The sequence below is a fragment of the Klebsiella sp. CN_Kp106 genome, from assembly GCF_040064575.1.
Classification (GTDB): Bacteria; Pseudomonadota; Gammaproteobacteria; order Enterobacterales; family Enterobacteriaceae; genus Klebsiella; species Klebsiella michiganensis.
The window spans coordinates 111,362-222,779 of record NZ_JBEAIG010000071.1 but is presented as its reverse complement, the minus strand read 5'-3'; the positions used below and the strand labels follow the sequence as shown (position 1 = coordinate 222,779).

The 111,418-nt window shown below is 54.9% G+C and carries 112 protein-coding genes and 5 tRNA genes (2 of these 117 cut by a window edge); 69 read left to right on the top strand and 48 right to left on the bottom strand.

Annotated elements, in window-relative coordinates; translation table 11 throughout:
- Positions 1-892, top strand: the 3' portion of a protein-coding gene (locus ABLU96_RS27855) for an LLM class flavin-dependent oxidoreductase (protein WP_025106093.1). Its footprint begins 440 nt before the window's first position; the window shows 892 of its 1,332 coding nt (coding positions 441-1,332); the start codon falls outside the window, past its left edge; the stop codon is at positions 890-892.
- Between the two features lie 21 nt (positions 893-913).
- Positions 914-2,125 carry an aminotransferase class I/II-fold pyridoxal phosphate-dependent enzyme gene (locus tag ABLU96_RS27850; RefSeq protein ID WP_025106094.1) on the top strand — a complete coding sequence of 404 codons (1,212 nt, stop codon included), beginning with the start codon at positions 914-916 and terminating at the stop codon, positions 2,123-2,125.
- 281 nt (positions 2,126-2,406) lie between these two features.
- Here ABLU96_RS27850 and ABLU96_RS27845 read toward each other — a convergent pair.
- Positions 2,407-2,482: transfer RNA gene (locus ABLU96_RS27845), tRNA-Asn, on the bottom strand.
- Between the two features lie 100 nt (positions 2,483-2,582).
- Positions 2,583-3,383 carry a DgsA anti-repressor MtfA gene (gene mtfA, locus ABLU96_RS27840; protein WP_162557678.1) on the bottom strand — a complete coding sequence of 267 codons (801 nt, stop codon included), beginning with the start codon at positions 3,381-3,383 and terminating at the stop codon, positions 2,583-2,585.
- Between the two features lie 90 nt (positions 3,384-3,473).
- Here mtfA and ABLU96_RS27835 point away from each other — a divergent pair.
- Positions 3,474-3,563 (top strand) — tRNA-Ser (locus ABLU96_RS27835).
- Positions 3,564-4,004: 441 nt separating this feature from the next.
- Here ABLU96_RS27835 and ABLU96_RS27830 read toward each other — a convergent pair.
- The 4 genes from ABLU96_RS27830 to ABLU96_RS27815 form a co-directional block, all read right to left on the bottom strand.
- Complete coding sequence (locus tag ABLU96_RS27830) at positions 4,005-5,462, bottom strand: glucosyltransferase domain-containing protein (RefSeq protein ID WP_064405666.1); 1,458 nt, start codon at positions 5,460-5,462, stop codon at positions 4,005-4,007.
- On the bottom strand, positions 5,459-6,451 hold the full coding sequence (locus ABLU96_RS27825) for a glycosyltransferase family 2 protein (protein WP_064405664.1): 993 nt from the start codon (positions 6,449-6,451) through the stop codon (positions 5,459-5,461). The genes ABLU96_RS27830 and ABLU96_RS27825 overlap by 4 nt, the downstream gene beginning before the upstream one ends.
- Positions 6,448-6,837, bottom strand: a complete 390-nt coding sequence (locus tag ABLU96_RS27820) for a GtrA family protein (protein ID WP_049082128.1) — start codon at positions 6,835-6,837, stop codon at positions 6,448-6,450. The genes ABLU96_RS27825 and ABLU96_RS27820 overlap by 4 nt, the downstream gene beginning before the upstream one ends.
- Positions 6,838-7,481: 644 nt before the next feature.
- On the bottom strand, positions 7,482-8,552 hold the full coding sequence (locus ABLU96_RS27815) for a porin (RefSeq protein WP_025106098.1): 1,071 nt from the start codon (positions 8,550-8,552) through the stop codon (positions 7,482-7,484).
- A 629-nt stretch (positions 8,553-9,181) separates the two neighbouring features.
- Between ABLU96_RS27815 and drpB the strand changes: the two genes are divergently transcribed.
- Genes drpB through ABLU96_RS27795 form a run of 4 tightly spaced genes read left to right on the top strand, consistent with a single transcriptional unit; the run spans position 9,182 to position 12,166 of the window.
- Entirely contained in the window at positions 9,182-9,463 is a 282-nt protein-coding gene (gene drpB / locus ABLU96_RS27810; protein ID WP_004852229.1) for a cell division protein DrpB, read from the top strand.
- A 42-nt stretch (positions 9,464-9,505) separates the two neighbouring features.
- Entirely contained in the window at positions 9,506-10,201 is a 696-nt protein-coding gene (locus tag ABLU96_RS27805; RefSeq protein WP_014229888.1) for a phosphohydrolase, read from the top strand.
- Between the two features lie 56 nt (positions 10,202-10,257).
- Positions 10,258-11,691 carry a DNA cytosine methyltransferase gene (locus ABLU96_RS27800; RefSeq protein ID WP_048261048.1) on the top strand — a complete coding sequence of 478 codons (1,434 nt, stop codon included), beginning with the start codon at positions 10,258-10,260 and terminating at the stop codon, positions 11,689-11,691.
- Positions 11,672-12,166 (top strand): very short patch repair endonuclease, encoded by a 495-nt coding sequence (locus ABLU96_RS27795; protein ID WP_047723441.1) that lies wholly within the window; start codon positions 11,672-11,674, stop codon positions 12,164-12,166. The genes ABLU96_RS27800 and ABLU96_RS27795 overlap by 20 nt, the downstream gene beginning before the upstream one ends.
- On the opposite strand, the gene yedA is transcribed toward ABLU96_RS27795, so the two are convergent.
- Entirely contained in the window at positions 12,141-13,052 is a 912-nt protein-coding gene (gene yedA / locus ABLU96_RS27790) for a drug/metabolite exporter YedA (protein ID WP_009652574.1), read from the bottom strand. The genes ABLU96_RS27795 and yedA overlap by 26 nt on opposite strands.
- Before the next feature lie 183 nt (positions 13,053-13,235).
- Between yedA and ABLU96_RS27785 the strand changes: the two genes are divergently transcribed.
- The 3 genes from ABLU96_RS27785 to dgcQ all read left to right on the top strand — a co-directional run bounded on the left by ABLU96_RS27785 (position 13,236) and on the right by dgcQ (position 16,177).
- The gene (locus ABLU96_RS27785) at positions 13,236-14,147 is read left to right on the top strand and encodes a DUF808 domain-containing protein (protein WP_004852222.1); all 912 of its coding nucleotides are present in this window, start codon (positions 13,236-13,238) and stop codon (positions 14,145-14,147) included.
- Between the two features lie 75 nt (positions 14,148-14,222).
- Positions 14,223-14,402 (top strand): DUF2158 domain-containing protein, encoded by a 180-nt coding sequence (locus ABLU96_RS27780; RefSeq protein WP_025106102.1) that lies wholly within the window; start codon positions 14,223-14,225, stop codon positions 14,400-14,402.
- A 107-nt stretch (positions 14,403-14,509) separates the two neighbouring features.
- On the top strand, positions 14,510-16,177 hold the full coding sequence (gene dgcQ / locus ABLU96_RS27775) for a cellulose biosynthesis regulator diguanylate cyclase DgcQ (protein WP_064405662.1): 1,668 nt from the start codon (positions 14,510-14,512) through the stop codon (positions 16,175-16,177).
- 329 nt (positions 16,178-16,506) lie between these two features.
- Here the strand turns inward: dgcQ and yodD are convergent, their stop codons facing one another.
- Positions 16,507-16,722 carry a YodD family peroxide/acid resistance protein gene (gene yodD / locus ABLU96_RS27770; RefSeq protein WP_014229881.1) on the bottom strand — a complete coding sequence of 72 codons (216 nt, stop codon included), beginning with the start codon at positions 16,720-16,722 and terminating at the stop codon, positions 16,507-16,509.
- A 132-nt stretch (positions 16,723-16,854) separates the two neighbouring features.
- Here yodD and dsrB point away from each other — a divergent pair, with 132 nt between their 5' ends.
- On the top strand, positions 16,855-17,043 hold the full coding sequence (dsrB, locus tag ABLU96_RS27765; RefSeq protein ID WP_004136599.1) for a protein DsrB: 189 nt from the start codon (positions 16,855-16,857) through the stop codon (positions 17,041-17,043).
- A gap of 41 nt (positions 17,044-17,084) precedes the next feature.
- Here the strand turns inward: dsrB and rcsA are convergent, their stop codons facing one another.
- Complete coding sequence (gene rcsA, locus ABLU96_RS27760; RefSeq protein ID WP_064405659.1) at positions 17,085-17,708, bottom strand: transcriptional regulator RcsA; 624 nt, start codon at positions 17,706-17,708, stop codon at positions 17,085-17,087.
- 456 nt (positions 17,709-18,164) lie between these two features.
- Between rcsA and yedD the strand changes: the two genes are divergently transcribed.
- Positions 18,165-18,581, top strand: a complete 417-nt coding sequence (yedD, locus tag ABLU96_RS27755; RefSeq protein WP_161505342.1) for a lipoprotein YedD — start codon at positions 18,165-18,167, stop codon at positions 18,579-18,581.
- 49 nt (positions 18,582-18,630) lie between these two features.
- On the opposite strand, the gene amyA is transcribed toward yedD, so the two are convergent.
- The gene (gene amyA / locus ABLU96_RS27750) at positions 18,631-20,118 is read right to left on the bottom strand and encodes an alpha-amylase (protein ID WP_004852210.1); all 1,488 of its coding nucleotides are present in this window, start codon (positions 20,116-20,118) and stop codon (positions 18,631-18,633) included.
- A gap of 201 nt (positions 20,119-20,319) precedes the next feature.
- Between amyA and tcyJ the strand changes: the two genes are divergently transcribed.
- The 5 genes from tcyJ (at position 20,320) to sdiA (ending at position 24,659) form a co-directional block, all read left to right on the top strand.
- A complete protein-coding gene (tcyJ, locus tag ABLU96_RS27745; RefSeq protein WP_014229877.1) occupies positions 20,320-21,120 on the top strand; it encodes a cystine ABC transporter substrate-binding protein in 801 nt (266 codons plus the stop codon).
- A 95-nt stretch (positions 21,121-21,215) separates the two neighbouring features.
- Positions 21,216-22,202 carry a D-cysteine desulfhydrase gene (gene dcyD / locus ABLU96_RS27740; RefSeq protein WP_025106106.1) on the top strand — a complete coding sequence of 329 codons (987 nt, stop codon included), beginning with the start codon at positions 21,216-21,218 and terminating at the stop codon, positions 22,200-22,202.
- 15 nt (positions 22,203-22,217) lie between these two features.
- Positions 22,218-22,886 carry a cystine ABC transporter permease gene (gene tcyL, locus ABLU96_RS27735; RefSeq protein WP_004103458.1) on the top strand — a complete coding sequence of 223 codons (669 nt, stop codon included), beginning with the start codon at positions 22,218-22,220 and terminating at the stop codon, positions 22,884-22,886.
- Positions 22,883-23,635 carry an L-cystine ABC transporter ATP-binding protein TcyN gene (gene tcyN / locus ABLU96_RS27730; protein ID WP_064405655.1) on the top strand — a complete coding sequence of 251 codons (753 nt, stop codon included), beginning with the start codon at positions 22,883-22,885 and terminating at the stop codon, positions 23,633-23,635. The genes tcyL and tcyN overlap by 4 nt, the downstream gene beginning before the upstream one ends.
- A 301-nt stretch (positions 23,636-23,936) precedes the next feature.
- Entirely contained in the window at positions 23,937-24,659 is a 723-nt protein-coding gene (sdiA, locus tag ABLU96_RS27725; protein ID WP_064377684.1) for a transcriptional regulator SdiA, read from the top strand.
- Between the two features lie 67 nt (positions 24,660-24,726).
- On the opposite strand, the gene ABLU96_RS27720 is transcribed toward sdiA, so the two are convergent.
- Complete coding sequence (locus ABLU96_RS27720; RefSeq protein ID WP_004122104.1) at positions 24,727-24,951, bottom strand: DUF2594 family protein; 225 nt, start codon at positions 24,949-24,951, stop codon at positions 24,727-24,729.
- Between the two features lie 463 nt (positions 24,952-25,414).
- Here ABLU96_RS27720 and uvrY point away from each other — a divergent pair, with 463 nt between their 5' ends.
- From uvrY to ABLU96_RS27680, 8 genes are all read left to right on the top strand, one after another.
- On the top strand, positions 25,415-26,071 hold the full coding sequence (gene uvrY, locus ABLU96_RS27715; RefSeq protein WP_004122102.1) for a UvrY/SirA/GacA family response regulator transcription factor: 657 nt from the start codon (positions 25,415-25,417) through the stop codon (positions 26,069-26,071).
- A complete protein-coding gene (gene uvrC, locus ABLU96_RS27710; protein WP_004852196.1) occupies positions 26,068-27,900 on the top strand; it encodes an excinuclease ABC subunit UvrC in 1,833 nt (610 codons plus the stop codon). Before uvrY ends, uvrC begins: the two co-directional genes overlap by 4 nt.
- Positions 27,901-27,957: 57 nt before the next feature.
- Entirely contained in the window at positions 27,958-28,506 is a 549-nt protein-coding gene (gene pgsA, locus ABLU96_RS27705) for a CDP-diacylglycerol--glycerol-3-phosphate 3-phosphatidyltransferase (protein ID WP_004122100.1), read from the top strand.
- Between the two features lie 151 nt (positions 28,507-28,657).
- Positions 28,658-28,733: transfer RNA gene (locus ABLU96_RS27700), tRNA-Gly, on the top strand.
- Positions 28,734-28,771: 38 nt separating this feature from the next.
- Positions 28,772-28,845 (top strand) — tRNA-Cys (locus ABLU96_RS27695).
- Between the two features lie 13 nt (positions 28,846-28,858).
- Positions 28,859-28,945, top strand: a tRNA-Leu gene (locus tag ABLU96_RS27690).
- Positions 28,946-29,141: 196 nt separating this feature from the next.
- Complete coding sequence (locus tag ABLU96_RS27685; protein WP_064405652.1) at positions 29,142-30,029, top strand: dihydrodipicolinate synthase family protein; 888 nt, start codon at positions 29,142-29,144, stop codon at positions 30,027-30,029.
- Positions 30,030-30,095: 66 nt separating this feature from the next.
- A complete protein-coding gene (locus ABLU96_RS27680) occupies positions 30,096-30,764 on the top strand; it encodes a YecA family protein (RefSeq protein ID WP_014229873.1) in 669 nt (222 codons plus the stop codon).
- A 28-nt stretch (positions 30,765-30,792) separates the two neighbouring features.
- Here ABLU96_RS27680 and tyrP read toward each other — a convergent pair whose 3' ends face one another.
- Positions 30,793-32,004, bottom strand: a complete 1,212-nt coding sequence (gene tyrP / locus ABLU96_RS27675; RefSeq protein ID WP_025106109.1) for a tyrosine transporter TyrP — start codon at positions 32,002-32,004, stop codon at positions 30,793-30,795.
- A gap of 194 nt (positions 32,005-32,198) precedes the next feature.
- Between tyrP and ABLU96_RS27670 the strand changes: the two genes are divergently transcribed.
- Positions 32,199-32,438: a YecH family metal-binding protein gene (locus ABLU96_RS27670; RefSeq protein ID WP_004852186.1), complete on the top strand. Its 240-nt coding sequence runs from the start codon at positions 32,199-32,201 to the stop codon at positions 32,436-32,438.
- Between the two features lie 42 nt (positions 32,439-32,480).
- Here the strand turns inward: ABLU96_RS27670 and ftnA are convergent, their stop codons facing one another.
- Positions 32,481-32,978, bottom strand: a complete 498-nt coding sequence (ftnA, locus tag ABLU96_RS27665) for a non-heme ferritin (RefSeq protein WP_004852185.1) — start codon at positions 32,976-32,978, stop codon at positions 32,481-32,483.
- A 423-nt stretch (positions 32,979-33,401) separates the two neighbouring features.
- Here ftnA and ABLU96_RS27660 point away from each other — a divergent pair, with 423 nt between their 5' ends.
- Complete coding sequence (locus ABLU96_RS27660) at positions 33,402-34,040, top strand: RpiB/LacA/LacB family sugar-phosphate isomerase (RefSeq protein WP_014229871.1); 639 nt, start codon at positions 33,402-33,404, stop codon at positions 34,038-34,040.
- A 52-nt stretch (positions 34,041-34,092) separates the two neighbouring features.
- Here the strand turns inward: ABLU96_RS27660 and ABLU96_RS27655 are convergent, their stop codons facing one another.
- Complete coding sequence (locus tag ABLU96_RS27655; RefSeq protein ID WP_064405647.1) at positions 34,093-35,514, bottom strand: MFS transporter; 1,422 nt, start codon at positions 35,512-35,514, stop codon at positions 34,093-34,095.
- Positions 35,515-35,721: 207 nt separating this feature from the next.
- On the opposite strand from ABLU96_RS27655, the gene azuC reads away from it, so the two are divergent.
- Together azuC and ABLU96_RS27645 are read left to right on the top strand one after the other, a co-directional pair.
- Positions 35,722-35,805 carry a stress response protein AzuC gene (gene azuC / locus ABLU96_RS27650; protein WP_014229869.1) on the top strand — a complete coding sequence of 28 codons (84 nt, stop codon included), beginning with the start codon at positions 35,722-35,724 and terminating at the stop codon, positions 35,803-35,805.
- 79 nt (positions 35,806-35,884) lie between these two features.
- Positions 35,885-36,136: a DUF2766 family protein gene (locus ABLU96_RS27645; RefSeq protein ID WP_004103438.1), complete on the top strand. Its 252-nt coding sequence runs from the start codon at positions 35,885-35,887 to the stop codon at positions 36,134-36,136.
- Positions 36,137-36,182: 46 nt separating this feature from the next.
- On the opposite strand, the gene ABLU96_RS27640 is transcribed toward ABLU96_RS27645, so the two are convergent.
- Positions 36,183-37,694: an MFS transporter gene (locus tag ABLU96_RS27640; protein WP_163520637.1), complete on the bottom strand. Its 1,512-nt coding sequence runs from the start codon at positions 37,692-37,694 to the stop codon at positions 36,183-36,185.
- A gap of 324 nt (positions 37,695-38,018) precedes the next feature.
- Positions 38,019-38,522 (bottom strand): non-heme ferritin-like protein, encoded by a 504-nt coding sequence (locus tag ABLU96_RS27635; RefSeq protein WP_048260981.1) that lies wholly within the window; start codon positions 38,520-38,522, stop codon positions 38,019-38,021.
- A 499-nt stretch (positions 38,523-39,021) separates the two neighbouring features.
- Between ABLU96_RS27635 and ABLU96_RS27630 the strand changes: the two genes are divergently transcribed.
- The 6 genes from ABLU96_RS27630 to otsA all read left to right on the top strand — a co-directional run bounded on the left by ABLU96_RS27630 (position 39,022) and on the right by otsA (position 45,781).
- The gene (locus ABLU96_RS27630) at positions 39,022-39,579 is read left to right on the top strand and encodes a DJ-1/PfpI family protein (RefSeq protein WP_032693589.1); all 558 of its coding nucleotides are present in this window, start codon (positions 39,022-39,024) and stop codon (positions 39,577-39,579) included.
- 288 nt (positions 39,580-39,867) lie between these two features.
- Positions 39,868-40,848, top strand: a complete 981-nt coding sequence (locus tag ABLU96_RS27625) for an arabinose ABC transporter substrate-binding protein (protein WP_004852174.1) — start codon at positions 39,868-39,870, stop codon at positions 40,846-40,848.
- Between the two features lie 62 nt (positions 40,849-40,910).
- Complete coding sequence (gene araG, locus ABLU96_RS27620) at positions 40,911-42,425, top strand: L-arabinose ABC transporter ATP-binding protein AraG (protein WP_025106113.1); 1,515 nt, start codon at positions 40,911-40,913, stop codon at positions 42,423-42,425.
- 14 nt (positions 42,426-42,439) lie between these two features.
- Positions 42,440-43,420 carry an L-arabinose ABC transporter permease AraH gene (gene araH, locus ABLU96_RS27615; RefSeq protein ID WP_025106114.1) on the top strand — a complete coding sequence of 327 codons (981 nt, stop codon included), beginning with the start codon at positions 42,440-42,442 and terminating at the stop codon, positions 43,418-43,420.
- Between the two features lie 158 nt (positions 43,421-43,578).
- On the top strand, positions 43,579-44,382 hold the full coding sequence (otsB, locus tag ABLU96_RS27610; protein ID WP_348863049.1) for a trehalose-phosphatase: 804 nt from the start codon (positions 43,579-43,581) through the stop codon (positions 44,380-44,382).
- On the top strand, positions 44,357-45,781 hold the full coding sequence (gene otsA / locus ABLU96_RS27605; protein ID WP_014229861.1) for an alpha,alpha-trehalose-phosphate synthase: 1,425 nt from the start codon (positions 44,357-44,359) through the stop codon (positions 45,779-45,781). The genes otsB and otsA overlap by 26 nt, the downstream gene beginning before the upstream one ends.
- A 26-nt stretch (positions 45,782-45,807) precedes the next feature.
- On the opposite strand, the gene uspC is transcribed toward otsA, so the two are convergent.
- Together uspC and ABLU96_RS27595 are read right to left on the bottom strand one after the other, a co-directional pair.
- Entirely contained in the window at positions 45,808-46,236 is a 429-nt protein-coding gene (gene uspC, locus ABLU96_RS27600; RefSeq protein WP_004852164.1) for a universal stress protein UspC, read from the bottom strand.
- A 128-nt stretch (positions 46,237-46,364) separates the two neighbouring features.
- Positions 46,365-46,523: a hypothetical protein gene (locus ABLU96_RS27595; protein ID WP_157835615.1), complete on the bottom strand. Its 159-nt coding sequence runs from the start codon at positions 46,521-46,523 to the stop codon at positions 46,365-46,367.
- A 75-nt stretch (positions 46,524-46,598) separates the two neighbouring features.
- On the opposite strand from ABLU96_RS27595, the gene ABLU96_RS27590 reads away from it, so the two are divergent.
- Both ABLU96_RS27590 and ABLU96_RS27585 read left to right on the top strand, forming a co-directional pair.
- Positions 46,599-48,182, top strand: coding sequence for an MFS transporter (locus ABLU96_RS27590; RefSeq protein ID WP_009652039.1), 1,584 nt, complete (start codon positions 46,599-46,601; stop codon positions 48,180-48,182).
- A 4-nt stretch (positions 48,183-48,186) separates the two neighbouring features.
- Positions 48,187-49,326 (top strand): glycoside hydrolase family 105 protein, encoded by a 1,140-nt coding sequence (locus ABLU96_RS27585; protein ID WP_014229860.1) that lies wholly within the window; start codon positions 48,187-48,189, stop codon positions 49,324-49,326.
- Positions 49,327-49,446: 120 nt separating this feature from the next.
- On the opposite strand, the gene argS is transcribed toward ABLU96_RS27585, so the two are convergent.
- The gene (gene argS / locus ABLU96_RS27580) at positions 49,447-51,180 is read right to left on the bottom strand and encodes an arginine--tRNA ligase (protein ID WP_025106115.1); all 1,734 of its coding nucleotides are present in this window, start codon (positions 51,178-51,180) and stop codon (positions 49,447-49,449) included.
- A gap of 229 nt (positions 51,181-51,409) precedes the next feature.
- On the opposite strand from argS, the gene ABLU96_RS27575 reads away from it, so the two are divergent.
- Entirely contained in the window at positions 51,410-51,979 is a 570-nt protein-coding gene (locus ABLU96_RS27575) for a VOC family protein (protein ID WP_014838837.1), read from the top strand.
- A 76-nt stretch (positions 51,980-52,055) separates the two neighbouring features.
- On the top strand, positions 52,056-52,799 hold the full coding sequence (gene cutC, locus ABLU96_RS27570) for a copper homeostasis protein CutC (protein WP_049069085.1): 744 nt from the start codon (positions 52,056-52,058) through the stop codon (positions 52,797-52,799).
- A gap of 223 nt (positions 52,800-53,022) precedes the next feature.
- Here the strand turns inward: cutC and cmoB are convergent, their stop codons facing one another.
- From cmoB to ABLU96_RS27545, 5 genes are read right to left on the bottom strand one after another with little or no spacing between them, the layout of a single operon-like run.
- Positions 53,023-54,045, bottom strand: a complete 1,023-nt coding sequence (gene cmoB, locus ABLU96_RS27565) for a tRNA 5-methoxyuridine(34)/uridine 5-oxyacetic acid(34) synthase CmoB (protein ID WP_004852151.1) — start codon at positions 54,043-54,045, stop codon at positions 53,023-53,025.
- A complete protein-coding gene (gene cmoA, locus ABLU96_RS27560) occupies positions 54,042-54,785 on the bottom strand; it encodes a carboxy-S-adenosyl-L-methionine synthase CmoA (protein ID WP_009652021.1) in 744 nt (247 codons plus the stop codon). The genes cmoB and cmoA overlap by 4 nt, the downstream gene beginning before the upstream one ends.
- A 39-nt stretch (positions 54,786-54,824) precedes the next feature.
- Entirely contained in the window at positions 54,825-55,220 is a 396-nt protein-coding gene (locus ABLU96_RS27555) for an MAPEG family protein (RefSeq protein WP_025106117.1), read from the bottom strand.
- 53 nt (positions 55,221-55,273) lie between these two features.
- On the bottom strand, positions 55,274-56,092 hold the full coding sequence (locus ABLU96_RS27550; protein ID WP_014229856.1) for a DUF72 domain-containing protein: 819 nt from the start codon (positions 56,090-56,092) through the stop codon (positions 55,274-55,276).
- Complete coding sequence (locus ABLU96_RS27545) at positions 56,089-56,655, bottom strand: hydrolase (RefSeq protein WP_046878055.1); 567 nt, start codon at positions 56,653-56,655, stop codon at positions 56,089-56,091. The genes ABLU96_RS27550 and ABLU96_RS27545 overlap by 4 nt, the downstream gene beginning before the upstream one ends.
- Positions 56,656-56,923: 268 nt before the next feature.
- Between ABLU96_RS27545 and aspS the strand changes: the two genes are divergently transcribed.
- From aspS to ruvB, 6 genes are all read left to right on the top strand, one after another.
- A complete protein-coding gene (gene aspS / locus ABLU96_RS27540; RefSeq protein ID WP_047723535.1) occupies positions 56,924-58,711 on the top strand; it encodes an aspartate--tRNA ligase in 1,788 nt (595 codons plus the stop codon).
- 1 nt (position 58,712) lies between these two features.
- Positions 58,713-59,156, top strand: a complete 444-nt coding sequence (nudB, locus tag ABLU96_RS27535; RefSeq protein ID WP_004852138.1) for a dihydroneopterin triphosphate diphosphatase — start codon at positions 58,713-58,715, stop codon at positions 59,154-59,156.
- Between the two features lie 30 nt (positions 59,157-59,186).
- Complete coding sequence (locus tag ABLU96_RS27530; protein ID WP_004122063.1) at positions 59,187-59,927, top strand: YebC/PmpR family DNA-binding transcriptional regulator; 741 nt, start codon at positions 59,187-59,189, stop codon at positions 59,925-59,927.
- Positions 59,928-59,964: 37 nt separating this feature from the next.
- Entirely contained in the window at positions 59,965-60,486 is a 522-nt protein-coding gene (ruvC, locus tag ABLU96_RS27525; protein ID WP_014229855.1) for a crossover junction endodeoxyribonuclease RuvC, read from the top strand.
- Between the two features lie 81 nt (positions 60,487-60,567).
- Positions 60,568-61,179 carry a Holliday junction branch migration protein RuvA gene (gene ruvA, locus ABLU96_RS27520; RefSeq protein ID WP_004103390.1) on the top strand — a complete coding sequence of 204 codons (612 nt, stop codon included), beginning with the start codon at positions 60,568-60,570 and terminating at the stop codon, positions 61,177-61,179.
- 8 nt (positions 61,180-61,187) lie between these two features.
- Positions 61,188-62,198, top strand: a complete 1,011-nt coding sequence (gene ruvB, locus ABLU96_RS27515) for a Holliday junction branch migration DNA helicase RuvB (RefSeq protein WP_004852130.1) — start codon at positions 61,188-61,190, stop codon at positions 62,196-62,198.
- A 208-nt stretch (positions 62,199-62,406) separates the two neighbouring features.
- On the opposite strand, the gene znuB is transcribed toward ruvB, so the two are convergent.
- The gene (gene znuB / locus ABLU96_RS27510; RefSeq protein WP_014229854.1) at positions 62,407-63,192 is read right to left on the bottom strand and encodes a zinc ABC transporter permease subunit ZnuB; all 786 of its coding nucleotides are present in this window, start codon (positions 63,190-63,192) and stop codon (positions 62,407-62,409) included.
- Positions 63,192-63,944, bottom strand: coding sequence for a zinc ABC transporter ATP-binding protein ZnuC (znuC, locus tag ABLU96_RS27505; RefSeq protein WP_014229853.1), 753 nt, complete (start codon positions 63,942-63,944; stop codon positions 63,192-63,194). Before znuC ends, znuB begins: the two co-directional genes overlap by 1 nt.
- Positions 63,945-64,022: 78 nt before the next feature.
- On the opposite strand from znuC, the gene znuA reads away from it, so the two are divergent.
- The 3 genes from znuA to lpxM all read left to right on the top strand — a co-directional run bounded on the left by znuA (position 64,023) and on the right by lpxM (position 67,409).
- Positions 64,023-64,967, top strand: coding sequence for a zinc ABC transporter substrate-binding protein ZnuA (znuA, locus tag ABLU96_RS27500; protein ID WP_004852123.1), 945 nt, complete (start codon positions 64,023-64,025; stop codon positions 64,965-64,967).
- A gap of 15 nt (positions 64,968-64,982) precedes the next feature.
- Entirely contained in the window at positions 64,983-66,305 is a 1,323-nt protein-coding gene (mepM, locus tag ABLU96_RS27495; RefSeq protein ID WP_004852121.1) for a murein DD-endopeptidase MepM, read from the top strand.
- Positions 66,306-66,422: 117 nt separating this feature from the next.
- Positions 66,423-67,409, top strand: coding sequence for a lauroyl-Kdo(2)-lipid IV(A) myristoyltransferase (gene lpxM, locus ABLU96_RS27490; protein ID WP_048260994.1), 987 nt, complete (start codon positions 66,423-66,425; stop codon positions 67,407-67,409).
- A gap of 27 nt (positions 67,410-67,436) precedes the next feature.
- Here the strand turns inward: lpxM and dcuR are convergent, their stop codons facing one another.
- From dcuR to ABLU96_RS27475, 3 genes are all read right to left on the bottom strand, one after another.
- Complete coding sequence (gene dcuR / locus ABLU96_RS27485) at positions 67,437-68,153, bottom strand: two-component system response regulator DcuR (protein ID WP_025106122.1); 717 nt, start codon at positions 68,151-68,153, stop codon at positions 67,437-67,439.
- Between the two features lie 63 nt (positions 68,154-68,216).
- Positions 68,217-69,902: an NAD-dependent malic enzyme gene (locus ABLU96_RS27480; RefSeq protein ID WP_064405645.1), complete on the bottom strand. Its 1,686-nt coding sequence runs from the start codon at positions 69,900-69,902 to the stop codon at positions 68,217-68,219.
- Positions 69,903-69,964: 62 nt separating this feature from the next.
- Positions 69,965-70,912, bottom strand: a complete 948-nt coding sequence (locus ABLU96_RS27475) for an AEC family transporter (RefSeq protein ID WP_025106124.1) — start codon at positions 70,910-70,912, stop codon at positions 69,965-69,967.
- Between the two features lie 416 nt (positions 70,913-71,328).
- On the opposite strand from ABLU96_RS27475, the gene ABLU96_RS27470 reads away from it, so the two are divergent.
- On the top strand, positions 71,329-72,663 hold the full coding sequence (locus ABLU96_RS27470; RefSeq protein ID WP_049082452.1) for a 2-hydroxycarboxylate transporter family protein: 1,335 nt from the start codon (positions 71,329-71,331) through the stop codon (positions 72,661-72,663).
- Positions 72,664-72,727: 64 nt separating this feature from the next.
- Here ABLU96_RS27470 and pyk read toward each other — a convergent pair whose 3' ends face one another.
- Positions 72,728-74,170, bottom strand: coding sequence for a pyruvate kinase (gene pyk, locus ABLU96_RS27465; protein WP_004852109.1), 1,443 nt, complete (start codon positions 74,168-74,170; stop codon positions 72,728-72,730).
- A 125-nt stretch (positions 74,171-74,295) separates the two neighbouring features.
- The gene (locus ABLU96_RS27460) at positions 74,296-75,201 is read right to left on the bottom strand and encodes a MurR/RpiR family transcriptional regulator (protein WP_161505349.1); all 906 of its coding nucleotides are present in this window, start codon (positions 75,199-75,201) and stop codon (positions 74,296-74,298) included.
- Positions 75,202-75,527: 326 nt separating this feature from the next.
- On the opposite strand from ABLU96_RS27460, the gene zwf reads away from it, so the two are divergent.
- The 3 genes from zwf to ABLU96_RS27445 all read left to right on the top strand — a co-directional run bounded on the left by zwf (position 75,528) and on the right by ABLU96_RS27445 (position 79,714).
- Positions 75,528-77,003, top strand: coding sequence for a glucose-6-phosphate dehydrogenase (zwf, locus tag ABLU96_RS27455; RefSeq protein ID WP_004122041.1), 1,476 nt, complete (start codon positions 75,528-75,530; stop codon positions 77,001-77,003).
- Positions 77,004-77,223: 220 nt separating this feature from the next.
- Positions 77,224-79,035 carry a phosphogluconate dehydratase gene (gene edd / locus ABLU96_RS27450; RefSeq protein ID WP_025106126.1) on the top strand — a complete coding sequence of 604 codons (1,812 nt, stop codon included), beginning with the start codon at positions 77,224-77,226 and terminating at the stop codon, positions 79,033-79,035.
- Positions 79,036-79,072: 37 nt separating this feature from the next.
- A complete protein-coding gene (locus tag ABLU96_RS27445) occupies positions 79,073-79,714 on the top strand; it encodes a bifunctional 4-hydroxy-2-oxoglutarate aldolase/2-dehydro-3-deoxy-phosphogluconate aldolase (protein ID WP_004103368.1) in 642 nt (213 codons plus the stop codon).
- Between the two features lie 45 nt (positions 79,715-79,759).
- On the opposite strand, the gene purT is transcribed toward ABLU96_RS27445, so the two are convergent.
- Positions 79,760-80,938, bottom strand: coding sequence for a formate-dependent phosphoribosylglycinamide formyltransferase (purT, locus tag ABLU96_RS27440; protein ID WP_064405640.1), 1,179 nt, complete (start codon positions 80,936-80,938; stop codon positions 79,760-79,762).
- 135 nt (positions 80,939-81,073) lie between these two features.
- On the opposite strand from purT, the gene ABLU96_RS27435 reads away from it, so the two are divergent.
- The 3 genes from ABLU96_RS27435 (at position 81,074) to ptrB (ending at position 84,452) form a co-directional block, all read left to right on the top strand.
- Positions 81,074-81,433 carry a YebG family protein gene (locus ABLU96_RS27435; protein ID WP_025106127.1) on the top strand — a complete coding sequence of 120 codons (360 nt, stop codon included), beginning with the start codon at positions 81,074-81,076 and terminating at the stop codon, positions 81,431-81,433.
- A 144-nt stretch (positions 81,434-81,577) separates the two neighbouring features.
- The gene (locus ABLU96_RS27430) at positions 81,578-82,258 is read left to right on the top strand and encodes a DUF533 domain-containing protein (protein WP_032750391.1); all 681 of its coding nucleotides are present in this window, start codon (positions 81,578-81,580) and stop codon (positions 82,256-82,258) included.
- Positions 82,259-82,391: 133 nt separating this feature from the next.
- A complete protein-coding gene (gene ptrB / locus ABLU96_RS27425) occupies positions 82,392-84,452 on the top strand; it encodes an oligopeptidase B (protein WP_033836507.1) in 2,061 nt (686 codons plus the stop codon).
- A 6-nt stretch (positions 84,453-84,458) separates the two neighbouring features.
- On the opposite strand, the gene exoX is transcribed toward ptrB, so the two are convergent.
- Entirely contained in the window at positions 84,459-85,118 is a 660-nt protein-coding gene (gene exoX, locus ABLU96_RS27420) for an exodeoxyribonuclease X (protein ID WP_014229839.1), read from the bottom strand.
- A 78-nt stretch (positions 85,119-85,196) separates the two neighbouring features.
- Positions 85,197-85,427: a DNA polymerase III subunit theta gene (locus ABLU96_RS27415; RefSeq protein ID WP_348863046.1), complete on the bottom strand. Its 231-nt coding sequence runs from the start codon at positions 85,425-85,427 to the stop codon at positions 85,197-85,199.
- Between the two features lie 135 nt (positions 85,428-85,562).
- Between ABLU96_RS27415 and yobA the strand changes: the two genes are divergently transcribed.
- Genes yobA through ABLU96_RS27400 form a run of 3 tightly spaced genes read left to right on the top strand, consistent with a single transcriptional unit; the run spans position 85,563 to position 87,166 of the window.
- Positions 85,563-85,937 carry a CopC domain-containing protein YobA gene (gene yobA / locus ABLU96_RS27410; protein WP_014229838.1) on the top strand — a complete coding sequence of 125 codons (375 nt, stop codon included), beginning with the start codon at positions 85,563-85,565 and terminating at the stop codon, positions 85,935-85,937.
- A 4-nt stretch (positions 85,938-85,941) separates the two neighbouring features.
- The gene (gene copD, locus ABLU96_RS27405) at positions 85,942-86,811 is read left to right on the top strand and encodes a copper homeostasis membrane protein CopD (protein ID WP_014229837.1); all 870 of its coding nucleotides are present in this window, start codon (positions 85,942-85,944) and stop codon (positions 86,809-86,811) included.
- Between the two features lie 16 nt (positions 86,812-86,827).
- Complete coding sequence (locus ABLU96_RS27400; RefSeq protein ID WP_004103344.1) at positions 86,828-87,166, top strand: YebY family protein; 339 nt, start codon at positions 86,828-86,830, stop codon at positions 87,164-87,166.
- A gap of 384 nt (positions 87,167-87,550) precedes the next feature.
- Here ABLU96_RS27400 and ABLU96_RS27395 read toward each other — a convergent pair whose 3' ends face one another.
- From ABLU96_RS27395 to ABLU96_RS27365, 7 genes are all read right to left on the bottom strand, one after another.
- The gene (locus tag ABLU96_RS27395) at positions 87,551-88,510 is read right to left on the bottom strand and encodes a spore coat protein U domain-containing protein (protein WP_042945476.1); all 960 of its coding nucleotides are present in this window, start codon (positions 88,508-88,510) and stop codon (positions 87,551-87,553) included.
- 14 nt (positions 88,511-88,524) lie between these two features.
- Positions 88,525-90,855, bottom strand: coding sequence for a fimbria/pilus outer membrane usher protein (locus ABLU96_RS27390; protein WP_064405637.1), 2,331 nt, complete (start codon positions 90,853-90,855; stop codon positions 88,525-88,527).
- A 2-nt stretch (positions 90,856-90,857) separates the two neighbouring features.
- Positions 90,858-91,622: a fimbria/pilus periplasmic chaperone gene (locus ABLU96_RS27385; RefSeq protein WP_049082702.1), complete on the bottom strand. Its 765-nt coding sequence runs from the start codon at positions 91,620-91,622 to the stop codon at positions 90,858-90,860.
- An 18-nt stretch (positions 91,623-91,640) separates the two neighbouring features.
- Positions 91,641-92,159 carry a spore coat U domain-containing protein gene (locus ABLU96_RS27380; RefSeq protein WP_004852079.1) on the bottom strand — a complete coding sequence of 173 codons (519 nt, stop codon included), beginning with the start codon at positions 92,157-92,159 and terminating at the stop codon, positions 91,641-91,643.
- A gap of 22 nt (positions 92,160-92,181) precedes the next feature.
- On the bottom strand, positions 92,182-92,733 hold the full coding sequence (locus ABLU96_RS27375; protein WP_032694913.1) for a spore coat U domain-containing protein: 552 nt from the start codon (positions 92,731-92,733) through the stop codon (positions 92,182-92,184).
- Positions 92,734-93,312: 579 nt separating this feature from the next.
- The gene (locus ABLU96_RS27370) at positions 93,313-93,456 is read right to left on the bottom strand and encodes an Ecr family regulatory small membrane protein (RefSeq protein ID WP_009651986.1); all 144 of its coding nucleotides are present in this window, start codon (positions 93,454-93,456) and stop codon (positions 93,313-93,315) included.
- A 111-nt stretch (positions 93,457-93,567) separates the two neighbouring features.
- Complete coding sequence (locus ABLU96_RS27365; protein WP_004852075.1) at positions 93,568-94,512, bottom strand: VirK/YbjX family protein; 945 nt, start codon at positions 94,510-94,512, stop codon at positions 93,568-93,570.
- Positions 94,513-94,676: 164 nt separating this feature from the next.
- Here ABLU96_RS27365 and pphA point away from each other — a divergent pair, with 164 nt between their 5' ends.
- Positions 94,677-95,330 carry a protein-serine/threonine phosphatase gene (gene pphA / locus ABLU96_RS27360; RefSeq protein ID WP_025106137.1) on the top strand — a complete coding sequence of 218 codons (654 nt, stop codon included), beginning with the start codon at positions 94,677-94,679 and terminating at the stop codon, positions 95,328-95,330.
- On the opposite strand, the gene ABLU96_RS27355 is transcribed toward pphA, so the two are convergent.
- The 5 genes from ABLU96_RS27355 to yebS all read right to left on the bottom strand — a co-directional run bounded on the left by ABLU96_RS27355 (position 95,327) and on the right by yebS (position 101,368).
- On the bottom strand, positions 95,327-95,518 hold the full coding sequence (locus ABLU96_RS27355; protein WP_004122014.1) for a YebW family protein: 192 nt from the start codon (positions 95,516-95,518) through the stop codon (positions 95,327-95,329). The genes pphA and ABLU96_RS27355 overlap by 4 nt on opposite strands.
- Before the next feature lie 97 nt (positions 95,519-95,615).
- On the bottom strand, positions 95,616-95,855 hold the full coding sequence (locus ABLU96_RS27350; protein ID WP_004852069.1) for a YebV family protein: 240 nt from the start codon (positions 95,853-95,855) through the stop codon (positions 95,616-95,618).
- Positions 95,856-95,970: 115 nt separating this feature from the next.
- Positions 95,971-97,404, bottom strand: a complete 1,434-nt coding sequence (gene rsmF / locus ABLU96_RS27345) for a 16S rRNA (cytosine(1407)-C(5))-methyltransferase RsmF (protein ID WP_074189027.1) — start codon at positions 97,402-97,404, stop codon at positions 95,971-95,973.
- Positions 97,405-97,482: 78 nt separating this feature from the next.
- Complete coding sequence (locus ABLU96_RS27340) at positions 97,483-100,116, bottom strand: PqiB family protein (RefSeq protein ID WP_025106139.1); 2,634 nt, start codon at positions 100,114-100,116, stop codon at positions 97,483-97,485.
- Positions 100,085-101,368 (bottom strand): membrane integrity lipid transport subunit YebS, encoded by a 1,284-nt coding sequence (gene yebS, locus ABLU96_RS27335; RefSeq protein ID WP_025106140.1) that lies wholly within the window; start codon positions 101,366-101,368, stop codon positions 100,085-100,087. The genes ABLU96_RS27340 and yebS overlap by 32 nt, the downstream gene beginning before the upstream one ends.
- Positions 101,369-101,500: 132 nt before the next feature.
- On the opposite strand from yebS, the gene ABLU96_RS27330 reads away from it, so the two are divergent.
- The 4 genes from ABLU96_RS27330 to htpX all read left to right on the top strand — a co-directional run bounded on the left by ABLU96_RS27330 (position 101,501) and on the right by htpX (position 105,965).
- The gene (locus tag ABLU96_RS27330; RefSeq protein ID WP_014229825.1) at positions 101,501-101,998 is read left to right on the top strand and encodes a GAF domain-containing protein; all 498 of its coding nucleotides are present in this window, start codon (positions 101,501-101,503) and stop codon (positions 101,996-101,998) included.
- A 97-nt stretch (positions 101,999-102,095) separates the two neighbouring features.
- Complete coding sequence (proQ, locus tag ABLU96_RS27325; protein WP_004852059.1) at positions 102,096-102,779, top strand: RNA chaperone ProQ; 684 nt, start codon at positions 102,096-102,098, stop codon at positions 102,777-102,779.
- Between the two features lie 19 nt (positions 102,780-102,798).
- Positions 102,799-104,847: a carboxy terminal-processing peptidase gene (gene prc / locus ABLU96_RS27320; RefSeq protein ID WP_014229824.1), complete on the top strand. Its 2,049-nt coding sequence runs from the start codon at positions 102,799-102,801 to the stop codon at positions 104,845-104,847.
- A gap of 236 nt (positions 104,848-105,083) precedes the next feature.
- Positions 105,084-105,965, top strand: a complete 882-nt coding sequence (gene htpX / locus ABLU96_RS27315) for a protease HtpX (protein ID WP_014229823.1) — start codon at positions 105,084-105,086, stop codon at positions 105,963-105,965.
- 71 nt (positions 105,966-106,036) lie between these two features.
- Here htpX and ABLU96_RS27310 read toward each other — a convergent pair whose 3' ends face one another.
- A complete protein-coding gene (locus ABLU96_RS27310; protein ID WP_048261011.1) occupies positions 106,037-107,410 on the bottom strand; it encodes an MFS transporter in 1,374 nt (457 codons plus the stop codon).
- Positions 107,411-107,587: 177 nt separating this feature from the next.
- On the opposite strand from ABLU96_RS27310, the gene kdgR reads away from it, so the two are divergent.
- On the top strand, positions 107,588-108,379 hold the full coding sequence (gene kdgR, locus ABLU96_RS27305) for a DNA-binding transcriptional regulator KdgR (protein WP_004103314.1): 792 nt from the start codon (positions 107,588-107,590) through the stop codon (positions 108,377-108,379).
- Between the two features lie 44 nt (positions 108,380-108,423).
- On the opposite strand, the gene ABLU96_RS27300 is transcribed toward kdgR, so the two are convergent.
- Complete coding sequence (locus ABLU96_RS27300) at positions 108,424-108,663, bottom strand: YobH family protein (RefSeq protein WP_004122000.1); 240 nt, start codon at positions 108,661-108,663, stop codon at positions 108,424-108,426.
- A gap of 159 nt (positions 108,664-108,822) precedes the next feature.
- Between ABLU96_RS27300 and mgrB the strand changes: the two genes are divergently transcribed.
- The 5 genes from mgrB to ftsI form a co-directional block, all read left to right on the top strand.
- A complete protein-coding gene (gene mgrB, locus ABLU96_RS27295; RefSeq protein ID WP_002911375.1) occupies positions 108,823-108,966 on the top strand; it encodes a PhoP/PhoQ regulator MgrB in 144 nt (47 codons plus the stop codon).
- 74 nt (positions 108,967-109,040) lie between these two features.
- Entirely contained in the window at positions 109,041-109,331 is a 291-nt protein-coding gene (locus ABLU96_RS27290; RefSeq protein WP_049102490.1) for a YebO family protein, read from the top strand.
- 609 nt (positions 109,332-109,940) lie between these two features.
- Entirely contained in the window at positions 109,941-110,057 is a 117-nt protein-coding gene (locus ABLU96_RS27285; protein ID WP_004134862.1) for a DUF2627 domain-containing protein, read from the top strand.
- Between the two features lie 41 nt (positions 110,058-110,098).
- Entirely contained in the window at positions 110,099-110,308 is a 210-nt protein-coding gene (gene cspE, locus ABLU96_RS27280; RefSeq protein ID WP_001062678.1) for a transcription antiterminator/RNA stability regulator CspE, read from the top strand.
- 189 nt (positions 110,309-110,497) lie between these two features.
- A protein-coding gene (gene ftsI / locus ABLU96_RS27275) for a peptidoglycan glycosyltransferase FtsI (RefSeq protein WP_014229820.1) crosses the window boundary here: on the top strand, positions 110,498-111,418 show its 5' portion. It continues 825 nt past the right edge of the window; the window shows 921 of its 1,746 coding nt (coding positions 1-921); the start codon lies at positions 110,498-110,500; its stop codon lies off the right edge, out of view.

Below are 111,418 nucleotides of genomic sequence, written 5' to 3'. Positions count from 1 at the left end.
TATGCCCGCGCATGCCGAACGTTACGCCGTGGCGCATGAGTTTCTCGAGGTGACGTTCAAACTGTGGGAAGGCTGGCAGGAAGGGGCGGTACAGCCGGACAATGCCAGCGGTCAGTATTTCGTCAATGAGAAAATCAATCCGGTGAACCATCAGGGCAAGTATTTTCAGGTACAGGGGCCGCTGAATATTACCCGTTCGCCGCAGGGGCGTCCGGTAATTATCGAAGCGGGTTCTTCCGCTGACGGCCAGAAACTGGCAGCGGCCACCGCCGAAGTCGTGTTTACCGCTGCCGCAACGCTGGAAGAAGCGCAAACATTTTACCGTGCGCAGAAACAGCAGGTGAAAGAGGCCGGACGTAATCCGGAGCATATGCTGATTTTGCCGGGTGTAATGCCCATTGTCGGCCGCACGCGGGAAGAGGCGCGCGAAACCTGGCACGAACTGAATTCGCTGGTGGATATTGATAACGGCATCCGCCAGCTGTCCACTCGCTTTAATATGGATCTGAGCGTGTTTCCGCTCGACGGGCCGGTGCCGGATGTGCCTGCCGGTGAAGGTAATCAGAGCCGTGTGAAACTGCTGACCGATCTGGCATATCGCGAAAATCTGACCTTACGTGAACTGGCCGCAATTGCTGCCGGTTCGCGTGGGCATCGCGTGCTGGTCGGTACGGCGGAAGATATCGCCGATGATTTCCAGCACTGGCTGGAAGAAGGCGGAGCAGACGGTTTCAACATCATGCCTGCAGTGATGCCGGAACAGCTTTCGCTGTTTGTTGAGCTGGTGATCCCCGAATTACGTCGCCGTGGGTTGTTCCGTGAAGAATACGAATTCAGCACGCTGCGTGAAAACCTCGGTCTGCCTGAGCCTGACTTTAACCCTCAGACTTAACTTTAGCGTTGGAAAATTACGATGACGATTTCTTTGTCAGACCGCGTTCAGCGCGTGTCACTTTCCGCCAATGCGGCGGCGAAACAGCGCACCAATGAACTGAAAAGAGCCGGGGTGGATATTTTGGATCTCACCACTGGCGAACCGGATTTTGATACACCCGATCACATCAAACAGGCAGCATACGAGGCGATTGCGCGTGGCGAAACAAAATACACGCCGACGCCGGGGATTCCGGCGTTGCGTGAGGCGGTGCAGCAGAAATTACAGCGGGAAAACCGGCTGGAATTCGCTGTTGCAGACATCATTATTGCCAACGGTGCCAAGCAGGTCATTTTCAATGCCTTTGCCGCCACGCTTAATGATGGCGATGAAGTGATTGTACCGGTGCCGTACTGGCCGACATTTCCGGACAGCGTGCGGTTTAACGGCGGCACGCCGGTGTTTATCGAATGCCATCTGGAGCAGGGTTACAAACTGACGCCGGAACAACTGGCTGCCAGCACTACATCGCGTACCCGCTGGCTGGTACTCAATCATCCGGGAAACCCGAGCGGTGCGGTATATTCTACCGCTGAATTACAGGCGCTGGCCGCCGTCCTGCGCGGGCATCCGCAGGTGCTGGTCATGCTCGATGACTTATATGAGCAGATTCTGTTTGATGGCTGTGAACATCAGAATCTGCTCAACGTGGCCGATGATTTTCAGGCGCGTAGCCTGCTGGTGGGCGGCGTATCCAAAACTTATGCGATGACCGGCTGGCGGATTGGTTTCGGTGCCGGGCCGAAGGCGCTTATTACCGCCATGACCGTGGTGCAGTCGCAAATCAGTTCCGGTGCCAGTTCGGTGAGTCAGGCGGCTGCGCTTGCAGCCTTTAACGGCGGGCTGGATTTTATTGCACCACAGGTTGCGGCATATCAACAACGGCGCGATGTGATAACCGACATTCTGGCGAATATTGACGGGCTGGAGTTGCGGGTGCCGCAGGGCGGTTTCTTTGTCTTTTGCCGCTGCGCCGGATTAATCGGACGTTACCGGCCTGACGGGGCAAAAATCGAAAACGAAGCTGACGTGCTGGATTATCTGCTGGAAAGCGGCGTGTCCGGCGTTGGCGGCAGCGCATACGGCTTGTCGCCCTATTTCCGCTTATCGATTGCCACCGATAACGCTACAGTAGCTGAAGCCGGGCGGCGTATTGCATCGGCTTGCGCGAAGCTCAGCACCGCTCAGTAAATTCAACGTAATTATTGAACCGCCTGGATTGACTAAAAGGTACAGGCCACGAGAGTCGGAAACTTAGAAAGGTTTAGCGGATGATTTTAAGCTGCGGATTTTAGTGTCGTTCAGTGGCATAGGGTGGTCACTCCATAATCAAACTGAAATGACCCCAAATCAGACTACCAATCTTGCCCGATGCGGAGGGGAAAATGAAAATGCATCAGGAAGACTTTTCACGCTAACCTGTTGAATCTAAATCGTATAAAGATTCGTGAAGATGCATGAAAACAAGAAGTTGGCTCCTCTGACTGGACTCGAACCAGTGACATACGGATTAACAGTCCGCCGTTCTACCGACTGAACTACAGAGGAATTGTATGAACGGGGCGAATACTACTGGTCTCGGATTTTTGTGTCAACCCTAAATTTAACTTGCTGATTCAAATGGCTAAATTTAGTGCAGGTCGTTGTTTTAGTGTACTGCCGGGCTATCGCCGCCATCCGGTGGGGTATTCTCACGTAATCTCTCCAGCGGATCCTGGCGATAGAACAGGCAAAAACGCTGCCAAAGCGCGGGAAAACGCGGGGCGAACAGCTCTGGCGCGCTAAAGAAGTATTCAGAGAGCACGGCGAAACATTCGCCAGGATCGGTGGCCGCGTAGGCGTCAATACTGGCGGCGCTTTCACCGACCAGATCGATCTCATCCTGAATATTGTTCATGGCAGCATGGAGATCGTGTTCCCAGCCTGCCACCTCGCGCAGGGGGATAAACGGCACGCCGCTCGCGCGATCGCCATTGCGGGTATCCAGCTTATGCGCCACTTCATGAATAATCAGATTGAAACCGGAAGCGTCAAAGGAGTCCTGAATATCCAGCCAGTTTAGAACAATGGGCCCTTGCTGCCAGCTTTGCCCTGATTGCACGATTCGCTGGCTATGCACCAGGCCGATATCATCTTCCCATTCGTCGTCGACAACGAACGGGGCAGGGTAGATAAGCACTTCGTGAAAACCATCTAACCACTCGATGCCCAGTTCGAGAACCGGCAGGCAAAACAGGAGCGCGATACGTGCGCTCTGTAGGGGAGTGAGCTCCAGCCCCTGTAATGCAACCAGACGCTTCTGTTGCAAAAAGCGGGATGCCATTTGCGCCAGCTGCTGCTGCTCATGGTCGGAGAGGTTGGCTAATACAGGGATGGCAAGCGCCTTTTCCCAGGGGATTTCCGCGTTGCCGGACTCTTCATCTACTTTCCAGGGCCATTTAAACATCATATTGCTCGCAAAGTCGTCACTTGAACTGAATTAAAGAGACAGGAACTATTAAAATGCCAAAGAACCTGGCATTATAGCAACCTCAACAGCGGAGAGATGCCGGAGCGGCTGAACGGACCGGTCTCGAAAACCGGAGTAGGGGCAACTCTACCGGGGGTTCAAATCCCCCTCTCTCCGCCACTATTCAACAAAATCAGTCAGTCGCAAAGCGCTTTTGATTTTGCCCTGCATGAATCCCTGCATTAAAATTTCTTTCTATCGCTCTGTTTTCTCGCCTCTAACGCTGTCTTTTTTACCATGTTGCCTCTTGTTGGGCATCCACTTTTATCCTCTTTAGTTCACAAGCTCACACTCTTTACAATAGCTTAGCCCGTCTTGCATCACAGATAACAAAGCAGTTAACTGCCCTTGCTACACACGGATTCTGTAAGGATATCCTCAAGAGAAGGGATGATGGATGAAAAGAAGCGAACTCAGAAAAGCACTGGAAGCATGGTTGACTGTCGAGCGCTGTGAGGTGATAGAGAGACTTATGACCCAGGCCCGAGCTGCCGGGATAAAAACTATCCCGCGCGGATCTGGCGCGGGATCATATACCGGTATGCGGGGTGGCGAAAAGTTTCAATAGTTGGAGGTTGAACTCCTCATCGCATCGCCCGTTTTTATAATGATGCAATCAGTGGCGCATTGCTCCTTTGCCGTCAGAATAACATTATCGGGAAGCCTGAAATGCATTGACTTGCTAATTAAGATTTGCTCCGCCATCCCCTTGATAGCCCAGGGAGCCGCAAGGGAAATATTGCCAAACTCGTCATAACGTTGTGTTTTAGTAAAGGCGTTATAGGCAGGATCTTGGATGTCAAAAAGAACATCCCCTGTAAATGTTTTCCCCACCTTGTAGGAAAGCGCGCTGGCTAATGCGTTTAACTCCGATTTTTGTGGGATAATGAAACCATTAAAGATATTGTATGATGCAGCGATCATCGCGAATACCGTCAATATGGGTAGCGCTTTTTTTGCTATGTTGAGTTTGCTTGTCAAGGCATCTAACCCAATAATAATAAGAGCGCATGTGAAGAATTCCAGTGCTATCAGTGACCTATATGCAGCCCAGTTTTCCTTGACTAATAAGTTTGGAGAGTAGGAGCCAATCCCCATGATAATAAACATAAGAACCTTAATCGGGCCTGATTTGCCTTTTATTATTGAAAGTAAACCTATTGCGCAAATTATTAATGAGAGCGTTGTGAAAAAGGTGCCTGGAGTTATATTAAAGTTGTTGATAGCGTTAATCAACGGTTCTTTTATAAACCATCGTAATTTCTCAAGTGGATTATTAGTTAACTCGGCACGTGCAATTGAACTGCCATATAACCATACAGGTACAAATTTTGAAAATAGCAGGCTGCCAAGCATGCCGATAAATAAAACTGCGCCACTGATTAAAACAATGTTGATGGAAAAGGGTTTGTCTTTTTTCAGACAGTTATCAAGCATGACGAAAAATAAAAATGCCATCGCCGTTGGTTGATATATGGCAAATGCAAACCATAAAATAATGACGGATGCTGCAAATCTTATAATTGTCGTTTTCTTATTGATCGGTTTTAATGTCGCATAACTTATTCCGGCAAGGAGTATGGAGAGTACAAAAGGGAAACATGTCGCCCAGGAATTATAAACCTGTACTGCGGGCGTCAGGCATATTAATAAAGGGAATACGATCGTTGTTATTTTACGCTCGAATATGTTTCTTTTTTCTATAAATGAAAAAAGGAAAAAGCAAAGCATAAATACCGATATTACGGTAAAAAATCTAAGATAGGCAAGGTCATCGATATTGTGAACTAGCGTAAAGGCAAGTCGTCTGGCAACGGCATACAAGGGTCTGCCGGATTGCATATCCCATTGAAACGGAGAGCCTTTCCCTGAAAAAACATCGGAAAGTGTCGACCAGTCATCTGAAAATGCGTAACTAAATATAATCGTTGGGCTATAAACTAAGAAAATTGCCGCGAGGTAAAACATTGCAATAATTTTTTTAGAGTAAGACGTCATCCGTTCGTCCTCAGTGTTCATTGCTCGCCTCTCATTTCGTGTTTTGCTACCTCTTCGATAAAATATTTGGGCCGATTTTTGGATTCCATATATATTTTCCCAACGTATTCGCCAATTATCCCCAAAGAAAGCATCTGGACACCGCCAAGGAAGAAAATCGCAATCATTACCGATGTCCAACCCGCAACGGTATTTCCCAGGAGCTTCTCAATGAAGGCATAGATTGCAGCTAGTGAAGATAGAAGGCATGTGGCAACCCCAGCGGCAGCGATCATACGTAATGGGGTAATTGTCAGAGACGTTATTCCTTCTAACGCCAGTGCTACCATCTTTTTTAAGGGGTATTTTGATTCGCCTGCAACCCTTTCATCTCTGCTATAATAAACGCTGCTGGACTTATAACCCAACAGCGGAATTAGCCCCCTTAAATATAAATTTTGTTCTTTAAAATCCTTTAATGCTGTCAACGCTGTACGGCTAAGAAGCCGGAAGTCCGCATGGTTAGGAACCTGATTGACACCCAGCCCTGACATCAGAGAATAAAATTTATTGGCTGTTGCCCTTTTGAATACTGAGTCACTACTCCTGTTGTCGCGTACGCCATAAACAATCTCAAACCCTTCATTATATTTGTCGATCATTTTCTCAATGCAACCTATATCATCCTGTAAGTCTGCATCAATACTTACGGTAACGTCCGTATCCGCGTTTGCCAACCCCGCCAGCAGGGCGATCTGATGGCCCCGGTTCCTTGATAATTTCAGACCGCGGACGAATGACTTTTCCTGTGATGTGGATTTAATTTGTTCCCAGGTGTTGTCTTTACTGCCATCATCGACAAAGAGGATATAACTATTTCGAGCGATTTTTTCTTTTGCAAGGAGGTTTTGTAATACCGTGGTAAGCCCCTCCAGGCAGTATGGAAAGGCCTCTTTTTCATTATAACAAGGAACAACGATTGCTAACGAAGGTATTTTGCTCCTCGTGTGGTTTATATTAATTTCTTTCATTTCATTGACCAGTATTTGTTTAGAATAAAACCAGCTGTTGTGTAAATCACCATGCCTACAACTTGCGCTGTATAAATAGCATTAGGTATGACGATGAAAAAAACTTTCATTGCTATTAAATTTAAAATGTAACAAAAAGCGCATGTGGACAGGAATTTGATAAATCTCAGGGGACTCAATGTCGTTGAGAAAGTGAACTTCGCATTCATAACAAAACTGAAAATAATACCAACGACATAACCTGTTGCATTTGAAAGGTAGACTCCCACGCCGACATGCATCAGGCCAAATATAACAACTGCCGTAATGGCTGTATTTGCCAGGCCAACGATAATGTACCTGACCGCTTCTCTGGATATATTTTTTTTCAAGGTGTAATTAATCATTTATTGATTTACATCAATTTTGTAAAGGGGCGGTTAAGAGACTGAATGCACGGTCGATATAAGCAATGAGCCCCTGGAATATAAGTATTTGACGCCAACTCGTGGTCGGTGTCAACCTGGGTTTTTATTACCGTGGACATATTCCTCGTCGGGTATTGTTTTACGTTTCTCTGGCCGAGCTTGTATGGATATGATAATGCCGAATGGCGGCGATATAAAAGCCGGAAAGCAATCGGAGGCGTGAGCTCTGGTGCGGTCATATCAGGCAGAGCTGCGGTATTAACTTGTCTACTGTTACGGTATTTATGCGCGGACGTTGCTGCGCTCAAGAAGAAAAAACAGTTTAAATCTCCCGGATAGGGCTGAGGGCGGGGAGTGAAAATATTGTGAGTTTTTTGTTTTTTATTGTTAATTATATCATTTGCATGATGACGTAATTTTCTTCCAACGTCTCCCGTCAAAAAGGATATCACGCCTCGAAGGGGCTATAATTATCATCTTCATGATTTACTGCGGAGCAATCGTTAATAGATCGCAACGCCTCATCTTTCTGCCGTGTAGCGATATTCGCGATGCAGGACGAGGAGTCGTTGGTAAAAACGGAAAAACCCGCACGAGGCGGGCTTTAGATTAACCAGGCAGTCTTAGAACTGGTAGGTGATACCCACGGCGAACTGATCGTCGGTGGCTGCGCCACTAACCGCCGCGTCTTCATCATCGATCAGATTGAATTTGTATGCGGTGTAAACGTTGAAGTTTTTGTTGAAATAGTACCAGGCACCCAATTCAACGTAGTTCATGATATCCGCATTAGTGTCTTCTTTGGCGCCCAGGTCTTTACCTTTCGCGTAGACATAGCCCAGGGATGGACGCAGGCCAAAATCAAACTGATACTGAACAACGGCTTCGATGTTCTGGGTGTGATTGGCAAAGCTGCCAAAAGTCGTTTTCTCCAGCGGAGTCATGTTACGGGATTCACCGTACATGACTGATGCATACAGACTATTTGCATCGTATTTAGCCGCCAGGTTCCAGACTTCAGCTTTTTCGCCTCTGCGGTCCGCAGCTTGTTCATCAGTACGGTCAGAGTTGCTGTAGGCGCCAACGAAACCGAAGCCGTCAAAGTTGTAGTTAACGGAGAAACCAAAACCGTCGCCGTTTGATTTTTTCGCGGTGGTATCGTTGTTTTTACCCTGATACTGCAGAGCAAAGTTCAGGCCATCCACCATGCCGAAGAAGTCGGTGTTACGGTAGGTTGCTACGCCGTTGGTACGGCCGGTCATGAAGTTATCGGTGTAAACCAGACCGTCACCACCCCACTCAACGAGCATATCAGTGTAACCCGCCGCGTCATAAACCACGCCGTAGTTACGACCATAATCGAATGAACCGTAGTCGCTGAATTTCAGACCGGCGAATGCTAAACGAGTAGCGCTGCCCTGTTGACCTTCCGGTTTGTCCGCTTTGATGTTGTATTCAAACTGGCCATAGCCGGTCAGTTCATTGCTAATCTGGGTCTCGCCTTTGACGCCGAAACGCGCATAGGAGGTATCGTCAGAGTTGTTGTTGCCGCCATCATGGGTCATGATGTGTTCGCCAACCATTTTGCCGTAGAAATCCAGTTTGTTGCCGTTCTTATTATAGATTTCTGCTGCATTAGCCGCGCCAGCAACTAATAAAGCTGGAACCAGAATTGCCAGTACTTTTCTTTTCATTATATATTCCCTTTTGATTATAATTAATATGAATTGTGTCATTCCTTCCGGGGTGACTATTAAATACTAACGACGAAGTTCATTTTTCTTTAAATTAAAAATGTAACTAAATTATATCTAATATTACAAAATGTTTCTGTTCTATTCATTATATTTAAATTGTATTGGTGTTTGAAAATTTATTTATTGTGTTTATGTCTTTTAATAACATTGGTTTATGATTGGTTTTGTATGATTTTTGTTGTCCATAAGCTTCATGTGCTCTATGAATTGCGGGGTTGTATTTATATGTTATATGTTTATTTCTCAATCTCTTATTGCCGCCGCTTTTCTGTAAAGATAAAGCGAAGGGCGAGCAAGCAAATATGATATTTGAGGCAGGGAAGGTGGGGGGGGGATATGGTCTCAGAAATTCAGTTATATTCATTAATTTGTATTATTTAAAAACGAAATGAATTCATTGACTATATGTAGCAGGCGATAGGGTCGTGCTCCCGACCAGTGCGCAAAATCGAACCCGTGAGAGAGGGATCTGCTGTTTTGCAGGCGTTTTCGCTATATAATGTGACCAATATCACATTTTTTACCGGTGGGTGATAGGGGTTGTGAAGTAGATGGAGAACAAATGAATGGAAGATAAAGCGAAAAGAAGTCCTGGCGGGAAACTGGCGCTGTGGGCATTTTACGCCTTTTGCGGCTATTTCCTGTGGGCGATGGCGCGTTACTGGTGGGTTGTCGGGAAGATTGAAAGCGTGCCCGGAGCGACGATTGACGGCGAGCTCGGCTCAACGGCAGGAAAATGGATTGGCGCGCTGCTGGGTTTTCTTGTGTTGGGTATTGTCGGGACCCTCCTCGGGGCGATCGCCTGGTACACGCGTCCTAATCCGCAGATGTATGAACATCACGATTAAAATTGCTATGCTCGTTGCTGGCCTTATATCAAAGGAACGCGCATGGACCTTTATCACTGGCAGCAACGATTTGAAGCCTGGCTAAGCCAACATCACGGGCAAGAGGATGCTGCTCACGATATTTCACACTTCCGCCGGGTATGGGCTACCGCGCAGCAGTTGGCCGAAGAGACCGCTGCCGACCGCCTGGTGATCCTCACTGCCTGCTACTTTCATGACATTGTCAGCCTGGCGAAAAACCATCCTGAGCGAAGCCGTTCTTCCGCGATGGCGGCGGAAAAAACGCTGGCTATCCTTCAGTCCGCTTTTCCTGATTTCCCCCCGGAACGCTACGCGGCGGTTTTACACGCGATTGAAGCCCACAGTTTTAGCGCGGCAATTGCACCGCAAAGTGAAGAAGCGAAAATCGTCCAGGATGCCGATCGCCTTGAGGCGCTGGGGGCGATAGGGCTGGCGCGCGTATTTGCGGTGTCCGGCGCGCTGAACAATAGCTTGTTTGATGCCCGCGATCCCTTTGCTGACCGGCGGGAATTGGATGACAAAACGTATGCGCTGGATCACTTCCAGTGCAAGCTGCTGCGTTTACCGAAAACGATGCAGACAGAAAAGGGCAGGGCAATGGCGGTGCACAATGCGCGTTTTCTGGTGCAGTTTATGGCCAAGCTGAGCGCAGAGCTTCGCGGAGAGCCGATGGCGCTTGATGCTGAGGTTTTGCAGCGCTTTGATCCACTAGCATAAAACTGGCCGCGCTATTTATGGTAACCTCTGCAAAAATAGTCGGGCTGGTTGAGGTTATGGCGCAAAATTTATCCAAGGAAAATCCCCCGTCTTTGAAGGTTGAACATACCGGAGAAGACGCGCAGGCGCTATTGCGTCAGCTAATGGCGATATACGATGTCAAAACGCTGGTCGCGCAGTTAATTGCCGTCGGCGAGCAGCACTGGAGCCCGGCTATCCTCAAGCGCGTTGCGACGGTAGCGCGCGCGGCAGGTCGTATCACCCGCCAGGAGCAGGCCCACCTGCGCACGCTCCTGCCGGAGCCGCCGGTGCATCATCCGCATTATGGGTTCCGCTTCGTCGATCTGTTTGCCGGTATCGGCGGTATTCGCCACGGTTTTGAAGCGATTGGCGGGCAATGCGTGTTTACCAGCGAATGGAATAAACATGCGGTGCGCACCTATAAAGCCAACTGGTACTGCGATCCTGAGCAGCATCGTTTCAATGAAGATATCCGCGATGTGACTTTGAGCCATCTCCCTGAGGTGAGCGAGGAAGAAGCCGCGCAGCATATACGCCAGACTATCCCGCAGCATGACGTTTTACTGGCCGGCTTCCCCTGCCAGCCGTTTTCTCTCGCCGGCGTGTCGAAGAAGAATGCCCTTGGTCGCGCTCACGGCTTTGCCTGCGAAACGCAGGGGACGCTGTTTTTTGACGTGGTCAGGATTATCGCCGCCCGTCAGCCGCCGATTTTTGTTCTGGAGAACGTCAAAAACCTGAAGAGTCACGATCGGGGGCGGACGTTTCGTATCATTATGCAGACGCTGGATGAGCTGGGGTACGAGGTTGCCGACGCGGCGCATACCGGGGCGGATGACCCTAAAGTCATCGACGGGCGCTATTTTTTACCCCAGCACAGGGAGCGTATTGTGCTGGTGGGTTTCCGGCGCGATCTCCAGCTGCATGAGGGATTTACCCTGCGCGATATCGCCGCTCTCTATCCCACTCGCCGGCCGACCTTTGGCGAGCTGCTGGAGCCCGCGGTTGACGACAAATTTATTCTCACCAGGGTGCTGTGGAAGTATCTCTATCGCTACGCGCGTAAGCACCAGGAGCGGGGGAACGGTTTTGGCTACGGGCTCGTCGACCCAACGAATCCGCACAGCGTGGCGCGAACGCTCTCTGCGCGCTATTACAAAGATGGCGCGGAAATCCTCATTGACCGGGGCTGGGATCGGCCTCTGGGCGAAAAGCATTTTGATGACCCTGAAAACCAGCTTCGTCGTCCGCGCAGGCTGACGCCCCGCGAGTGCGCGAGGCTTATGGGTTTTGAGACGCCGCAGGGATATCGCTTCCGTATTCCGGTCTCGGATACCCAGGCCTATCGCCAGTTTGGCAATTCCGTCGTCGTGCCGGTATTTGCGGCGGTGGCGAAGCTGCTGGCGCCGCGTATTGAACAAGCGGTTGCCAGGCGTGAGCAAGAGATTAACCATGGCCGACGTTCACGATAAAGCCACCCGCAGTAAAAACATGCGCGCGATAGGCACCCGCGATACGGCAATAGAGAAACGGCTGGCTGGGCTACTGGCGGGCGCCGGATTCTCTTTTACCGTACAGGATGCCGCGCTGCCCGGCCGCCCGGATTTTGTCGTGGCGGACTATCAGTGCGTTATCTTTACCCACGGCTGCTTCTGGCATCATCATGATTGCTATCTGTTCAAGGTTCCCGCCACAAGAACCGCGTTCTGGCTGGATAAAATAGCCAAAAACGTGGCGCGCGATCGCCGGGATATCGGGCGACTGGCGGAGCAGGGATGGCGGGTGCTGGTGGTCTGGGAGTGCGCGCTGCGCGGGCGAAAGAAGCTCAATGACGACGCGCTGGGAGAACGGCTGGAAGAGTGGATCTGCGGCGGCGGTCAGTGCGCGCAGATCGATACTCAGGGCATAGGTGTGCTGGACGTTACTTCTCCGCCTTACAGGATGTAATTTCACGACGCGCCGGGAGCAGGTATTTGCCGAGCGTCACCAGAATGACCGCGAAGATGATAATCCCGAGCGCCAGCCACTCTACGGCAGATAAGCTTTCTCCGGCAAAGCCGGTTCCCAGCAGTACGGCGACCACCGGGTTTACGTAGGCATAGCTGGTCGCTACCGCCGGTGTTACGTTACGAATCAAATACATATATGCGTTAATGGCGATAAGCGAACCGAAGATAGCCAGATAGGCGACGGCAAAAATACCGGACCACGACGGCATCTGGGTTAATTTTTCTCCGGTTAGCGTGGAAGCAATCATCAGCACGACGCCTGCCGCCAGCATCTCAATGGCGCCCGCCATCATCCCCGTTGGTAGCTCGATTCGCGAGCCGTAGACGGAACCAAAAGCCCAGCTCATTGAACCGATAAGTATCAGCAGCGCGCCCCAGGGATTACCGTTCAGGTTGCCGCCGCTGTTGAGCAGTACGATCCCCGCGAGGCCAATAGCGATACCCAACCACTCAAGCTTACGGGTCGCAATACCAAAAAAGCGGCTAAAACACAGGGTGAACAGCGGCACCGTCGCGACCATGACCGCCGCAATGCCTGAAGGCACGTGCTGATGTTCGGCGAGCGTCACAAAGCCATTACCTACCGCCAGTAGCAGCACACCAATCAGCGCCGCGTTAAGCAGCGGCTTTCGCGCAGGCAGCTTATGACCGGTTGCCAGTAGCCAGGCAGTCAGCACTGCGCCCGCGGAAAGAAAACGCACGCCAGCCATCATCAGCGGAGGCCAGCTGGCGACGCCGACGGCGATAGCGAAATAGGTGGAACCCCAGATGATATACAGCGCAAACAGCGCCCCGATGAGCGGTAACAGCTGACGGGTAGACATACTTCCTCACGACGGTGCAGAGATAGAAAGGGGACGTATAGTAAACGTGAAAACTATCGTGCTGGCGAGTGCTTTAATTCGCCTGCTATGGTTAAATTTTTGTTGACTATGGACACCGGTGGGCGAAAAAGCGCTTTTGCTTCATACTTCAGGAGGAACAATCATAAATGAAGGAATGCAATTTTGGCGGGAAGTAGTCTATTAACCTTATTGGATGATATTGCCACGTTACTCGATGATATTTCGGTCATGGGGAAACTGGCAGCAAAAAAAACGGCAGGCGTATTGGGAGACGATCTCTCGCTTAATGCTCAACAGGTCACCGGCGTGCGGGCTAACCGCGAACTGCCGGTCGTTTGGGGCGTAGCCAAAGGCTCATTGATCAATAAAGTCATCCTGGTGCCGCTGGCGTTGTTGATCAGCGCTTTTATTCCGTGGGCGATTACGCCGCTGCTGATGCTGGGGGGCGCGTTTCTGTGCTTTGAAGGCGTCGAGAAGGTGCTGCACAGCCTGCAGGCGCGCAAACACAAGGAGGATCCGCAGGTTCGCCAGCGGCGGCTTGAGGCCCTGGCGAACCAGGACCCTATGGCTTTTGAACGGGATAAAGTGAAAGGGGCGATACGCACCGATTTTATTTTGTCGGCTGAAATTGTCGCCATCACGCTTGGGATTGTGGCGGAAGCGCCGTTATTGAATCAGATCCTGATTTTATCCGGCATCGCGCTTCTGGTGACGGTGGGGGTCTACGGTCTGGTGGGGATCATCGTCAAGCTGGATGATATGGGCTACTGGCTGGTGGAGAAAACCAGCTCGCTGGCGCAGTGGACAGGCAAGGCGTTGTTGGCGATCGCGCCCCGTCTGATGAAAGTGTTGTCCATCGTTGGCACTCTGGCGATGTTCCTGGTGGGCGGCGGTATTGTGGTCCACGGTATTGCGCCGCTGCACCACGCTATTGAAAATCTGGCCCATGGACAGAACGGGGTCATTGCCTCGCTGCTGCCAACGGGCGCCAACCTGGTGCTGGGATTCATCATTGGCGCCATCGTGCTGGCTGGAGTGAAAGCGATTGCCGCTCTGCGTCGTCCGGCAAAGTAAATGTGCTCCTGGTCATGCAAAGTGGTTCAGCTTCGTCTATGTTAAATCTGTTTCTTCCTGATACCGGAGGCAAAAATGGTCTTGTTGGTCAGTGATGAAGTCAGGCGTAAAAGCGGTGGCCCCCGAATGGTCGTTACCGGGTTCGCCAACGGCATGGTTGAATGTCGCTGGTATGACGGTTACGGCGTTAAGCGCGAGGCGTTTCGTGAAGATGAACTTATTCGCGGAGGGGGAGGGAAGCTGAACCGCTCCTGACCCGTTATCAGCGCCCGGCATTCGTCGGGCGCTTTCATATTAATGGTTGTTTTACGAACAGGGAGCGTGGATGACGTTTGCTTCTTTAACCGTGCTGCGAGAAAACGATGGATAAGCTGATGTGGGTGAAAAAATTGCGCCAGATTTTAAGCCCCGGATATGTGGTTAACCTCTGTTTTTTTATCGTCTTCTGCTTTTCCACGTTGTTGATATGGCGTGAGATCAAGGTTCTGGAAGAAGCCTACGTCGCAAATCAGCGCAATAATCTTGAAAACGTTTCCCATGAGTTCGACAGCCTGCTGCAGTTTAACATCGACAGAATGATTTTTTTTCGTAACGGGATGCAATCGGCGCTGGGAACGCCGCTGGATTTTGTCGTATTGCGCAAGGCGGAAGAGGATTATTTAAAAAAGCGGCATGATCCCCTCTGGTCCGTTGAGATTCATAACCGGCGGACGCTGCCGGTCTATGGCGTTGCCGATGCATTTGTCGACGGCGACGCGCTTCTCTCTCGCGATAATTCCTTTTCCGGCAATGAGCTCATGGCCACTCTTGAGCTGGGCTATATGCTGCGTCTGGCTAATAACAACCGTGGTTTTGCGAAACGTATGCTGTACGTGTCGCGCAATGGCTTTTTTACCACCACCGAGCCGCTGAAGAATGCGACACAGGCGCTGGCGCTGTATTCGCGGGCGACAAGCGCCCCCTGGTTTACCCGGCAAACGCAGAGGAATAATCCTGCGCGCGGCATCGTGTGGCAAACCTTTCCCGATGAGGCATCGCAGCGCGAAATGCAGGTGGTGACGGCGTCTATTCCGCTTGATTTCCAGCGCTATTGGCTCGGCGTGCTGGCGATGGATTTCTCGGTACAAGAGATGAAAACGTTTCTGGTCAATGCGATTAAAACGGGCGAAGAGGGCGAGTACCAGCTTTACGATAATCAGCTCAATTTGATTGCCTCTTCCGCGCCGGGCAACGTACTGACGCTGCTGTCGCCGCGGGAACAGGAGATGCTGAGCCGCGCGTCTTCTCATGAGAATCAGGGGGGGATTCGCCTGGTCACGCGTTATATCAGCTGGGAAAACTTACGCAATTTTGATGGGGTACTGATCCGTATCCATACGATCCGGGAAGGCGTCCGCGGTGACTTTGGCAGCATCACTATTGCTTTAATGCTGATGTGGCTCATGTTCACGCTGATGTTGATGATCTCCTGGCTGGTGATCCGCCGAATGGTGCGCAATATGAGCGTGCTGCAGACCTCCCTGGAGTGGCAGGCCTGGCACGATGCGTTAACCCGTCTATTAAACCGCGGCGCGCTGTTTGAACGCGCCACTGCAGAAACTCGCTTGAGCGAGCGTCTAAAGCGGCCCGTTACGGTGATTCAGCTCGATCTGGATTATTTCAAAAGCGTTAACGACCGATACGGCCATCACGCGGGCGATCGCGTGCTGTCGCTGGTGGCCAGTACTATCGCCAGCCATATTCGGCAAGGCGATCTTGCGGGGAGAGTTGGCGGGGAGGAGTTTTGTATTGTGCTGCCGAATACTGCGTTAAAAGAAGCGAAGGCGATTGCTGAACGGATCCGTATCCGGATCAATAGCCGCGAAATTTTGCTGGGTAACAGCACGTCTTTGCGTATTACCGCTTCGTTTGGGGTGAGCTGTAGCGAGGATTCGGGTGAGTATAACTTTGAAAATTTGCAGTCTGTTGCCGATCATCGCCTGTATCTGGCCAAGCAAAACGGACGCGATCGGGTCTGCGCCGAAGGGTAAAATTAATTCCTCATGTAAATAAATTGAATTGAAATCATCCACTACGGTTATTTTGGTGAGATTATTCTTAAAAAACGTTTGGCGGCGATCGGACGTTCGTGGAAGAACAAATGTCCGCAGTCCTTGCCTGGCGAGCGTTGCCGGCGTGAGGGGGAAGGTAAGCCACATTTTTCAATAATTTGCTTCATGAATGTTTGTTGTCATGCAAAATAATTGAGGGTAATGTTTGTAGCGCATCGGATATCCTGGTGTAACGAATTTTCAAGTGCTTCTTGCATTAGCAAGCTTCATCCCGACTCCTGCGAGTCGGGATTTTTTTCGCTCAGAATTCAGCGGTTGGCTTCGGTGATGCTGAAATCATGGATATCGAGCTCAAAGGCCTCAGCCAGCTCGCGCCAGGTGTGGTAACCCCGGCCATCAATACTGACGTGGTGGGGATCGTCTTGCGTACGCTGAACTTCACTTTCGCTGATTTCATTAATCGCCGCCAGCAGGGCGTCAACGTCTACGCTTCCTGCGCCTTGATTTTCTTTGGCGGTTTTCATTGCGGGTACCTCGCTTAACTCAGACAGGGCTATTTAAGTATAGTCGGTCTACAAAAACAGCAGTTACCGGGCAGGACACTGCGCGATCGGCAGTTTTGTTCTACACTGGCTCAAAAATAGAGGAGATGAGTTATGCAGGTAAACGATCGTGTCACGGTGAAGACCGATGGTGGCCCACGTCGATCGGGTGTTGTACTGGCGATAGAGTCGTTTAGCGAAGGCGTAATGTATCTGGTTTCGCTGGAAGATTACCCGCTCGGGATCTGGTTTTTTAATGAGAACGGTCATCCCGACGGTATTTTCGTTGAGCGGGACGAGTGATTTGCCTCAAGTGAACTGGCGGCAGCGGCCGCCAGCGTCTTTCAACGCAGGTTGACGTGAATTCCAGAGGTGATGTTTTCAGCCAGTCGTACGATATGATAAATCACCTGTTTGTTGTGGGTATGAATTTTCTTTTTAACATTGCCCTTATGCGATGAGACGGTTTTGGCCTTAATGTTCATCTGCGCTGATATGTGCGAGGTTCCGTGCCCGGCCATCCACATCTGCAGCATATTTGATTCGGTCTGGCTTAAGGATAGCGTGGGGATATTAATCCGGGTGGGACGATAGTTCTCATATTTCAGGCGGATGGCAAGGATGTCGTCCAGGTCTTTTTCGGTCAGGGATTTAGAGCAGATAAGTAAGTTTTTGCGCACCAGCAGGTAGTGATCGAAATGTATATTCGCCAGCGACATAAAGATAACAAATAGCGTCGCAGGATACTGGCTAATGATTTGCCGGATAAGCTGGTTGCTCTCTTCATGATGAATAAAGCAGTCTTCATTGATAAATACCACCGTCGGGCGGCTGGTCTCGCAGAGAGCCTTCAGGCTCGGCGCACTGTGTACTTCAGTGATATCGCGCTTCCTTACCCCTCTGCCCGTCAGGTACCCGGTTAATCCCAGCCGGGTGAAGCTGCACAAATCCATGATAATCGTTGACATGACCCATCCTCAATCAACACGTAACGATAATTTATTCCTCGCTGACAAGCGCGATGAAGTCCATTTTGTTAGCAATAAAAAATGACTGCTGCCGTGGAACCATTAGGCAGCCTGAACTATTCCGTAATAAGCCCCATAATTTGCCAGGAATATTCTCAAAGTAAAGGCTACAAATCGCTATGTGGAGGAAATAAAAACAATAAATACCCGTCATATATAAGTTTGCCATTTTAGCGGCTTTTTAAAATAGGATTATCCTTATATTGAATGGTTAAAATAACACCTGCTGATTTATGGGTTTTATTCGATGGGTTAGAATAACTTAACATTCGAAGGCTATTTTTTACCATATTGGGTGTGCCCGACGTTCGCCCTGCTGCGCTGTTGCCGAATCGCGAAGGGTGGCGAGCTTAACGCTTTAATGCCACAATGTTTTTTTATCGGTGTGTGGGATGGATGATGAAAAAGATAGTGTTTGCTGGCGCTCTGCTGGCCCTGGCCGGGTGTGTTCAGGTTGATAGCTACAGCGAGGTTGTTAAAGCGCCAGCGCCGGCTGGGCTGGAAGGATACTGGCAATCGGCCGGCCCGCAGAGTGAAATGATGAGCCCGGATGCGATTGCGAGCCTGATCGTCACCAAAGAGGGCAATACCCTTGACTGTCGCCAGTGGCAGCGGGTTATCGTCCTGCCGGGTAAATTAATGAAGCGTGATGATGCGGTTTATAACGTCACCTCCGCGTTGGATGTTTATCCGATTGAGCGCGAAGGCGATACCCTGAGCTACGACCGGATGACGCTCAAGCGGGTGGATCGTCTCACCCCGGAGTGTGAACAGGCATGGAAAAAGGCCTCGGCTGATAAAAGCGGGCAATAAGCTTTTTGCGGGCTGAAACCCTTCTCAGCCCGCTGCGTTTCTCTGTATTTTATAGCACCTCTTCGATAACCCAGACGCTGACGCTGCCGCCGTTACAGGTAAAAACCCCGTTTCCTTCATCGTCGGTTTCAATCACTTCCTCGCGGTTGCCGAGAAAATCACGCCAGCGTTTATTACGGTAGTTTTCCCCCAGAGGAAGCGTTTTTTCTCCGTCGTCACCGTTGGAAAGCACCACCACGCAGCCCGGATCCTCTTCGGTGCCGCTGCGGCTGAAAGCGATACAGTTCGGATGATCGAACCACAGCGTTTGTACGCCGTGAGCAAAACGCTGACGGGCATCGATCAGTTCGTGTAATTGCTCGATAACCGGCATCTCAATGGCGTAGGTTTCGCCGTCGCCGCCGGTATCTTCGTAGCTGGCGCCGAACAGGTCGGCATAAAAGACGGACGGAACGCCGTTTTCACGTAACAAAATGAGCGCATAAGCCAGCGGTTTGAACCAGGCCTCAACCGGAGCCTCCAGCGCCTGCAGCGGCTGGGTATCATGGTTGGTCACCAGGGTTACGGCGTGGAACGGGTCGGCTTCCACCAGGGTGCCGCTAAAAATCTGGCTCATGTCATAGTCGCGACCCTGCCGCGAGGCTTCATGGAATTTCATCTGCAGCGGCGCGTCAAAGAGCATCGTCTTACCGTCAACCATGTCGATATACTGCTGGAGCTTATCGACTTCATGCGACCAGTATTCCGCCACGATAAACAGCGGCTTTGTCGCCACCTCCTGGACGTGGTCAATCCACTCTTTATAAAACCAGGCGGGGATATGTTTAACCGCATCGAGGCGGAAGCCATCGCAGCCGGTCTGTTCCATCACCCAGCGGGCCCAGTACTTAATCTCCTCAGTTACCGCCCGATTGCGAAAATCGATATTTTCACCCATCAGGTAGTCGAAGTTACCCATTTCATCATCAACCTGATCGTTCCATCCCTCTCCGGTATAGTCGTTGACGATTTTAAACACGCCATCTTCATCAGGATTCTCAATATGGTCGATGCCGCTGAAGCACTTATAATCCCAGATAAATTCAGAGTATTTGCCGGCGCGTACCGGGAAGGTGTAGCGCGTCCAGGCTTCACATTCCACAATCTCCTCGGCGATTTGCGTGCGGTCGTTTTGATCAACCCGCTGAATACGTACCGGCTCTTTTTCATCCGCGCCCATTTTATGGTTGACCACGACGTCAAGGAGTACGGCGATATCATGCTGGCGCAGGGCGGATATGGCGGCCAGCAGCTGGGCTTTATCGCCATATTTTGTGGCGACAGACCCCTTCTGGTCGAATTCGCCGAGGTCAAACAGATCGTAGCAATCATAACCGACAGAGTAGCCGCCGGAGGCGCCTTTGTAGGCAGGAGGCAACCAAATCATGTTAATGCCGATTTCGTTGAGGTTTGGCGCCAGGGCTTCGACTTCACGCCATAACTCGCCGCCGGTGGGGTAGTACCAGTGAAAGCACTGCAGTAACGTGGGGTTTTTCATCTTCCATGCTCCATACGTCATCAAGCTGACCATTGCAGTATGAGAGATATCCAGCAAAATGGAGATGTTTTCGATACGTTTTCACTATGCCCTAAAAGGTATCATATATAATAATTTGGAATAAGATGTAGCGTATCGATGTTGGTGACTAAGGTTAAACGCCTTACACTACAGCAAAATATCACTCTTTTAGGGGTATCTATGAAATTAGCACTTCTGGGTCGTCAGGCGCTGATGGGCGCAATGGCCGTCGTATTAATGACCGGCGTCAGCGTAAAAACCTTTGCTGCTGAAAATCTGCTTAATCAGGTTAAAGAGCGCGGCACGCTACGCGTGGGTCTGGAAGGGACATATCCGCCATTCAGCTATCAGGGAGATGACGGTAAGCTGACCGGCTTCGAGGTGGATTTTGCTAATGAACTGGCGAAACATCTGGGCGTGAAGGCTGACCTTAAACCCACGAAATGGGACGGCATGCTGGCTTCGCTGGACTCTAAACGTATCGATGTGGTGATAAACCAGGTCACTATTTCCGATCAGCGTAAGCAAAAATATGACTTCTCGACGCCGTACACCGTTTCCGGGATCCAGGCGCTGGTGAAAAAAGGTAACGAAGGCGTGATTAAAACCGCAGCCGACCTGAAAGGTAAGAAAGTTGGCGTCGGCCTGGGGACCAACTACGAAGAGTGGCTGCGCCAGAACGTACAGGGCGTCGACATTCGGACTTATGATGATGACCCGACGAAATACCAGGATCTGCGCGTAGGGCGAATTGACGCCATCCTGGTTGACCGTCTGGCAGCGCTGGATCTGGTGAAGAAAACCGGTAACACCCTTGCCGTCACCGGTGAAGCCTTCTCTCGCCAGGAGTCCGGCGTCGCGCTGCGCAAAGGTAATGAAGACCTGCTGAAAGCGGTTGATGGCGCCATTGCGGATATGCAAAAAGACGGCAGCCTGAAGGCGCTGTCGGAAAAATGGTTTGGCGCTGACGTCACGAAGTAACGGCCAGCGGTGAAAAAAGGCGCTCCTGATAGCGCCTTTTTTTATTTCGCGCGTCACAGCGTGCATAATCAAGGATAATTCAGTCAGGAGGTCTTATGTCACTGCAAAATTTAACCCTATTCCCGCGTCTGGAACTGATTGGCGCGCCGACGCCGCTGGAATATCTGCCGCGCTTGTCCGATTACCTTGGACGCGAAATTTTTATCAAGCGCGATGATGTAACCCCGCTTGCGATGGGGGGCAACAAGCTACGTAAGCTTGAATTTCTGGCTGCCGATGCACTGCGAGAAGGGGCGGATACCCTGATTACCGCAGGAGCTATCCAGTCCAACCATGTGCGCCAGACGGCGGCGGTGGCGGCTAAGCTCGGCCTGCACTGCGTGGCGCTACTGGAGAATCCAATGGGTACCCGGGCTGAGAACTACCTGACCAACGGTAACCGCCTGCTGCTTGACCTGTTTAATACTCAGGTCGAAATGTGCGACGCGCTGACCGATCCTAATGCTCAGCTGGAAGCGCTGGCGACCCGCATTGAAGCTCAGGGCTATCGTCCGTACGTGATTCCGGTTGGCGGTTCGAACGCGCTGGGCGCGCTGGGCTATGTGGAGAGCGCGCTGGAAATTGCCCAGCAGTGCGAAGGGGCGGTCGAGCTCTCCTCCGTGGTCGTCGCCTCCGGCAGCGCCGGTACGCATGCCGGCCTCGCCGTGGGACTGGAGCAGCTGATGCCCAATGCCGAGCTTATCGGCGTGACCGTATCGCGCAGCGTGGCTGACCAACTGCCAAAAGTGGCTGCGCTGCAGCAGGCGGTGGCAAATAGCCTGGAACTGGAGGCAAAGGCCGGTATTCAGCTGTGGGATGAGTACTTTGCGCCGGGTTACGGAATACCGAACGACGAAGGGATGGCGGCGGTGAAGCTGCTGGCGCAGCTGGAAGGTATCCTGCTGGATCCGGTGTATACCGGGAAGGCGATGGCCGGATTGATTGATGGTATCAGCCAGAAGCGCTTTAAGGATGAAGGCCCAATACTGTTTGTTCACACCGGCGGCGCGCCTGCGCTGTTCGCCTATCATCCTCATATCTAATGCAGAACACATAGAATGCAAGAGAGTATCCAACTGGTTATTGATTCCGCGCCTTTTCTGCTGAAGGGCGCGGTATTTACGCTACAGCTCAGCATCGGCGGCATGTTTTTTGGCCTCGTGCTGGGGTTTATTCTGGCGCTGATGCGCATGTCGCCCGTCTGGCCGATTAAATGGCTGGCGCGGATGTACATCTCCATCTTTCGCGGAACGCCGCTGATTGCGCAGCTGTTTATGATCTACTACGGCTTGCCGCAGTTCGGCATCGAGCTGGATCCTATTCCCGCGGCGATGATCGGCCTGTCTTTAAACACGGCGGCCTACGCGGCGGAAACGCTGCGCGCAGCGATTGCCTCCATTGATAAAGGGCAGTGGGAGGCCGCGGCGAGTATCGGTATGACGCGCTGGCAGGCAATGCGCCGCGCGATTCTTCCTCAGGCCGCGCGCGTGGCGTTACCGCCGCTTTCCAACAGTTTTATCAGCCTGGTGAAAGATACCTCGCTGGCGGCAACTATCCAGGTGCCAGAACTGTTCCGTCAGGCTCAGCTGATCACCTCCCGGACGCTGGAGGTATTCACCATGTACCTGGCCGCTTCGCTTATCTACTGGGTAATGGCAACGGTGCTTTCCACGCTGCAAAACTATTTTGAAAATCAGCTGAACCGCCAGGAGCGAGATCCAAAATGAGTGCGATTGAAGTCAAAAACCTGGTGAAAAAATTCCATGGCCAGACGGTGCTTCATGGTATCGATCTTGAGGTTCAACAAGGGGAAGTGGTGGCGATTATCGGTCCCAGCGGTTCGGGGAAAACGACGCTGCTGCGCAGTATTAATCTCCTGGAGCAGCCGGAAAGCGGCACGATTCGCGTAGGCGATGTGACGATCGATGCCGGGCGCAGCATCAACCAGCAAAAAGCGGCCATTCGCCGCCTGCGTCAGCACGTGGGCTTTGTGTTTCAGAATTTTAATCTTTTCCCCCATCGTACGGTGATGGAAAACATTATCGAAGGGCCGGTCATCGTTAAAGGGGAGGATAAAAATGAATCCATCGCCCGGGCGCGTGAACTGCTGACGAAAGTTGGGCTTACCGGTAAAGAAAATAGCTACCCGCGTCGTTTGTCCGGCGGGCAGCAGCAGCGCGTGGCGATTGCTCGCGCGCTGGCGATGCGTCCGGATGTCATTCTGTTTGATGAGCCAACGTCGGCATTAGATCCTGAGCTGGTAGGGGAGGTACTCAATACCATTCGCCAGCTGGCGCAGGAGAGGCGCACGATGGTTATCGTGACCCATGAGATGAGCTTTGCCCGCGACGTGGCGGACCGCGCTATTTTTATGGATCAGGGGCGTATCGTTGAACAGGGTGAAGCAAAAGCGCTGTTTGCCAATCCTCAGCACGCGCGTACCCGCCAGTTCCTCGAAAAATTCCTGATGCAGTAATCGCCCCGCGCCGGCCGCATTCGCTCAGGCTTGTGCTGACGGATGCGGCCGGGCAGCGCTGAATAACCGGTTTATCAGCAAAAAAAGCATGTCCGGATGGTGGTCATAAGCAACGACGATACATCTGTCAAGGTTTTGTGCCACATCAATTGGCATAATTTTTTTAACGTATCCGGTACTTTCGCCGGACGTAGTCTAATAAATGCGGTGGCTGCCATTTTTTATACATATAAGCAGGATTTATGTGTTAGTTTTATGTATTTATAATAATGATTATCACTCAGGAGTTATTTGGTTAGTTATGAGGGACAATGATTTTTTCAGCTGGCGGCGGGAAATGCTGCAACAATTTCAGTCCGTTTCTGCAGGCGAGGGGGTTTATCATCTTCTGCAGCAGGAAGCAAAAGGGCTGGAATATGACTACTTCGCACTCTGCGTACGGCATCCCGTGCCTTTTACTCGGCCCAGGGTGACGCTGCAATCGACCTATCCTCAGGCCTGGATGGCGCATTATCAAGCCGAGAATTATCTGGCGATCGACCCGGTGCTGCGCAAGGAGAATTTCCTTCGTGGGCATCTGCCATGGAACGACAAGCTATTCCATGATACACCGGAATTATGGGACGGCGCGCGCGACCATGGATTACGTAAGGGCGTCACGCAGTGCCTGACGCTGCCGAACCATGCTCAGGGATTCTTATCCGTTTCAGGAACCAACCATAGCCAGGGACCCTTTGCGGAAGATGAACTGGAGATGCGCTTAAGAACGCTAACCGAATTGAGCCTGCTGACGCTTTTGCGCCTGGAGGACGAGATGGTTATGCCGCCGGAAATGAAATTTAGTCGACGTGAACTGGAGATTTTGAAATGGACGGCGGAAGGGAAAACCTCGGCTGAGGTGGCAATGATTCTGTCTATCTCAGAAAATACCGTCAATTTCCATCAGAAAAATATGCAGCGAAAATTCAACGCGCCAAACAAAACCCAAATTGCCTGCTATGCCGTAGCGACGGGCCTAATTTGATCTCATGTGTTGTTCTGCGTGCCAGACGTAAGACCGGCTGTTAGTAATACCTTCAGCCGGTAATTGATTACTGACGATATGCCTGCTTAATTTGCTTAACGGTGCTGGAGAATACGGCAGCCTGAGCCTCATCTTCCATCTGCGCGATTTGTTTTTCCATTTTAATAATCACGCGGCCTGCATCAGCCTGACCCATGGCCTGCAGCATCAGCGTTATCATTGCTTTCAGACACGAAACTTCCTGTGCCAGTTCTTGGTTATTTTCCGCAGTGGAAAAATCTGGAGTGCTCATCTATATCCTCGATTGCTTTCTGCGCAATTGCGCATGACTAAAAGTGAAGGCGGCGCAGTATACCACAAGCAAAGGAAAAAAAAGGAGTGCTTGATTTCTGTTCTTTCATCCGAGTGGTGAATGATTTAATTGACTGAATAATACGTATTCATGAGATCTAAGCGTGTTAATTTTTTCGTACGCCCCGTGTTCGTGTTAATAATTGTTACATATTCAGGCACATATTTATCGCCTACGCAATGTGTTGTGTTTTTACGTAATCTGTATGATGAATGTTAAAAAATAACTGTTGTACAACTCTATGTTATGTATGGCTTTCCAGCGGGTGTGCAGACAAATTTCCATAATTGCGCAAGAAATCTTTCCCAGCACATTTTTTGGCTTTCAAAATTAGGTTAAAACCCGGTAATATGTGGGAGATAAGCTATCAGTAGCGTTATCCCTAATTCTGGAGAATATTCCTTTGATCAACGTCCTTCTTGTTGATGACCACGAACTGGTGCGCGCAGGGATACGACGCATTCTGGAAGATATAAAAGGGATTAAAGTTGCCGGCGAGGCCTGCTGCGGTGAGGATGCCGTGAAATGGTGCCGCGCGAATCCCGTTGATGTAGTCCTGATGGATATGAACATGCCGGGTATCGGCGGCCTTGAGGCTACGCGAAAAATTGCCCGTTCCGTTGCTGATGCCAAAGTGATAATGCTGACCGTGCATACGGAAAATCCGCTGCCGGCGAAAGTCATGCAGGCCGGGGCTGCTGGCTACCTCAGTAAAGGCGCCGCGCCGCAGGAGGTTGTGAATGCGATTCGCTGCGTGGCATCGGGTCAGCGTTATATCGCCTCTGATATCGCCCAGCAGATGGCGCTAAGCCAGATTGAACCGGAGAAGGCGGAGTCGCCGTTTGCCAGTTTGTCTGAGCGAGAATTGCAGATTATGCTAATGATTACTAAAGGTCAGAAGGTCAACGAGATCTCAGAGCAGTTGAATCTGAGTCCCAAGACCGTGAACAGCTACCGCTATCGTATGTTCAGTAAACTGAACATACACGGCGATGTGGAGCTGACGCACCTGGCAATTCGCCATGGCCTGTGCAATGCGGAGTCGTTAGCAAGTCAGTGAGTGATGTTTTTGATGCAAAAGCTTTCCTGAAAACAGTAACCAGCCAGCCGGGCGTCTATCGTATGTATGACGCTGGCGGTACTGTTATCTATGTAGGCAAAGCGAAAGACCTGAAAAAGCGGCTGAGCAGCTATTTTCGCAGCAACCTGGCTTCGCGTAAAACCGAAGCGCTGGTGGCGCTTATCGCCCAGATTGACGTTACCGTGACCCACACCGAAACGGAAGCGCTGCTGCTTGAGCATAACTACATCAAACTATACCAGCCGCGTTACAACGTGCTGCTGCGCGATGATAAATCCTATCCCTTTATTTTCCTTAGCGGCGATACGCATCCTCGCCTGGCGACGCATCGTGGGGCGAAGCATGCGAAAGGCGAATATTTTGGCCCGTTCCCCAACGGCTACGCGGTTCGCGAGACGTTAGCGCTGCTGCAAAAAATCTTCCCTATCCGCCAGTGTGAGAACAGCGTCTATCGCAACCGTTCGCGGCCTTGCCTGCAGTATCAAATTGGCCGCTGTCTGGGGCCGTGCGTTGCCGGACTGGTGAGCGAGGAAGAGTATGCCCAGCAGGTCGACTACGTGCGCCTGTTCCTGGCGGGCAAAGACGATCAGGTACTGACTCAGCTGATTGCCCGCATGGAAAAGGCCAGCCAGGCGCTGGAATTTGAAGAGGCAGCGCGGATCCGCGACCAGATTCAGGCCGTACGTCGGGTAACGGAGAAACAGTTCGTCTCCAATACCGGTGACGATCTGGATGTTATCGGCGTCTCGTTTGATGCCGGCATGGCGTGCGTCCACGTACTGTTTATCCGCCAGGGTAAAGTCCTTGGTAGCCGCAGCTATTTCCCCAAAGTGCCGAATGGCACCGAACTCGGTGAAGTGGTGGAAACCTTTGTCGGACAGTTCTATTTGCAGGGCAGCCAGATGCGGACGCTGCCGGGCGAGATCCTGCTGGATTTTAACCTGGGCGACAAAACCCTGCTGGCGGATTCGCTCTCAGAGCTGGCCGGGCGCCGGGTTAACGTACAGACCAAACCCCGCGGCGATCGCGCCCGTTACCTGAAGCTGGCGCGCACGAACGCCGCGACGGCGCTGACCACCAAGCTTTCCCAGCATTCAACGATTACGCAACGTTTGCGGGCGCTGGCGACATTACTCAAGCTTCCGGCCGTCAATCGGATGGAATGCTTTGACATCAGCCATACGATGGGCGAACAGACGGTGGCGTCGTGCGTGGTTTTTGATAGCAACGGACCGCTGCGCGCAGAGTATCGCCGTTACAATATTACCGGCATCACGCCGGGAGATGATTACGCGGCGATGAATCAGGTCCTGCGCCGTCGCTACGGTAAGGCAATAGAAGAGAGTAAAATTCCCGATGTTATCCTGATCGACGGCGGTAAAGGCCAGCTTGGGCAGGCGAAGACGGTTTTTGCCGAGCTGGACGTGCCGTGGGATAAAAGTCACCCTCTGTTATTGGGCGTGGCAAAAGGCAGCGATCGTAAAGCGGGCCTGGAGACGTTATTCTTTGAACCGGAAGGCGAGGGCTTTAGTCTGCCGCCGGACTCCCCCGCGCTGCATGTGATTCAGCATATTCGCGACGAGTCGCACGATCACGCCATTACCGGCCACCGTAAGAAACGGGCAAAAGTAAAAAGCACCAGCACGCTGGAAACCATTGAGGGGGTCGGACCCAAACGCCGACAGATGCTGCTGAAATATATGGGCGGTCTGCAGGGGTTGCAGAAAGCCAGCGTCGAAGAAATTGCGCAAGTACCGGGTATATCTCACGGTCTGGCAGAAAAGATCTTCTACTCGTTGAAACATTAGGGGCTCTGTAGCAACATAGGGCTAATTTTTACTTACAACAGATAGTTACCCGTTACTATGCAATTTAATATCCCTACGTTGCTTACTCTGTTTCGCGTCATTCTTATCCCGTTCTTTGTACTGGCGTTTTATCTGCCGTTTACCTGGGCCCCTTTTGCCTGTGCGCTAATTTTCTTTGTCGCAGCGGTGACCGACTGGTTTGATGGTTATCTGGCGCGTCGCTGGAATCAGAGCACGCGTTTCGGCGCTTTCCTCGATCCGGTCGCGGATAAAGTCATGGTGGCTATTGCGATGGTACTGGTTGCCGAGCATTACCATACCTGGTGGGTGACGTTACCGGCCGCCACCATGATCGCGCGTGAAATTATTATCTCCGCGCTGCGCGAGTGGATGGCCGAACTGGGCAAGCGCAGCAGCGTGGCGGTGTCATGGATAGGCAAAGTCAAAACCACGGCGCAAATGGCCGCGCTGGTGTGGATGCTGTGGCGCCCAAATATCTGGGTTGAATGGGCGGGGATTGGTCTGTTCCTCGTGGCGGCGGTGCTGACGCTGTGGTCCATGCTGCAGTATTTGAACGCGGCGCGCGGCGATTTGCTTGATCAGTGATCGTTTCGGCGCAATTTTCAGCAAACAACACAAGGTTTTAAAAAATATCGTTGACTCATTGCGCCAGGTAAGTAGAATGCAACGCATCGAACGGCAGCACTGTCTGACAGACGATAACAAAATCAAGTAATTAGCAAATTAGCTTGATGATGCGGGAATAGCTCAGTTGGTAGAGCACGACCTTGCCAAGGTCGGGGTCGCGAGTTCGAGTCTCGTTTCCCGCTCCAGTTTACAACATCGGCATCAGCGGGTGTTCAAGCATTAAGGCGCGTTAGCAAAGCGGTTATGTAGCGGATTGCAAATCCGTCTAGTCCGGTTCGACTCCGGAACGCGCCTCCAATTTCTATCCCGAGCCCGGATGGTGGAATCGGTAGACACAAGGGATTTAAAATCCCTCGGCGTTCGCGCTGTGCGGGTTCAAGTCCCGCTCCGGGTACCATTGGGATAAAGCAGAATAATCAAAGCAATAAGCAGTGTCGTGAAACCACCTACGGGTGGTTTTTTTGTTTTTGTATTTCCATAACCTCGCTTTTGAACCTCAGCCCCACCTCATTCATTTTTGTCATAGGACAAAACCCGCATCTGTTGTTATTCTGCGTCGGCAATCTATCATTATCTCAATAAGTGGGGATGAAATGTTTACTGGCCTCTGCGCTTTTCCTCTGACTCCGTTACATCAGCATGGCGTTGATGAAACCGCTTTTGCCCGGATTGTCACTCGCCTCGCCGAATCTGCCGTCGATGCTCTCGGCGTGCTCGGTTCCACGGGAAGCTATGCCTGGCTCAGCCGCGAGCAGAGAATGCAGGTTATCCGACAGGCCAAATCGCATGCCGGAGCGGTGCCGCTTATGGCAGGGATCGGGGCGCTGGGGACCGATCGGGTCCTTCGTCTGGCAGAGGATGCGCAGCGGGCTGGGGCCAGCGCGCTGCTCCTGCCGGCAATCGCCTATCAGCCCCTGACGGAAGAGGAGATTTTGGCTTTTTACCAGACCGTCACCCGCGAAGTCTCCGTGCCCGTCTGCGTTTACGATAACCCCGTGACCACGCATGTGACGACCTCGGATGCGCTTAAAGGCGCGATCGCTGCGCTGCCGGGTATCGCCTCAATTAAAATACCGGGCCCCGCTAAAAATGACGTCGCACGGCGCGTTCAGAGCCTGCGGTGGCAGCTACCGGCTGAGGTGACGATCGGGATTAGCGGAGACGCCTGCGCGGCCGATGGCCTGAACGCCGGCTGCGAAGTCTGGTATTCGGTGTGCGGCGGCCTGTTCCCGCACGTCGCCAAAGAGCTGACGGCGGCCGCGACGCGGGGGGAGGCTCAGCGGGCGGAGGCAATAAGCGCCAGGCTGGAGCCGCTGTGGACGCTCTACAGGAAGTATGGTGGAAGCCTGCGGGTCACTGCCGCAGCGGCGACGATCCTCGGTCTGTGCGGTGAGGATTGTTTGCCGCGTCCCCTGTTACCGCTTTCGCCGGATGCCTTTCGTGAGATTGCTGAGACGCTGCGCAGCCTGAACCTTGAGTAGCCGGGTGGTTTTCTCTCGCTATTTCCGCTACTGTAAGCGCCATTTTTTACGACGATGAGCCTGTTTATGAAAACTGGACCCCTGAACGAAAGCGAAGTTGAATGGCTGGACGATATCCTGTCGAAATACGCGGTAGAAGGCACCATCATGGACGTTGCCGAGCTTGATGGGCTGCTGACGGCCATTCTCTCCGGGCCGACGGAGATTGAACCCGCGCAGTGGCTGCTTGCTATCTGGGGCGGAGCGGATAACGTGCCGCGCTGGGCCAACGATCGCGAGCGGGATCGTTTTGTGAACCTGACGCTGCAGCAAATGAGCGATATCGCCGAGCGCTTGAGCGATTATCCCGAACAGTTCGAACCGATGTTCGGCAGCCGCGAAGAGGAAGGGCAGGAGCTCACGATTGTTGAAGAGTGGTGCTTCGGCTATATGCGCGGAGTGGGGCTGAGCGACTGGTCCGCGTTGCCGGCTGAGCTGCAGGCGGAGCTGGACGTGATTGCCCTGCACGGTACCGAGGAGCGATTTGAGGCGCTTGATGAATTATCCGCGGAAGAGTTTGTCGCCAGCGTTGAGCGAATTCGTCCTGCCGCCCTGGCGCTTTATAACTACTGGACTGAGCACGCGCAACCGGCGGAAGTTCAGCAGCCCATCCGGAATGAGGCGAAGGTGGGGCGCAACGATCCTTGCCCGTGCGGCAGCGGTAAGAAATATAAGCAGTGCTGTTTAGCCAAATAAAAGAGGGGGCCAATATGGCCCCTTCTTTTTACCCTACCGCGGGCAGCAAGCCTGCGACAATCGCAAACTGGATCGCGACGATGCCGATCCCGCAGAGCAGGACGAGCCACAGCGCCGCTGAGCCTCCTGCGACCCGCCATGCTGCATCAGGATGCTGTTTGCGGCTCTTCATGACCAGCAGCGCAGGCAGCATGAGCGCCAGCACGGCCAGCGCGACGCCCGCATAGCCTAACGCCATCACGAAGCCACGCGGATAAAATAGCGCGAACGCCAGCGGGGGCAAAAAGGTAATCAGGCCGCTCTGTATCCGTCCACCGGCGCTGTTCTGGCGTTGAAACAGATCGGCCAGATAGTCGAATAACCCAAGCGCCACGCCGAGAAATGACGTCGCCAGCGCCAGATCGGCAAACAGATGCACCGCCAGCTCAACGTGCGGTGAGGCGACCACTTCGCGGATAGCTTCCAGCAGCCCGTTAAGCCCGGCATTTTTTGCCAGCAGCGCGGTAAAGACGGGAGAGTCAATGCTGCCGAGCGTCGCCAGCTGCCAGAAAATATAGGCGACCAGGGGAATAAAGCTCCCGATGACAAATACCCGACGCAGCTTGCGAATATCCCCGCCCAGATAGCTCACAATACTGGGTATGCTGCCGTGAAAACCAAACGAAGTAAAAATCACCGGAATCGCTGACAGAGCCAGTCCCTGCTGTAGCGGCAGCGTCAGTAAATTTACCTGGTGAATATGCGGCAGCAGCAGAGCCAGCATAATGGCGAGAAAGATAATTTTTGCGCTGAACAGAAAGCGGTTAAAAAGATCGACCAGCGAGGTTCCGATACACACTACCGTCCCGCCGATCCCGGTAAAAATCAGGACGCCTGCCGCAGGAGGCAGTCGCCAGTCCAGCCACTGGTTGAGGCTGGAGGCCAGCAGCTCGCCGGCGCCGCTAATATAGGCGGCGGTGAGAGCGTACAGCAGAAACAGCATGCAAAAACCGGTAGCCCACTGCCCGTAGCGGCCGAGATAGCGCGCGGCCAGCGACCCCAGTCCCATATCAGCCGGCACGTGCTGATACACTTCCAGCAGCAATAAGGCGGTATAACACATCAGCGCCCACAGCGTTATCAGCAAACCAAACGTTACGCCGAAACCCACGCCCGCCGAGGCCAGCGGCATCGCTAACATCCCTGCGCCGATTGTGGTGCCGGCAACGATTAAAATACTACCCAGAGTGCGGTTCTTCACGCTTTTCTCTATCCATCACGGAATACACAATTAATTATGCCGCGCAGAGTATGTGAAATCAGTGAGTTCGTCAAATGAGGGTTACAGGGAGTGTAATGATAAATTTACGATGTCAGGGGGTTGCGCGAAAGCTGCGCTGGCGCAAGAATCCGCCGCTCTGGCTGGTTTATTCTTCGGCCTTTACGGGAGGGGTTATGCCATCGATTCATGGTCACGAAGTGCTGCAAATGATGATTTCATCAGGCGAGTCTTACACTGTTGCTACGCTGGAAGCGGCGATTATCGACCGTTTTGGGAAAGAGGTTCGATTCCATACCTGCTCGGCGGAAAATCTAAGCGCGGCGGAGCTGGTGGCGTTTTTGCAGAAAAAAGGCAAATTTATTGCCGCTGAGGAAGGATTTAATACGCACGAAAGTAAAATTTGCCGCCATTAATACTCATACGGCAGCGAACGCCGGGCGTCGCTGCCGTAATTATTAATTTTGTGTGTCGAGCGTTGCCAGCTCTTTATCAATAAAGTACAGGCCTTCACCGCTTTTACCGGCAAGGGTCAATTTATCAATAACGGATTTAAACAGTTTCTCTTCTTCGTGCTGCTCAGCAACGTACCACTGCAGGAAATTAAATGTCGGATAATCCTGGCTGGTCATTGCCGCATGGGCCAGTTCGTTGATTTTCTGCGTAATCAGCTGTTCATGTTCGTAGGTGACGCGAAATAGCTCATCCAGGGACGCATATTCGGCGAAAGGTGAGGCGATAGCCGTGATGCAGGGCAGGCTGCCGGTATCGGTCAGATAGTCGAACAGGCGCTGCATATGGGTCATTTCTTCCTGCGCGTGGCGACGCAGAAACGCGGCGGCGCCTTCAAAACTGTGGTAGCTGCACCAGGCGCTCATTTGCTGATAAAGCAGAGAGGAATAAAGTTCGAGATTCATCTGCGCATTCAGCTTGTCGATCATTTCAGTTTTTAGCATCAGGCTGCTCCGGGAAAATAGAATTAAGGATTATTGTGCGCTCACTATAATTTGTTATTAATTTATTTGCAAAAAGTAAATTAATAAAATCATTTATTAATAATGCAAATGGGAATAACACGCATTGGCGATTTAAAAATAATGAGAATGGTTTTAATTTAATATTCCATGCGAAAAATCGTTGCGCCTAATTTAGCGGTGAAAATAGACCCGCCCGGCGGCCGCGGCGGGATTAGCCTGACGCGGGTAAGGGTGGGGGGATGCCATACCAGCCGGGGGCGGAAGTCAAAAGTGTGAGGCGAGATGCAATTTATAAAACAACTTTTCATAAAATTTGAAAGTATGTTCGTAAGGTAGTATTGTTCATAGCAACGCTAACGAACTATCGCGGGAGTGCCCGCAGAGCATTCAGGAGAGTAAAGCATGAAAATCGCACTGATGATGGAAAACAGCCAGGCGAACAAAAACGCCATCATCCTCAATGAGTTAAACGCCGTTGCTGAAGAAAAAGGCTTCCCGGTTTACAACGTCGGTATGAGCGATGAAAACGATCATCATCTGACCTATATTCATCTGGGGATCATGGCCAGTATCCTGCTGAATTCGAAAGCGGTGGACTTTGTGGTGACCGGCTGCGGTACCGGGCAGGGCGCGCTGATGTCGCTGAATATTCACCCTGGCGTGGTATGCGGCTACTGTATCGACCCTGCTGATGCCTTCCTGTTTGCGCAGATCAACAACGGTAACGCGCTTTCTCTGCCGTTTGCAAAGGGTTTTGGCTGGGGCGCAGAGCTGAACGTACGCTTTATCTTTGAAAAAGCTTTTACCGGCCGCAACGGCGAAGGTTATCCGCCGGAGCGTAAAGAGCCTCAGGTGCGTAACGCCGGGATCCTGAACGCGGTTAAAGCGGCGGTGGTTAAGGAAAACTATCTGGATACGCTGCGCGCGATCGATCCGGAGCTGGTGAAAACCGCCGTTTCTGGCCCTCGTTTCCAGCAGTGCTTCTTTGAGAACTGCCAGGATAAAGAGATCGAAGCGTTTGTGCGCCAGATCGTCGGTTAATATCCCGTCATGATGAGATGCTAAAGGCCAGCGCTGCTGGCCTTTTCTTTGGCTACTTCTTTTTGTTCGATACGCTGCTACCCGCCTCTTTGGCCAGATGCAGGCTATCAATCATGCCGACCAGGCAAATCAGCGCGATAAAAATAAACGACAGGCGGAAGCTGATGCCCGGCAGGTGAGAAAGCGTAAACCATTCGCTGAACGTTTCCCCAAGACGAATACCTATCGCGCCGAGCGTGATGCCCAGCCCCACGGCCAGCTGTGACGCGGTGCTGAACAGGGTATTGGCGTAGCTCATTTGCGCGGAAGGCACATCGGCAAAGGCGAGCGTGCTGATGCCGGTAAACTGGATAGAACGGAAGACCCCGCCGAGATAGAGAATCACAAAGATCAGCCAAACCGGCGTTTGCGGCGTTAAAAAAACGCAGGCCAGCAGCGACAAAACGTTTAATGCGCCGTTAATCAGCAGCAGGCGGCGAAAGCCCAGCCAGCGGATCAGCGGCGTTGTGAGGGGCTTGATGGTTAAGTTGCCGACGAACACGGCCAGCACCAGCAGCCCCGAGTGGAAGGGGTCCATACCAAATCCGACCTGGAAAAGCAGCGGCAGCAGAAACGGCACGGCGCTAATGGAGGCGCGGAACAGGGAACCGCCGTACATGGTGACCCGGAAGGTGGGGATCTTGAGCGCATCAAGGCGCACCATCGGCCACCTGGTGCGGCGGAAGTGCCGCAGCGCGAAGAGCATGCAGCCCAGGCCCAACGCCAGCAGCGCCAGCGTCTGCCAGCCCAGAGGCTGGCGATCGCCGAGCAGCTCCATGGCGGCGACCAGGCTAACCATCGCCACCGAGGTGGCAACAAAGCCGGAAAGGTCGAAGGGGCGCTGCTCATCTTCGCGAATATTCGGAATGATACGCAGCGACAGGGCGATAGCGATAAACCCGAGCGGCACGTTAATAAAGAAGATCCAGTGCCAGCTGGCGTAGCGGGTGATAAATCCGCCCAGCGGTGGGCCAATAATGGGCGCGACCAGCGCCGGCCAGGTCAGGGTGGCAATCGCCTTAATCAACTGGTGCTTCGGTGTGGTACGTAGTACCGCCAGCCGGCCAACGGGCACCATCAGCGCGCCGCCTATCCCCTGAAGAATACGCATCGCGACGAACACATCGACGTTGGTCGACAGCCCGCAAAATATCGACGCCAGGGTAAAAATCGCCAGCGCGAGAGTAAAGATTTTCCGCGCGCCAAAACGATCGGCGATCCAGCCGCTGGCCGGTATCAGAACCGCAAGGGTAATAAGATAAGCGCTAATCCCGATATTGAGGTCGACCGCCGTCACGCCAAAATCTTTCGCCATGTCGGGCAGGGCGGTGGCTATCACCGTGCCGTCGAGAAACTCCATAAAAAAGGCGCCAGCCACCAGCAGCGCAGGTGCTGAAAAAGAACGGTCGTCCCTGGAAGAGGTGTGTGTACTCATTATTGTGTCGCTGCCATAGCAAAGAGAGCGCAGATTGGTCCGGAGCGTTCGGCTCTTCACTATCCGGTTCTGCCCATTTTGTTTAAAAATTAAATTATTTTGGTAAAAAATAGGTGATTTAGCGCACGTTTATATTGATTTTTGTGATGTAAGTCATATTATAACCATCAGGGCATTAACACCTGCATAACAAAAATGGAGTCAACCATGAAACTGCGCAAAATCCTGAAGAGCATGTTCGAAAACTACTGCAAAACCTTCAAAGACGTACCGCCTGGCGCTATGTTCTGATAAAAAAACCTGCTGCGGCAGGTTTTTTTATATCCCGGGATTTAGGGTACTATTACGCTCCTGAAAAAAGGAGTGAAAAATGTCTCAACATCTTACCGAGCACGACGAGCTGGTCTCTGACGTGGTTGCCTGCCAGTTAGTTATTAAACAGATCCTCGACGTCATTGATATCATCGCCCCCGTCGAGGTGCGCGAAAAAATGACCACCCAGCTGAAAGCCATCGATTTTGCCAGCCACCCGGCATCGGCTGACCCGGTGACCCTGCGGGCGGTACAAAAGGCCATCGCGCTGATTGAACTGAAATTCACCCCGCAGGAAGAAGCGCACTAGCGGCGTCAGCCCCGCCATCATTATGATAGCGGGGCGTTATCACCTGTTAGTGGGAGACGGCGGTTTGAACGGCGCCTTCCTGCGTATCTTTAAACAGCCTGCTGTTGCCCCAGCACTCTTCGTAACGGTGGCCGACTAAATCTTCAACGACAAGGCGAACGTCCGGTGTGATATCGGCGATCTTACCGCCTGCTTTAATACGCGCGACTTCCTGCAGCACTACCAGATGCGCCTTGCGATCGAGTTTCATCTGCTTACTGAACACAATGGCTGCCAGCGCCAGCAGAATCACGCCCGCACAAAACACCACCGCAATCGCGGTGACCGCGCTCTCTGGCTGCGTATGCGCTTTCGACTGAAAGCCGTAGAAGCTGAGGATCGCCCCCATGGAAAAGACGATAATCGAGCGCAAAATTTTACCGGAGAAAGTCATGGCTCCCGCATAGATCCCTTCGCGGCGACGGCCGGTATAGATTTCATCGACATCCGCCAAAAAGGTGTAAACGGTCCAGGGAATATAGTACACGCCGCCGGTGCCCAGGCCGAAGAGTACGGTAATGCCAAACATCAGGACGGTGGCCAGATGCGCCGGCAGATGGAAGAACCACAGCGAGGTGTAGAGCAGAACGGCAAAGATAACCACGCCCAGCGCCAGAATATACGGCTTACTGAAACCTTTCTTCACGCACAGGCCGATAAACAGGGCCGTTGATACCAGCTGCAGGATGGAGTTCAGACTGTTAAGCCCGGCCACCATCGCCGGATCGTGCTGCAGCACGAATATAACAAAGTAGGTGAAGATCGAGGCAAAAAGCCACTCGGCGCCGAAGCCGCAGAGATACATGCCCAGGTGTTTACGGAATACGCGCAGGTAAAACGTTGAGCGCATATCTTTCGCCAGCATGAGCAGAGTATTGAACAGTCCCTTTTTCTCTCCCTTGCTTATCTCCTCTTCGCGGGGACGCTCCCAGCTGCAGTACCACAGGCAGGAGATGGCCACGACAAGAATGACGCCGTAGGTCAGCCCGGTGAGAAAAAACGGGGTGGCGGATTCTTTACCATAAAGCAGGATGAACTGCCCGGGGATAAATGCCGCGAGAAAGTTGGCCAGTTTGCCGAAAATCGCTTTATAACCGGTAAGCTTTGAACGCAGTGAGAAATCGTCGGTCATTTCGGTCGCCAATGTTTCATAGGGGACCATAATCGAGGTATAAATGATTTCAAAGACGACGTAGGTGCACAGGTAGTACCAAAAGCCGAGGCCTTCTACCCACAGCAGCGGGTAGAACATCATCAGCGGAATGCCAATCAACAAAAAGAAACGGCGACGACCAAAGCGTTTACCCAGCCGCGTTTTGCCAAAGTTATCGGTGAGATAGCCCATCAGCGGGTTACTAATTGCGTCGATAATGCTGGCGACGGAAAAAATAAAGGAGGCTTCGATCAGCGTCAGCCCACAGAAGGTTGTATAAAAATAGAGCAGCCATGCGCCGCTGATCGCCAGTGCGCCGCTTCCCAGTAAATTCCCGCCGCCGTAGGCTAACTGATGGCGTAACAAAATCGGTCTTCCCTGCAGCCCCTGTGGGGCTGAAGCCGTATATCTTGCCATTAAAGTAAACTCCGTGTTTTAAATTTTTGAAACAGTGTTTTTATATTCTCAACCCGTAGTTTTAAACGTGATCCAGATCACCAATACCCTGCTAATTCCTCCGGCGGAGCAGGAATGAGATCTGGTTAAAAGTTTTTAATGCTTTTCTGGAATAAAAACGGCGCCGAAGCGCCGAAAAAGAAGGGGGACAGGGAACCTGTGATTAAAGAGAGCGCTGGCCCGAACAGGCGAGTTCTGGTGATTTATCGCCGGCGAGCATCCGCCGGCATGGCGTTATACGCGCTGTTGACTGACCAGATCCAGCAGGTGGCTATCGGTTTGTTGTACGCTGGTTCCGGCATTTTTCGCATGACGGATTTCTTCAAGAATGGTCTCCAGCAGCATGCCATCCTGATCCTGCTCTTCAGCAAGCAGCGTCAGAAAACGCAGGGTTGATTCATCGCTTTGCGCCTTCGCCTCTTCCGCCAGGCTGGAAAGTATCGTGCTGCGCTGCTGATAATCTTCGACGGTTTTGCTAAAGAGATCTTCCAGGGACGAACATTCAGTGCCGTAGGTTCCTTCCGCTTTCACAACGGGCCAGGCGCCTGATTTTTTCATAAAATCAAAGACCCGCATCATCTGCGTGATACTGGCTTGCGCTCGGTTACGGAGAAAAGTGGCGGTACCGTTCAACCGTTGCTGAGTACACCATTCGCTCAAATGCAGATACAAATTTGAGGTATAGAACTCAAGATTCATCTGGTTATTCAGCTTTTGAACCATTCCTGGTACGGCCATACAAATATCCTTATTCACTTTGGAGGGGGCGGCGTCATATCTTGACGCATCTACATCAGGGTCGCCTTAGAAATTACGGTGCACAGAGAGAGTCCTGAGTAATAGTATTCAGGATTTCTGTACAGCCGTTTGAATTAAATTTCTTATCTCAACAAATATAGAATAGCGCCATATTTGAATTAAGAAAACTCTCAATGAGCGATATTTACATTTCGTTACAACATCCCTATTTATCTTGAAAAGAGGGGGTTTTGTAAGAATAAAGTCTGATTTTTAACGATCGCAAATAAGCTTATTTTGCTGATTTTAAATGTTTTTATTTCCGCGCCTCATTAATTGATAGTAGTTCTAATGATTTTGTTGAAATTGTGTTTTAAAAATAATGATTAATAATTCTATTTTGTGGTAGCCTGCGAGTGAGAAAATGATGAGGTTAATTTAAAAAGATGCTGATTTTGTAAACACATTATTGCTAACAGGCTATCTGAAGGAGTCGGAAATGAAAAAAGTTGCGGTGCTGCTGGCACCGGGTTTTGAGGAAGGTGAAGCGATTGTGGTGATTGATATTCTTCGCCGCTTACACCTCGATGTCGAACTGCTCTCCTGCGCCGATTCGCGCGCGGTGGTGAGCTATCACGATATCCCCATGGTGGCGGACAGCACGCTAACAGAGCGCGCCGGGATACTGTACGACGCGGTGGTTCTGCCCGGCGGCCCGCAGGGAAGCGTCAATCTTGCCGCCAGCCGGGACGTTGTGGCGTTTATTTCGGCCCACGATACCGCGGGAAAGCTGATCTGTCCGATCTGTTCGGCGGCGGCGAGAGTGCTCGGCGGCAACGGGCTGCTCAAGGGGCGACGCTACGTCTGTTCGGGAGAGTTATGGCAGCACGTCACGGACGGAGAGTACGTGGACCAGGCGGTAGTGGAGGACGGTAATTTGATTAGCGGTAAAGGCCTGGGACACGTTTTTGACTTTTCATTTACCGTAGCCGCCCGTTTATTGGGGGATGAGGCGCCCGTTCGCAATCATGCGGAGCACATTTATTGTCGCTGGTAATCTCTACAGGGATAACTCTGCTGATGATATAGAGAATATTGCTACGGCCTGCGCTAATTGTCTGACAATTAGCGCTTTTTTTATGTCATTTTTCGCTGTTTATATGCACGCAATTACTGTAATTCCGCGATGTGATTGGGCTCTCGTATGGAGAAATAATTTCCGGTTAATACTATTTAAACAACGGCACTCAGCGTTGAGATTTTTCTAATGCCTTGTTTTTCGTCCGATTAAAAATTTAAGACTTATTATTCCCTACATAAAAGCGAATTAAAGCTGGAGTTTACCATGCACAAATTTACTAAAGCGCTGGCGGCAATCGGTCTTGCCGCGGTTATGTCACAATCAGCTATGGCTGAGACGCTTAAGCTGGGTTTTCTGGTGAAACAGCCTGAAGAGCCATGGTTTCAAACCGAGTGGAAATTTGCCGATAAGGCCGGTAAAGATTTAGGTTTCGATGTCATTAAAATTGCTGTGCCCGACGGCGAGAAAACCCTGAACGCGATAGATAGCCTGGCGGCTAGCGGAGCCAAAGGCTTCGTCATTTGCACCCCGGATCCGAAGCTCGGGGCGGCCATTGTCGCCAAAGCGCGCGGCTATGATATGAAAGTGATTACCGTTGATGACCAGTTCGTCAACGCCAAAGGCAAACCGATGGACAGCGTACCGCTGGTGATGATGGCGGCCAGCGAAATCGGCGCGCGCCAGGGGCAGGAGCTCTATAAAGAGATGCAGAAACGCGGTTGGGACGTGAAGGATACCGCGGTTATGGCCATTACTTCCGACGAGCTGGATACCGCCCGCCGCCGCACTACCGGCTCAATGGACGCTCTGAAAGCCGCCGGTTTCCCGGAGCAACAAATCTATCGCGTGCCAACCAAATCTAACGACATCCCCGGCGCGTTTGACGCCGGTAACTCCATGCTGGTTCAACATCCTAATGTTAAGCACTGGCTGATCGTCGGCATGAACGACAACACCGTGCTGGGCGGCGTGCGCGCCACCGAAGGCCAGGGCTTTAAAGCGCCTGACGTTATCGGGATCGGTATCAACGGCGTCGATGCGGTGAACGAACTTTCTAAAGCGCAGGCCACCGGTTTCTATGGCTCTTTACTGCCAAGCCCGGATATTCACGGCTATAAAACCAGCGAAATGCTTTACAACTGGGTGACAAAAGACGTTGAACCGCCGAAATTCACCGCGGTAACCGACGTGGTGCTGATTACCCGCGACAACTTTAAAGAAGAGCTGGCGAAAAAAGGGCTGTAAGGCCAGTTGACCGGGCCTCTTGCCTTGGCGCGAGAGGCTCTGTACAGAAAAGCGGAGTCGTTATGCAACAGTCTACCCCTTATCTCTCATTCCACGGCATCACCATGACATTCCCGGGCGTTAAAGCGCTGTCCGATATTAGCTTTGGCTGCTATGCCGGACAGGTGCACGCCCTGATGGGAGAAAACGGCGCCGGGAAATCCACGCTGCTGAAAATTCTCAGCGGCAACTACATACCGACCGCCGGCAACCTGCAAATCCGCGGCCAGCAGATGACGTTTACCCACACCACCGAGGCGCTGAACGCCGGGGTGGCCATTATCTATCAGGAGCTGCATCTGATCCCGGAAATGACCGTGGCGGAAAATATCTACCTCGGGCAGCTGCCGCATAAAGGCGGGATTGTGAACCGGTCGCTGCTGAATTATGAAGCCGGCCTACAGCTGAAGCATCTGGGGCTGGATATCGATCCGGAAACGCCGCTCAAGTATCTCTCTATCGGCCAGTGGCAGATGGTGGAGATCGCCAAGGCGCTGGCGCGTAACGCAAAAATTATCGCCTTTGATGAGCCGACCAGCTCCCTGTCTGCGCGGGAAATCGAAAACCTGTTTCGGGTTATCCGCGAGCTGCGCCAGGAAGGACGGGTCATTATTTACGTTTCCCACCGCATGGAAGAGATCTTCGCGTTAAGCGACGCGATTACGGTATTCAAAGATGGTCGCTACGTGCGCACCTTCGACAATATGCAAGAGGTTAACCACGACGCGCTGGTACAGGCGATGGTGGGGCGCGAGCTGGGCGATATCTACGGCTGGCAGCCGCGCGAATATGGCAAAGAGCGTTTGCGTCTTGAACAGGTGAAGGCGCCAGGCGTGCGGCAGCCCGTCAGCCTTTCGGTGCGCAGCGGAGAAATCGTCGGCCTGTTTGGGCTGGTTGGCGCCGGGCGCAGCGAGCTCATGAAAGGCTTATTCGGCGGCAGCAGAATAACCGGCGGCCAGGTTTATATCGACGGGGAGGCCATTGATATTCGCAAGCCGGCTCAGGCGATTCAGGCCGGGATGATGCTCTGCCCGGAAGACCGCAAAGCGGAGGGGATTATTCCGGTCCACTCGGTGCGCGACAACATCAATATCAGCGCTCGCCGCAAGCATATTCTCGCCGGCTGCGTTATCAACAACGCCTGGGAAGCGCAGAACGCCGACCAGCATATCAAATCGCTGAATATCAAAACGCCCGGCGCCGAGCAGCTGATTATGAACCTCTCCGGCGGCAATCAGCAGAAGGCGATCCTCGGCCGCTGGCTGTCGGAAGAGATGAAAGTCATCCTGCTTGACGAGCCAACGCGCGGTATTGACGTGGGCGCTAAACATGAAATCTACAACGTTATCTACGCATTAGCGGCATCGGGCGTCGCGGTGGTCTTTGCCTCCAGCGATTTACCGGAAGTTCTCGGCGTCGCCGATCGCATTGTTGTGATGCGCGAGGGTGAGATCGCCGGAGAGCTGCTGCATGAACATGCGAATGAACAGCAGGCATTGAGCCTTGCCATGCCAAAAGTGAGCCAGGCGGTCGCCTGAGTAAGGAGTCTATGATGTCATCAGTTACCACTTCAGGTACTACCCGGTCGGCTTTTAGCTTCTCCCGCATTTGGGATCAGTTCGGCATGCTGGTTGTTTTCGCGGTGCTGTTTATTGGCTGCGTGATTTTTGTGCCTAATTTTGCCTCGTTTATTAATATGAAAGGCCTGGGGCTGGCTATTTCTATGTCCGGAATGGTGGCCTGCGGAATGCTGTTTTGCCTGGCATCGGGGGATTTCGATCTGTCGGTCGCCTCGGTTATCGCCTGTGCCGGTGTGACCACGGCGGTGGTGATTAACCTGACGGAGAGCATGTGGGTGGGGATCGGCGCCGGTCTGCTGCTCGGCGCGCTGAGCGGCCTGGTCAATGGTTTTGTGATTGCCCGCCTGAAGATTAACGCCCTGATCACCACCCTGGCCACCATGCAGATCGTCCGCGGTCTGGCCTATATCATCTCTGACGGTAAAGCAGTTGGAATTGAAGACGAGCGTTTCTTTACCCTCGGCTACGCCAACTGGTTTGGCCTGCCAGCGCCTATCTGGCTGACCGTTGCCTGCCTGATTGTCTTCGGCCTGTTGTTGAATAAAACCACCTTTGGCCGCAATACGCTCGCGATTGGCGGTAACGAAGAAGCGGCGCGTCTGGCGGGCGTGCCGGTAGTGCGGACCAAGATCATCATTTTCGTCCTTTCCGGCCTGGTTTCCGCGGCGGCAGGCATTATCCTGGCTTCACGAATGACCAGCGGACAGCCGATGACCTCGATTGGCTATGAGCTGATTGTCATCTCGGCCTGCGTGCTGGGGGGCGTATCGCTGAAAGGCGGGATCGGTAAGATCTCCTACGTGGTGGCCGGGATCCTGATCCTGGGAACGGTAGAGAATGCGATGAACCTGCTCAATATCTCGCCATTCTCGCAGTATGTCGTACGCGGCGTGATTTTACTGGCGGCGGTGATCTTCGACCGCTACAAACAGAAAGCGAAACGAGCCGTTTGATTCGTCCAACTTTTCAGTTTAATCCTAATCCGTTGCCAGCGCTCGTTGCGCTGGCAATGACTATCAAAAATGGCGAGGCTGGTCACACTGTCTATACTTACATGGCTACAATTATTTAACACCCAGCATGTTGCTGGCCATGATAAGGAGGAAACAGGGTGGCTGACCAGATTTATGTACCGCCTGCGTTAACCGGAAACTGCGCTTTTTTCTTTGACCTCGACGGTACCCTTGCCGGTATCAAACCCCATCCCGATCAGGTGGTCATTCCTGCCGATGTTTTGCAGTCGCTGCGCCAGCTCGTGCAGCAGCACAACGGCGCGGTGGCATTGATTTCAGGGCGCTCAATGGTTGAGCTGGATGAGCTTACCCGTCCTTACCGGCTGCCGCTTGCCGGTATCCACGGGGCTGAACGCCGTGATATCAATGGTAAAACGCATATTGTCTCTTTACCGGATTCTCTCCAGAAGGCGCTCTCTGCGGAACTGACCGCGGCGCTGGATGACTTGCCGGGATGCGAACTGGAAAGTAAGGGGATGGCCTTTGCTCTGCACTACCGACAGGCGCCGGAGCATCAGCACGCGGTGCTCGCGCTGGCGCAGGCCGTCGTGCAGCGCCATCCCATTCTGGCGTTACAGCCGGGTAAGTGCGTGGTGGAGATCAAACCGCGCGGAGTGAATAAAGGTGAAGCGATAGCCGCTTTTATGCAGGAAGCTCCATTCAGCGGGCGCAGGCCGGTGTTTGTCGGTGATGACTTAACCGATGAAGCGGGTTTTAGCGTCGTCAATCAACTGAGTGGCGTATCGGTCAAAGTGGGCGGCGGTGAGACCCAGGCGCACTGGCGCCTGCCGGATGTCGCCGCTGTTCATCTTTGGATTAGTAACATCGCGAATCATGGGCAACAACCAGATGCGCTAACCGACAGGAGAGATGGCTATGAGTCGCTTAGTCGTAGTATCTAATCGTATTGCCCCGCCGGATGACAAAAAGGCCAGCGCCGGTGGCCTTGCCGTGGGGATTATGGGGGCATTAAAAGCAGCCGGAGGACTGTGGTTCGGCTGGAGTGGGGAAATCGGTGACGACCAGCAGCCGTTAAAAAAAGTGAAGCAGGGGAATATCACCTGGGCTTCCTTTAACCTTAGCGAGCAGGATCACGACGAATATTACAACCGCTTTTCCAATGCCGTTTTATGGCCCGCCTTCCACTATCGTCTCGATCTGGTCGATTTTCAGCGTGAAGCCTGGGAAGGCTATCAGCGCGTCAACGCAACGCTGGCGGATAAACTGCTGCCGCTGATCGAACCTGACGATATCGTCTGGATCCACGATTACCACCTGCTGCCGCTGGCCAGCGAACTGCGCCAGCGCGGGGTCAATAATCGCATCGGCTTCTTTTTACATATTCCGTTCCCGACGCCGGAAGTCTTTAACGCGCTCCCGCCGCACGCGGAGCTGCTTGAACAGCTGTGCGATTACGATTTACTGGGTTTCCAGACCGAGAGCGATCGCCTGGCGTTTCTCGATTGCGTATCGATGCAGACTCGCCTGACGACGCGCGACGGCAAAAAGCATGTGGCCTGGGGGAAACCTTTCCACACCGAAGTCTATCCGATCGGTATCGATCCGGAAGAGATTGCGCGGAGCGCAAAAGGGCCGCTGCCGCCGAAGCTGGCGCAGCTGAAGAGCGAACTGAAAAGCGTGCAGAATATCTTTTCCGTTGAGCGGCTGGACTATTCCAAGGGGCTGCCGGAGCGTTTTCTGGCCTACGAGGCGCTGCTGGAGAACTATCCGCAGCATCATGGCAAGATTCGCTATACCCAGATTGCGCCGACGTCGCGCGGCGATGTTCAGGCCTACCAGGATATTCGTCATCAGCTTGAAACCGCGGCCGGCCGCATTAATGGCCGATATGGCCAGCTGGGCTGGACGCCGCTTTATTACCTGAATCAGCACTTTGAACGCAAGCTGCTGATGAAAATCTTCCGCTACTCGGACGTCGGTCTGGTTACGCCGCTGCGCGATGGGATGAATCTGGTGGCGAAAGAGTATGTGGCCGCGCAGGACCCGCAAAATCCGGGCGTGCTGGTGCTGTCGCAGTTTGCCGGCGCGGCGAACGAGCTGCCGACGGCCTTAATCGTCAATCCTTACGATCGCGACGAGGTCGCGGCTGCGCTGGACCAGGCGTTAACCATGCCGCTGGCCGAGCGTATTGCCCGCCATTCGGCCATGCTGGCGGTGATTAAAGATAACGATATTCATCGCTGGCAGGAGCGGTTTATTGCCGATCTAAAGGAGATTGAGCCAGGAAGTGAGGAGAGCCACTTAGCGCGCAAGGTCGCGACCTTCCCCAAGCTCGCCTGAGATGATCGCGGTTAGCGCTTTCGGCGCTAACCTTTTTCCAGACACACCAGCAGCACGTCAACGCCGCTGCTGCCCACGATATCTTTCGCCGAACAGGTAGCGCGAGAGAACAGGCTCTGGTTGTGGTTGCCGCAAATCACCAGGTCAACGCGATGCCGCTGGCAAAAATCCTTCACATGGTGGGCAATCCCGCCGCTGGCGATAGTCATTTTCTCTATCGGGTAGTCGGCGTGGCGGGCGAGCTCGGCCAGAAAGCCGCGCGTCTCCTCCTGCATCACTTCGCGTAAATTTTCCATCATTGGCGCCGCAAACTGGTTATACAGCTCCGGGTCCGTTGCCAGGGTAATCAGGCTGACCTTCGCATTGACCGGACGGGCGATGGAGACGGCTTTCTGAATGAGGACCCGGCTTTCCGGGGTTGGCGCCACGGCGACCAGCAGATGTGAGTAGGGCATCAAGCCTCCTTGAGATACGCGAAACAACCCTTTTCTATTGTCTTTACTCCCATTCCTTAGCTTTCGCAAGGTTTATCCGCAGCGAAATAACGCGCCCAGATTTCACTCCGCCGTGCGCCATTTGGTGGTCACTTCGCAACTTTTGGTCCGATCTTTTGTATTAAAAGAAACGCTGTTTTATAAATCAGTGAGGCGCGTTCATCGACTCTTTGTGTTTTTGCCATTGAACGCTTTTGGCTGGCAAAAATGAAAAGGTAACGCCGTTCCCATGTTCTTAATGTAGCCATGTATCAACCCCTTTTGGCTGAATGGGCCAAAACGCGGTTCGGAGTTCTCTAAAAAAAGACACAGGATTTACGGCGATGAAAACACGTAAAATCGGTTTGGTTAACTACCTTGCCTATGGATCGGGCGATTTCCTTGGTGCGGGAACGACCGCACTCACAGCAGCATGGCTGCTCTACTTCTACACCACCTTTTGCGGTCTTTCCCCTATCGAGGCGACGCTTATTTTTGCCACCGCCAGGGTTCTGGATGCGGTAATCAGTCCGCTGATGGGCTTTCTGACGGATAACTTTGGCTCAACCTGGCTGGGGAAACGTTTTGGCAGGCGTAAGTTCTTCATCCTGCTCGGCATCCCCTGCGTGTTTAGCTACTCCATCATGTGGGTAGGGGATATGGGGTTCTGGTACTACCTGCTGACCTATCTTCTTTTTGATATTGTCTACACCATGATTCTGGTGCCGTATGAAACGCTGGTACCGGAAATGACCGATGATTTTAAACAGAAAACCAAATTCTCCGGCGCGCGTATTTCTATGGCGCAGATGTCGGCGATTCTGGCTTCCTTCCTGCCGGGCGTTCTGCTGACTATCTTTGGTAAGGACAACGCCGTTTCTTTCTTCTATGCCAGCCTGGTGTTCTCGGTGCTGTGCGCCATGATGCTGACCTTCGTCTGGTTCTTTACCTGGGAACGCCCGCGTGAAGAGTGGACGGAGGCCGCGCTGCGCGCCGAAGAGGAGAAACAGAACCTGAGCCTGTCGCAGAGTCTTAACCGCCTGTTCATTGAGTTAAGTTCGACCCTGCGCATTAAAATTTTCCGTCAGCATCTGGGGATGTATCTGGGCGGCTATATCGCCCAGGATGTCTTCAATGCGGTCTTTACCTACTATGTGGTGTTTGTCCTGATGCAGGAAGCCTCAATGGCTTCTAACCTGCTCGGAACCATGGCGATCTTCCAGTTTATTGCGGTTATCGCCATGATCCCGCTGTGTATTCGCTTCGGGCCGGCGCCATCGTATCGCATGGTGGTGGTGCTGTTCGGCCTGAGTTCGCTCTCTTACGCGGTGCTGTACTACGCTGGCCTCAGCGATGTCTATTCGCTGCTGCTGCTGATATCCGCAGTGGCGGGCCTGGGCCGCGGCGGCATCAACTACGTTCCGTGGAACACCTACACCTATATTGCCGACGTGGACGAAGTGATCACCGGCCAGCGCCGCGAAGGCATCTTTGCCGGGATCATGACCCTGACGCGTAAAGCTTCCCAGGCCGGAGCGGTGATGCTGGTGGGGATCATCATGCAGATGTCGGGCTTTGTCTCCGGACAGAAAACGCAGCCCTATGAAGTGAGCCATACCATTCTGCTGATCCTCAGCGTGGGCACCTTACTGGTGCTGGCCTGCGGTTTCCTCGTTTCCCTGCGCTTTAAGCTCAATCTGCAAACCCACAGCGTCCTGCGCGCGGAAACGCTGAAAATGCGTGAATCCGGTCGCGCTCAGCCAGAACTGGCCAGCGCCGGGGATCGTGAGGTGGTGGAGATGCTGGCCGGGATGCCGTACGACGCCCTGTGGGGAAACAACAATATTGGTTATCTGAATCGGAATAAACCCGCCGCGCCAGCGCTGAAGCCGCGTTCAGCCATGAATTCGACATATAACAGAGGTTAAGGATATGAAAGTTTGGCCTGTCAAACATAGCCCACTACTGCGCCAGCCGGAGCGTTTTATCGCCCGCAATGAACTGCAGGCGCTGATTCAGAAGGTGACGCACAATCTGGTCAACATTAAGGACGAAAGCGGGCAATTTTTACTGCGGCTGGACGACGGACGCGTTATCGACACCAAAGGGTGGAACGGCTGGGAGTGGACTCACGGCGTCGGCCTGTACGGTATTTATCAGTATTACCAGCAGACCGGCGATACGGCGATGCGCGACATTATTGATGGCTGGTTTGCCGACCGCTTTGCCGAAGGCGCGACCACCAAAAACGTCAACACCATGGCGCCGTTTCTCACCCTGGCTTACCGCTACGAAGAGACGGGCAACCCCGCGTATCTGCCCTGGCTCGATAGCTGGGCGGAGTGGGCGATGAACGAAATGCCGCGCACTGAGTCTGGCGGCATGCAGCACATCACCCTGGCGGAAGAGAATCATCAGCAGATGTGGGACGACACGCTGATGATGACGGTTCTGCCGCTGGCGAAAATCGGCAAGTTGCTTAATCGTCCGCAATACGTAGAGGAGGCGGTATATCAGTTTCTGCTGCACGTGCAGAATCTGATGGACCGTGAGACCGGCCTGTGGTTTCACGGCTGGAGCTACGAGGGGCGGCATAATTTCGCCCACGCTCGCTGGGCCCGCGGCAATAGCTGGCTGACTATCGTTATTCCGGATTTCCTGGAGCTGGTGGATTTACCCGAGAACAGCGCGGTACGGCGTTATCTGGTGCAGGTGCTGAATGCGCAGATTGCGGCGCTGGCCCGCTGTCAGGACGATAGCGGCCTGTGGCATACGCTGCTTGACGATCCTGACTCCTATCTGGAAGCGTCGGCGACCGCCGGTTTTGCTTATGGGATCCTCAAAGCGGTGCGCAAGCGCTACGTGAGCCAGGCGTATGCGGAGGTTGCGGAAAAAGCGATTCGCGGCATCGTGCAGAATATCTCAGCGCAAGGGGAGCTGCTGCAAACGTCGTTCGGTACCGGCATGGGTTCGAATCTGGATTTTTATCGCGACATTCCGCTGACGTCGATGCCGTATGGCCAGGCGATGGCGATCCTGTGCCTGACGGAGTATCTGCGGAAGTATTTCTGAGAAGGGCGGAATTTCCCCGGTGGCGCTTACGCTTACCGGGGATACAATGATGCTGCAGGTCTGATGAGCGTGGCGCCATCAGGCGTTATAAACCAAACCCGGCTTTCGCCGGGTTTGGTTTTACATCCGTTCTACGGTTTCGATACCCAGGGTATCCAGACCCAGCTTCAGCGTTTTCGCCGTCAGCAGCGCCAGCTTCAGGCGGCTGTTGCGCGTCTCTTCGCTTTCGGCGCTCAGGATCGGGCAGTGCTCGTAGAAGCCGGAGAACAGACCCGCCAGATCGTACAGGTAAGAACACATCACGTGCGGCGTGCCTTCACGCGCGACGACCGTCAGGGTTTCTTCAAACTGCAGCAGACGGGCTGCCAGCTGGGCTTCGCGCTCTTCGGTGATGACCACCGGCGCCGCCGCCAGCGCGCTTTCATCGATATCCGCTTTGCGGAACACGGAGAGCACGCGGGTATAGGCATACTGCATATAAGGCGCGGTATTGCCCTCAAAGGCCAGCATGTTGTCCCAGTCAAAGATGTAGTCGGTGGTGCGGTTTTTAGACAAGTCGGCATATTTCACCGCGCCGATCCCGACCGCGTTCGCCAGTTTTTCCAGCTCATCGGCGGGCATCTCCGGGTTTTTCTCCGCCACCAGACGGCGTGCGCGCTCCAGCGCTTCGTCCAGCAGGTCGGCGAGCTTCACGGTACCGCCGGCGCGGGTTTTAAACGGTTTGCCATCTTTGCCGAGCATCATGCCGAACATGTGGTGCTCCAGCGGGACGGAATCCGGCACGTAGCCGGCTTTACGCACGATGGTCCACGCCTGCATCAGGTGCTGGTGCTGGCGAGAGTCGATGTAGTAAAGCACGCGGTCAGCATGCAAATTTTCGTAGCGGTATTTTGCGCAGGCGATATCGGTGGTGGTGTAGAGATAGCCGCCATCCTTCTTCTGGATGATAACGCCCATCGGTTCGCCTTCCTTGTTTTTGTACTCATCAAGGAACACCACGGTCGCGCCTTCGCTTTCTACCGCCAGACCTTTGGCTTTCAGATCGGCAACGATACCCGGCAGCATCGGGTTATAGAGGCTTTCACCCATCACGTCGTCGCGGGTCAGGGTAACGTTGAGGCGGTTATAGGTTAACTGGTTTTGCGACATGGTGATGTCGACCAGCTTGCGCCACATTTCGCGGAAGTACTCGTCGCCGCCCTGCAGCTTAACGACATAGCTGCGCGCGCGCTCGGCGAAGGCTTCATCTTCATCGTAGTGTTTTTTCGCTTCGCGATAGAAACCTTCGAGGTCGGCCAGCGCCATTTCACCGGCGTTTTCCTGCTGCTGTTTTTCCAGGTACGCGATGAGCATGCCGAACTGGGTGCCCCAGTCGCCCACGTGGTTAGCGCGGATCACTTTATGGCCGAGAAACTCCAGCGTACGCACCGCGGCGTCGCCAATAATGGTGGAGCGCAGATGGCCTACGTGCATCTCTTTCGCCACGTTCGGCGCGGAGTAATCGACGACCACCGTCTGCGCCTGCGGCTGAGCCACGCCCAGACGTTCCGATTTCAGCGCGCTGCTGACGTTTTCCGCGAGGAAGGCCGGATCGAGGAAAATATTAATAAAGCCAGGGCCGGCGATCTCTACCTTATTGGCAATCCCGCTCAGATCGAGATGAGACAGTACCTGCTCTGCAAGTTGTCGCGGCGCCATGCCCAGTTTTTTGGCAACGGCCATCACGCCGTTGGCCTGATAGTCGCCGAACTGGACTTTTGCTGACTGGCGGACCTGAGGTTCGCAATCGGCAGACGCGCCTGCCGCGATCAGGGCCTGACTGACTTTTTCTGAGAGAAGAGCCTGAATATTCACCGAAACACCTTACGTTAACACGCCGTCACCCTGATGGGGCGGCGCGGGAATGTGGACAAATTAGGGCAGGAGTATACTGCATTTGCACCCACGCGTCAGCACCGCGCGGAGGTTGCTGAGCCTCGCGCTCAACGAATAACCGTTCGCGGGACGCTGCCGGCGATTGCCGGTTGGTCGGTCGCGGAAAACGCGATAGATTAGCGCTTTTTAGCGAGTACCGAGGCTTACGATGGCGAACTGGCAGCAGATAGATGAACTGAACGATATTTCCGCGGACCTGCCGCGCTTTACCGAGGCGCTGAACGCGCTTGCTCACCGGCTCGGTCTCGATATTACGCCCCATGACGCCGACCATATTTCCCTGCGCTGTCACCAGAACGCTACGGCGGAGCGCTGGCGTCGCGGCTTTGAACAATGCGCTACTCTGCTGTCGGAAAATGTCATTAACGGTCGACCCATCTGCCTGTTCAGGCTGGATGAGCCGGTGGTCGTGGCGCACTGGCGTTTTAGCATCGTTGAACTGCCGTGGCCGGGCGAAAAGCGCTATCCGCATGAAGGCTGGGAGCATATTGAAATCGTTCTGCCGGGCGATCCTGAAACGCTCAATACCCGCGCGCTGGCGCTGCTTTCCGATGAAGGGCTGGGCCAGCCGGGCATTTTTGTGAAGACCAGTGCGCCGAAAGGAGAGCGTGAGCGTTTACCGAATCCGACCCTGGCGGTAACGGATGGCAAAGTGACGATCAAATTTCACCCGTGGTCGATTGAGCAAATTGTCGCCAGCGAACACGCTGAACGATAACAGTGTGAATCGACGCGGCGTCTGCCGGAAGAAATCGTGACATTCTGTAGTGCCTGCCCTATCGACGGAGAGAAGAATGACCTTACTGGAAGTCTGTTGTTACAGCATGGAGTGCGCGCTGGAGGCCCAGCGCCGGGGCGCCGATCGCATCGAGCTATGCGCCGCGCCGCAGGAGGGAGGGCTGACGCCTTCGCTGGGGGTACTGAAATCGGTGCGTGAAGCGGTGACCATTCCCGTTCATCCAATTATTCGCCCGCGCGGCGGTGATTTTTGCTATACCGCCGGCGAATTTGCCGCGATGCTTGATGATGTGGCCGCGGTGAAGGATCTCGGTTTTCCCGGCATGGTGATCGGCGTTCTGGACGCCGACGGTCGGGTGGATAGGGCGCGAATGAAAAAAATAATGGCGGCGGCGGGAACCCTGGCCGTCACCTTTCATCGGGCCTTTGATATGTGCGCCGACCCGCGCCAGGCCAGCGCTGAGCTGGCTGAACTCGGCGTTCAGCGTATCCTGACTTCGGGCCAGCAGTCTTCAGCCGAAAAAGGAATTTCATTAATCAGGGAACTTATTTCCCAAAGCGATACTCCTATTATTATGGCCGGTGCAGGCGTCCGCGCCGCCAACCTGCCGCTATTTTTGCAGGCAGGGGTAAAAGAGGTGCATACCTCGGCAGGCCAGTGGTTACCGTCCCCGATGCGCTTTCGCAATCCAGGACTGTCGATGTCTACGGATGCCGAAGCAGATGAATACTTACGCTACGCCGTCAATGGCGAAGCGGTAGCGGAAATGAAGAAGATTATTTCCGCACAGAGAGATTAAAACCCTAAATAATTCGAGTTGCGAGAAGGCGGCGACGCAGGGGATCCACAGGAACTTACTCAAGTAAGTGACTGGGGTGAGCGAGGAAAGCCAACGCACATGCAACTTGAAGTATGACGGGGATAAACCGTTTTTTGCTGCACATCATGTCGCCCAATATGATGATTGCCCGTACCAGGCCCCTGCCCATTAAACAGGGGCCTTTTTTTATCCTGAAAACGCGTTAACCAGGCTGCTTGTCGGCCCGCTTTTTCGCCGCCAGGGACTGTTCTGTTTCCGGTTTGGTGGCAATAAGCACCGCGCGCAGCGGGGCAGGGTAGCCTTCGCGGGTTTTGCTGCTGTCCTGCGGATCGAGGAAGTCGGCCAGCGACTCGGTGGTCATCCACTCGGTGCGGCGCTGCTCTTCGGTGGACGTCACGCACGCGTCGACGATGCGTACATCGATAAACCCGCATTTCTCCAGCCACTGCTTTAGCGCGGCGGCAGAAGGGATAAAGTAGACGTTGCGCATCTGCGCATAGCGATCGCCCGGCACCAGCACGGTATTTTCATCGCCCTCGACGACCAGCGTCTCCAGCACCAGTTCGCCGCCGGGAACCAGCTGATCTTTGAGCTGCCACAGGTGATCGAGCGGGGAGCGGCGGTGGTACAGCACGCCCATCGAAAAGACGGTATCAAAGGCGTTCAGCGCCGGAAGCTGCTCAATGCCCAGCGGCAGCAGATGCGCGCGCTGATCGTTGCCCAACAGTTTTCGCACCGCTTCAAACTGGCAAAGGAACAGCTGGGTGGGATCGATGCCTACCGCCAGACGAGCCCCGGCGCCAATCATCCGCCACATGTGGTATCCGCTGCCGCAGCCGACATCAAGGATGGTACGTCCGGTGAGGTCGGAAAGGTGCGGCAGTACGCGTTCCCACTTCCAGTCGGAACGCCATTCGGTGTCGATATTCACGCCGTAAAGCGACCAGGGCCCTTTACGCCACGGCATCAGATTCTTCAGCAGGTTTTCAATCCGCAGACGCTGACCGTCGCCCAGCGGCGTTTCGCTCTCCGCGGTGACGCTGTGCAGCAGATCCAGTCGGTAGGGCGAAAACTCGGGCAGAAACTCGACGGCCCGCTCCCATTCCCGGTATTTCCCGTGCAGCGCGTCACGCTGCCAGGCCGCCACCTGGGCGGGCAGCGTCTCCAGCCAGTGCGACAGCGGGCTTTTGGCAATCAACTGATAAAAGTTGCTGAAATCAATCATGCCTGGTCCCCGGATTTTACGGCGATTAACGATCCGAAGTTAAAGCACTGGAACCACAGTTCGGCATGTTCGAAACCGGCCTTGCGCAGGCGCGCTTTGTGGGTTTCCACGGAATCGGTGAGCATCACGTTTTCCAGCATGCTGCGCTTTTGGCTGATTTCCAGCTCGCTATAGCCGTTGGCGCGTTTGAAATCATGATGCATGTTGAACAGCAGTTCGCCGACGTTGTCATCTTCGAAGCTGAATTTTTCCGACAGCACCAGCGCGCCGCCCGGATTGAGTCCCTGATAGACCTTATCAAGAATGGCCTGGCGTTCGCCCGGTTCGAGAAACTGGATGGTGAAGTTCAGCACCACCATCGAGGCGTTTTCTATCGTGACGTGGCGAATATCGCCTTCAATCACTTCGACCGGCGTCGGCGCCTTATAGGCGTCAATATGGCGACGGCAGCGTTCGACCATGGCCGGCGAATTATCAACGGCGATGATTTTGCAGCCGGCATGCGCAATATTGCGGCGCACGGACAGCGTGGCTGCGCCAAGCGAGCAGCCGAGATCGTAAACCTGGGTATCCGGCTGAACGAAACGTTCCGCCAGCATGCCGATCATGGAAATGATATTGGAATAGCCGGGAACAGAGCGCTGGATCATATCCGGGAAGACTTCAGCAACCCGTTCATCAAAGGTCCAGTCGCCGAGGCTGGCAATCGGCGCGGAAAAAAGCGTATCGCGGTGAGACATAACGTTAAACCCGAAAAATCGAAAACGGCGTATTGTGCGCTAACGGACGGAGAAAACCAACTCCCAGGGCATATACCAGAAGTTCGCCAGCACCATCAGCAACAACGAACACCACGTCGCGCTCATGCCGGAACGACGCCAGCGGTAAAGACGATGATGAAAGCCATAGGAGTGCATCAGGCGCCCGGCGATCAGTAAAATACCGCAGACGTGGACCATCCAGGTCTGCGCGCCGTTCATTTCCATAAACAGCAGCAGAATCAGGCCAATGGGAATATATTCCACCGCGTTCCCGTGCACGCGTATAGCAACCTGCAGTTCGCTAAAACCGCCGTCGCCGTAGCCAACGCGATATTGCGTCCTCAGTCGTACAACGTCCCAGGAAAACTTAATAAGCAATAACGCACCTAAAACCGCATACAGCGCGCTGACCATACTCAAAACTCCCTTTTATCGCTTCCGGTGGCTCAATTGAGGATAGCAGGATATCAGAAAAGAGAGGTTTGCTGCGGAATTGAAGGTGCCGCCCCTATTTCCGGTAGGGCGGCGCGCAGATCGCTCCACAGGGTGTCGACCAGTTCCGGCGCCTGGGCGATATCCGGGGTATGGAGGAACAGGTACGGCGTGGTTGTCTGCGCCCATTTTGGCAGCGTGCGTAACCACACGCTAAACAGCTCACGATTTTGCGCCATGTCATCGCTGCCGATAAAACGCACCATCGGATGGTGGGCCGTCACCAGCGCATGGACGGGAACTTTTGGCTTCTTTCTTTGCGCGTCGAGCATCGCCGGGCTGCGGGCGACGGCGCTATGAACCGGACGGCTATCCAGGATCACGCGGTTGACGTTTCGCTGATGCAGCCCGCGATTGAGCTGCTGTTCCGCTTCCTCTTTGGCGAAAAACTCCGGATGCCTTACCTCAACGCCGTAGCTGAATTCGCGCGGCAGGCTGTCAAGGAACTGCCAGAGCGCGGGAAGATCCCGAGGGCCGAACGTGGCCGGCAGCTGCAGCCAGTATTGGCCAATGCGCGATGACAGCGGCGCCAGGCGGGTGAAAAACTCGTGGCTTAAGTCGTCGCAGTTGCGCAGCGATGCCTGGTGCGAAATGGTGGCCGGAAACTTGAAGCAAAAGCGAAAATCATCGTGGGTTTGTTCATACCAGCGGCTGACAATCTCAGCTTTTGGTAAAGCGTACAGGGTCGTGTTGCCCTCCACGCAGTTAAAATGGCGGGCATACTCTTCAAGGCTGGTGATACCCAGGCGCACCCACTTCGGGTGCGCCCATTGGGGAAGCCCAATATAGATCATAACGCGGCAAGTACCTCCTCGGTACTGCGCACGCGGGCAATACGCGGGAAGATGTGCGTCATGCTGCCCTGATGCTGTTCAGCCGTTGCTGCGCTGCAGGCGTCTTCAACGAGAATCAGATTGAAGCCCAGCTCCCAGGCGTTGCGCGCCGTCGATTCGACGCCGATATTGGTTGAGATACCGCACAGGATAATCGTATCGATACCGCGACGGCGAAGCTGCAGCTCCAGGTCGGTGCCGTAAAAGGCTCCCCACTGGCGTTTGGTGACTTCGATGTCGCTCTCCTGTTTTCCCAGCGCCAGCGGATAGGTCCACCAGTTTTCCGGTAGCGTATGGGCGCCTGCCTGGGCATCGACCGGCTGCTTCAGCGCTTCGGCGAAATCCGCCGACCAGCCAACGCGAACCATGACCACCGGGGAACCCTGCTGGCGGCACTTTTTGGCCAGACTCGCGGCGCGCTCAACCACGTCGTCAGCCCGATGCGGGCCGCCGGCAAACGGTAAAATGCCTTCCTGCAGGTCTATAACCACCAGCGCGGTTTTTTTTGCATTGAGTTCTAACATGATATCCCCGTATCTTCTTCTGTTGTCAGGTCGCTACAATACCGTTGCCGATCTCGCCCGAGGGTAACAAATTTTGTTAATTTTTGTGAGTACAAGCAATAAGCGCGCAGCAAAGCAACGCTGCGCGCTGCGCCGGGCTTATCGTGCGCCATAATTTCCAGTATAATAGCCGCCTTTTTTCATTCAGTTGTGACATCAGCTAAAGCTGCGACCTCGTCGCCTGCAAGACAGGCAACAATCCGCCTGCGGCTAAGTTAAGGGATATCTCATGCGTACAGAATATTGCGGGCAGCTTCGTCTGTCCCACGTAGGGCAGCAAGTGACTCTGTGTGGTTGGGTCAACCGTCGTCGTGATCTCGGTAGCCTTATCTTTATCGATATGCGTGACCGCGAAGGCATCGTACAGGTGTTTTTCGATCCGGATCGTGCCGACGCATTAAAGCTGGCCTCTGAACTGCGTAATGAGTTCTGCATCCAGGTCACCGGTACCGTGCGCGCGCGTGACGAAAAAAACATCAATAGCGATATGGCCACCGGCGCCATCGAAGTGCTGGCATCGGATCTGACGATTATCAACCGCGCTGAAGCGCTGCCGCTGGACTCCAACCACGTCAATACCGAAGAAGCGCGTCTGAAATATCGCTACCTGGACCTGCGTCGTCCGGAAATGGCGCAGCGCCTGAAGACCCGTGCGAAAATCACCAGCCTGGTGCGCCGCTTTATGGATGACCACGGTTTCCTCGACATCGAAACGCCGATGCTGACCAAAGCCACGCCGGAAGGCGCGCGCGACTACCTGGTCCCATCCCGCGTGCATAAAGGGAAATTCTACGCGCTGCCGCAGTCTCCACAGCTGTTCAAGCAGCTGCTGATGATGTCCGGTTTTGACCGCTACTATCAGATCGTTAAATGCTTCCGCGACGAAGACCTGCGTGCCGACCGTCAGCCGGAATTTACCCAGATCGATGTGGAAACCTCCTTCATGACCGCCGGGCAGGTGCGCGAAGTCATGGAAGCGCTGGTGCGTAACCTGTGGCAGGAAGTGAAGGGCGTGGATCTGGGCGATTTCCCGATTATGACCTTCGCCGAAGCCGAGCGCCGCTACGGTTCTGACAAACCAGACCTGCGTAACCCGATGGAGCTGGTGGACGTCGCCGATCTGGTGAAAGCGGTGGAATTCGCCGTCTTCGCCGGCCCGGCTAACGACGCCAAAGGGCGCGTTGCCGCGCTGCGCGTACCGGGCGGCGCTGCGCTGACCCGTAAGCAAATCGACGAATACGGTAAGTTTGTCCAGATCTACGGCGCGAAAGGGCTGGCCTATATTAAAGTAACCGAGCGGGCGAAAGGCCTTGAAGGCATCAACAGCCCGGTGGCTAAATTCCTTAACGCCGACATCGTTGAAGCGATCCTTGAGCGCACCGGCGCGCAGGATGGCGATATGATCTTCTTCGGCGCGGATAACAAAAAAGTGGTCGCCGACGCGCTGGGCGCGCTGCGTCTGAAGCTGGGCAAAGACCTGAACCTGACCGACGAAGACAAATGGGCGCCGCTGTGGGTTATCGACTTCCCGATGTTTGAAGACGACGGCGAAGGCGGCCTGACCGCGATGCACCATCCGTTCACCTCGCCGAAAGACATGTCCGCCGCCGAGCTGAAAACCGCGCCGGAAGACGCGGTGGCCAACGCCTACGATATGGTCATCAACGGCTATGAAGTGGGCGGCGGTTCCGTGCGTATTCACAGCGGTGAGATGCAGCAGACCGTGTTCGGCATCCTGGGCATTAACGAGCAGGAGCAGCGCGAGAAGTTTGGCTTCCTGCTGGACGCGCTGAAATACGGTACCCCGCCGCACGCGGGCCTGGCTTTTGGCCTCGACCGTTTGACCATGCTGCTGACCGGTACCGATAATATCCGTGACGTTATCGCCTTCCCGAAAACGACCGCAGCCGCTTGCCTGATGACTGAAGCGCCAAGCTTCGCTAACCCGGCATCGTTGAGCGAACTCGGTATTCAGGTGGTGGCGAAAGAGGCAAAAGAGTCTCTGGAGAATAAGTAAGATGTCATTCAAGCTCCCCGTTTCCGTACTGGTGGTGATTTACGCCGAAGATACGAAGCGGGTGCTGATGTTGCAGCGGCGCGACGATCCCGCGTTCTGGCAGTCGGTTACCGGCAGCCTGGAAGAGGGAGAAACCGCGCCGCAGGCTGCCGCGCGTGAAGTTATGGAAGAGGTCGCCATCGATGTTGCCTGCGAGCAGCTGGCTTTGGTTGATTGTCAGCGTACGGTAGAATTCGAGATATTTTCTCATTTACGTCATCGCTATGCGCCGGGCGTTGAGCGCAATACGGAGTTTTGGTTCCGTCTTGCGCTCCCCCATGAACGCCAGATTGTCTTTACGGAACATCTGGACTATCGCTGGGTTGACGCGGCGGAAGCCGCCACGTTGACCAAGTCCTGGAGCAACCGGCAGGCGATTGAAGAATTTGTAATTAACGCCGCCTGAAAGGGCGCGCTTTTTTTTGGAGAGTTTTTTATGGCAGGTCATAGTAAATGGGCCAACACCAAGCACCGCAAAGCGGCACAGGATGCCAAGCGCGGTAAGATCTTTACGAAAATTATTCGCGAGCTGGTCACCGCCGCGCGTCTGGGCGGCGGCGATGCGGGCTCTAACCCGCGTCTGCGCGCGGCAATCGACAAAGCGCTGAGCAACAACATGACCCGCGACACCCTGAACCGCGCTATCGCGCGCGGCGTCGGCGGCGATGATGATGCGAACATGGAAACCATCATCTATGAAGGTTACGGTCCTGGCGGCACGGCGGTAATGGTTGAATGTCTGTCCGACAACCGCAACCGTACCGTGGCGGAAGTACGTCATGCCTTCACCAAAACCGGCGGTAACCTGGGGACCGACGGTTCCGTTTCCTACCTGTTCAGCAAAAAAGGCGTTATCTCCTTCGAGAAAGGCGACGAAGATGCGATTATGGAAGCGGCGCTGGAAGCGGGCGCGGAAGACGTTGTGACCTATGACGACGGCGCGATTGACGTTTATACCGCCTGGGAAGAGATGGGCGCGGTACGCGATGCGCTGGAAGCCGCCGGCCTGAAAGCGGACGCCGCTGAAGTCTCGATGATCCCGTCAACCAAAGCGGATATGGACGCTGAAACTGCGCCGAAACTGCTGCGTCTGATCGATATGCTGGAAGATTGCGACGATGTGCAGGAAGTTTATCACAACGGCGAGATCTCTGATGAGGTCGCCGCAACGCTCTAATGTTGCCGACCGTTAAACCACTAACCGGAGGCGCGTGATGGCCATTATTCTCGGCATTGACCCGGGGTCGCGCGTCACTGGTTATGGCGTCATCCGCCAGGTTGGACGCCAGCTGAGCTACCTCGGCAGCGGCTGTATTCGCACGAAAGTGGATGATTTACCGTCTCGCCTGAAGCTTATCTATGCGGGCGTGACGGAAATTATCACCCAGTTCCAGCCGGACTACTTCGCCATCGAACAAGTGTTTATGGCAAAGAACGCCGACTCGGCGCTGAAGCTCGGCCAGGCGCGCGGCGTGGCGATTGTCGCGGCGACGAATCAGGACCTACCGGTCTTTGAGTACGCCGCCAGGCAGGTAAAGCAGACCGTTGTCGGCATCGGCAGCGCGGAAAAGAGCCAGGTGCAGCACATGGTGCGCACGTTGCTTAAGCTGCCGGCTAACCCGCAGGCGGATGCGGCAGATGCTTTAGCCATCGCCATCACCCATTGCCACGTCAGCCAGAACGCGGCTCAGATCGGCGAAAGCCGCCTGAACCTGGCGCGCGGACGCTTACGATAACCTGAAATCAGGCTGGATATCTATCCAGCCTTTTTTTATGATACCGCATTAGACTTTCGGCCCTTAATCCAGGAGCTCCATGTGATAGGCAGACTCAGAGGCATCATTCTCGAAAAACAACCCCCGCTGGTTTTACTTGAAACGGGAGGCGTAGGCTATGAGGTTCATCTGCCGATGACCTGCTTCTATGAGCTGCCGGACGTGGGTAAAGAGGCGATCATTTTCACCCACTTTATCGTCCGTGAAGATGCACAGCTGCTGTATGGCTTTAACAACAAGCAGGAGCGCACGCTGTTTAAAGAGCTGATTAAAACCAACGGCGTCGGTCCGAAGCTGGCGCTGGCGATCCTTTCCGGTATGTCGGCGCAGCAGTTTGTCAATGCCGTTGAGCGCGAGGAGCTGGCGGCGCTGGTGAAGCTGCCGGGTATCGGCAAGAAAACCGCGGAACGTCTGATTGTCGAGATGAAAGACCGCTTCAAAGGACTGCACGGCGATCTGTTCACGCCGGCAGCGGATCTGGTCCTGACGTCGCCGGCCGGCCCGTCTGACGATGATGCTGAACAGGAAGCGGTTGCCGCGCTGGTGGCGCTGGGCTATAAACCTCAGGAGGCCAGCCGGATGGTCAGCAAAATCGTACGCCCGGATGCCAACAGTGAAACGCTAATTCGCGAAGCGCTCCGCGCCGCGTTGTGAGGTAAGGGATGATTGAAGCAGACAGGCTGGTATCGGCGGACAGCAGCGGTTTTGAAGAGGCGGCCGATCGCGCAATTCGTCCTAAATTGCTGCAAGAGTACGTGGGCCAGCCGCACGTCCGTTCGCAAATGGAGATCTTTATCCAGGCGGCGAAGCTGCGCGGCGACGCGCTCGATCACCTGCTGATTTTTGGCCCGCCGGGGCTGGGGAAAACCACCCTGGCAAACATCGTCGCTAACGAGATGGGCGTTAATCTGCGCACCACCTCCGGCCCGGTGCTGGAGAAGGCGGGCGATCTGGCGGCGATGCTGACCAATCTTGAGCCCCACGACGTTCTGTTTATCGACGAGATCCACCGCCTGTCGCCGGTGGTCGAAGAAGTCCTGTATCCGGCAATGGAAGATTATCAGCTGGATATCATGATTGGCGAAGGGCCCGCGGCGCGTTCGATAAAAATCGATCTGCCGCCGTTTACCCTGATTGGCGCGACGACTCGCGCCGGCTCGCTGACATCACCGCTGCGCGACCGTTTTGGCATCGTTCAGCGCCTGGAGTTCTACCAGATCCCGGACCTGCAGCATATTGTCAGCCGCAGCGCCCGCTATATGGGACTGGAGATGAGCGAAGAGGGGGCTCTGGAGGTCGCGCGCCGCGCGCGCGGTACGCCGCGAATCGCCAACCGCCTGCTGCGCAGGGTGCGTGACTTTGCCGAGGTTCGCTACGACGGGCGTATCTCTGAGGAGATTGCCGCTCAGGCGCTGGATATGCTCAACGTGGATGCGGAAGGCTTTGATTATATGGACCGTAAGCTGCTGCTGGCGGTCATCGATAAATTCTTTGGCGGGCCGGTCGGCCTGGATAACCTGGCGGCGGCCATCGGTGAAGAGCGGGAAACCATTGAAGACGTGCTGGAGCCGTATCTGATCCAGCAGGGCTTTTTACAGCGTACGCCGCGCGGGCGAATGGCGACGGTACGGGCCTGGACCCACTTCGGCATTACGCCGCCGGAAATGCCGTAATCGTTGTCCGGCTATAAAACGGCAGACCGCAGAGACCAGTAGCCCGGCTAAGCGGAGCGCAAGCCGGGGAAATAGCTGAAGCGGTATTGCGGTTTGATGTCCCGGCTTGCGGCGTGAACGCCTTAGCCGGGCTACAACGTCTGCAGACGGCCATGAGTCCATAGCCGTCTGCAGAGTTTTGATGACGGCTGACGCGGGCGCATAAGCGTCAGGCGGCCGGTTTCTTGCTCATGCTGAAAATAAACAGCAGCGCGGCGCACAGCACCACGGAAGGCCCCGCCGGCGTGTCGTAGAACGCCGAGAAGGTCAATCCTCCGGTAACCGCAATCATTCCCACGCCAACCGCCACTCCCGCCATTTGCTCCGGCGTACGGGCAAAGCGGCGGGCCGTTGCGGCGGGAATAATCAACAGCGACGTGATAATCAGCGCCCCGACGAACTTCATCGCCACGCCGATGGTCAGCGCGGTCACCAGCATCAATAGCAGCTTGACCCGCTGAAGCTTAACGCCATCAACAAACGCCAGGTCCGGGCTAATGGTCATCGACAGCAGGTTGCGCCATTGCCAGAGCAGGATCGCCAGCACGATAACCACGCCAATCGCAATGGAGATCAAATCTTCCGGCGTCACCGCCAGCAGATCGCCGAACAGATAGGCCATCAGATCGACGCGCACGTTTGACATCAGGCTGACCACCACCAGGCCCAGCGACAGCGCGCTGTGCGCCATGATGCCGAGTAGCGTGTCTACCGCCAGGTGGGGGCGTTTCTCCAGCCACACCAGGCCGCCCGCCAGCAGCAGCGTCACCGCGATGACCGCATAGAATGGATTGACGTTGAGCAGTAAACCAAAAGCCACGCCGAGCAGAGAGGCGTGGGCCAGGGTATCGCCGAAGTAGGACATCCGGCGCCAGACGACGAACGATCCCAGCGGACCCGCCGCACAGGCGAGCATCATTCCGGCCAGCCAGCCGGGGAGCAGTAATTCAATCATTAACGGTCATTTCCCCGACGCAGTACAATCCGCCCCTGCAGGTCGTGGCGGTGGTTATGATGATGGCGATAGATCCCTAGCTGTTCCGCGCCGCGCTGGCCGAACATCGAGATAAATTCCGGGTGCATAGAGACCACTTCCGGCGCGCCGGAGCAGCAAATATGCTGATTCAGGCACAGCACTTCGTCGGTTTTGGCCATTACCAGATGCAGGTCATGAGAAACCATCAGTACGGCGCAATCAAGCTCCTGGCGCAGCTGGTTAATCAGATCGTAAAGCGCCACCTGGCCGTTGACGTCAACGCCCTGCGTCGGCTCGTCGAGCACCAGCAGCTGCGGCTGATTGAGCAGCGCCCGCGCCAGCAGTACCCGCTGGGTTTCTCCGCCGGAAAGCTTCTGCATAGGGGCGTCGATCAGATGCCCGGCCTGCACGCGCTTAAGCGCTGGCAGAATGTCGCGTTTGTGCGTTCCCGGACGTAAAAGCATAAAGCGGCTGACGGTCAGCGGCAGGGTAGCATCAAGGTGCAACTTTTGCGGCACATAGCCGATCCGCAGATGCCCGTCGCGTTTGATAATCCCTTCCGAGGGTGCTACCAGCCCCAGAACCACTCTCACGAGGGTCGATTTACCGGCGCCGTTCGGCCCCAGTAAGGTTAAAATTTTGCCCGGCTTTAGCGTTAGCGAAATGTCAGACAGCACGCGCCTTTGGCCATAAACGACCGCGACGTTTTCCAGAGTTACAAGATTTGTCATATCAAATTAGAGGTTGCACAAGCCAGTGAATGTTATAATATCACATCTTTCTCATTCTATACGATGATTAGACGCATTATGTTACATAAAAATACGCTTCTTTGCGCTGGACTTAGCGCCGCTTTTTTGTTCGCCCATGCGCCGTTGGCCAGCGCCGCGGTTGTCACTTCCCTTAAGCCACTGGGCTTTATCGCTTCCGCTATCGCCGATGGGGTGACACAGACGCAGGTACTGCTGCCGGACGGGGCCTCGGAGCATGACTATTCGCTGCGGCCATCGGATGCAAAACGCTTACAGAACGCAGACTTAGTGGTCTGGATTGGTCCAGAGATGGAGGCGTTTATGGATAAGTCAACGCAAAGCATTGCGCCGAACAAAAAGGTGACGATTGCCGAGCTTGACGGCGTGAAACCGTTACTCATGAAAGGCACCGACGACGACGACGACCATCATGGTCACGACCATGGCGCCGGGGAAAATAGTGACGACGATCACCATCACGGCATCTATAACATGCATCTGTGGCTTTCCCCAGAGATAGCGCGCCTTTCGGCGGTTGCAATCCACGATAAATTATTGGAACTTATGCCGCAGAGTCGAGCCAAACTTGACGCCAACCTGAAGGATTTTGAGGCAAAATTAGCCGCAACCGACAAGCAGGTTGGGACCGAGCTGGCACCGCTGAAAGGGAAGGGATATTTCGTTTTTCATGACGCCTACGGCTACTTTGAAAAACATTACGGTTTGACCCCACTGGGTCATTTTACTGTCAACCCTGAAATCCAGCCTGGTGCGCAGCGTTTACACGAAATCAGAACACAGCTGGTTGAGCAAAAAGCAACTTGCGTTTTTGCTGAGCCACAGTTCAGGCCAGCGGTCATCGAAGCTGTTGCCAGGGGAACGTCCGTGCGCATGGGAACCCTGGATCCACTTGGAATCGGAATTAAGCTGGGTAAAGAGAGTTACCCGCAATTCCTGAGCCAGATGGCGAATCAGTATTCAAGCTGCCTGAAAGGAGAATAACGAGGAAGTGAATACGTGCAACAGATAGCCCGCGCTGTCACTCAGGCATTTAACAATCTGCCACGACCTCACCGCGTTATGCTGGGGTCGCTTAGCGTTCTTACATTAGCGGTCGCCGTCTGGCGGCCTTACATATACCACCATCCTGAATCCACCCCCATCACCAGAACCATCGAGCTGGAACAAAGCGAAATTCGTTCGCTGCTGCCAGAAGCTTCGGAACCCATCGATCAGGCGCCTCAGGAAGAAGAGGCTATCCCTCAGGACGAGCTGGATGACAAGGCGGATAGCGATTCCGGTGGCCACGAATATGTGGTCTCGACCGGCGATACGCTTAGCAGCATTCTTAATCAGTACGGCATTGATATGGGCGATATCGCCCGGCTCTCCTCGGTGGATAAAGAGCTGCGTAATCTGAAAATTGGTCAACAGCTCTCCTGGACCCTGACGGCGGACGGTGACCTGCAAAGCCTGACCTGGGAGATGTCGCGCCGCGAAACCCGCACCTACGATCGGGTTGCAAACGGTTTCAAAATGAGCAGCGAGCTGCAAAAAGGCGACTGGGTCAATAGCGTACTGAAAGGTACCGTAGGCGGCAGCTTCGTCGCCAGCGCTCGCGATGCCGGCCTGACCAGTACCGAAATCAGCGCGGTGATCAAAGCCATGCAGTGGCAGATGGACTTCCGTAAGCTGAAAAAAGGCGATGAATTCTCCGTGCTGATGTCGCGTGAAATGCTCGACGGTAAGCGCGAGCAAAGCCAGCTGCTTGGCGTGCGCCTGCGCTCGGAGGGTAAAGACTATTACGCGATCCGCGCTGAGGATGGCAAATTCTACGACCGCAACGGTACCGGCCTGGCGAAGGGGTTCCTGCGCTTCCCGACCGCACGTCAGTTCCGCGTCTCTTCGAACTTTAACCCGCGTCGTCTGAACCCGGTGACCGGCCGCGTCGCGCCGCATCGTGGCGTCGATTTTGCGATGCCGCAGGGTACGCCGGTGCTGTCGGTAGGGGATGGCGAAGTGGTGGTGGCTAAACGTAGCGGTGCGGCAGGTTATTACGTCGCCGTCCGTCATGGTCGCACCTATACCACCCGCTATATGCACCTGCGTAAGCTGCTGGTCAAACCCGGGCAGAAGGTGAAACGCGGCGATCGTATTGCGCTGTCGGGCAACACAGGGCGTTCTACCGGTCCGCATCTGCATTATGAAGTGTGGATCAACCAGCAGGCGGTCAACCCGCTAACGGCGAAACTGCCGCGTACGGAAGGGCTCAGCGGTTCCGACCGTACCGATTATCTGGCGCAGGCAAAACAGGTGATTCCGCAGCTGCGGTTTGACTAACCTTCCGTCAGTTAAAGCCGGTGCACGCTGTGCGCCGGCTTTTTCTTTTGTACGTTACTCAACGTATCGCTAAACTAACCCATTATCTTTATTGAGCGGTAATTCTGCGGATTGGGCATGGAAACGAAAAAAAATAATATTGAATTTATTCCAAAATTTGAAAAATCCTTTTTACTACCGCGCTACTGGGGCGCGTGGTTAGGGGTTTTTGCCTTCGCCGGTATCGCTCTGACGCCGGCCTCTTTCCGCGATCCGATTCTCGGCAAAATGGGGCGCTTTGTGGGGCGCCTGGCAAAGAGTTCGCGCCGTCGGGCACAGATTAACCTGCTGTACTGTTTCCCGGAAAAGAGTGAGCAGGAACGAGAAGCCATTATTGATGCAATGTATGCCTCCGCGCCGCAGGCGATGGTCATGATGGCGGAGTTAGGCCTGCGCGACCCGCAGCGCATTCTTTCTCGCGTCGACTGGCAGGGCAAAGAGATCATCGAGGAGATGCAGAGAAACAACGAGAAAGTGATCTTTCTGGTTCCCCATGCCTGGGGCGTGGATATTCCGGCGATGCTGATGGCTTCCGGCGGGCAAAAAATGGCGGCGATGTTCCATAATCAGGGCAATCCGGTATTTGATTACGTCTGGAATACCGTGCGCCGTCGTTTCGGTGGACGTATGCACGCGCGCAACGACGGGATCAAACCGTTTATTCAGTCGGTGCGTCAGGGGTACTGGGGCTACTATCTGCCGGATCAGGATCACGGCGCCGAGCACAGCGAGTTTGTTGATTTCTTTGCCACCTATAAAGCGACGCTCCCGGCGATCGGCCGTTTAATGAAAGTCTGCCGCGCCCGCGTCGTACCGCTGTTCCCGGTCTATGATGGTAAAACGCATCGTCTGACGGTGCTGGTGCGCCCGCCGATGGACGATCTGCTGGAGGCGGACGATAACACTATCGCCCGGCGGATGAACGAAGAGGTGGAAGTGTTCGTGAAGCCGCATACCGAGCAGTACACCTGGATCCTCAAGCTGCTGAAAACGCGCAAGCCGGGTGAAATCGAGCCCTACAAGCGTAAAGAGCTGTACCCCAAGAAGAAGCCGCATCAGGGGTGAAAATCGCAGCCAATGGCCTCACCGGGTTCATTGGCCGTATTGTTTGAGTAGCGCCAAATGATCGGCAACGAGCCGGTAACGATATTCCGGACGACCGGTGATGCCGTAATGGTTGGTGGTGTAGAGGATATTTATCTGCTCCAGCCAAATCAGATATTTGCGGCATGAGACCCGGGATATCTGCAGCGCCGCGGCCAGTTCATTGGTCGAAAAGTCACGTTCCTGCCAGGCGTCAATCCACTGGCACACCAGACGAAGCGTCTGCGGCGTAAGCCCTTTCGGCAAGCGGCGTGCGCTTTCCTGCTGCTGAACCCCGCTGCGCAGCAGGCTGTCCACATCGGCCTGGGCGTAGCTGGATTTCGCATTCTTCAGATCGCGCTTTTTACGCCATGACAACAGCGCCTCCTCAAAGCGCGGAAACTGAAACGGTTTAATCAGGTAATCGACCACGCCATAATGCAGCGCCGTCTGAACCGTGCACCTATCGGCAGCGGAGGTAATCATAATGACATCAATATTTCGCGCATCGGCGCGTAGCGCGGGCAGCAGATCCAGCCCGTTCTCTTGCTGCATGTAGACATCCAGCAGCACCAGATCGACCTGCGCCAAATGGCTAAGCATCTCCCTGGCTTCGCGGACCGTGGGGGCCACGCCGCAGCAGTGGAAGTCCGCCACCCGGCTGAGAAACAGCCGGTTCAGCTCGGCCACCATGGAATCATCATCGACAATCAGCACATTAATCATGCGGGGTTTCCCGGTGCGGCGGGAAGCCGGCGCGCTTCCCGTAATATGTGTCTGGGATGGCGATCAAAATGGCGATCGTTTATATGCGGTGTAGCGCGCTCGCCAGAACATTTTATCGATATTCGCGGCCAGCTGAGCCTCGTCAATCTGCGGCGCGACGCCATCCTGCTGAGCCGCGCGTGCGACCTCTGCGGCAATTGCCCGGGAAATCATCTCAATCTCGTCGACCGGCGGCAGTAATCCGCCGGCGTCGCGGGTGGCCAAAGGCGAGTGGGCGGCTAGGGTTTTACTGCAGGCGATAAGCATCCCTTCGGTCACGCGCGCCGCTTTGCTGGCCAGAATCCCCAGCCCCAGACCGGGGAAAACATAGGCATTGTTGCACTGGGCGATATCGTAGGTCTTACCGTCATAGAATACGGGCGCGAACGGGCTGCCGGTGGCAATTAGCGCATTCCCCCGGGTCCATTCCAGCAGATCCTTCGGCTGGGCTTCGGCGCGGGAGGTCGGGTTGGACAGCGGCATAATAATCGGACGCGGGCAGTGCCGGTGCATCTCTTTGATAATCTCTTCGCTGAACAGTCCCGGCTGGCCGGATACGCCAATCAGCACGGTGGGATGGACGTTGCGTACAACATCCATCAGCGACAGGTGGGCCGCATCGGTATCCCAGCGGGTAAGATTTTTCCGCGGCGTGACGTGGCCCTGCTGGAAATCCAGCAAATCCGGCATCTCATCGGTCAACAGGCCAGGGCGGTCTACCATAAAGATGCGATTGCTCGCTTCCTGCTCTGAGAGCCCGTCATCAACCATCAGCGCAATGATTTTTTCCGCTATCCCACATCCGGCCGATCCGCTGCCGAGAAACACCACTCGCTGATCGCGGATCCGCGTACCGGCGGCAGCGGCGGCAGCGATCAGCGTGCCTGAGGTCACGGCTGCCGTGCCCTGAATATCATCGTTGAAACAGCACAGCTGGTGACGATAGCGGTTAAGAAGCCGGGTGGCGTTTTTTTGCGCAAAATCTTCGAACTGTAGTAGCACATTGGGCCAGCGCTGCGTGATGGCATGGACAAACATGTCCATAAATTCCATGTACTGCTCGTCGCTTATACGCGGATGACGCCAGCCCATATACAGCGGGTCCTCAAGATGCTGGGCGTTGTTGGTGCCCACGTCCAGCATAATGGGGAGCGTTGATGCCGGGTGTATACCCCCGCAGGCTGTATATAACGAGAGTTTACCAATCGGGATCCCCATGCCGCCAATCCCCTGGTCGCCGAGGCCAAGAATGCGCTCGCCGTCGGTCACCACAATAACGTTGATATCATTGCGGGAAAAGCCCTGCAGCATCTCATCAATGTTGTGACGGTTAGGCCATGAAATAAACAGACCGCGTCCCCGGCGATAAATTTCAGAGAAGTGTTCACATGCTTCACCTACCGTTGGGGTATAGATGATCGGCAGCGTTTCTTTCATATGGCTGCGCAGCAGATTATAGAATAGGGTCTCGTTAGTATCCTGAATATTTCGCAGGTAGATATGGCGCGAAATATCCCGTTTAAACTGGCAAAACTGCCCCCACGCGCGCGCGGTTTGCTCTTCAATCGTTTCGACATTATGCGGCAGCAGACCCTGAAGATTAAACGCGGTACGTTCACCTTCAGTAAATGCGAGACCTTTATTTAATAACGGATTTTCCAGCAGCACGGCGCCGTTATAGGGCGTATATAAGGTTTCTGTGGCTAACATTTGATGACTCCTGAATATCATAATAAATAATTGCCGGAATTCTTCGGGCTTTATTTCAGTGATTAAGAGATTAAATAAATCATGAATCCTTCAGTGACGACGCCCACTGCGGTACCGAGCAAAATAGAGGATGAGGCGGGCTCGATATAGGTATCGCTGCGCAGGGCAAACATCCCTGCCGCAATGGCGGAAGGCGTCGCGCCGATGATAATGACCTGCTGCATCAGGCTATGGCTGAGCCCGAAGGCGAGACCGGCTACGGCCATCATGGCCGGCTGGAGCAGATTCTTGATGCTGATATTGGTACAGGTTTGAATATTGACCGTAGGACGTTCGCCGTAAAATAGCAGCCCAAGGGCGAACAGGGAGAGGCCGCCCGCCACTTTTCCCACCATCTCAATGGGCATGCTCAGCATGTGCGGCAGCTGTACTCCGGCAAGGCTGAGCAGTACCCCGGAAATCGGTATCCAGACAATCGGGTTTCGGACGGCTTTAAACAGGTTTTGCAGGATAAGCCGCAGCGGATTAGGCTGTTCCGCGTCAGCGCGGCCGCGCTTGTCACCCATGCGAATCAGGATGATGGTCAGGGGGATCATCAATACGCTGGTCACCAGGTTACCGATAAGCACGCCGAGAAAACCCTCCGGACCAATCAGCACCGCAAGCACGGGAGCGCCAAAGTAGGCCATGTCGGGGAACGCGCACACCAGGGACTGAATCGCGCTGGTTTTAATATCATGACGAAAAACATAGCGTGAGATCAGGAGCGTGAGGATATATGACCCCATCAGACCGATGACTAACACCGCCATAAAGGTGAAGTTTTTCATCTTATCGGGATGAGTATTCAGTGCGCCGATAAAAAGATGGAAGGGAAGCGCGAAACGAATGACCACCGTGGCCAGTACGGACGCATCCTCGCGGCGGGTATAGCCCAGCTTACCGCTTAGCCATCCGAGCAGCATGATAAACACCAGGGGAAAAAGGGATTCTAAGAGCAGTGAAGGCATAAGATGTCCTGAAAATATATTATCGGCTACGTTGTGTTTTTTTAATCTAGCGATCCCATAATATTTAAAAGGTGATAGTCATCACAGTCGCTGGGGTTTAAATAATTTCGTCTTAAATACTTTACTTACAAATAGAGAAAAAAGGACAGAGTCATCACTTTATCTCTCTGCTATTCAGTTATACCGATGCCGGTAACTTTAGTTTCAGGGTAATAAATTAAATTACTTAAAATAAATATTATGCTTTAGTCACAAAGCACGACAGTAAAACCTGGATTTTATTTTTAATGTTAACGTCCTGTGCTAACGTTTTTTTTGTTTCATTGGTATTTTGCCTGGCACTTTTTTATTTATTTGATTGCGCGCTTTTAATATTGCGTCGATACCCTACGTGACATCATTATTCAGGTAAAAATATGGAAAATAACTCACTCAACCACCCGATAGATAAAACGCTGCCGAGCGGGCAGGCGCCACGACTTTTATCCAATATTGAGGTCGGCGCCGTGCCGTTGGTGCTCTTTATCGGGATAGCGGCAATTGTTGCCATCTCCGCGACCGCAGGCCTGCTGCCGAAGAACATGATTGGCGGTCTGGCGGTAATCATGACCCTGGGGTTCGCGCTGGCTAAAATTGGCCGAATGGTGCCAATCCTCAAGGAGGTTGGCGGCCCGGCCATTTTGTGCCTGATGACGCCGTCGGTGCTGGTCTATTTCGGCATGTTCGAAGCGCATACCCTCGATACTGTGCACTTGCTGATGAAAGAGGCCAACCTCCTCTATTTCGTCATCGCCTGCCTGGTCGTCGGCAGCATTCTGGGCATGAACAGAACCATCCTGATTCAGGGAATGGTACGTATGTTTGTCCCGCTGGTGGTGGGGACCGGGGCGGCGATCTTAACCGGCCTGCTGGTGGGCAGCCTGTTTGGCAACAGTTTCTACCACACCTTTTTCTTTATTATCGTGCCGATCATCGGCGGCGGTATCGGTGAAGGGATCCTGCCCCTGTCGCTGGCCTATTCAGCTATTCTCGGGCAAACGCCCGACGTTTACGTGGCGCAGCTGGCGCCGGCTGCCGTGGTGGGCAACATTTTCGCCATCATCTGCGCCGGTTTTCTGGCGCGCATGGGGACGCGACGTCCTTCGCTCTCCGGCAGCGGAATGCTGATCCGCAGCCATGAAGATAACAGCGTCTTTGCGCAAAATCAGCGCGCGCAGCCCACGGATTTCCAGCTGATGGGGGCCGGATTATTAATGATTTGCGCGTTTTTTATCGTCGGCGGTCTGCTGGAAAAGGTGGTGCATATTCCGGGGCCGGTGCTGATGATTCTGGCCGCGGTATTTTGCAAATACGCGAAGGTTATCCCGGCGGCGATGGAACTGGGGGCGCACAGCTGCTACAAGTTCGTCTCCGCCGCGCTGGTTTGGCCGCTGATGATAGGCCTGGGAATGCTGTATGTTCCTCTGGAAAGCGTGGTCGCGGTCTTCTCGGTTGGCTACGTGGTGGTTTGTGGCTCAATCGTCATTGCGATGGCGCTAAGCGGCTTTCTTATCGCTTCTCGTTTGAATATGTACCCGGTCGAAGCGGCCATCGTCACCAGCTGCCACAGCGGGCTTGGGGGGACGGGAGACGTTGCCATTCTCTCGGCATCAAACCGAATGGGATTAATGCCTTTTGCCCAGATAGCCACCCGTATCGGCGGCGCGTCGACGGTGATTACCGCCACGCTATTGTTGAGCTGGCTTGCGTAGTTTAGCGGGCGAGGGGGCAAAAAAATACCTGCCAGCTGCGGCGCTGGCAGGTAGGTGGAGAGGCTTACTCGACGGTCAGAATGCGGGTGGTGTTGGTGCTACCGATGGTGCTCATCACGTCACCCTGAGTGACGATAACCAGGTCGCCGGTCACCAGATAGCCTTTATCACGCAGCAGCGTTACCGCGTCGTGCGCAGCGGCTACGCCTTCATTGACGCTATCGAAATGCACCGGGGTCACGCCGCGATACAGCGCGGTCAGGTTCAGCGTGCGCTCGTGGCGAGACAGCGCGAAAATCGGCAGGCCGGAGCTGATGCGGGAAGTCATCAGCGCGGTCCGACCGGATTCCGTCATGGTAATGATAGCGGTGACGCCCTTGAGGTGGTTTGCCGCGTACATGGCGGACATCGCAATGGCTTCTTCCACGTTATCGAACTGAATGTCCAGGCGGTGCTTGGAGACGTTGAGGCTGGGGATTTTTTCCGCGCCGAGGCAGACGCGCGCCATCGCGGCAACGGTCTCAGACGGATACTGGCCCGCGGCGGTTTCTGCCGACAGCATCACGGCGTCGGTGCCGTCCAGCACGGCGTTCGCCACGTCCATGACTTCGGCGCGGGTTGGCATCGGGTTGGTGATCATCGACTCCATCATCTGCGTCGCGGTAATGACCGAGCGGTTCAGCTGACGGGCGCGGCGGATCAGCGCCTTCTGGATGCCGACCAGCTCCGGATCGCCGATTTCCACGCCGAGGTCGCCGCGTGCCACCATGACAACGTCGGAGGCGAGGATCACGTCATCCATCGCGTCCTGATCGCATACCGCTTCCGCGCGCTCGACTTTGGCGACGATTTTGGCATCGCAGCCGGCATCGCGCGCCAGGCGACGAGCGTAGTTCAGGTCTTCGCCGCAGCGCGGGAAGGAGACGGCCAGGTAATCGACGCCAATTTTGGCGGCGGTGATGATGTCCGCTTTGTCTTTCTCCGTCAGCGCTTCTGCCGAGAGGCCGCCGCCCAGCTTGTTAATACCCTTATTGTTGGACAACGGTCCGCCGACGGTGACTTCGGTGAACACCTTCATGCCCTGAACTTCCAGGACCTTCAGCTGTACGCGGCCGTCGTCCAGCAGCAGAATGTCGCCCGGAACCACGTCAGCCGGGAGCCCTTTATAGTCGATGCCCACTTTCTCTTTGTCGCCTTCGCCTTTACCCAGGTTTGCGTCGAGGAGGAATTTATCGCCGATATTGAGGAAAATTTTGCCTTCTTTGAAGGTGGAAACGCGGATTTTCGGCCCCTGTAGGTCACCGAGAATCGCGACATGACGGCCCAGTTTCGCCGCAATCTCACGGACTTTATCCGCGCGGATCTGATGATCCTCCGCGGTGCCGTGAGAGAAGTTCATACGTACCACGTTAGCGCCTGCGGCAATAACCTTCTCAAGGTTGTTATCGCGGTCGGTAGCCGGGCCTAAGGTAGTCACGATTTTGGTTCTGCGAAGCCTTCTGGACATGTAATACTCCGTTGACTGAAACAACTTTGGTGTTGCGTGAACATGGATTCGGTAGCGCCGACGAGCAAAGTCGCTATACCGGAACGTTACCGACGGTGTAATAGGATAGTGCTTTGTTTCTACTTTTATTGGTCATTGCTGTGTACGCTGAGCTCTTTATCAAAGCGCGATTCCTTGAGCGCTTCCTTGACCCTCTTCAAGTTATCTCTGAATTTTGCTCCCCGCCGCAGGGTGAAGCCGGTCGCCAGGACATCAATCACCGTCAGCTGCGCTAAGCGGGAGACCATCGGCATATAGATATCGGTATCTTCCGGTACGTCCAGGGTAATCGCCAGCGTTGATTCCCGGGAAAGCGGCGTGCCGGGGGAGGTAATCGCGATCACCATCGCATCGTTTTCGCGGGCCAGCTGAGCCAGCTCCACCAGGCTTTTAGTCCTGCCGGTATGCGAGATGATCACCACCACATCATCGTCATTACAGTTCATACAGCTCATGCGTTGCAGGACGATGTCGTCGGAATAGATCACCGGCACGTTAAAACGGAAAAACTTGTTCATCGCGTCGTGGGCGACGGCGGCCGAAGAGCCCAGGCCAAAAAAGGCGATTTTCTTCGCCTGCGTGAGCAGGTCAACCGCGCGATTGATCGCCGACATGTCGAGAGAATGATGGACCTGATCTAAACTGGCCATGGCTGACTCAAATATCTTTCCCGTATAGGACTCAACGCTGTCGTCTTCATCGACGTTGCGGTTAACATAGAGCGTACCGTGCGCCAGGCTTTGTGCAAGATGCAGTTTGAAATCCGGGAAACCGCGCGTTTCCAGGCTGCGGCAGAAACGGTTAACCGTGGGCTCGCTGACGCCGGCTTCCAGCGCCAGGGCGGCAATACTTGAATGAATGGCCTGCGCGGGGGTAGCAAGGATGACTTCCGCCACTTTGCGTTCAGATTTGCTAAGGTGTTCCAGCCGGGACTGGATTTTTTCCAGCATATTCATGGGTAATCGGGCGCTCATCAATGGAAGCGATTTCATTAATGGGTGAAATCATCAGGCGTTTTAGCAAGAATATACCCCCTCCGTAGTCGGAAACGGTGAGGAATGACCTGAAAATATGTTGTTTTTTTTCATTACATGATCAGAGTCGTATTTTACTAACTGATAATCGGTCGAAACAACGAACAATATTAGCCGCATGCCCAAAATCTCAGCCTCTATTTTCCACCCAGTGCGATTTAGCAGCGGGAACGGCCGCTGAGGGTTTCGGGAAATTCGTAAACACAGTACGATGCAGTGAAAGAAAATTACAAATACAACTATAGTCTGGCATAAGCACCGGGCTATCAACTAAGGAGAATGACATGGCGGTAACGCAAACGGCCCAGGCATGCGATCTGGTCATTTTCGGCGCGAAGGGTGACCTGGCGCGACGTAAATTGCTGCCTTCCCTGTATCAGCTTGAAAAAGCGGGCCAGATCCACCCTGACACCCGCATCATCGGCGTCGGTCGCGCCGACTGGGACAAAGACGCTTACACCAAGGTAGTCCGCGAAGCGATGGAAACCTTCATGAAGGAGAAAATCGATGAAGGTTTGTGGGAGACCCTGAGCGGGCGTCTGGATTTTTGTAACCTTGACGTCAACGATACCAAAGCGTTTACCCGCCTGGGCAAAATGCTCGATCAAAAAGAGCGGGTGACCATTAACTATTTCGCCATGCCGCCGAGCACCTTTGGCGCGATTTGCAAAGGTCTGGGTGAAGCGAAGCTGAACGCCAAGCCGGCCCGCGTGGTGATGGAGAAACCGCTGGGTACCTCCCTGGAAACCTCCCGCGAGATCAACGATCGGGTGGGTGAGTTCTTTGAAGAGTGCCAGGTCTACCGTATCGACCACTATCTGGGTAAAGAGACTGTGCTGAACCTGCTGGCGCTGCGCTTTGCCAACTCGCTGTTCGTCAATAACTGGGACAGCCGCACCATCGATCACGTCGAGATCACCGTGGCGGAAGAGGTGGGCATTGAGGGCCGCTGGGGCTACTTCGATCAGGCCGGGCAGATGCGCGACATGATCCAGAACCACCTGCTGCAAATTCTGTGCATGATTGCCATGTCCCCGCCGTCAGATTTGACTGCCGATAGCATCCGCGATGAAAAAGTGAAGGTGCTGAAATCGCTGCGCCGCATTGACCGCACCAACGTGCGTGAAAAAACGGTGCGCGGCCAGTACACCGCCGGTTTTGCCCAGGGCAAAAAAGTGCCGGGCTACCTCGAGGAAGAGGGGGCCAACAAGTCCAGCCATACAGAAACCTTCGTGGCGATCCGCGTGGATATCGACAACTGGCGCTGGGCGGGCGTACCGTTCTACCTGCGTACCGGTAAACGTCTGCCGACCAAGTGTTCCGAAGTCGTGGTTTACTTCAAGACGCCGGAACTGAACCTGTTCAAAGAGACCTGGCAAGAGCTGCCGCAGAATAAGCTGACCATTCGTCTGCAGCCGGATGAAGGGGTGGATATCCAGGTGCTGAACAAAGTTCCCGGACTTGACCACAAGCATAACCTGCAGATCACCAAGCTGGATCTGAGCTACTCGGAAACCTTTAATCAAACCCACCTGGCGGATGCCTACGAGCGCCTGCTGCTGGAAACGATGCGCGGTATCCAGGCGCTGTTCGTCCGTCGTGATGAAGTGGAAGAGGCGTGGAAGTGGGTCGATTCCATCACTGAAGCCTGGGCTGCCGATCGTGATTCGCCGAAACCGTATCAGGCGGGTACCTGGGGGCCGGTTGCCTCCGTGGCGATGATCACCCGCGACGGTCGTTCGTGGAACGAGTTTGAGTAATCGCCAGCTCCTCCGTCAGGGTTATTTTACCGGTAACATGATCTGACGCAGCAAGTCGCGTAATTTTTAATCTTTTAAGCCCCGGAGGATTCACCCCCGGGGCTTTTTTTATTACACTGCCTGCAGATATTTTGCCCCTGAGCCCCAGTACTGGTGCCCTAAGCCCCTAAAAGTACCGCTAAAGCGCTGCGGCCGGACAGATGAAATTTGAGGAGCCTTTATGAATTCTGAAATGTTACGGGTAACAAATCGCATCATCGAACGCTCGCGCGATACCCGCGAAGCCTACCTCGCCCGGATTAACCAGGCCAAAACCGACACCGTTCATCGCGCCCAGCTGGCATGCGGTAACCTGGCCCACGGCTTTGCCGCCTGCCAGGCGGATGACAAAGCCTCGCTGAAAAGCATGCTGCGCAATAACATCGCCATTATTACCTCCTACAACGATATGCTGTCCGCCCACCAGCCCTATGAGCGCTATCCGGACATTATCCGCAAAGCGCTGCACTCCGCGAACGCGGTAGGCCAGGTCGCCGGCGGCGTTCCGGCGATGTGCGATGGCGTGACGCAGGGGCAGGATGGGATGGAGCTGTCGCTGCTCAGCCGCGAAGTGATTGCCATGTCCGCCGCGATTGGCCTGTCGCACAACATGTTTGACGGCGCGCTCTACCTCGGCGTCTGCGATAAAATTGTCCCCGGCCTGGCGATGGCTGCGCTGTCGTTCGGCCACCTGCCGTCCATCTTTATCCCTTCCGGGCCGATGGCCAGCGGCCTGGCGAATAAAGAAAAAGTGCGCATTCGTCAGCTCTATGCGGAAGGCAAAGTGGATCGTATGGCGCTGCTGGAGTCCGAAGCCGCGTCTTACCATGCGCCTGGCACCTGTACCTTCTACGGTACCGCCAATACCAACCAGATGGTGGTTGAGTTTATGGGGATGCAGCTGCCCGGATCGTCATTCGTGCATCCGGATGCGCCGCTGCGCGAAGCGCTGACCGCCGCCGCCGCCCGCCAGGTGACCCGCCTGACCGGCAACGGTAACGAGTGGATGCCGCTGGGCAAAATGTTTGATGAAAAAGTGGTGGTCAATGGGATTGTCGCGCTGCTGGCAACCGGCGGCTCCACCAACCACACCATGCACCTGGTGGCTATGGCGCGGGCGGCAGGGATCATCATTAACTGGGATGATTTCTCCGATCTCTCTGACGTGGTGCCGCTGCTGGCGCGCCTCTACCCGAACGGCCCGGCGGATATTAACCACTTCCAGGCGGCTGGCGGCGTGCCGGTGCTGGTGCGCGAGCTGCTGAAAGGCGGCCTGCTGCATGAAGATGTTCACACCGTGGCCGGCTTCGGCCTCTCTCGCTACACCATGGAGCCCTGGCTTAATAACGGCGAACTTGACTGGCGCGAAGGGGCGACCGCGCCGCTGGACGAACAGGTTATCGCCACGTTTGACAAACCGTTCTCTCGCCACGGCGGCACCAAAGTGTTGAGTGGTAACCTCGGACGCGCGGTCATGAAAACCTCCGCCGTGCCGGTTGAAAACCAGATTATTGAAGCTCCTGCGGTGGTTTTCGAGAGCCAGCATGACGTACTGCCCGCCTTTGAAGCGGGGCTGCTCGACAAAGATTGCGTGGTTGTCGTCCGTCATCAGGGGCCAAAAGCGAACGGCATGCCAGAATTACATAAACTTATGCCGCCACTTGGTGTATTATTGGACCGCCGTTTCAAAATTGCGCTGGTAACCGATGGTCGTCTCTCCGGCGCATCAGGCAAAGTGCCATCGGCAATCCACGTGACGCCCGAAGCGTACGATGGGGGCCTGCTGGCCAAGGTACGCGATGGCGATATCATCCGCGTCAACGGCCAGACGGGCGAGCTAACGCTGCTGGTCGATGACGCAGAGCTGGCCGCGCGTCAGGCGCATATTCCTGACCTGAGCGGTTCGCGCGTGGGAACCGGCCGGGAAATGTTCGGTGCGCTGCGTGAGAAACTCTCCGGAGCAGAACAGGGCGCAACCTGCATCAATTTTTAAGACGATTCGATTTATAGATCTGGCGAGAGAAAATCTGATGAAAAACTGGAAAACAACTGCAGAAGCAATCCTCACCTCCGGTCCGGTAGTACCGGTAATCGTGGTGAAAAAGCTGGAACACGCTGTGCCAATGGCGAAAGCGCTGGTTGCAGGCGGCGTACGCGTACTGGAAGTGACCCTGCGTACCGAGTGCGCGATGGACGCTATCCGCGCGATCGCCAAAGAAGTCCCGGAAGCGATTGTCGGTGCCGGTACCGTCACTAACGTTGAGCAGCTGAAAGAAGTGACCGAAGCGGGCGCGCAGTTTGCTATCAGCCCTGGCCTGACCGAATCCCTGCTGAAAGCGGCGACCGGCGAAGGCACTATTCCGCTGATCCCGGGGATCAGCACCGTATCCGAGCTGATGCTGGGTATGCAGTATGGCCTGAAAGAGTTCAAATTCTTCCCGGCGGAAGCAAACGGCGGCGTGAAAGCGCTGCAGGCGATTGGCGGCCCGTTCGCGCACATTCGCTTCTGCCCGACTGGCGGCATCTCTCCGGCGAACTATCGCGACTATCTGGCGCTGAACAGCGTACTGTGCATCGGCGGCTCCTGGCTGGTGCCGGCGGATGCGCTGGAAGCCGGTGATTACGACCGTATCACCAAACTGGCTCGTGAGGCGGTAGAAGGCGCGAAGTAATCTTCGCGCACTCACCAGAGGCCCGGTCTGCGACCGGGCTTTTTTTTACCCTGCGACCACGACCGCTGACGCCGCCGCTTTGGCGCGCGCAACAGCTTCCTCAACGTTATCGGCTATCGCCAGCGTCACGCCCAGACGACGCGAACCGTCAATTTCCGGCTTGCCGAACAGACGCAGCTGCAGTCCCGCGCCGACCGCGGCCTGAATATTGCTGAAAGTGACGTTCTGGCTGGTTAGCTGCGGCAGGATCACCGCCGAGGCCGCCGGGCCGTACTGGCGAATCGCGCCAATCGGCAGGCCGAGGAAGGCGCGAACGTGCAGGGCGAACTCGGATAAGTCCTGTGAAATCAGCGTGACCATACCGGTGTCGTGCGGGCGCGGCGAGACTTCGCTAAAAATCACCTCATCACCGCAGACGAACAGTTCGACGCCGAACAGGCCGTAGCCGCCCAGCGCCAGCACCACTTGACGGGCGATTTCCTGCGCGCGTTCCAGCGCCAGCGCGCTCATCTGCTGCGGCTGCCAGGATTCACGATAGTCGCCATCTTCCTGGCGATGACCGACCGGCGCGCAGAAGTGTACGCCATCCGCGGCGCTGACGGTGAGAAGGGTAATCTCGAAATCAAAATTCACCACGCCTTCAACGATAACGCGTCCGGCTCCGGCGCGGCCGCCCTGCTGCGCATACTGCCAGGCGTCAGCCAGCTGTTCGCTGGAATGAATAAAGCTCTGGCCTTTACCCGATGAGCTCATTACCGGCTTGACGATGCACGGCAGGCCTATCCCGGCGACGGCTTCGCGGAAGGCGGGTTCGCTGTCGGCAAAACGGTAGGCGGAGGTCGGCAGCTTCAGCTCTTCAGCTGCCAGGCGGCGGATCCCTTCGCGATTCATGGTGAGCTTTGCCGCGCGCGCGGTGGGGACGACTTTCTGCCCGGCCTGCTCCAGCGCGACCAGTGTATCGGTGGCGATGGCCTCGATTTCCGGCACGATAAAGTCAGGTTTTTCCTGCTCAATCAGCGCCTGCAACGTTTCGCCGTGCAGCATATTGATGACGTGCGAACGGTGTGCGACCTGCATGGCCGGAGCGTCAGGGTAACGATCGACGGCGATGGTCTCAATTCCCAGGCGCTGGCATTCAATGGCCACTTCTTTACCCAGTTCGCCGGAACCTAACAACATTACCTTTGTTGCCGCAGGGCGCAGTGCCGTACCTAATACAGTCATAACTCTCTTCCGCAGTAAAAAAACATGCGCCGCATTATAAACGAAAACGTTTGCGCATGTCTTTATGCGCGTCATTTGAGTTCGGGGAAGAAATTTGATATACTGTATAAAAATACAGTACTGAGAGGCTGCATCATGGCGGTTGAAATTAAATATGTAGTGATTCGCGAAGGTGAGGAAAAAATGTCTTTTGCCAGCAAAAAAGAGGCCGATGCTTATGACAAAATGCTCGATCTGGCGGAAGTACTGAACGACTGGCTGGTTGAATGCCCGCTAACGCTCGATGAAGAGCAGCGCGATAGCATGGCGATGTGGCTGGCCGAACGTAAAGACACCCTCAACCATATTTTGCGCTCCGGTAAGCTGCCGGAAGCCGAGGGCGCCGCCGAGGCGCCAGCCGATCGCGCAGAAGCAGAAGAGGGCGACAAGACCGACGACGTCGTCGAATCTGAAGCTCCGGCGCCGGCGAAGCCGCGCAAAGCGAAAGCGGCCTGAGCTACGCTGCCGCCACCAGCGGTTCTGGCGGCAGGCTCCCGCGCTTCCCGGCGCGACATTTGCTCATCTTTAGCTGCCGATAACGTTTCCTGACGTCGCGTCGTTTAGGCTGGTGGTATCGCTTATCGCGCAACGAGGAAATGTATGGCTAACTGGCTTAATCAACTGCAGTCTCTGCTGGGTCAGCAGGGACGGTCTTCTTCATCTGACGATCAATCAAGCGGCAAAAATTTACTCCTGCCGGGCGCGCTCGGCGGGCTGGCCGGGCTGCTGGTCGCCAGCAAATCATCGCGCAAGCTGTTAGCCAAATACGGCACCGGCGCGCTGCTGGTCGGCGGCGGCGCGGTTGCGGGCAGCGTTTTATGGAATAAATATCAGCAGAAGATGCGCGCCAGCGCGCAGCAGGCATCGGCTGATGTCGCGCCCGCACAGGCGCCATCTCCCGCACCGGCCGAACTCGACGCCCGCAGCGAACGGCTGATTATGGCGCTGGTCTTCGCCGCCAAAAGCGATGGACATATTGACGAACGCGAGCGGGCAAATATCGAAGAGCAGCTGCGTGCGGCAAACGTCGACGTCCAGGGCCGGGTGTTAATTGACCGGGCGCTGGCGCAGCCCCTCGACCCGCAGAGCCTGGCGCAGGGCATCAGCAGCGAGCAAGAGGCGCTTGAAGTTTACTATATCAGCTGCGCGGTCATTGATATTGACCACTTTATGGAACGCAGCTATCTGAACGCCCTCGGCGAAGCGCTGAAGCTCCCGCAGGAAGTGCGTGAGGATATCGAACGGGATATTCAGGCGCAAAAACAGGCCGTAACGCTCTAAATCCGCACGTTTCGCTTGCATCGCTGGCGACTTTTGCCACCCTTATATATTGTGTAGTCACGTCACCCTTCAGGCTGCTTTGAAGCAGCCTGAAATTTTTAGTACTCAATACAAGCCGCAGAAGAATAAGCAGATGCCACCAAAAGCGAAACGGATCCCCCATGCCATGACATTACATGGCGACACGCGAATCGATAATTACTACTGGCTGCGCGATGACGATCGCTCGCAGGCGGAAGTGCTGGATTATCTGCGCCAGGAAAATGAGTACGGCAAAAAAGTGATGTCTTCGCAAAGTAGCCTGCAGGACAGGGTACTCAAGGAGATTATCGACCGTATTCCGCAGCGCGAAGTGTCAGCCCCCTACAGCAAAAATGGCTATCGTTACCGTCAGGTCTACGAACCGGGCTGCGAGTACGCGATTTATCAACGCCAGCCGGTAGTCAAAGAGGAGTGGGATGAATGGGACGTCCTGCTTGACGGCAACCAGCGTGCGGCCGGCAGCGAATTCTATACCCTCGGCGGATTAGGCGTTTCGCCCGACAACAGCCTGATGGCGGTGGCGGAAGACTATCTCTCCCGACGCCAGTATAGCCTGCGCTTCTTTCCCTTAAACGACGACCGGCAATTTGCGGAAGTGCTGGAGAACGTCTCGCCTGATTTTGCCTGGAGTAACGATTCGCAGACCCTGTGGTACGTGCGTAAACATCCCACCACGCTGCTGCCGTATCAGGTCTGGCGCCACCGTCTGGGGACGCCGGCCAGTGCGGATGTTCTGGTGTATGAAGAGCAGGACGATACTTTTTACGTCAGCGTACACAAGACGACTTCCCAGCAGTTTGTGGTGATCTATCTGGCCAGCGCGACCACCAGCGAAGTGCTGCTGCTCAATGCGGAAATGACCGACGCCGAGCCGGTCTGTTTTCTACCGCGGCGTAAAGATCATGAATATAGCCTCGATCACTATCAGCACGCTTTCTATCTGCGCTCTAACCGTGAGGGTAAGAACTTCGGCCTTTATCGTACTACCCTGCGCGATGAGCAGCAGTGGGAGACCCTGATCGCGCCGCGTCACGAAGTCATGCTGGAAGGATTTACCCTGTTTACCGACTGGCTGGTTGTGGAAGAGCGCCAGCGCGGGCTGACCAGCCTGCGTCAGATCAATCGTAAGACAAGAGAGTCCCAGGGCATTGCCTTTGACGATCCGGCCTATGTGACCTGGCTTGCCTATAATCCGGAGCCGGAAACCGCCCGCCTGCGCTACGGCTACTCCTCCATGACGACGCCGGATACGCTGTTTGAGCTGGATATGAATACCGGCGAGCGGCGGGTGCTGAAACAGCAGGAAGTCAAAGGGTTCGATGCAAGCCACTACCGCAGCGAGCATCTGTGGATCAACGCCCGCGACGGCGTCGAAGTCCCGGTCTCGCTGGTCTACCGTCATGAACATTTCCGCAAGGGCGCCAGCCCTCTGCTGGTGTACGGCTACGGCTCCTACGGCGCAAGCATGGATGCGGATTTCAGCGCCAGCCGCCTGAGCCTGCTCGACCGCGGCTTTGTGTTCGCTATCGCCCATATTCGCGGCGGCGGCGAGCTGGGACAGCAGTGGTACGAAGACGGTAAGTTTTTGTGCAAGAAAAATACCTTCAACGATTATCTCGACGTCTGCGATGCGCTGCTGGCGCAGGGCTACGGCGATCCGCGTTTTTGCTACGGCATGGGCGGCAGCGCCGGCGGTATGCTGATGGGCGTCGCGGTGAACCAGCGGCCGGAGCTCTTCCACGGCGTGGTGGCCCAGGTTCCCTTTGTCGATGTCCTCACCACCATGCTCGATGAGTCGATTCCGCTGACCACCGGCGAGTTTGAAGAGTGGGGGAATCCGCAGGATGAAGCCTATTACCGCTATATGAAAAGCTACAGCCCGTACGACGGCGTGCAGGCTCAGGCGTATCCGCATTTGCTGGTCACCACGGGCCTGCATGATTCGCAGGTACAATACTGGGAGCCGGCAAAATGGGTGGCAAAACTGCGCGAGCTGAAAACCGACGATAACCTGCTGCTGCTGTGTACCGATATGGATTCCGGCCACGGCGGTAAATCCGGCCGCTTCAAAAGCTATGAAGGCGTGGCGCTGGAGTATGCGTTTCTGATTGGCCTGGCGCAGGGGACGCTGCCGGGCCAGGCGGAGGTATAGCGCCGATTACTCCCCGAGATAGTGCTTCAGCGTCAGGCGCAGCTCGGGGCTCATGCGATCCAGGTTATTAAACAGCCAGCGTAAATAGCCAGGATCGTTTTCCGCCACTTCCGAGACCGGCTTGCCGCGGTATTTGCCGAAGGTAAAGGTGGAGAGCAGCGCCGGGCGGCCGGTAATGGTCGCCATCTCCTCAGGCGTCCAGCCGGAGGTGTTGATGATATCGAGCAGCAGGGCCGCGGTGATATAGCAATCGTACAGCGCCCGGTGATGATGCAGTCCCGGTGGCGTCGCAACGCTGAGCTTGCGCGATTTATACAGCCCCATATTGCTGTACTTGATGCCTGGCCACAGGCGGCGCGCCAGCTTCATCGTGCAGATCCACTCGCCCTGCATTTCCGGCAACACCCGGCGGTCAAAGCTGGCGTTATGGGCGACATACCACGGACTGCCCATATACAGCGGCACAATCTCCTCGATCCACGGCTTATCGGCGACCATCTCTTCGGTGATATGGTGAATCGCCATCGCCTGCGGGCTGATAGGCCGGTCGGGGCGAACCAGGTGGCTCATGGGATTGGTGATGTGTCCGTCGACAATATCTACCGAGGCGATTTCAACAATGCCTCCCTGCAATCCGCAGGTTTCTGTATCGATTACGCGCAGCATGGCTCGCTCCAGGCCAAAGAAACCAGCGTAATAGAATGCGCGGGTCTTGCCAACGTGGATGTCCGCAGGGGACGGGAATTATTTCTGTTTCGGTTCATAGGGCAGGCGAGAGAGCGAAACGGAGGCCAGTCGATGGGCAATTAGACGTTCACGAAACCAGCCGCGCAGATGCTCGGGCTGTTCTCTTTCGACTAAATCAGCCACCACCGGCATATTGTAGCGTTCTTTAAACGCGACGCCCGCCGCGGCGAGATCGACATTCACTTTGTCCATCTCCTCCTGGGATAGATTAGCCAGGTTCTTTTCCATCGGTTTCTCCTCTGATAACGCCGCAAAAAGTACTAAGCACGCGGCAAAAAGGCAAGTCTCAGACGCTTAGCTCGACTGCGCCATTATACAGGGTTATTCTCTGTGCTACATACATAACAAAAAGGAATGACAACTATGCCAATCATCGCCGGGCGCGCGCTGCGTCTGTCTCTGTTTCTCGCCGGTTGCCTGACCGCAGCAGGCGCATCGGCCCACGCCCATCTACAACAACAGCTTCCGGCGGCCAATACCGTGGTGAACGCTTCACCGCAGGCGCTGACCCTGAACTTCTCCGAAGGCATCGAAACGCAGTTTAGCGGCGTAACCCTCACCGGCCCGCAGCAGAAGACTATCACCCTCGGTAAACCCGTCCGCAGCGACAGCAATAAGGCTCAGCTGACGGTACCGGTTGAGCAGGCGTTGACGCCGGGCGAATATACCGTTAACTGGCACGTGGTCTCCGTAGATGGCCACAAGACGAAAGGGCAATACACCTTTACCGTGAAGTAAGCCGATGCTGAGTGGAGTCTATGTCAGCTTACGCTTTATCCATTTCATTTCGCTGATCGTCGCTTTCGGCTGCGTCCTCTACGGCGCATGGTGGGCGCCGGTGGCCTTACGTCGTTTGATGATGCAGCGCTTCTATCCGCTGATGCGCTATTTATTATCAGCAAGCGCGCTGTCGGCGCTGCTGATGCTGATGGCGCAGGGCGGCTTGATGGGCAACGGCTGGCCGGACGTCTGGCAGCCGGCTATCTGGCAGGCGGTGGCCGGGACGCAGTTTGGCGGCGTGTGGGTATGGCAAATTTTACTCGCCTTTGTGGCGCTGGCGGTGGTCTGGCTGAAGCCCCGGCGACCGGGACGTTTGCTGCTGGTGCTGTTTTGCGCTCAGCTGCTGCTGCTGGCCGGCGTCGGACATGCCGCAATGAACGATGGCTGGCTGGGGATAGTGCAGCGAACCAACCATGCGCTTCATCTGTTTTGCGTGGCCAGCTGGTTTGGCGGTCTGCTGCCGTTTATCTACTGTCTTCGCCTGGCGCACGGTCGCTGGCGGCAGGCGGCCATCTGCACCATGATGCGTTTTTCGCGCTACGGGCATCTGGCGGTTGCCGGCGCCATCGCCAGCGGCGTGGTAAATGCGCTGCTGATCCAGGGCGGACTTATCAGCGCCTCGCCCTGGGGGCGTATGCTGTTGTTCAAATGTGCGCTGGTGGCGGCAATGGTGGCAATTGCGCTGGTGAACCGGTATGTTCTGGTGCCACGCATGTCGGCAGGCGGAACGCGAGCGGAGCAGCTCATCGTGCGCACCACGCAGATAGAAATTGCGCTGGGGGCGCTGGCGCTGTTTGCCGTCAGCCTGTTTGCCACCTGGGAACCTTTCTGAATAAACTGGTTAAATCATGAAAAAAATCGTTCTGACAATGTTGTTACTGGCAAGTTCTGGCGCTGCGCTGGCGGCACCGCAGGTGATTACCGTAAGCCGCTTTGAGGTGGGTAAGGAGAGCTGGGCGTTTAACCGTGAAGAGGTGATGCTGACCTGCCGTCCGGGCAACGCGCTGTTCGCCATCAATCCCAGTACCCTGGTGCAGTACCCGCTAAACGACATCGCCGAACAGCAGATGAAAGACGGTAAAACCAACGCGCAGCCGATTTCTGTGATCCAGATTGACGATCCGCAGCAGCCGGGACAAAAAATGAGCCTGGCGCCCTTTATTGAGCGCGCGCAGAAGCTCTGCTGATCGCCGCCTGCATCCCGCTGTATTTACATGAAAAAAACCGCCATCCCCCGATACCGGGCGTGGCGGTTTTTTGTTGGCATCAGCAATTTTGATACGAATTATTCGTCCACTTTTGTCGCGGACTGGAAAACCTGACACGGTAAACTATTCTTATAAGGCAAGGCGACTTAGCCTGCATTAATGCCAACTTTTAGCGCACGGCTCTCTCCCAAGAGCCATTTCCCTGGACCGAATACAGGAATCGTGTTCGGTCTCTTTTTATCTGTTTTTCACAAACCGCAGATTCCATTGCAAAACCCCAGTCGCTTTTTTCGGGGCTTTTTTCTTATACCACAACAATAATTTCCTAAACATTTCTTTTACAAAAAATCGTCTGCTAACGTTTTAGTAGCTCACGGTCACCAGTACGGTATCGCTGTAGGTTCCCGCAGGCTGGTTGCTCTGGGTCGGGTTAATCTTGAGGGTGTAGTTCGCGGACTGCGCGGCGCCGGAGCCGGTTACGCTGAGATTGTTGCTTTCCGTCCAGGCGCTGCCGTTGGGCTGGTAAAACTGATACTGCAGCCAGGCGGTTGGTTGGTTCGCAATGGGCTGGCTCATCTGCCGCCAGTCGCCGACGCTGGCGTTAGTGCTGGTGAGGTTGACGGTGTAGGCCGCGTTTTTAGTGCAGCGGATGGCAAGCTGGCCGCTGTAGTGGCTAAAACCGGACGGAAGGGCGGCAGAGGCAAATTCGACGTCCGGCGCGCTGTCGATATAGCAAACATTGGTCACCTTCACCGACACGTTGACCGTAGAGGTCAGGGTTCCGTTATTCGGAATACATATCTTAATGCCCAGCAGATCGAGCCCGACGTAGCAGAATCGGTAGACCCAGGTGATGGTTAACACATCGGTATAGGTACCGGCGGGGACGTTGGCTCCCGGCGTGGTTCTGAAGTAGAGCGGCATGGTGCCATCGCTTGAGTTAAATAAACCCAGCAGTTCGAGCAGCGTTGTTCTGGACCAGCTAATCACGCCGCCGTCCTGATAGGCCGGCGAGCACGAGGCGTCAGAACAGACGCTATAAGGGATGGCGTCGCCCGCGCCATTGAGCAGCCGCGGAACGCCGTTGCTCTTGTTGGCCGACGCCAGCGTGGCGCTTAACGTATTGGTTGAGTTCAGCGCCACCAGTTCCGGGGTGCAGTAAAACCCCGCGCCGGCCATCACACCCTGAGGCGCGCTGTTGAGCGCAAAGGAATCGACCGGGCCGATCGCTGGCGCACTGGTTTTGATACTGCAGGCGGCCAGCGCGGTGCTGGCTTGCCCGAGCGCTAAGAGCATCGCGAATACGAGGATAATACTTTTCAACGTTATCTCCGCTGTTAAGAGGGGCAACTGACCGGACCTATCCGTTGCGGAACCGGCGTTGAGGACGGAAGTTCGAACTGGACGCTGCATCGAAGCTCTCCGGCGTTTATTTTGACTTCGTTGTGGCGTCCAAGATGCGAGAACCAGACCACGCCGTCATAGCCCACCAGGCCGCGCTGCTTGCTGTTAACCTCCTCGACCGGCGTACCGACCGGCAGCGGTTGCCCCCTGGCATCGACGAAGACGAGGGTTGCCGAGCGCACGCGGTTCACCGGGAAATCGACCAGCGCGCCGCTGCCTTCGCGCACGGCGATGCGTTTCTCCACCGTGACGGCTTCGGTGTCCGTTGGCAGCGGTAGCGTATCGAGGGTGACTTTCCCCGGATACCACGCCGTCGCCCACGGGATCAGCAGATGACCATTTTTATCGGTCACGCCGACTTTGCGATTTTCATAATTCACCGCAATATTCGGGTAGTTGCCGGTGGAGACGACGATAAAGGCGTCGTTAATTTGCCGGGCGAAAAACAGACTGTTATCCATCAGCACCACCGAGCCCGCGGCCTCAAACCAGCTGTGACGATCGTCGCGCGACCCGTAGTAGCCTCCGCTCAGCGTTGACACGCGGTTGATCCAGGTCAGATCAGCCTGACTATAGTTATCGCCGCCGATCGAATGGGCGAGGTTCCAGCCCAGCCCGCCTTCTGCCGGAGCAGAGCGGCTGACGCTGATATTTTCTCCCCATTGTCCGGCGCTGGCGCGCTGGCCGCTTAGCTGGACAGAGGTTTGCGAATCGAAAGGGATGATGACCTGCAGCATGCTGGCGTAGCTACCTTCCTGCAGATCGCGGTTGACGCTCAGGCTGAGGCTGCTGCTGAGCCACAGGCCGCGGCTCCAGGAGAGGTTCAGCAGCCGGGTGCGCGAATTATCCTCGGCTTTGATATCAAAGTAGCCAATGCTAAAAGAACCGAGGGTTCGTCCCCACGGACTCAGGCTCAGCGTGGCCTGGTCTGACTGACGGCTGAGCGTGGCGGTAGACCCATAGGTGCTAAGGTTGTCGTAGCCGGCGCTGCGGCGGATATGTTGATAGCTCACTCCCCAGCTACTGCCATAGTAAGAGTAACCCGAGGTGAACTGGTTTCCGTCTCCCTCGCCACGGCTGGCGCTGCCCGACAGGCTGAGGGTGCCCAGATTCCCCACGCCGATATCGCTGCCAATGCCGGCATTGGTTAACCCTTCGCGGTCTTCGGTATGCGTCGAAAGCGTGAGCCAGTTGTTGAATCCGTAGCGATAAATAGCGCTTACCGCGCCGGCGCCATAATCGGCACTCCTGATACCGTAGTTGTTGCGCAGGGCGCCGAGGGTGAAATCAAAATCGCTCAGTCCTTCCCGCAGCAGGGTATTGGAGACATAAAAAGGGATGCTGGTGGAGACCTGGCGACCCAGAGCGTCGGTGGTCACCACGGTGGCTTCGCCGGCGCCGCTGATCCAGGGAACGTTGGTCAGCGTATAGGGGCCGCCATTGATTTGCGCAGAGCTGCTCTTATAGCCGTTAATAAACAGATCGACGCTTGAAGGAACCGCCGCGCTGCCGGATAAGTTAAGCAGCGGATATGTCACCAGATCCGGGCGAACGCTAAAGTTGCGGCTCAGGCGTAGCCCCCCCATGCGCACGGAACTGCTCCACGTCAGGGCGTTACTGACCACGTCCCCGGCCTGGTAGCTAATCATTTGGTCGCTATCGCTGTACTTCCACAGGGTGTCGTAGCGCATATAGCCCTGCTGCTCGTAGCCCGTCGAAGACCAGTTTTGCCGAATCACGGCGTTATTGGAAAGGACGCCCGGCGGGCCGAAAAGGCGCGTTTCGGTGAAGGTGCTGGTGGTTTGCGAACCGCCGGATGAAAAGAGGCTGTAAGCGTCGTAGTTAAATAAAATTCCCGGGCTGCTTATCGCGGTCTGGCCAGGTTGTTCCGTGGTCCCCCCGATGTGCTGCTCGGGGAGCCATTTGTCCGGAACCTGGAGCTTGAGGATCTGACCCGGCTGGTCATATTCCACTTTTACCGAGGGGAGCGTCGTCACATCAACCAGCGCGTCGCCGGTCTGCAGGGGAATATGCGCTTGCTGCAACACGCTGGCCGCGATCCAGTAGTGGCCAGCGCTGACCTTTACCGGAACGGCGCCGGCAAGAATATTGCCGTTGACCGATACGCTGAGGTACAGCTCGTACTCCTGCTTTTCGCCGTAGGATGCCGCAGGCGCAGGCAGGGAATCATAGGTCGCGGCGCAGGCCGTTACCGACGCCATCGCCAGCAGTCCCCCGGATGCCGTCCTTTTCAGATCTCTCATTTTTAACGATTCGCCGGAATTTCCACCGCCTGACCGTTATCCGTTAATTTCGCGAACAGATGCATTCCTGACGGCACGGAAGCGTTTCCGGCGCTCGGGAAACAGCTCTTTTTCTGCGCCAGAACGTAGCCGAGAAGACCATTAGCCTGGGGAATGCGCCCCTTGCCGCTCGCGTTCGCCCAGTAAACCGCGCTGAGGCGCGCGTGCTGATTGCCTCTGTTTTCGATGCACAGCGTCTGGCGGTTATTTTGCTGCGAGAGCGACCAGCGCAGCGTGGCCCTTACCGGTTCGACTGAACCCGCGTTCTTTAGCGGCGTGACGCCCTGCCCATAGGTAAACAGCGGCAGGACATAGCGCATGCGCATTTTCAGCCCGGCGGCGTTCTGTTCCGTCTGCGCCGCGGGTTGCGCGGCAGGGATCTCATCGATAACAATGCGATAGGATTGCTCTTTGCCGTTTGCGCTGGGGGCGACGCGCATGAGCCGCACCAGCTGGCGCTGCCCCGGCGCTACCGTGGTAAAAGGCGGGCTGGCGACAACATCCCGCTGATCGGCGTAGACGTCCGCTGACGCTTTTTGATCCCAGGCAAACACGCGCAGCTGCAAATTAACCGGCATGCTGCCGCGATTCTCCAGCCACAGTTCAGACCCTGTTTCGTGGCTTTCGATCGTTTGAAATATCGGCCATACCAGAACGGAGCTGGCGGCCAGCACGGATGAGGGAAGCAATAAAGCGAATATAAACGGCGCAAATCTACAGCGAATCATAGTTAACCTGTGAATTATCTAATAGGTCAGCGTGACGGTGACCGTGTCGGTATAGGAGCCCACCGCCGGGAAGCCATTCGTGGCAAAAAGGCGGCCATAAACCGTGTAGGTTTGCGTGGTGCTCGGAAAGGATGCGACGCTCAGGGCCAGCGTACTGCTGCCCCAAACGTTAGCGCGGTTGGCGTCCTGATAAAGCTGGTACGCCAGCGTGCTGCTGTTGCCGTTCGACATGTAGCGCTGAGTGGCTGAGCCGCCGTTGACGCCATAGTCGAGGGCGATTGAAATAGCGGTGCCGGGCGTGCAGGTCACGATGATGGAACCTGCGCCGGCGGTACTGGCGACATCCACGTTGCTGTAAAGCGATGACAGGGTGCCAAAATTCAGCGTGCCGAAGTCCGTCGTTTGGGAGCCGTCCCCGGCGCCCAGCGCGCAGCCTGCGGTTATCTGCGCGGAGACTTTGAACGTCTTTTGGGCAACGGCGGCATGGGCGCCCGAGGTAAAAAGCAGAAGTAATGTAAGCCACTCTGGTCGAAGCATGACGCCCATTTTCCTTATGCGGTTACCAGGCTAAGGTCGCGGTGACAATGTCGTCATACACATCGGCTGTCGGCGCGTTGACGCTCTGGTCTTCGGGGCGAATGCGGGCAAAAACAGGAATCGCCTGTGGATTCCCTGTGCCAACAATAGGTATCGTGCCGCCAGGCAGGATTTCGTTATTGCGGGCGGCATCCGAATAGAGCCGATAGGCAATCTGCTGGGTGCCACCGGCGTTTTTCATATAGCGCAGCGCAGCATCGCCAGACTGGCCGCCGTCAAGCGTCAGGGTCGAGGCAAGATCCTCGGTGCAGGTCACGGTTAGGGCGTTTCCGCCGCCGCTGCCGGTGATCTCCGCATCAATGGAGTTGGCTAAATCGCCATAGGAGCCGAAATTAATGTTGCCCCAGCGGTTGTTTTCGCCATTGCGGACATTCGATACGCTGCATCCGCTGCCGAGCGTCACCTGGACGCCAATCTGGCCGCTTAAGGTTCCCGCTGCAGAAGCCGGTTGAAGAATGACTATGGCGCTCAGTAAGCCGCCCAGGAGACTGCGCGAGATCGTTGTGACGTTCATAGAGAACCTCTTAGTGGAAAGCCGCTGAAGAAAAACAACAATATAGCGATAGACGTTGGTCACCGATTAAGTGCCGCGGTTTTGTTGGTTAACGTATAACTACTCCTGCAAGATATGTGTAATTTTGTATTTATGGCTGGTTATGTGTTTTTTATTGGGTTGTTATTCTGTATTTATGCCTTTTATATGGATGAAAATTCTTTTTGTTAATTAATTGTTGGTGTTATGTTTTTTAATTGTGTTTTGAAGGGGCGTGGAAATAGGGCGATTTTTTCTTAAATCACAATCTGGCGCAAAGTTTGCAACAAAAAATCTGGACAAAAAGGCGGGTATAGACACTGGAGGCGCCGTTGAGCAAGGGCGAGGAGAAAACACCTGCACAAAATCAGGCCCATAGTGCAGGTGAACTTTACGGGCCAACATCGGAAGTGACCCAGTATACACATTTGTATGACAAATGAAATAATAGATAAGAGACGGTTTTTCACTTTTTTGGCGGTTATTCTTCTGACCGCGCTATGGATTATTGTCAGGGAGGCGAAGGGGGCGAACGGCGGCGTGAAAATAATGGGCAACGATTTATTCTGGCGCCACAAAAGAGGGGTACAGCCATGTTTCCAGAAAGCTCACCAGAAACCATATTTGTCCGCTAAAAATAAACCACAGAGCAGCGGTCAAAATAATCAACAGGATAGCCAGCAGGAGTAATTCTGTTTTGCTCATAACTTCACTAGCCGTCCGCAAGGAGTACAACGAAGTTATGATAGTAACTAAAGCGCCGTTGAAGATGCAAACGCCGCTGTGCTAAACGGCGTTGGCGAAGCGGCGGGAGAGCTAATCCATGAGTATCGCCATCTGAGCGGCCATATCATCCAGCAGCTGGAAGCGGCGACGATATTCGGCGCGTTTCTTACTGGCGATGCTCTCAAGCGTCTTTCTTTCCAGCTGCAGCGGCAGACGCCAGCGCCAGGCGCCGTCGGCGACCCCATCGATAGAGTGCCAGAACTCATTATAGCTGGCGTGAAAATGGCGCCCTTTACTCAGCCGATAGCGCAGCGCGCGGAAGACGTGGCCGCTGTCGCTGACCCCGTAAATGTGATGAATGTTGCAACGCGCCGCCATTAACCAGATAAATTCCATCAGCAGGCGTTTCGGGAACAGGCCGTAACAGGCGCGGGTCGCCCGTTTAATCACTTCGTGCGGAACGGTGCTGCGCGGCCCCTGCAGGCCGCCGATAGTCAACTGCCATTGCTCCTGCTGGCGGGTGACGCTAAAGGTCGCGCTGGCAAGCACAATCTCATCGCTATCGCGCAGCCACAGCGTCGTTTCGCCCTCGCGTTCGGCTTTGCCCGCCGAGGAAGCGGAGAGCGTAAACCGGCTGTCGTCTTTGCCTGTCAGCTCAAGCAGCGGCACATCTTTCGCGGCGGTCATGGCCCCGGCGAGGCGCGAGGCGCCCAGGGAATCAACGAACTGATAGTGGCTGATAATGGCCTGAGCGCGCTGGCTGGCGTTTAACCCGCGGGTTAAATACTGGCGATGGACTTTACCCGGCAGCGTCACCTGAGCGGCGAGCAGCTGATTGAAATCCGCACGCGCCGACAGGCTCTCCAGCATGCTGCGCGTTGGCGCATAAAATAATGCCGTGCGCAGTAAAAACTTAAGCCGGTAATGACGTTGTTGCCAGATGGGGGCGGGGGTGATCCGGCCCATCACCAGATCGGCAATGAGATTTGGGCGTCGCTCAACTACGCTGGCTGAATGCAGGCTGTTATCCGTCACGATGAATACCTCGGTGTTATTTAGCCTCTATTCTATGGATATATCGTGGGGAGCTTAATGCCCGGCCGGACTATATTTGGCTTTCGTTTAAAATCGATTGAGGTGCCAATTTACGGGCGGTGAAGCCGCAGGGTTTTCCTATAATTATGCGAGGAGGACGAAATATGTATCAGCGTATTTACGGTTGCGACTGGCGTAATATCTGGCTGGTGGGCGACCTGCACGGCTGTTTCGCACGCCTGATGGCGGCCCTTCGTGAGCGCAAGTTTGACCCTTACCAGGATCTGCTTCTTTCGGTGGGCGATCTGATCGATCGTGGGCCACAAAGCGCGGAGTGTCTGGATTTACTGCGCTATCGCTGGGTTTACGCGGTGCGTGGAAACCATGAACAGATGGCGCTGGAGGCGCTTGCCGACGGCGATATGAGGCTCTGGGAGATGAACGGAGGCGACTGGTATACGCAGCGTGCGGCGAGCCAAAAGCAACGCCTTACGGCGCTTATTGCCCGCTGCCGCCGACTGCCGCTGATTATTGAACTCCACAGCGGTGAGCAGGTGCACGTGATTGCCCACGCTGATTACCCCGCCGCGGTTTATCGCTGGCAGCGCGTTGTTGATGAGCACCAGGTGCTGTGGCGTCGGCAGCGTCTCACTGACCATCTCGCCGGGCGTCACGGGGCGATTGCCGGCGCTGACCATTTCTGGTTCGGCCATACGCCGCTGAAACGACGCTACGACAGCGATAACCAGCACTATATCGATACGGGGGCCGTGTTTGGTGGAGAGCTAACCCTGGTGGCGCTACAGCTGGCAGGCTAAAAATCGCTGTATTCTCGGGCGGGAAGCCAGAAACTATCGATAAAATCTTCTACCGGAAAGCAGCCGCCGTGGCGTATCCGCTGATCGTCCATGGCCGTTGTGCACTGCCGCTCGTTATCGTAAACATCGACAACGATATCTTCACAGCCGCCGTCCAGGTAACAAATAAACAGCACTAAGGCAAACATCCGAGCCTCATATCCTGAAAAACATAGCGTTAAGTGTAGGAGATGACGGAGAAGCGGGGAAATAAATAACCCGTCTCAGGCGACGGGTTCAATTGAGTCAGGCGAGGCGCATGACCCAGGCATCGGACTGGCGATCGTAGTGCTTACGGTAGAGGACGGAATGTTCACCATCAAGTATGGCGGGTACGCTGGTGTCCGCGTCCCATGCATCAAGCTGCATGCATAAATCCGGATCGGATTTGCAGGGGATGCTTAACGTTCGCTCTCCCTGCTGTTCGCCGTGCAGTTCGGCGTCGTCTATCTCAAACGCGCCGATACGTACGTTAGTTTTGGCCATAAATTCACCCCGGTTGTCTGCTGAGTTGTGGTACGACCAGTTAAGGCCGCCATTTTTCAGCGTAGACAAACGGGCGTAAAGCGCCAGTGAAAAAATGCTGTTTTTCGACGCGCCATCACGCTTTTTTGCTAAAAAGCTTACCGTCACGCACCAGTTCGCGGGGATAGCTATTTTTTAAACGCGACCCGACTTTTTTCGCCAGCCCGATCGGCGCGCCCTGATAGGTGACAATCGCATCATCCTTCTGCGGGAGCGTTTCAGGATAGATATCGCGACCGCGATACCACTCTTCTGCTTCGGCCTCCGTCAGCGCCAGGGGAGCGGCCGGCGCGGCAAGCGCAATCACCGCTTCGTGCTGCCAGCGGTAGCCTTTGTTATGGGTTTCGGCGATCCGGATGCCGATGCGGGAAAAGCGCACTTTGCCAAATAACGCTTCGAGCGCCTGTGGGAATAACCAGATTTCTTTATCGCGCTGCCAGAGCGTATGGTCGGCGGTCCACTGCAAACCGACGGCGGCGGCGGCGGCAATTACGGCGGCGGATTCGCGGGTTTTAAGCGGCGTGAAGGGGAATTTCCCCACTTTATAACCCGGCGCCGGGAGCGGGTCGATGGCCGCGGTTTTACGTAAACGGGCGACGAAGAACCCTTCGCAGTCAAAAATTTGCGGGAAGACGTGCAGGAAGCCCTCCTCGGTGAGGGCTTCGCTGGCCTGCGGGAACAGTGAGCCGAGCGGCACGACTTCTACCGCCTGCGGATAGCGCGCCAGCAGCCCGTTGACCACCTCTTCGTTTTCTTGCCGGTTCAGGGTACAGGTGGAGTAAACCAGCGTCCCGCCGGGGCGAAGGGCGTGAAACGCGCTGTCAATCAGCTCGCGCTGGGTCACCGCAATTTCCGCGTTGCTTTCCGGCGACCAGTTTTTCAGCGCATCGGGATCTTTACGTACTACCCCTTCGCCGGAGCAGGGGGCGTCGAGCAGGATCGCGTCAAAGCATTCCGGCAGCGCGGCGCCGAATACCCGACCATCGAAATGGGTCAGCGCCACGTTGCTGATTCCACAGCGGCTGATGTTGGCGTGCAGGACTTTAACCCGGCTGGCGGAATATTCATTGGCCAGAATGCCGCCTTCATTACCCATGCGGGCGGCGATTTGCGTGGTTTTAGAACCCGGCGCGGCGGCGACGTCCATCACCCGCTTCGGCATCTGGCCGTCGGCAAACAGCGCGGCGACCGGCAGCATGGAGCTGGCTTCCTGAATGTAAAACAGCCCGCTAAGGTGCTCGGCCGTGCTGCCCAGCGGCAGGTCGTCTTCATCTTCACGCTCGATCCAGAAACCCTCTTCGCACCACGGAACCGGCGTGAGCTGCCAGCGGTAGGGGGCGACCAGCTGCAAAAAATCAGCCACCGTGATTTTCAGCGTATTGACGCGAATGCTTCGCCGCAGCGGGCGCTGGCAGGCGGCGATAAAGTCGTCGAAAGAGAGATGCGTCGGCATTGCCGCACGCATTTGAGCGAGGAATTCTTCAGGAAGATAGACAGCGTTTTGAGCCACGGGGAGCGCACCACAACGAAAAAAGGGGGCGTAGTTTACCATAAAGGCTCCGGCGGCGGACACCGGAGCCTGTTATGCTTAGCGCGGCAGGGCGGTGCCCCATTCGCGCCACTCTTTCGGTTCGCTCTCCAGCAGCAGGAAGTGTTTGCCATCCTGCGCTTTCGGCGCCAGCGGCGTACCCGGAGGCGTCGCAAACGCGATGCCGCCGCGAATGAACTGATTAAAGGTACCGGTTTTCACCACCCCGCCAATCAGGCCAAAGTCGAGGCTATAGCCGGAAGCCAGCCAGAACACCGAGTTGTTGCGCACCAGATACTGATAACGCTTGCTGATACGCAGCTGTACCATCACGCGATCCGACATCGAACCGAGCATCAGACCGGTCACCGTGCCGACTTCGAGCCCGCGGAACAGCACCGGCGTGCCGATACCCAGCGAACCCGCTTCCGGTACTTCGACGATAATGCTCAGGCCGTCGATATAACGTGAATCGCTGATCGTGGTTTCCTGTATTTCGAAATCACGGCGCGGCGCACCGCGTCCCGGCTCGACGTTGATATAGGCCTGGAAAAGGGTATCCAGATGTTCGACGCCCGCCGCGGATATCTGCGGCGTAATCACCGAGAAACGCGTCCCGGCGCGGGCAAAGGTATTGACGTATTCCGGGTAGAGAACCGCTTTCGCCTGCACTTCGTTTTTCGCGGTAATTAAATTCAGCGACTGGATCTGGCCAATATCAATCCCCAGGTAGCGAATTGGCATCCCTTCGGCGATTTTACCGGCATCGAAGGCGTGCAGGGTTATCTGCCCACCCACCGCGCGGGCGGCGGTTTCTGACGCATACAGCACGCGTTTGTTATCGATCCGCGCGCTGGCGCTGGCGCCGCTGAGGTTATCAAAGCTAATCGCGCCCTTCAGCGCGCGGGAGAGCGGGGATGCCTGCACCGTCAGGCCGCTGCCGTTAAGCTGCACTTTCGCGCCGCCCTCGGCCCAGAACACGCTGTTGCTGGTCAGCAGATGGCGATACTCCGGCTTGATATGGATATTGATTTCAAAGGCGTTCTTGCGCGGCTGCACGGTGATGATTTCCCCGACCGCAAATTTACGGTACAGCACCACGGAGCCTGCCTGCACGTCCGGCAGCGTCTCGGCTGAGAGCGTAAGCGTGGTGGTCGGCAGATCGCTCATGCTGTTTTCCAGCGCCTTTTCCTGGTTTGCGTACAGCGGATAGCGGCTTTGCATCGCCCCTTTGTCGCCCGGGATAACGCGGATCCCGCCGCTGACCCATTCGCTGGCGCTGGCCCCGAGGAACTCCACGCCATCGATGCCGACTTTAACGTCGATGCGGCTGTTGACCACGAATTTGCTATCGCCGCGTACCAGAGAACGGTACTCCGGCATCACCGCCACCTGGAACGTGACGCCATCGGCGTTCAGCTTGCGCTCCAGAACCTGGCCAATCTGCACGCCGTGCAGAATCAGCGGCTGCCCGGCGTCGATGCCGTAGCTTTCCGGCGCGGTGAGCGTGACGGTCGCGACATCCGGCTCTTCCAGAATGGATTTATCGGCAGGCAGCACCGCAAACTGGTTGCGGGGTTCACCCTCGCCGGGGACCAGCTCGAAGGTGGTGCCGGTCAGCAGGGCGCTGACGCTGGGGTTATCCAGCGAGATTTTTGGCTTCTTCATCTGAATAAGCGTCTTCTCGCGCAGCAGGCTGACGACGCTCGGGTCGACGGTCATTTCGCCGGTCACTTTCCCGTCGCCATTGAGATTCAGCTTACTGAGCTGGCCGACCTCCAGGCCCTGGTACATCAGCGGCGTAGAGCCCGCTTTTAAGCCTGCGCCATCCGGGAGATCCAGTTTAACCACCACGCCGCGCTGGCTGTGCGCCAGGTCTTCGTATAAGTGATAGTCCGTGTTTTGCTGAGCCTGTGGAGAATCATCCGGGGAATCAAAGGCGATAGCGCCGTTCACCAGCGCCGAGAGGCTGTCCAGCTGGACTTTCGCTCCGCTCAGGCTGACGTCCGCCTTCACGCCGGATACGTTCCAGAAACGGCTCTCTTTTTTCACCAGGTTAGTGAAACGCCGCTCGATCAGCACATCAATGGTGACGCCCTGATTGTTCGGATTAATGGCGTAGTCATATACCCGGCCGACCGGAATCTTACGGAAGTAGACCAGCGAGCCGCTGGTTAACGAACCCAAATCCGCTGACTTGAGATGAATCATCAGCTCGCCGTTATTGATGTGGTACTTCGGCTGGGTATCGAGGGCGACAAAGTGATCCTCGGGCTCGCCCTGGCCGGGCATCATGCCGATATAGTTACCGCCCACCAGCGCATCCAGGCCGGACACGCCAGCAAGCGAGGCTTTCGGCGTCACCAGCCAGAACTGCGTCTCCTTGCGCAGCGCATCTTTCATATCGCCCTTGACGCTGGCGGAAACCTCAATTTTGCTCAGATCTTTACTCAGCGAGATGTTCTCCACCGTACCGACTTCTACCCCCTGATAGCGGATAGGTGTGCGGCCAGGAACGATACCGTTAGCGGACTGGAAGTCGATAACGATCGTCGTACCGCGATCCTGGTAGCTGGTCCATATCAGCCAGCCGGCAATCAGCAGCGCGATGACCGGCAGCAGCCAAAATGGCGAGATACGGCGTTTAGTTTTAATTTTGGCTTCAGTCGGCGAAGCGGGCGTTTCCTGACTCATGTGCGTCCCAAAGTAAGCGGCTGTCCAGCCATTCAACAGCAAGGATAGTTAATATTACCGCGGCGCCAAAATAGACCGCGGCGGGCCCCATCGTAAACGCGAGGAGCTGATCGCGGTTGATCAGCGACATGGTTAATGCGATGACAAAAAGATCCAACATAGACCAGCGGCCGATCCAGGTAATCAGCCGCAGTAGCAGGATGCGGGTACGTAATCCCTGTTCACACTTGAATTGTATGCTGACCAGCAGCGTAAACAATACAATTACTTTGGTGAATGGGACCAGAATACTGGCGATGAACACGACGCCGGCGATAGCGACGTTGCTGCTGGCCAGCGACATAATGCCGGAAAGGATGGTGTCATCCTGACGCGCGCCGTTGACGTAGATAATCGAGATCGGCAGCAGGTTGGCAGGCAGCAGGAAAACCATTGACGCAATCAGCGCAGCCCAGCTCTTTTGCAGGCTCTGGCGGCGTCTGTGGCGCAGGGGAGTGTGGCAGCGACGGCAGCGGCCGCGCGAATCGCGATGGCCGGTATAATGGCAGCCGAGGCAAACCTGCAGGTTTTCATCCGGCCGCAGCGCCGGGCGCTGGGGGTAAAAACGCTCCCAGAGCTCCTCAACGTTCATATGGATAAGCGTCAGGATACTGAGCAGGGTGAGGGAGATATAGGCGATAAGCCCGATGCCCGGCTGCAGGAAGGCGTAATCCTGCACCTTAATGGAGGCGACGCCGATGCCGACCAGGTAAATATCCAGCATCACCCACTCTTTGAGCCGCTCCAGCATCAGCAGTATCGGGCGCAGATTCATGCCCAGCACGTTGCCCAGCCACAGATAGGCGATTGAGACCACCAGCAGCACCGGCGCCACGACCGCGCAAAATAGCACCATCGCCGCCGTGAGCGGATCGCCCTGGCCGGTCATTTGCCAGATGCCCTGAAGGACGTTAGCGTCGATACGCACGCCCAGCAGATGCAAACGCAGCAGCGGTTCGCTCCAGGCAAAAGGCATCAGCAGCAGCATCGCGATTGCCATGCTGCCCAGCCGGGTAAGCGACCAGTCGCGGCCATCGCGCACTTTGGCGTTGCAGCGGGGACACCAGGCGCTTTGATTCTTTTTTAGGACCGGTAAACGAAACAGCAGGTCGCACTGCGGACAGCGCTGATAGTGAGCGTGCTCAACGGGGGCGCTGACCGAGTAGACGACCATTTTTTTTGCTGGCGTAATCCTGGGTGTTTTTAGTGGCATTTATAGCTTACAGAAATGAGTGTATCTCTCTATCTTAACTCAGGAATGAATTCATCTTGAGCATGAATGCATTTAAAGCTTATTTTATTAGGCTGTAAGTGTAAGGTAGTAAGACAACTAAGCGACCAAATAATGAACAAATCAGAATTCTACGCGGATTTGAACCGCGATTTTCAGGCGTTAATGGCAGGCGAAACCAGTTTTCTGGCGATGATTTCAAATACCAGCGCGCTGCTGTTCGAGCGGCTGACCGACGTGAACTGGGCCGGTTTCTATCTTCTGGAAGGTGACACGCTGGTGCTTGGCCCGTTCCAGGGCAAGCTGGCCTGCGTGCGGATTCCGGTCGGACGCGGCGTATGCGGGACTGCCGTCGCGCAGAATCGCGTGCAGCGGGTAGAGGATGTTCACGCGTTTGATGGGCACATCGCCTGTGACGCCGCCAGTAATTCGGAAATTGTCTTCCCGTTACGGGTGAACAATCAAACTATCGGCGTCCTGGATATCGATAGCACGGCGCATTCCCGCTTCACCGCTGAAGATGAGCAGGGACTGGCAGAACTGGTCGCGCATCTGGAAAAACTCATTTCTGCGACTGATTATCAAAAAATATTCACCCGCGTCGCAGGATAATCAACGGATAACGTAGCATTTACCGATGACGTCATTATAATGACGCCTGTTCATGCCTGCGGCTTGTTGGCTACGTCCGTTGTAATCAGGAAATTTCATGGAAAATCAACCTAAGTTGAATAGCAGTAAAGAAGTCATTGCGTTTCTGGCCGAACGTTTCCCTCAGTGTTTTAGCGCTGAAGGCGAAGCTCGCCCCCTGAAAGTCGGTATTTTTCAGGATCTCGTTGAGCGCGTTGGCGGAGAGATGAATCTCAGCAAAACCCAACTTCGCGCTGCTTTGCGTCTTTATACTTCGAGCTGGCGCTACCTGTACGGCGTTAAGCCTGGCGCAGTCCGCGTTGACCTTGATGGCAACCCGTGCGGCGAACTGGAAGAGCAGCACGTCGCTCATGCCCGTCAGCAGCTTGAAGAAGCAAAAGCCCGCGTCCAGGCGCAGCGCGAAGCGCAGCAGGCCAAAAAACGCGAAGCCGCTGCCGCAGCAGGCCAGCCGGAAGAGGGGGCACGTCGCGAGCGTAAACCGCGTCCTCAGCCTCAGGCGCGTCGTAAAGACGGCGCTGAGCAGCGTAAACCTCGCCCGGCAGCAGCAGCCAAAGCGCCGCGCGAAGAGCGTCATACCCCTGTATCAGATGTGTCTGTATTGACCGTTGGCCAGGCACTGAAGGTGAAAGCAGGCAATAATGCAATGGACGCCACCGTCCTGGAAATCACCAAAGATGGCGTTCGTGTACAGCTGACTTCTGGTATGTCAATGATTGTACGCGCAGAACACCTGGTGTTCTGAAACGGAGGCCGGGCCAGGCATGAACAAATTCTTTAAGCTCACCGCGTTGGCGGGCCTGCTGGTAATCGCAGGCCAGTCGTTCGCCGTGGACGATATCACCCGGATCGATCAAATCCCCGTGCTGAAAGAAGAGCCGCAGCACGCGACGGTGAGCGAGCGCGTCACATCGCGCTTTACCCGCTCTCACTACCGGCAGTTCGATCTTGATAATGCCTTTTCGGCAAAAATTTTCGATCGCTACCTGAACCTGCTCGACTACAGCCATAACGTGCTGTTAGCCAGCGACGTGGCCCAGTTTGCCGCGAAAAAGAATCAAATCGGCGATGAGCTGCGCAGCGGGAAGCTGGACGTTTTTTACGACCTGTATAACCTGGCGCAGAAGCGTCGATTTGAGCGTTATCAATATGCATTGAAAGTGCTGGAACGTCCGATGGACTTTACCGGCAATGACAACTTCAACCTTGACCGCAGCAAGTCTCCCTGGCCGAAAGATGAGGCCGAGCTGAATGCGCTGTGGGACGCCAAGGTGAAGTTTGATCAGCTCAGCCTCAAGCTGGCTGGCAAAGATGATAAAGAGATTCGCGAGACCCTAACCCGTCGCTACAAGTTTGCCATTCGCCGTCTGGCGCAAACCAATAGTGAAGACGTTTTCTCGCTGGCGATGACCGCCTTTGCGCGTGAAATCGACCCGCATACGAACTATCTCTCTCCGCGCAATACCGAACAGTTCAACACCGAAATGAGCCTGTCTCTCGAAGGTATCGGCGCGGTACTGCAGATGGATGACGACTACACGGTGATCAACTCACTGGTGGCCGGTGGTCCTGCGGCGAAGAGTAAATCCATCAGCGTGGGCGACCGTATCGTTGGCGTTGGCCAGCCGGGTAAAGGCATGGTTGATGTCATCGGCTGGCGTCTTGATGATGTCGTGGCGCTGATCAAAGGTCCCAAGGGCAGCAAGGTTCGTCTGGAAATTCTCCCGGCGGGTAAAGGCGCGAAAACGCGGATTGTGACCCTTACGCGCGAACGCATTCGTCTTGAAGACCGCGCGGTTAAGATGTCAGTCAAAACCGTCGGCAAAGAGAAGGTTGGCGTGCTGGATATTCCGGGTTTCTATGTTGGCCTGACGGACGACGTCAAGGTTCAGCTGCAGAAACTGGAGAAACAGAACGTTAGCAGCATCGTTATCGATCTGCGCAGCAACGGCGGCGGGGCGCTGACCGAAGCGGTTTCGCTTTCTGGCCTGTTTATTCCATCCGGCCCGGTTGTCCAGGTTCGCGATAATAACGGTAAGGTGCGTGAAGACAGCGATACCGACGGCGTGGTGTACTACAAAGGCCCGCTGGTGGTGCTGGTCGACCGTTTCAGCGCCTCGGCTTCTGAAATTTTCGCCGCCGCGATGCAGGATTATGGCCGCGCGCTGATCGTCGGTGAGCCGACCTTTGGCAAGGGGACCGTCCAGCAGTATCGTTCGCTGAACCGCATTTACGATCAGATGCTGCGCCCTGACTGGCCGGCGCTGGGGTCCGTACAGTACACCATCCAGAAATTCTACCGTATTAACGGCGGGAGTACTCAGCGCAAGGGTGTGACGCCGGACATCATGATGCCGACCGGAACCGAAGAGCGTGAAACCGGCGAGCAGTATGAAGATAACGCGCTGCCGTGGGATAGCGTCAATGCGGCAACCTTCGTGAAGTATGGTGACCTGACGCCGTTCGGACCCGAGCTGCTGAAGCGCCACGATGCGCGTATCGCCAAGGATCCTGAGTTCCAGTACATCATGAAGGACATTGCTCGCTATAACGCGATGAAAGACAAACGCAACATCGTCTCCCTGAATTACGCGCAGCGTGAAAAGGAGAATGAAGAAGATGATGCGATTCGTCTGGCCCGCGTTAACGATCGCCTGAAACGCGAAGGCAAGCCGCTACTGAAAAAACTGGAAGATCTGCCGAAGGATTACCAGGAGCCTGACCCGTATCTTGATGAAACGGTTCATATTGCGCTCGACCTGGCCCATGAGGAAAAGGATCGGCCAGCGGTCGAGCCGCCGGCCAGTAAATAATCCCCCAACGGGCACACTAAGTTGTGCCCGTTTTCTTTCTCGCCTTTCCCAACGTTCATTGCCTGATTTCAACAAAATGTCAACGCTTTTGCCCAGCGTCAGCAATATGCTACAAAATGTAAAGTTGTGTCTTTCTCGTGACTTAGCGGGGCCTGATGGTTGAAAATTGGCGTTCTACCCATACCATGTGGGTAATCGCATAGTGCGTTTTGTTAAATCGAGGTTAAAAGAAAATTATGATGCGAATCGCGCTTTTCCTGCTGACCAACCTGGCAGTGATGGTGGTGTTCGGGCTGGTGCTGAGCCTGACGGGAATTCAGTCAAGCAGCATGACCGGGCTGCTGATCATGGCCCTGTTGTTTGGTTTCGGCGGCTCAATCGTTTCGCTGCTGATGTCGAAATGGATGGCGCTGAAATCGGTGGGTGGGGAAGTCATTGAGCAGCCGCGTAACGAAACCGAGCGCTGGCTGATGAATACCGTCGCGCAGCAGGCGCGTCAGGCGGGCATCGCTATGCCGCAGGTCGCTATCTACCATGCGCCGGATATTAACGCCTTCGCGACCGGCGCGCGCCGCGATGCGTCGCTGGTGGCGGTCAGTACCGGGCTGCTGCAGAACATGAGCCGTGATGAAGCGGAAGCGGTTATCGCCCATGAGATTAGCCACATCGCCAACGGTGATATGGTCACCATGACGCTGATCCAGGGGGTAGTGAACACCTTCGTTATCTTTATCTCGCGCGTTATCGCGCAGATTGCGGCGGGCTTCCTCGGCGGCAACCGCGATGAAGGTGAAAGCAGCAACGGCAACCCGCTGATCTACTTTGCGGTCGCCACGGTGCTGGAGCTGGTATTTGGTATTCTGGCCAGCATCATCACCATGTGGTTCTCCCGCTACCGCGAGTTCCATGCGGACGCCGGTTCAGCGAAGCTGGTAGGGCGTGAGAAAATGATCGCCGCGCTGCAGCGGCTGAAAACCAGCTATGAGCCGCAGGAGGCCAGCAGCATGATGGCGTTCTGCATTAACGGCAAAGCGAAATCCATGAGCGAGCTGTTTATGACTCACCCGCCGCTGGATAAACGTATTGAAGCCCTGCGCAGCGGCGAATACCTGAAATAACCGTCGCGCCTGGCCCTGAAAACAAAAATCCGCAACCTTCGGGCTGCGGATTTTTTTATGCCGGTTTTGCGTTACAGCCTGACGCGCGGCTGCGTGACGCGTAGCCCGCTGACGGCGGCCGCGACGACGGCAAACGTTCCGGCCAGCAGAAGCGCGGTGTGGGTTCCGCTATTGCCCAGCAGGTTAAACAGCAGCGCCACCAGCGCGGCGCCAGTGCTCTGTCCAAGCAGGCGCGCGGTCCCCAGCATGCCGCTTGCGCCGCCGCTGCGATGAGCCGGCGCTGACGAGACGATGGTGTGATTGTTGGGGGACTGGAACAGGCCAAAGCCCGCGCCGCAGAGCGCCATTCGCCAGATAATATCCAGGTCCGACGGCGCGGAGGGCAGTAAAGCCAGGCCGAACAGGCCGCAGGCCATGATGATTAGACCCATCGCGCCCAGCAGCCCGGCGTGAACTTTCTCAATCAAATATCCCGCCAGCGGCGCCATGACCATAGTGGCCAGCGGCCACGGCGTCAGGAGCAGACCGGTTTCCACTTCGCTACGCCCCATCATTGACTGCAGGAAGAACGGCAGCGAAACCATCGCCAGCATCTGGGCGCAAAAAGAGCATATCGACGTACAAATTGACAGAGAGAATAGCGGAATGCGCAGCAGGTCAACCGGCAGCAGGGGGACCGGCATTTTGAGCTGGCGGCGGACAAAAAAGAACCCGACGACCAGCATGGCCATAACCTCCGCCGCAACCAGCGCGCCTGACTGGCCCTGAGCGAACCCGCCGAGGGCGGTAATCAGTAAGCCAAAAGTGAGGGCATTCATGATGGCGCTCGGCAGGTCGAAGCGGGTAACCTTGCTGCGGCCGGTGTTAGCTGGCAGATAGCGCATCGCGAGAAGCAGTGAAATAATCCCCAGCGGAACGTTAATCAGAAACAGCCATTGCCATGAAGCCATTGAGAGAATCGCGGCGGCGATGGTCGGCCCCGCCGCGGAGGAGACGGCCACCACGAAAGAGTTGATCCCCATCCCGCGGCCGAGAAAGCGCTGAGGATAAATCAGGCGAATCAGCGCGGTGTTAACGCTCATCAGCGCCGCGCCGCCGAGCCCCTGCGCCACGCGCGCCAGGGTCAGCATTTCCAGGCTTCTGGAGAGCGCGCAGGCCAGTGACGTGAAGGTAAAAAGCACCAGGCCGATTTTATAAATACGCCGGTAGCCGACCATATCGCCGAGGAAAGAGAGCGGCAGCAGCGCGATAACGATAGCAATTTGGTAGGCATTAACTATCCAGATTGAAGAGGCCGGGGATGCGTTTAAATCGCTGGCGATGGTCGGCAGGGCGACGTTGGCGATAGCGCCGTCCAGCACCGCCATCGCCAGGCCTAATACAATGGTCAGAATGGCGCCGTAACGCTGCGGTAAAGGCAGCCCATCGGAGATGTTTTTATCCATGTGAAGTCTGTATCTTATCGGGAACTATTAACTGGTTAATAATTTTAGCATTGATTATTCAGCGGCATGTCGCAGATTTGTAACGAATCGGCAGAAGAACGATTGCGGGTAACGGGATGCGAATTTATAATAAAAACCGGTTCTAATTTTTATAAAACAGTTGCGATGAGGTGATAAATGGCAGTTGCAGATTTGGATAAACAGCCAGATTCTGTCTCTTCGGTATTGAAGGTTTTTGGCATTCTGCAGGCGCTTGGCGAAGAGCGTGAAATTGGCATTACCGAACTGTCCCAGCGCGTCATGATGTCAAAAAGCACCGTTTATCGCTTTTTGCAGACCATGAAATCGCTGGGATACGTAGCTCAGGAAGGTGAGTCCGAGAAATATTCTCTGACCCTGAAACTCTTCGAACTTGGCGCGCGGGCTTTGCAGAACGTTGATTTGGTGCGCAGCGCTGATATTCAGATGCGCGAGCTTTCACGCCTGACGAAAGAGACCGTCCACCTGGGCGCCCTGGATGAAGACAGTATTGTTTACATCCACAAAATCGACTCAATGTACAATTTGCGCATGTATTCGCGCATCGGGCGTCGTAACCCGCTGTACAGCACCGCGATCGGTAAAGTGCTGCTGGCCTGGCGCGATCGTGCCGAGGTTGAGCAGATTCTGGAAGGGGTGGAGTACAAACGCAGCACCGACCGTACTATCACCAGCACCGAAGAGCTGCTGGCGGTTCTCGATAAGGTCCGCGAGCAGGGGTATGGCGAAGATAACGAAGAGCAGGAAGAGGGGCTGCGCTGCATCGGGGTTCCGGTTTTCGACCGCTTCGGCGTGGTTATCGCGGGCCTGAGTATCTCTTTCCCGACGCTGCGTTTCTCGGAAGAGCGCCTGAACGAGTACGTGGCGATGCTGCACACGGCGGCGCGTAAAATTTCAGAACAAATGGGCTACAACGATTATCCGTTCTGACCTTGTGCGTAAATCGGGCTACAGCGTCTGTAGCCCGATCGTGACTAGCCGTTATCGACTACCGTGGCGCTTTTTCGCAGGATAGGGCAATCGGTAATGCCGATAATACCGCTGCTGGAATGAACATATTGTGCGGTACTGATGCCGCGAGCCGTGAGATATTTACACTGCAATCCCAGCCCCCCGGCATTCTCGCTGCTGCCCATTAATACGCCGTAGCCGCTTAATAATACGCCAATCCACAAGATAGCCAGCACCACAATGGTACGAATGATCAATCGCATTGTTGCCTCATTATTTGTATTATCCTTGCGTCCATTCTGGCATGAACATCGTTTGAAACAAGTCTATGATTCCTAAACTTGCCTTTCGTATTACAGTTAGCCGCGGTTTAAGAAGGTCATGTTATCCTGGCGACATCTGGTACTGATGCGGAGTGTGGAGTGAAAAAATTACGCTGGGTTTTGCTGATAGTCATCATCGCAGGTTGTTTACTGCTATGGACTCAGATGCTTAACGTAATGTGCGATCAGGATGTACAGTTCTTCAGCGGCATCTGCACTATCAATAAATTTATTCCCTGGTAAGACATTTTTAATATGACTGATTTTCTTCTGCCGCGCGGGTGGTAGAATAAACGCCTTCTCTTTGAGGTGGTGAAATGAGTGAGTTACTAAATCCTGGGATTGTAAGCCTGGCATCCGTGGCGCTTTCAGTTGTGCTGTTGCTTGTCGGCCTGTTGTTATGGTTTTTTGTTAATCGCGCCAGCTCGCGCGCTAATGAGCAGATAGCGCTGCTGCAGGCGCTGCTGGATCAGCAAAAGCGGCAAAACGCGCTGCTGCGCCGTCTCTGCGAGGCCAATGAGCCAGAGAAGGAGAGTGTCGCAGAACCTTCCATCGCCGAGAAGGGGAAAGGCGACGACGACTTCATTCGTCTGGTCGCAGAGCGCTAATCTGATTGTCAGGTGTACATCGTGACGGTGTGCGCCTGTATCTCCCCGGTGTATAACGTATCCTTATCGATAAATTCTCTTCCGAACGTAAACCTGCCCACCGGCAAGCGGAGGCGGCGCGTTTATGCTCTCTTTAATTAGTTTGTTTAATTCATCAAATAAAAGAACAGGAAAGACCTGACTGTCATCAGGCGTTCATTATTGCGGTGAAGTATAGACAATATTTTAAGTACTTCAATTAACGCGCTTCGATATTATGCCATGGGCCTGTAAAGCAATTTTTCAACTATCGATATGAGCTTTTAAATGCATCTTTATGCAATGCTTTCTGACTCCCCCTAAAATTGGCAGCTTGGCTCTACGCGGGGCCCGGCAAGCTGAAGTCATTGAGCAATGGCGGATAAACTCCCAGGCAGGGGGCCGTCTCAGCGGCGCCAGCGCGGGGGGAGAAGGATAAGCCAGAGGAAGCAAAGTCGCATAAATGTGCAGGTGATCAAATGATTCCCTTATAATTTGTGCGAGCGATCGAGAGCCGTCTAAAAATGGCTTGCCATTATTTACGTAGTATGTGATAACACGTTTCGGGTTAAACGAGGTACAGTTCTGTTTATGTGTGGCATTTTCAGTAAAGAAGTCCTGAGTAAACACGTTGTCGTTGAATACCGCTTCTCTGCCGAACCTTATATTAGTGCCTCATGCAGTCATGTGTCAGTTTTATCTATGTAAGTGCCCCACGGGCGAAGAAAACAGTCTAAGGAATTTTGCAAATGGCAAAGATTAAAGGTCAAGTTAAGTGGTTCAACGAGTCTAAAGGTTTTGGCTTCATTACTCCGGCTGATGGCAGCAAAGATGTGTTCGTACACTTCTCCGCTATCCAGGGTAACGGCTTCAAAACTCTGGCTGAAGGCCAGAACGTTGAGTTCGAAATTCAGGACGGCCAGAAAGGTCCAGCTGCAGTTAACGTAACTGCTATCTGATTTAGACCACTGAATCTTGTAAGAAAGCCTCGCAGCCGCGGGGCTTTTTAGTATTTATTGCAAATCATGTCATTTTTCCTCCCTCTGTTGCGCTTTGTTGCAAAACAACATCCTTATTAGCACTGTTTAGCAACCTGTTTTGTATATATCTGTTAAATCAGGTGGTTGCAAAATAATGATGGAGCTAAGGTGCAAAAGAACAAACTTAAGTCGGCCGCCAACTTTACCCCTCTGCGGTTTGGGTTGTTATGCGTGGCCATTCTTTGCTGTATGGGTCTGCTGCTGGCCCGGGTAGGCTGGCTGCAAATTGTCTCTCCCGACAATTTGGTTAAACAAGAAGATATGCGCTCCTTGCGCGAAGAGCCTATCGACGTGCAGCGCGGCATGATTAGCGATCGCGAGGGCCGCCCGCTGGCGGTTAGCGTGCCGGTGAGCGCCATCTGGATCGATCCGCAAACAACTCTCGCAAAAGGCGGCGTCGGATATGGCCCGCGCTGGCAGGCGATGGCGCAAGCTTTACACCTCAACCTTAGCGAGCTTGCCCATCGCGTGCAGGCGCATCCTCATGCGCGTTTTCTCTATCTGGCGCGCCAGATAAACCCGGAGCAGGCGGAGTGGATCGACAAGCTGCACCTGCCGGGGATTAATCTGCGCGATGAGTCGCGTCGTTTTTATCCCGCGGGGCACGTTGCGGCTAATCTGCTGGGCTTTACCAATATCGATAATCAAGGAATCGAGGGGGTAGAGAAAAGCTTTAATGCCCAGCTAACCGGTCAGCCCGGGCGTCGCCTGGTGCGCAAAGACCGGCACGGCAACGTCATCGAAAATATCACCGAAGTCCCGGCGGTCCCGGCCCACAATTTGCAGCTCAGTATCGATGAGCGTCTGCAAACGGTGACCGAGGACGCGCTGGATAACGCCGTGCGCTGGAACAAAGCGGAATCAGGGGCGGCGGTATTAATTAAAATTGATACCGGGGAAATCCTGTCGATGGCCAGCTACCCCGATTTCAACCCTAACAATCGCGATGACGCGAAGCTGGATGATTTCCGCAATCGCGCGATTAGCGATACTTTCGAGCCGGGGTCGACGGTTAAGCCGCTGGTGCTG

What these genes read in the sequence shown, in the direction of transcription:
- exoX (WP_014229839.1), bottom strand. Translation starts at nt 85,118, where the DNA reads ATGCTGCGCGTAATCGATACAGAAACCTGCGGATTGCAGGGAGGCATT.
- yedD (WP_161505342.1), top strand. Translation starts at nt 18,165, where the DNA reads ATGATGAAAAAGATAGTGTTTGCTGGCGCTCTGCTGGCCCTGGCCGGG.
- ABLU96_RS27820 (WP_049082128.1), bottom strand. Translation starts at nt 6,837, where the DNA reads ATGATTAATTACACCTTGAAAAAAAATATATCCAGAGAAGCGGTCAGG.
- znuA (WP_004852123.1), top strand. Translation starts at nt 64,023, where the DNA reads ATGTTACATAAAAATACGCTTCTTTGCGCTGGACTTAGCGCCGCTTTT.
- ABLU96_RS27475 (WP_025106124.1), bottom strand. Translation starts at nt 70,912, where the DNA reads ATGCCTTCACTGCTCTTAGAATCCCTTTTTCCCCTGGTGTTTATCATG.
- araG (WP_025106113.1), top strand. Translation starts at nt 40,911, where the DNA reads ATGCAACAGTCTACCCCTTATCTCTCATTCCACGGCATCACCATGACA.
- ABLU96_RS27385 (WP_049082702.1), bottom strand. Translation starts at nt 91,622, where the DNA reads ATGATTCGCTGTAGATTTGCGCCGTTTATATTCGCTTTATTGCTTCCC.
- mtfA (WP_162557678.1), bottom strand. Translation starts at nt 3,383, where the DNA reads ATGATGTTTAAATGGCCCTGGAAAGTAGATGAAGAGTCCGGCAACGCG.
- ABLU96_RS27655 (WP_064405647.1), bottom strand. Translation starts at nt 35,514, where the DNA reads ATGAGTACACACACCTCTTCCAGGGACGACCGTTCTTTTTCAGCACCT.
- kdgR (WP_004103314.1), top strand. Translation starts at nt 107,588, where the DNA reads ATGGCAGTTGCAGATTTGGATAAACAGCCAGATTCTGTCTCTTCGGTA.
- lpxM (WP_048260994.1), top strand. Translation starts at nt 66,423, where the DNA reads ATGGAAACGAAAAAAAATAATATTGAATTTATTCCAAAATTTGAAAAA.
- yebS (WP_025106140.1), bottom strand. Translation starts at nt 101,368, where the DNA reads ATGCCACTAAAAACACCCAGGATTACGCCAGCAAAAAAAATGGTCGTC.
- ABLU96_RS27330 (WP_014229825.1), top strand. Translation starts at nt 101,501, where the DNA reads ATGAACAAATCAGAATTCTACGCGGATTTGAACCGCGATTTTCAGGCG.
- znuC (WP_014229853.1), bottom strand. Translation starts at nt 63,944, where the DNA reads ATGACAAATCTTGTAACTCTGGAAAACGTCGCGGTCGTTTATGGCCAA.
- ABLU96_RS27435 (WP_025106127.1), top strand. Translation starts at nt 81,074, where the DNA reads ATGGCGGTTGAAATTAAATATGTAGTGATTCGCGAAGGTGAGGAAAAA.
- ruvB (WP_004852130.1), top strand. Translation starts at nt 61,188, where the DNA reads ATGATTGAAGCAGACAGGCTGGTATCGGCGGACAGCAGCGGTTTTGAA.
- ABLU96_RS27370 (WP_009651986.1), bottom strand. Translation starts at nt 93,456, where the DNA reads ATGAGCAAAACAGAATTACTCCTGCTGGCTATCCTGTTGATTATTTTG.
- ABLU96_RS27815 (WP_025106098.1), bottom strand. Translation starts at nt 8,552, where the DNA reads ATGAAAAGAAAAGTACTGGCAATTCTGGTTCCAGCTTTATTAGTTGCT.
- ABLU96_RS27825 (WP_064405664.1), bottom strand. Translation starts at nt 6,451, where the DNA reads ATGAAAGAAATTAATATAAACCACACGAGGAGCAAAATACCTTCGTTA.
- ABLU96_RS27355 (WP_004122014.1), bottom strand. Translation starts at nt 95,518, where the DNA reads ATGTTTGCCTTAGTGCTGTTTATTTGTTACCTGGACGGCGGCTGTGAA.
- ABLU96_RS27780 (WP_025106102.1), top strand. Translation starts at nt 14,223, where the DNA reads ATGGTCTTGTTGGTCAGTGATGAAGTCAGGCGTAAAAGCGGTGGCCCC.
- ABLU96_RS27375 (WP_032694913.1), bottom strand. Translation starts at nt 92,733, where the DNA reads ATGAACGTCACAACGATCTCGCGCAGTCTCCTGGGCGGCTTACTGAGC.
- ABLU96_RS27635 (WP_048260981.1), bottom strand. Translation starts at nt 38,522, where the DNA reads ATGGCCGTACCAGGAATGGTTCAAAAGCTGAATAACCAGATGAATCTT.
- znuB (WP_014229854.1), bottom strand. Translation starts at nt 63,192, where the DNA reads ATGATTGAATTACTGCTCCCCGGCTGGCTGGCCGGAATGATGCTCGCC.
- ABLU96_RS27550 (WP_014229856.1), bottom strand. Translation starts at nt 56,092, where the DNA reads ATGATCTATATTGGGCTTCCCCAATGGGCGCACCCGAAGTGGGTGCGC.
- araH (WP_025106114.1), top strand. Translation starts at nt 42,440, where the DNA reads ATGTCATCAGTTACCACTTCAGGTACTACCCGGTCGGCTTTTAGCTTC.
- yodD (WP_014229881.1), bottom strand. Translation starts at nt 16,722, where the DNA reads ATGAAAACCGCCAAAGAAAATCAAGGCGCAGGAAGCGTAGACGTTGAC.
- yedA (WP_009652574.1), bottom strand. Translation starts at nt 13,052, where the DNA reads ATGTCTACCCGTCAGCTGTTACCGCTCATCGGGGCGCTGTTTGCGCTG.
- ABLU96_RS27630 (WP_032693589.1), top strand. Translation starts at nt 39,022, where the DNA reads ATGAAAAAAGTTGCGGTGCTGCTGGCACCGGGTTTTGAGGAAGGTGAA.
- ABLU96_RS27460 (WP_161505349.1), bottom strand. Translation starts at nt 75,201, where the DNA reads ATGAAATCGCTTCCATTGATGAGCGCCCGATTACCCATGAATATGCTG.
- ruvC (WP_014229855.1), top strand. Translation starts at nt 59,965, where the DNA reads ATGGCCATTATTCTCGGCATTGACCCGGGGTCGCGCGTCACTGGTTAT.
- dgcQ (WP_064405662.1), top strand. Translation starts at nt 14,510, where the DNA reads ATGGATAAGCTGATGTGGGTGAAAAAATTGCGCCAGATTTTAAGCCCC.
- ABLU96_RS27830 (WP_064405666.1), bottom strand. Translation starts at nt 5,462, where the DNA reads ATGAACACTGAGGACGAACGGATGACGTCTTACTCTAAAAAAATTATT.
- ABLU96_RS27850 (WP_025106094.1), top strand. Translation starts at nt 914, where the DNA reads ATGACGATTTCTTTGTCAGACCGCGTTCAGCGCGTGTCACTTTCCGCC.
- dcyD (WP_025106106.1), top strand. Translation starts at nt 21,216, where the DNA reads ATGTCACTGCAAAATTTAACCCTATTCCCGCGTCTGGAACTGATTGGC.
- uspC (WP_004852164.1), bottom strand. Translation starts at nt 46,236, where the DNA reads ATGCCCTACTCACATCTGCTGGTCGCCGTGGCGCCAACCCCGGAAAGC.
- ABLU96_RS27300 (WP_004122000.1), bottom strand. Translation starts at nt 108,663, where the DNA reads ATGCGATTGATCATTCGTACCATTGTGGTGCTGGCTATCTTGTGGATT.
- pgsA (WP_004122100.1), top strand. Translation starts at nt 27,958, where the DNA reads ATGCAATTTAATATCCCTACGTTGCTTACTCTGTTTCGCGTCATTCTT.
- yobA (WP_014229838.1), top strand. Translation starts at nt 85,563, where the DNA reads ATGCCAATCATCGCCGGGCGCGCGCTGCGTCTGTCTCTGTTTCTCGCC.
- tcyJ (WP_014229877.1), top strand. Translation starts at nt 20,320, where the DNA reads ATGAAATTAGCACTTCTGGGTCGTCAGGCGCTGATGGGCGCAATGGCC.
- nudB (WP_004852138.1), top strand. Translation starts at nt 58,713, where the DNA reads ATGTCATTCAAGCTCCCCGTTTCCGTACTGGTGGTGATTTACGCCGAA.
- sdiA (WP_064377684.1), top strand. Translation starts at nt 23,937, where the DNA reads ATGAGGGACAATGATTTTTTCAGCTGGCGGCGGGAAATGCTGCAACAA.
- ABLU96_RS27390 (WP_064405637.1), bottom strand. Translation starts at nt 90,855, where the DNA reads ATGAGAGATCTGAAAAGGACGGCATCCGGGGGACTGCTGGCGATGGCG.
- prc (WP_014229824.1), top strand. Translation starts at nt 102,799, where the DNA reads ATGAACAAATTCTTTAAGCTCACCGCGTTGGCGGGCCTGCTGGTAATC.
- ptrB (WP_033836507.1), top strand. Translation starts at nt 82,392, where the DNA reads ATGCCACCAAAAGCGAAACGGATCCCCCATGCCATGACATTACATGGC.
- cmoB (WP_004852151.1), bottom strand. Translation starts at nt 54,045, where the DNA reads ATGATTGATTTCAGCAACTTTTATCAGTTGATTGCCAAAAGCCCGCTG.
- ABLU96_RS27430 (WP_032750391.1), top strand. Translation starts at nt 81,578, where the DNA reads ATGGCTAACTGGCTTAATCAACTGCAGTCTCTGCTGGGTCAGCAGGGA.
- ABLU96_RS27575 (WP_014838837.1), top strand. Translation starts at nt 51,410, where the DNA reads ATGGCGAACTGGCAGCAGATAGATGAACTGAACGATATTTCCGCGGAC.
- proQ (WP_004852059.1), top strand. Translation starts at nt 102,096, where the DNA reads ATGGAAAATCAACCTAAGTTGAATAGCAGTAAAGAAGTCATTGCGTTT.
- ABLU96_RS27645 (WP_004103438.1), top strand. Translation starts at nt 35,885, where the DNA reads ATGTCTCAACATCTTACCGAGCACGACGAGCTGGTCTCTGACGTGGTT.
- tcyN (WP_064405655.1), top strand. Translation starts at nt 22,883, where the DNA reads ATGAGTGCGATTGAAGTCAAAAACCTGGTGAAAAAATTCCATGGCCAG.
- ABLU96_RS27805 (WP_014229888.1), top strand. Translation starts at nt 9,506, where the DNA reads ATGGACCTTTATCACTGGCAGCAACGATTTGAAGCCTGGCTAAGCCAA.
- ABLU96_RS27590 (WP_009652039.1), top strand. Translation starts at nt 46,599, where the DNA reads ATGAAAACACGTAAAATCGGTTTGGTTAACTACCTTGCCTATGGATCG.
- ABLU96_RS27595 (WP_157835615.1), bottom strand. Translation starts at nt 46,523, where the DNA reads ATGGCTACATTAAGAACATGGGAACGGCGTTACCTTTTCATTTTTGCC.
- ABLU96_RS27285 (WP_004134862.1), top strand. Translation starts at nt 109,941, where the DNA reads ATGTGTGGCATTTTCAGTAAAGAAGTCCTGAGTAAACACGTTGTCGTT.
- ABLU96_RS27290 (WP_049102490.1), top strand. Translation starts at nt 109,041, where the DNA reads ATGAGTGAGTTACTAAATCCTGGGATTGTAAGCCTGGCATCCGTGGCG.
- ABLU96_RS27380 (WP_004852079.1), bottom strand. Translation starts at nt 92,159, where the DNA reads ATGCTTCGACCAGAGTGGCTTACATTACTTCTGCTTTTTACCTCGGGC.
- ABLU96_RS27340 (WP_025106139.1), bottom strand. Translation starts at nt 100,116, where the DNA reads ATGAGTCAGGAAACGCCCGCTTCGCCGACTGAAGCCAAAATTAAAACT.
- copD (WP_014229837.1), top strand. Translation starts at nt 85,942, where the DNA reads ATGCTGAGTGGAGTCTATGTCAGCTTACGCTTTATCCATTTCATTTCG.
- ABLU96_RS27445 (WP_004103368.1), top strand. Translation starts at nt 79,073, where the DNA reads ATGAAAAACTGGAAAACAACTGCAGAAGCAATCCTCACCTCCGGTCCG.
- ABLU96_RS27415 (WP_348863046.1), bottom strand. Translation starts at nt 85,427, where the DNA reads ATGGAAAAGAACCTGGCTAATCTATCCCAGGAGGAGATGGACAAAGTG.
- pphA (WP_025106137.1), top strand. Translation starts at nt 94,677, where the DNA reads ATGTATCAGCGTATTTACGGTTGCGACTGGCGTAATATCTGGCTGGTG.
- ABLU96_RS27555 (WP_025106117.1), bottom strand. Translation starts at nt 55,220, where the DNA reads ATGGTCAGCGCGCTGTATGCGGTTTTAGGTGCGTTATTGCTTATTAAG.
- pyk (WP_004852109.1), bottom strand. Translation starts at nt 74,170, where the DNA reads ATGTCCAGAAGGCTTCGCAGAACCAAAATCGTGACTACCTTAGGCCCG.
- tcyL (WP_004103458.1), top strand. Translation starts at nt 22,218, where the DNA reads ATGCAAGAGAGTATCCAACTGGTTATTGATTCCGCGCCTTTTCTGCTG.
- cutC (WP_049069085.1), top strand. Translation starts at nt 52,056, where the DNA reads ATGACCTTACTGGAAGTCTGTTGTTACAGCATGGAGTGCGCGCTGGAG.
- rcsA (WP_064405659.1), bottom strand. Translation starts at nt 17,708, where the DNA reads ATGTCAACGATTATCATGGATTTGTGCAGCTTCACCCGGCTGGGATTA.
- ABLU96_RS27470 (WP_049082452.1), top strand. Translation starts at nt 71,329, where the DNA reads ATGGAAAATAACTCACTCAACCACCCGATAGATAAAACGCTGCCGAGC.
- cmoA (WP_009652021.1), bottom strand. Translation starts at nt 54,785, where the DNA reads ATGTCTCACCGCGATACGCTTTTTTCCGCGCCGATTGCCAGCCTCGGC.
- aspS (WP_047723535.1), top strand. Translation starts at nt 56,924, where the DNA reads ATGCGTACAGAATATTGCGGGCAGCTTCGTCTGTCCCACGTAGGGCAG.
- edd (WP_025106126.1), top strand. Translation starts at nt 77,224, where the DNA reads ATGAATTCTGAAATGTTACGGGTAACAAATCGCATCATCGAACGCTCG.
- ABLU96_RS27800 (WP_048261048.1), top strand. Translation starts at nt 10,258, where the DNA reads ATGGCGCAAAATTTATCCAAGGAAAATCCCCCGTCTTTGAAGGTTGAA.
- ABLU96_RS27720 (WP_004122104.1), bottom strand. Translation starts at nt 24,951, where the DNA reads ATGAGCACTCCAGATTTTTCCACTGCGGAAAATAACCAAGAACTGGCA.
- ABLU96_RS27310 (WP_048261011.1), bottom strand. Translation starts at nt 107,410, where the DNA reads ATGGATAAAAACATCTCCGATGGGCTGCCTTTACCGCAGCGTTACGGC.
- ABLU96_RS27685 (WP_064405652.1), top strand. Translation starts at nt 29,142, where the DNA reads ATGTTTACTGGCCTCTGCGCTTTTCCTCTGACTCCGTTACATCAGCAT.
- azuC (WP_014229869.1), top strand. Translation starts at nt 35,722, where the DNA reads ATGAAACTGCGCAAAATCCTGAAGAGCATGTTCGAAAACTACTGCAAA.
- purT (WP_064405640.1), bottom strand. Translation starts at nt 80,938, where the DNA reads ATGACTGTATTAGGTACGGCACTGCGCCCTGCGGCAACAAAGGTAATG.
- amyA (WP_004852210.1), bottom strand. Translation starts at nt 20,118, where the DNA reads ATGAAAAACCCCACGTTACTGCAGTGCTTTCACTGGTACTACCCCACC.
- drpB (WP_004852229.1), top strand. Translation starts at nt 9,182, where the DNA reads ATGGAAGATAAAGCGAAAAGAAGTCCTGGCGGGAAACTGGCGCTGTGG.
- ABLU96_RS27530 (WP_004122063.1), top strand. Translation starts at nt 59,187, where the DNA reads ATGGCAGGTCATAGTAAATGGGCCAACACCAAGCACCGCAAAGCGGCA.
- ABLU96_RS27670 (WP_004852186.1), top strand. Translation starts at nt 32,199, where the DNA reads ATGCCATCGATTCATGGTCACGAAGTGCTGCAAATGATGATTTCATCA.
- ABLU96_RS27625 (WP_004852174.1), top strand. Translation starts at nt 39,868, where the DNA reads ATGCACAAATTTACTAAAGCGCTGGCGGCAATCGGTCTTGCCGCGGTT.
- ABLU96_RS27350 (WP_004852069.1), bottom strand. Translation starts at nt 95,855, where the DNA reads ATGGCCAAAACTAACGTACGTATCGGCGCGTTTGAGATAGACGACGCC.
- ABLU96_RS27660 (WP_014229871.1), top strand. Translation starts at nt 33,402, where the DNA reads ATGAAAATCGCACTGATGATGGAAAACAGCCAGGCGAACAAAAACGCC.
- ftnA (WP_004852185.1), bottom strand. Translation starts at nt 32,978, where the DNA reads ATGCTAAAAACTGAAATGATCGACAAGCTGAATGCGCAGATGAATCTC.
- ABLU96_RS27480 (WP_064405645.1), bottom strand. Translation starts at nt 69,902, where the DNA reads ATGTTAGCCACAGAAACCTTATATACGCCCTATAACGGCGCCGTGCTG.
- ABLU96_RS27680 (WP_014229873.1), top strand. Translation starts at nt 30,096, where the DNA reads ATGAAAACTGGACCCCTGAACGAAAGCGAAGTTGAATGGCTGGACGAT.
- ABLU96_RS27585 (WP_014229860.1), top strand. Translation starts at nt 48,187, where the DNA reads ATGAAAGTTTGGCCTGTCAAACATAGCCCACTACTGCGCCAGCCGGAG.
- dsrB (WP_004136599.1), top strand. Translation starts at nt 16,855, where the DNA reads ATGCAGGTAAACGATCGTGTCACGGTGAAGACCGATGGTGGCCCACGT.
- htpX (WP_014229823.1), top strand. Translation starts at nt 105,084, where the DNA reads ATGATGCGAATCGCGCTTTTCCTGCTGACCAACCTGGCAGTGATGGTG.
- zwf (WP_004122041.1), top strand. Translation starts at nt 75,528, where the DNA reads ATGGCGGTAACGCAAACGGCCCAGGCATGCGATCTGGTCATTTTCGGC.
- otsA (WP_014229861.1), top strand. Translation starts at nt 44,357, where the DNA reads ATGAGTCGCTTAGTCGTAGTATCTAATCGTATTGCCCCGCCGGATGAC.
- cspE (WP_001062678.1), top strand. Translation starts at nt 110,099, where the DNA reads ATGGCAAAGATTAAAGGTCAAGTTAAGTGGTTCAACGAGTCTAAAGGT.
- ABLU96_RS27545 (WP_046878055.1), bottom strand. Translation starts at nt 56,655, where the DNA reads ATGTTAGAACTCAATGCAAAAAAAACCGCGCTGGTGGTTATAGACCTG.
- ABLU96_RS27795 (WP_047723441.1), top strand. Translation starts at nt 11,672, where the DNA reads ATGGCCGACGTTCACGATAAAGCCACCCGCAGTAAAAACATGCGCGCG.
- dcuR (WP_025106122.1), bottom strand. Translation starts at nt 68,153, where the DNA reads ATGATTAATGTGCTGATTGTCGATGATGATTCCATGGTGGCCGAGCTG.
- ABLU96_RS27400 (WP_004103344.1), top strand. Translation starts at nt 86,828, where the DNA reads ATGAAAAAAATCGTTCTGACAATGTTGTTACTGGCAAGTTCTGGCGCT.